Origin of the sequence: Streptomyces sp. NRRL S-87 (assembly GCF_000719335.1) — a bacterium.
Classification (GTDB): Bacteria; Actinomycetota; Actinomycetes; order Streptomycetales; family Streptomycetaceae; genus Streptomyces.
In genome coordinates this window covers 1-112,648 of sequence record NZ_JOGB01000007.1, presented here as the reverse complement: position 1 = coordinate 112,648, position 112,648 = coordinate 1, and the positions used below count along the sequence as shown (strand labels likewise).

Below are 112,648 nucleotides of genomic sequence, written 5' to 3'. Positions count from 1 at the left end.
CGGCCCATCTCCTCCGGGTCCCCCGCGTCCAGCGTCATGGCCGTGATCAGCAGCAGCTCCCCGCCCTCCATGTACGGGACGGGGTCGGCCAGCTCGCTGACGTGGGCCCAGCGCACCGGGGTGTCCAGCTTGCCCTCGCCCGCCCGGACGCTGAGTTTGAGCGCCGAGTGCTGGACGAGCGAGGCGAGGGTGAGCGGCATCGGGACCGTGCACTTTCGGAGGGCGGGCGGCAGGGGCGGCAGGGAGGTTTTTCGCCGTCGCGTACGAACGGCTCAGATCGATTCTGCCACCCCGTAGGGGTCGGGTCAGCTCGGTTCGAGCCGGCCGTTACCGCCGGTCCGTCCGGCCTGCGGCAGGGGCGGACCGGCCGCCCGGGCGCGGGTACGGCGCCCCCGCTCAGCCCTCGAGGTCCACCAGCAGCGGCGCCGCCCGCTCCCCGCGCACCGAGGTGACGGACAGCACGGCGTGCCCCGGCGGTACCGCGTGCGCGAGGTCGGAGGCCGACCAGCGCTCCCGTTCCACCTGGCGGACGGTGACCGCGTCGGTGGTGACGGCCTTGCCGGTGACGAGCTTGCGGAAGGAGTGGATCGCCCGGGTCAGCGGCTGGTCGGCGAAGACGGTGCGGCTGGTCACGTCCCGGGTCTCGACCCACTCGGTGCCCCAGGCCTCGGCGAACCGCTGCCCGTCCCAGGTCGTGACGCCGGCGAAGGCCATCCGGCAGCCCACCGCGCCGAACAGCGGCGTGCGCAGCGCCTCGGGTACGTCGTCCAGCGTGCGCAGGGTCAGCACCACGCCGGCGTGCGCCGAGCGCAGCCGCCCGAGCCCGCGCACGGTCTCCGGGGTCAGCGCCTGCGCGGCGTCGTCGAGGACCAGGCAGGCGAACAGCGAGCGGTCCGACCGCGCGGCCGCGCTGGCGGTGAACTGCGCGAGCAGGAGCCGGGCGAGCATGCGCGAGGCGTCCGCGTGCCCGCGCTCGGGCAGGTCGATGCGGACCCGCAGCGGGTGCTCCAGCGAGCGCAGCGAGAAGGGGCGCCCCTTGCCGCTGGTGTCGAAGAACCCGGCGAACGCGGGCCGGTCGAGCAGGGCGACCCGGTCGGCGAGCAGCGGCGCCGGATCGCCGGGGTGCCCGGCCTGCCGCTCGCGCGCGTCGAGCTCGCGCAGCTGCGCGTGGTCGCCGGCGGAGCCGAGGAGTTCGCGCAGCGCGCCGAGGGCCGCGGGCGCGCCGTCGAGGAGCAGGCGCAGTTCGGGCACCGCGGGGAAGCGCCCGTACGCGGCCCGGAACGGGCCGAGGAGCTGGGCGAGGGCGGTGGCGGCCCGGCGTGCGTCGGCCCCGGGCACGTCGCCGGCGAGGGCCTCGGCGAGCAGGCCCGCCGCCTCGTCGGGGTCGGTGGTGCCGCCGTACAGGTCGAGGTCGTACACGGAGTCGGGGTCGCCGAGCCGGACGACCACGTCGTACGCCGCGTCGGGCCCGAGCCGGCCGCCGGCCGGGCCCACCGCGATCACCGCGGCCTGCCCGGCCAGTGCCTGCAGCGCGAGGGACTCGACCACCGGCCGCACGAGCCGGCCGGTCTTGCCCGCTCCGGAGGGGCCGACGGCCAGCAGGGAGGTGCCGAGCAGCGCCGGGTCGAGGGCCAGTCCGGTGCCGCGCCGGGCGTACGGGTTGCGCTCGGCGTCGGCGACGGTCCCGAGCCGCACCTGGCCGGTGAACAGGTCGTGGCGGGCCGCCCGGGCGGGCAGGTCGCGCACCCCGGACGGGTGGACGCAGGCCCCGGCGCCCTTGACGCGCACGGCCTCGGCGAAGGCGCGCAGCCGCGAGGGGTCGGCCCGTACGGACAGCCAGGCGCGCCGGATCCGGGCGTAGTCGACGTCGCTCATGCCGCCGCCCGCGGCCTCCGCGCCGAGCCGGTCCGCGGCCTCGGCCAGTCCCGCGGCCCGCAGCTCGGGCCAGGCGGCCGGGTCCTCGGCGGGTGCCGGGGCGGCGACCGGTCCGGCACCCGCCGGGGCCAGGCGACCGCCGACGAGGCCCCGGACGAGCCCGAAGAGGCCGCCGAGCCACGAGAAGAGCACGACCACGGCGAAGTTGATCACGGGGTCGACGACCCGGTAGCCCTCGTCGCTGCGGAAGAGCTGCGCGACGGGTCCGCGCACCGGTACCTGTTCCCCGTCGATCAGACGCAGCACGAGAAGGATCATCACCACCACGCCCGCGATCTGGGCCCAGGCACCACGCGCCACCACCAGCCGCTGCCATGCCAGGCGCCAGTTGCCGAGTCGACCGAAGCCGATGAGCAGGCCGATGTCGACGATCAGTTCCCACACCCAGCTCGCGACGTAGCCAGCCAGCACCACGGGCTCGCCGCTCGTCTGCTGCCACCAGTCGTTCGGGGTGAACATGCGGACCGGCAGCGTCCAGAAGCGGTACGGGACCAGCCCGTTGCGCAGCAGCGACCACAGCAGCGCGCAGGCCAGGAAGGAGATCACCGCGCTGCTGAGCAGGGCGCGGTCGGGCACCTCGTCCGCGGCCCGCTCGGGCCGGGGCGTGTACCCGAAGCGCCACACCCCAGGCGCCGCGGCGGGCCGGGGCGTGCGCAGCCACTCGACCAGGGACGGCCCGGCGGCGGGCGCGTGCGCGGGCGGCGGCGGGACCCGGGGGGCGTCCCCCGGCGCCGCCGGGGCGGGAATGGGCACACCCGCCTGCCGCTGCGTGCCTTCGCTGTCCATGTCCCCTGCCCCCTGACCGCTCACCGTGACTGCGCAGTTCAATCTAGTGGCCGGGCAGGACGCGCGGACCGCATCCCGGCGCGATCCACAAGACACTCCCTATGGCCGTACCGGACAAGGACACGCGGGCACCACTCCCGAACGGAGCATGCCGCCACCCCCTGCGCGGGCCTAGCCTGCGGACGAAGAACAAGTGCGTCCGAACCATCCCAGGAGCCCCCATGACCGCTGTCCCGCAGGAGCGCAAGCTCGTCACCGCGATCCCCGGCCCGAAGTCCCAGGAGCTGCAGGCCCGCCGCCTCGAGACGGTGGCCGGCGGCGTGGGCTCCGTTCTGCCCGTGTTCACGGCCCGCGCGGGTGGCGGCATCATCGAGGACATCGACGGCAACCGCCTGATCGACTTCGGCTCCGGCATCGCCGTGACCTCGGTCGGCGCCTCCGCCGAGGCGGTCGTGCGCCGCGCCTCCGCGCAGCTCGCCGACTTCACCCACACCTGCTTCATGGTGACCCCCTACGAGGGCTACGTGGAGGTCTGCGAGGCCCTGGCCGAGCTGACCCCGGGCGACCACGCCAAGAAGTCCGCGCTGTTCAACTCGGGTGCCGAGGCCGTCGAGAACGCGGTCAAGATCGCCCGCTCGTACACCAAGCGCCAGGCCGTCGTCGTGTTCGACCACGGCTACCACGGCCGCACCAACCTCACGATGGCGCTGACGGCGAAGAACATGCCGTACAAGCAGGGCTTCGGCCCGTTCGCCCCCGAGGTCTACCGCGTGCCGGTCGCCTACGGCTACCGCTGGCCCACCGGCCCGGAGAACTGCGGCCCCGAGGCCGCCGCCCAGGCCATCGACCAGATCAGCAAGCAGATCGGCGCCGAGAACGTCGCCGCGATCATCATCGAGCCGGTGCTCGGCGAGGGCGGCTTCATCGAGCCGGCCAAGGGCTTCCTGCCGGCCATCGTGAAGTTCGCCAACGACAACGGCATCGTCTTCGTGGCCGACGAGATCCAGTCCGGCTTCTGCCGCACCGGCCAGTGGTTCGCCTGTGAGGACGAGGGCATCGTCCCGGACCTCATCACCACCGCCAAGGGCATCGCCGGCGGTCTGCCGCTGGCCGCCGTGACCGGCCGCGCCGAGATCATGGACGCCCCGCACGCGGGCGGCCTCGGCGGCACCTACGGCGGCAACCCGGTGGCCTGCGCCGGTGCGCTGGGCTCCATCGAGACCATGAAGGAGCTCGACCTCAACGGCAAGGCCAAGCGCATCGAGGAGGTCATGAAGACCCGCCTCTCCGCGATGGCCGAGAAGTACGACATCATCGGCGACATCCGCGGCCGCGGCGCCATGATCGCCATCGAGCTGGTCACCGACCGCGGCACCAAGGAGCCGAACGCGGCCGCCGCCGGCGCGCTGGCGAAGGCCTGCCACAACGAGGGCGTGCTCGTCCTCACCTGCGGCACCTACGGCAACGTGCTCCGCTTCCTGCCCCCGCTGGTCATCGGCGAGGACCTCCTCAACGAGGGCCTGGACGTCATCGAGGCCGCGCTGGCGGCCCTCTGAGGCACGGCGCCGGGCCGTCCGACGGCCCTGGCCTGAACACCCTTTCGCAGTACCCGCGGTAACCGGTCGGGCACTGTGAAGATGGTGTGGGGGGCCGATGGCGGGACGGCGTTCCCGCTGTCGGTCCCCCTTTCGCTGCCGTACGGTTTCTGCAGATGAGTGAGACACCCCGCCCGCGGGAGACCGCGGACGAAGCCGGCTGCGAGCTTCCCCAGCTCACCACCGGTCGTGCCTGCACCCACCCCGCCGAGGCCGACGGCCCCGGCAATCCTCACCGATCGGACGGCCGCCCGCCCCAAACCCCCCGGGGCGCGCGGCGATCCGATCCGGGCGGCCGCCCCGGAACCATCCCCCCTGTTCCGGGGCGGCCGACCTTCTCCCGGGCCCTCGTACGGGCCGTCTCCACGCGGCACCGCTCCGTCCGCCTGGCCCTGCGCGTGGCGCTGCCCGCGGTGGTCCTGTGCCTGACGACCTGGCAGGTGCTCGTCTCCGGGGCCCTGTTGGAGCCCGACGAGGGGCTGAGCCGGAAGCTGGTCCGGGCGCTGCCCGACTCGGTCACCGAACCCCTCGCGGACCTGGGCAACGGGCAGGTCGCCGTACCCGTGCTCGCGCTCGCCATGACGTACGCCGGGTGGCACGCGCGGCGCGCCGGCGCGCGGCGCTGGTGGCTCCCCCCGTCGGCGGCCGGGCTCGCGATGGCCGCGGTACCCGCCGTGGTCGCCCCCCTCAAGGAGTGGACGGCCCGGCCCGGCCCGCTGGAGCCCTGGGCGGCCGGCTACTTCCCCTCCGGGCACACGGCGACGGCCGCGGTGGCGTACGCAGGTGCCGCGCTGCTCGTACGGCCGTACGTGCGCCGGGACGGGCGCGGGTCGCGGTGGCCGATGGCCGCCGCCCTCACGCTCGCGGGGGCGACGGCCGTCGGCCTGGTGCTGCGCGGCTGGCACTGGCCGCTGGACGTGCTGGCCAGCGGGTGCCTGAGCGTCCTGCTGCTGGCCCCGGTGGCGCTGGCGAGCGCCCGGGTGGTGCGCGGCAGGCGCTCCGAGGCCGACCCCCCTTCCGCAGGCGACCCGCAGAAGTAGGCGTCGAAGTTCTCCGAGAACTCCCAGCCGCCGGACGGTCCCAGTTGACCGACCCGGTCATCGGGCCGCGCAGCCGGGCCAGCTGCCGTGGGTGGCGTACGCGCCGCGGTCCACCCGTGCCGGTGTCAAGCCAGCGGGCGCACGGCGGTACTGACTTGGTGGTCAGGGGGAGCCCCCCTGCTCCCCCGCGCCCCGCTCCGCGACCAGCGCCGCCGCCTCGTGCAGGGCGAGCTCCAGCAGGGCGGGGTCCGTGAGCGTGCCCGTGCCGTCCGGGGCCACCAGCCAACGCACCCCGCCGGTGTCCCGCCCGGGGTACGGCACGACGATCCAGTTGCCGCGTCCGGCGGCCCGTACACCGGTGCCGAGCCAGCGGGCGGCGGTGCCGGCGGGCACGAAGAAGCCCAGCCTGGAGCCGCCGAAGTCGGCGAGCACCGGGCCGGGCCGGGTGACGAGGCGGGCGAGTAGGTCCAGCGCGGGACGGCCGAGGACGCCGGGCAGGATCAGGACGTCCCAGTGCCTACCGGCCGGGAGCAGGGCGACCCCGAGGGGGTTGCGCTCCCAGTCCCAGCGGCAGGCGTCGGGGTCCGGGGCCACGGACACCAGCCACTCCACCGCGGATTTCGTCGCTGGGCTCTCCGAGCGCGCCATCTCTCCCTGCTCTCCCTCCGTTGCGACGGTGTGTCGTAGGAGGGAGAGCGGGGTGGGAGCCGGCGATGACGCGGGTTCCACGACCGGGTGGTGGTGAGCCGGCTCACGCTTCGATCATGGTTGTGCGCCCCCGGGCCCCGGGGGCGCACGCACCGCGCTCGTACGGTCAGCCGCTCGTACGGTCAGCCGCTGGTACGGTCAGCCGCTCGTCCGCTCGTCCGCTCAGCCGCTCATGCGGTCACGCTCGTTCGGGCAGCGGCTCGTCCGGTCAGCTGTCGAAGCCGAGGCCGAACCTGTCGAGCGCCTTCAGCCACAGGTTGCGCCGTCCGGCGCGCTCGTCGGCCCGCGCCAGGGACCACTTGGTGAGCGAGATGCCGGTCCACTTGAAGGGCTCGGGCGGGAACGGCATCGGCTTCTTGCGGACCATCTCCAGCTCGGTCCGCTCGGTGCGCTCTCCCGCCAGCATGTCGAGCATGACGTCCGCGCCGAACCGCGTGGCGCCCACGCCCAGGCCGGTGAAACCGGCCGCGTAGGCGACCTTGCCGGAGTGGGCGGTGCCGAAGAAGGCCGAGAAGCGCGAGCAGGTGTCGATCGCGCCGCCCCAGGCGTGGCTGAAGCGGATCCCCTCCAGCTGCGGGAAGCAGTCGAAGAAGTGGCCGGCCAGCTTCAGGTAGGTCTCCGGGCGGTGGTCGTACTCGGAGTCGAGCTTTCCGCCGTACGGGTAGATGGCGTCGTAGCCGCCCCACAGGATGCGCCGGTCGGGGGTGATCCGGAAGTAGTGGAACTGGTTGGCGCTGTCGCCCATGCCCTGGCGCCGCTTCCAGCCGATCGACGCCACCTGCTCGGGGGTGAGCTGCTCGGTCATCAGGGCGTAGTCGTACACCGGGACGGTGTACGGGCGCAGGCGCTTGACCAGCGACGGGAAGATGTTGGTGCCCAGCGCCACCCGGCGGGCCAGGATCCGACCGTAGGGGGTGGTCACGGCCATGCCGGGGCCGGTGGACCTGAGCGACAGGCCGCGGGTGTTCTCGTAGATCCGCACGCCGAGGTCGAGGCAGGCCTGCTTGAGGCCCCACGCCAGCTTGGCCGGGTTCAGCATGGCCACGCCGTCGCGGTCCCACAGGCCGCCGAGAAAGGTGGGCGAGTCGACCTCGGCGCGCAGCGCCTCGCGGTCGAGGAACTCGTAACCGCCGCCGAGGCCGAGGCGCTCGGCCTCGGCGTGCAGCTCCTTGAGCTCCTCCACCTGGTGGGGCTCGGTGGCCACGTCGATCTCGCCGGTGCGCTCGAAGTCGCAGTCGATGCCGTAGCGGGCCACGGCCTCCTCGATGGCGTCGAGGTTGCGCGCGCCCAGCTCCTCGAGCTTGGCCAGCTCGTCGGGCCAGCGGGTCAGCCCGTTGTAGAGCCCGTGCGTGAGGGAGGCGGCGCAGAAGCCGCCGTTGCGGCCGGAGGCGGCCCAGCCCACCTCACGGCTCTCGATCAGTACGACGTCCCGGCCGGGGTCCCGCTCCTTGGCCAGCAGCGCGGTCCACAGGCCGCTGTAGCCGCCGCCCACGACCAGGAGGTCGCAGTGCTCGTCCGCCGTGAGGGCGGGCAGCGGGGCGGGCTTGCCGGGGTCGTCGAGCCAGTACGAGACCGGCAGTGCTTCGGAAAGGGATTGTGCAACGGTACGCATGGCGACTGGGGCCATGGTTTCCATCTCCTAACGGGACGTGCTCAGTTCGCTGCTTGCTTCTTGCGCCGGTTGGCGATGGCCTGGCCGGCGACGACCACCAGGACGGCGATGACGAACATCGCGGTGCCGATGACGTTGATCTGCACGGGCGTGCCGCGCTGGGCCGATCCCCACACGAACATGGGGAACGTGACCGTGTTGCCCGAGTTGAAGTTCGTGATGATGAAGTCGTCGAACGACAGGGCGAAGGAGAGCAGGGCGCCCGCCGCGATGCCGGGGGCGGCGATCGGGAGGGTGACCCGCACGAAGGTCTGGACGGGGCCGGCGTAGAGGTCGCGCGCGGCCTCCTCCAGCCTCGGGTCCATCGAGAGCACGCGCGCCTTGACGGCGGCCACGACGAAGCTGAGGCAGAACATGACGTGGGCGATCAGGATCGTCCAGAAGCCCAGCTCGATGCCCATGTTGAGGAAGAGCGCGAGCAGCGAGGCGGCCATCACGATCTCGGGCATGGCCATGGGCAGGAAGATCAGCGAGTTGACCGCGCCACGGGCCCGGAACCGGTAGCGGACCAGGGCGAAGGCGATCATCGTGCCGAGCACGGTGGCGCCGATGGTGGCCCAGATCGCGATCTGGAGGGACAGCGACAGGGAGCCGCACATGTCGGCGACGCCGCAGGGGTCCTTCCAGGCGTCGAGGGAGAACTCCTGCCAGGCGTAGTTGAAGCGCCCGGCGGGGTTGTTGAAGGAGAAGACCGTCACCACGATGTTCGGCAGGATCAGGTACGCGAGCGTGCCGAGGCCGAGGATGACGACGACGTTGCGTCGGAGCCACTGCATCAGACCAGGTCCTCCGTTCCGGCGCGGCGGATGTAGACGGTGACCATGATCAGGACGATGGCCATGAGGATGAACGACAGCGCGGCCGCGGTGGGGTAGTCCAGGATCCGCAGGTACTGCGACTGGATGACGTTGCCGATCATGCGGGTGTCGGTCGAGCCGAGCAGCTCGGCGTTGACGTAGTCGCCGCTCGCCGGGATGAAGGTGAGCAGCGTGCCGGAGACCACGCCGGGCATCGACAGCGGGAAGGTCACCTTGCGGAACGTGGTGGCGGGCGTGGCGTACAGGTCCCCGGCGGCCTCGTGGAGGCGCGAGTCGATCCGCTCCAGCGAGGTGTACAGCGGAAGGATCATGAAGGGGAGGAAGTTGTACGTCAGACCGCAGACCACGGCCAGCGGGGTGGCCAGCACGCGGTCGCCCTCGGTCATGCCGAGCCAGCTGGTGACGTCCAGGACGTGGAGCGTGTTGAGGACCTCCACGACCGGTCCGCCGTCGGCGAGGATCGTCTTCCACGCCAGCGTGCGGATGAGGAAGCTGGTGAAGAAGGGCGCGATCACCAGGATGAGCAGCAGGTTGCGCCAGCGACCGGCCCGGAAGGCGATCAGGTACGCGAGCGGGTAGCCCATCAGCAGGCACAGGACGGTGGCGGTGCCGGCGTACAGCAGGGAGCGCAGGAACTGCGGGAGGTACTCGGTGAACGCGTCCCAGTAGGTCTGGAAGTGCCAGGTGACCTCGAAGCCGCTCTCCAGGGAGCCGGTCTGGACGGAGGTCGAGGCCTGGTAGATCATCGGCAGGACGAAGAAGACGAGCAGCCACACGATGCCGGGCAGCAGCAGCCAGTACGGGACCAGCTTGCGGCGCGCCGAGGCCTTGTGGACCGGCGGCTCCGCCTGCGGCTCGGCGGGGGGCGCCACGGTGGCGGTCATGCGCCCTCCTCGACCGTCGGGGCGCCGGCGTCGATGTCCTGGGCGGCGTCGAGGCCGAAGGTGTGCTCCGGGTTCCAGTGCAGGACGACCTCGGTGCCGGGGGTCAGGCGGGCGTCGCGCTCGACGTTCTGGACGTACACCTCGAACTCGGGGCACACCGCGGTGTCGACCACGAACTGGGTGGAGACGCCGATGAAGGAGGAGTCGGCGATCCGGCCGGTGAGGGTGTTGCGCCCGGCGGCGACCGTGTGCGCGTCCTCGGCGTGCACCACGGAGATCTTCTCCGGGCGCACCCCCACCAGCAGGTGGTCGCCGTTGCGGGGCGTGGTGGAGCAGCGCTGCGCGGGCAGCCGGAGCTTGCTGCCGGCGGCGGAGACGACCACGTCGTCGGAGCCGGCGGACTCCACGGAGGCCTCGATGAGGTTCGAGGTGCCGAGGAAGTTGGCCACGAAGGTGGTGCGCGGGTTCTCGTAGAGCTCGGCGGGGGCACCGAGCTGCTCGACGCGGCCGCCGTTCATCACCGCGACCGTGTCGGCCATGGTCATGGCCTCCTCCTGGTCGTGGGTGACGTGGACGAAGGTGATGCCGACCTCGGTCTGGATGCGCTTGAGCTCCAGCTGCATCTGGCGGCGCAGCTTGAGGTCGAGGGCGCCGAGGGGCTCGTCGAGGAGGAGCACCTGGGGGTGGTTGATGAGCGCGCGGGCCACGGCGACGCGCTGCTGCTGGCCGCCGGAGAGCTGGTGCGGCTTCTTGCGGGTGTGCTCGCCGAGCTGGACGAGCTCGATCATGTCGTCGACCTGCTTCTTGACCGACTTGATGCCGCGCCGGCGCAGACCGAAGGCGATGTTCTCGAAGATGTCCATGTGCGGGAAGAGCGCGTAGCTCTGGAACACCGTGTTGACCGGCCGCTTGTAGGGCGGCAGGTGCGTGACGTCGCGGTCGCCGAGGTGGACGGTGCCGGTGGAGGGGTCCTCCAGGCCGGCGATCATGCGCAGGGTCGTGGTCTTCCCGCAGCCGGAGGCGCCGAGCAGGGCGAAGAAGGAGCCCTGGGGGATGGTCAGGTCCAGCGGGTGCACGGCGGTGAAGCTGCCGTAGTGCTTGCTGATCCCGGAAAGGCGGACATCGCCGCCCGCGGTCTTGTCAGTCATGGGTCGCGGTCCCGTGGTGTGGAATTCGGAAGGGGGGGCGGCGGGGTCAGGCACCGATGAGCTTGGCGAACTTCTCCTCGTACTCCCGCTCTTCCTGGACGGTCAGGGAGCGGAAGGCGTGCGACTTCGAGGCCATCGCCTTGTCCGGGATGATCAGGGGGTTGGCCGCCAGCGCCGGGTCGATCTTGGCGAGCTCGGGCCGGACGCCCTCGACCGGGCAGACGTAGTTGATGTACGCGGCCAGCTCTGCGGCGACGGCGGGCTCGTAGTAGTAGTCGATGAGCCGCTCGGCGTTCGTCTTGTGGCGCGCCTTCGCGGGCACCAGCAGGTTGTCCGTCGAGGTCATGTAGCCCGCGGCCGGGATGGCGTACTGGATGGCCGGGTTGTCGGCCTGGAGCTGGATGATGTCGCCGGCCCAGGCCAGACAGGCGGCCAGGTCGCCCTTGTCGAGGTCCGAGGTGTAGTCGTTGCCGGTGAAGCGGCGGATCTGCTTCTTGTCGACGCCCTTCTGCAGGCGCGCGATGGCGGCGTCGTACTGGGGGGTGGTGAAGGTGGCCGGGTCGTAGCCCATGTCGAGCATGGTCATGCCCATGGTGTCGCGCATCTCCGTCAGGAAGCCGACGCGGCCCTTGAGGGAGGGGTCGTCGAGCATCTGGGTGACGGAGTCGACCTTCTTCCCGCCGGTCGCCTTCGTGTTGTAGGCGATGACGGTGGAGATGCCGGTCCACGGGTAGGAGTGGGCGCGGCCCGGGTCCCAGTCGGGCATCCGGAACTGCTGCACGAGGTTGGCGAAGGCGTGCGGGAGGTGGGACGGGTCCAGCTGCTGCACCCAGCCGAGCTTGATCATGCGGGCGGCCAGCCAGTCGGTGACGACGATCAGGTCGCGGCCGGTCTCCTGGCCGGCGGCCAGCTGGGGCCGGATCTTGCCGAAGAACTCGACGTTGTCGTTGATGTCCTCGGTGTACTTGACCTTGATCCCGGTCCGCTTGGTGAACTCCTCCAGCGTCGGACGGTGCTTCTCGTCCTCGCTGATGTCCATGTACTCGGTCCAGTTGGAGAAGTTGATCACCTTCTCCTGGGCCGAGTGGTCGTCGGAGGCCGCCGCCGGGCCCTCGGAACGCTTGGCCGGGGGGATGCCGCAGGCGGTCAGCGTGCCGAGGCCGCCGAGCGCCAGCGCGCCCATCCCTGAGGCGCGCAGCAACGAGCGGCGGGTGAGCGCGCCGCGCCCGCTCGTGAGGCTGCGCCGCATCGCCGCCAACTCCACTGCCGAGAGCCCGGGCTCCTGGTGCTCCATGCGCTGTGCCTTTCCCATGTGTCGTGTAGTTCCGCTGGTCGGGCGGAGCGCCTTCTATCGGTCCCCGAAGATCGTGCGGTGCCAGTCCTTGCGGGCCACCGCGGTGTTGTCGTACATGACGTGCTTGACCTGCGTGTACTCCTCGAAGGAGTACGACGACATGTCCTTGCCGAAGCCGCTGGCCTTGTACCCGCCGTGCGGCATCTCGCTGATGATCGGAATGTGGTCGTTGACCCAGACGCAGCCTGCCTTGATCTCCCGGGTGGCGCGGTTCGCGCGGTAGACGTCACGGCTCCAGGCGGAGGCGGCGAGTCCGTACGGCGTGTCGTTGGCCAGGCCGATGGCCTCGTCGTCGCTGTCGAAGGGCAGCACGACCAGGACCGGGCCGAAGATCTCGGACTGCACGACCTCGCTGTCCTGCGGGGCGTCCGTGATCAGGGTGGGCCGATAGTACGCGCCGTCGGCGAGCGCCCCGCCGGGGGCCTCGCCGCCGGTCACGACGGTGGCGTAGGCGCGGGCCCGCTCGACGAAGGCGGCGACGCGGTCGCGCTGGACGTGGGAGACGAGCGGTCCGAGGTCGGTGCCGGGCTCGAAGGGGTCGCCCACGCGGACGGAGGCCATCAGTTCGGCCACCCGGGCGACGAAGGCGTCGTACACGGGGCGCTGGACGTACGCGCGGGTGGCCGCGGTGCAGTCCTGGCCGGTGTTGATGAGCGAGGCGGCGACGGCGCCGTGGGCGGCGGCCTCCACGTCGGCGTCGTCGAAGACGACGAAGGGCGCCTTGCCGCCGAGCTCCAGGTGCAGTCGCTTGACGGTGGCGGTCGCGACCTCGGCGACCCGCTTGCCGACCGGGGTGGAGCCGGTGAACGAGGTCATGGCCACGTCCGGGTGCCCGACCAGGTGCTCGCCCGCCTCGCGGCCGGCGCCGGTGACGATGTTGATGACGCCGTCGGGGATGCCGGCCTCGGTGGCGGCCTGGGCGAACATCAGGGAGGTCAGGGGGGTGAGCTCGGCGGGCTTGAGGACGATCGTGTTGCCCGCGGCGACGGCCGGGAGGATCTTCCAGGCGGCCATCTGGAGGGGGTAGTTCCACGGAGCGATGGAGCCGACCACGCCGATCGGCTCCCGGCGTACGTACGAGGTGTGGTCGCCGGAGTACTCGGCGGCGGCCTGACCCTGGAGGTGACGGGCCGCGCCGGCGAAGAAGGCGGTGTTGTCGATCGTGCCCGGGACGTCGAACTCGGTGCTCAGCTTGAGCGGCTTGCCGCACTGGAGCGACTCGGCGTACGCGAAGTCCTCGGCCTGCTCGGCGAGCACGGCGGCGAAACGGTGCAGGGCGTCCGAGCGCTCGCCGGGCGTGGCGGCGGCCCAGGCCGGGAAGGCGGCCTTGGCGGCGGCGACGGCCTCGTCGACGTCCGCAGTGGAGGCCAGCTCGTACGTGAGGACCTCTTCTCCGGTGGCGGGGTTGACCACCGTGTGTGAGTGTCCGGAGGTACCGGACCGGAGACGGCCGCCGATGTACTGCGCGCCGTCGGCGAATCGGTCCTTAACCTGGAAGCGGTTGCCCATCACGCTCTCCGTAGCTCCAGCTCGAATTGAGTGCCGATCCTGACAGAGGGTTTTCCGTCCAACAAGTGATTCCGTCGTTTCCTTTTGGTTACGCGACGGAATCGGTCGACCATGTGTCGCATCGGGGAGGAAATCCCGTACGAAGTGTCAGTGGCGAGTGCCAGACTCGCGTGCATGGAGAAGATCGACAAGTTGATCGAGCAGGTCAACCGGGGTGAGCCGGTGAAGTACCTGGCGTTCTGGGGACACCGGCCGCGGCCGGACGGGACGCTCGGTGCGAGCTGTCTGTCGCAGTGGTGGTCCGCTCCGTTCACGGTGGGTGACATCGGGTACGCGACCGCCGAGCACTGGATGATGGCCGAGAAGGCACGTCTGTTCGACGACGCCGATGCGCTGGCCGCGGTGCTCGCCTCGCGCACGCCGGCGGAGGCGAAGAAGCAGGGACGGCTGGTGCGCGGGTTCGACGACGCCGTCTGGGAGCGCGAGCGGTACCGGATCGTGGTCGAGGGCAGCGTGCACAAGTTCGGCTCCGACCCGGCGCTCAGGTCCTTCCTGCTCGGGACGGGGGGCCGGGTGCTGGTCGAGGCGAGCCCGCTGGACCGGATCTGGGGCATCGGGCTCGGGGTGAACTCGCCGGACGCCCTGGTGCCGGCCCGCTGGCGCGGGCTGAACCTGCTGGGCTTCGCCCTGATGGACGCGCGCGAGCAGCTGCGCACGGCGGCCTGACGAACCGCCCCCGCTCGGCACGGCCCCCGGAAAACCCGTGGCCCGCCTCGGCCGCGGGTCCTAGGGTGAGGAACGTCCAGGTGCGCAGGCAGGACCTCCTTCGCGGGTTGCGGGTTCGAGTCCCGCCACCGCCCTCGCGGGCGGTGTAGCTCAATCGGTAGAGCAGCGGTCACACCGGTTCCGCCGCCCCGTCCTCTGGACCTCGCTCACGCACCTCCCGGTGCGCCCGGCTGCGGTTCCTTCTTTCGCAGAGAAACCCACACCGCCGCCACTTCTGATCTCGGGAGGCCGTGTGGGGGATGCCCGGTGCGCAGGCGACGGCTCCTTCGGACCGGGAGGTCGCGGGTTCGAATCCCGTCCGGCCACGGTCGGTGGAGCAGTTCGGAAGCTCGCCCGGCTATGCGCCGTCGCCGACCTCCGACCTCGGGCGTCCCCCGCGCACCGCCTCCCGCCGTCGTCACCGAATTCGGGGGGATTCACCATGTCGCGCTTCAACCTGCGCCCGAACAGGGCGGCCGCCGCGCACTCCGGCCCGGTCCGCACCACCGGCGCGGTCACCCACAACCACCAAGGCGGCCCCGGCCACCTCCGCGACGCCCGCTCGGAGCTGTTCCTGCTGGCCGTGGCCAACTTCGTCACCCAGCGGACCTTCTACGAGGCCGGCGACGCCCGCGACGACCGGTACGCGGCGCTCGTGCGCGAGCTCGCGGTCTCGGACCCGGAGTGGACCGCGGGCCTGCTCGGCTGGCTGCGCGCGGACGCCGGGATGCGGACCGCGTCACTCGTCGGCGCCGCCGAGTACGTACGGGCCCGGCTGGCGGCCGGGAGCACCGAGGGGCCCTCCAACCGGCGGGTGGTCGACTCCGTCCTGCAGCGCCCGGACGAGCCGGGCGAGTTCCTCGCGTACTGGACCGGGCGGTACGGCCGCGCGCTCCCGCAGCCCGTCAAGCGGGGCGTCGCCGACGCGGTGCGCCGCCTCTACCACCCGCGCGCCCTGCTCAAGTACGACACGGCCGGCAAGGGCTTCCGCTTCGGCGACGTCCTGAACCTGACGCACGCCGCGCCGGATCCGGCCGCACCGTGGCAGGGCGGGCTGTTCCGGTACGCGCTGGACCGCCGGCACCACCCGGAGACGGCCGTGCCGCCCGCCTCCTCCCCCGTGCTGGTCGCGCACCGGGCGCTGATGGCGCTCCCGGTGGCCGAGCGGCGGGCGGCGGTGACCGGACCCGGTGGTGCCGAGCGGCTGGCCGCCGCGGGCATGACGTGGGAAGCGCTGGCCGGCTGGCTCCAGGGGCCGCTCGACGCCGCCGTCTGGGAGGCGGTGATCCCGTCCATGGGGGCGATGGCCCTGGTGCGCAACCTGCGCAACTTCGACCGGGCGGGCGTCTCGGACGAGGTCGCGGCCCGGGTGGGCGCGACGCTGTCCGATCCGGCGGCGGTGGCCGCCTCCCGGCAGTTCCCCTTCCGGTACCTCGCCGCGCACCGGCACGTGCCCTCGCTGCGCTGGGCGTACCCGCTGGAGCTCGCGCTCGGCCACTCGCTGGCGAACGTACCGGCGCTGACGGGGCGGACGCTGGTCCTGGTGGACCGGTCCGGCTCGATGTGGGCGCCGCTGTCGGACCGGTCGGAGCTGAACCGGGCCGACGCCGCCGCGGTGTTCGGCACGGCGGTGGCGGTGCGGGCCGAGGCGGCGGACCTCGTGGAGTTCGGCACCACGAGCGCGGCGGTGCCGTACCGGCCGGGCGAGTCGGTGCTGCGGGTGCTGGACCGATTCCGCCACCTCGGCGGCACGGACACCACGGAGGCCGTGCGCCGGCACTACCGGGGGCACGACCGGGTGCTGATCGTCACCGACGAGCAGGCCTCGTACCACTCCCACGGGGACCCGACCGCGCAGGTGCCGGCCGACGTGCCGGTCTACACCTGGAACCTGGCGGGCTACCGGACCGGGCACGGCCCGTCCGGCGGGCCGCGCCGGCACACGTTCGGCGGGCTGACGGACGCGGCCTTCCGGATGGTCCCGCTGCTGGAGGGCGCGGCGACGGCCGACTGGCCGTGGGCTGCCGCCTGATCGGCCGACGGGCCGAGCGGGCCGAGCGGCCGACGGGCCGACGGGCCTGCTGAGCGGCCGGTCGACCCGCCCGGCCTGCTCCGGGTCAGACCCGGGCGGGGAGGTCCTGCGGCGCCTCGACGACCAGACCGGTCTCGTAGGCCGGAGGGACCTCCTCGTGCTCGAAGTAGCCGTCGTCGCCGTGGCTGCTGCCCCCGAACACCGCCCCGGCGATGATCACCACGAACACGACCGCGCCCAGGACGATGCCGACGGATCCCAGGATGATGCCGGCCAGCGCCTGGCCGGGGTTGACCGCCTCGCCGCGCTTGGCCCGGCCGCGGCCGAGGACGCCGAAGACGACGGCGACGACGCCGATCAGGACGGCGAAGATGCTGGAGCAGAAGGCAACGACGGAGAGGATGCCGAGCGCCAGCGCCGCTATCCCGAACCCGTTGCGCGGCTCCGGCCGGCCCCAGCCGCCCGGGTAGCCGTGGTGGCCGTGGTGGCCGGCGTAACCGGGGTACCCGGGGTAGGCGGCGTAGCCGGGCTGCCCCGGGTACTCGGCGTACGCGGGCTGCCCCGGGTAGCCGGACCGTCCCGGGTGCTCGGGGTAGGCGGGGCGTCCCAGGTGATCGGGCTGCCCCGGGTAGCCGTACGCGGGGCCGCCGGCGGGGTCGGCGCCCGGGCCCGGTGCCCCGTAGGCCGGCGCACCGTACGCGGGACCGCCGGGCACGGCGGCCGGGTGCGGTGCCGCGTACGCCGTACCGGCACCGGGCGCGGCGAACCCCGCCCGCCCGTCCGCCACCGGCGCCGCGGGCACGGGCCCGGCCGGCGTCCCCCGGCCCGCCTTCTCCAGACTCGGGCGCTCCGCCTCCGCGGGCGCGTCCTGCGGCACGACGGCCCGCGCAGCTGCGTCCTCCGGCGGCGCCCACGGGTCGCGCCGGGCGACCCGCGGGGCGGGCCCCGCCTGCCCCTGGTCCGGCTCCGGCTCGGTCATGGCCATCCCCCCTCGTTCTCCGCGCCATGCTACGGGCCCCCGCCGACACCCCGGCAGCTGCCTACGATGAACCCGACCCGCCCGCACCAGTCGTCACCCCGGAGGACCCCGTGCCCGATCTCCACCCGTTCATCGCAGGGCTGCCCAAGGCGGAACTCCACGTGCACCACGTCGGCTCCGCCTCGCCCCGGATCGTCGCCGAGCTCGCCGCGCGCCACCCCGACTCCAAGGTGCCCACCGATCCCGAGGCGCTGGCCGACTACTTCACGTTCACCGACTTCGCCCACTTCATCGAGGTCTACCTCTCGGTCGTCGACCTCATCCGCACGCCCGAGGACGTCCGGCTGCTCACCTTCGAGGTGGCCCGCGACATGGCCCGCCAGAACATCCGCTACGCCGAGCTGACCATCACCCCCTACAGCTCCACGCGCCGGGGCATCGACGAGCGCGCGTTCATGGACGCGATCGAGGACGCCCGCAAGGCGGCCGAGGCCGAGTTGGGCGTCGTGCTGCGCTGGTGCTTCGACATCCCGGGCGAGGCGGGTCTGGAGGCCGCCGCCGAGACCGCGCGGCTGGCCGTCGACCTGCGCCCCGAGGGCCTGGTCTCCTTCGGCCTGGGCGGCCCCGAGATCGGCGTACCGCGCCCGCAGTTCAAGCCCTACTTCGACCGCGCCATCGACGCCGGCCTGCACAGCGTCCCGCACGCCGGCGAGACGACCGGCCCGCAGACGATCTGGGACGCCCTGGTCGACCTGCGCGCCGAGCGCATCGGCCACGGCACCAGCGCCCCGCAGGACCCGGCGCTGCTCGCCCACCTGGCCGAGCACCGGATCGCGCTGGAGGTCTGCCCGACCTCCAACATCGCCACGCGCGCGGTGGCCGACCTCGACCGGCACCCCGTCAAGGAGATGGTGCAGGCGGGCGTGCTCGTCACCGTCAACAGCGACGACCCGCCGATGTTCGGCACCGACCTGAACAACGAGTACGCGGTCGCCGCGCGCCTGCTGGAGCTGGACGAGAAGGGCCTGGCGGGCCTCGCCAAGAACGCCGTCGAGGCCTCGTTCCTCGACCCGGAGGGCAAGGCGCGGCTGGCCGAGGAGATCGACGCCTACACCAACGCGTGGCTGGCCCGCTGACCCGCTTTCAGGGACGGACAATGGGCGGCATGCCCACCGCAGCCGCCCCCCGCACCGTGCACGCCGTCGGCCACCGCGGCGACCCCCACCGCGTCCGCGAGAACACGCTGGACTCGCTGCGCTCCGCCTTCGCGCGGGGTGCCGACGCGGTCGAGGTCGACGTCCGGCTCACCGCCGACGGGGTGCCGGTGCTGCTCCACGACGAGTCCTTCCGCCGCCTGTGGAAGGACGACCGGCCGCTGGTCGCCCTGACCGCCGACGAGGTGTACGCCCTCTCGGCGGGCGGGGTGCCCACGCTGCGCGAGGCGCTGGACGCCACCGCGGGCGCGGGCCGCGTCATGATCGACCTGCCGGGCGCGAGCGCCGGCACGGTCCGGGCCGTGGTGCAGGTGGTGCGCGACTGCGGGGCCCGGGAGCGTACGTACTACTGCGCGGGACCGGCCACGATGCTGAAGGTCCGGGCCGCGGACCCGGGCGCGGAGATCGCCATGACGTGGACGTCCCTGTGCCCGCCGCGCCGCTCACTGGTCGAGGCGCTGGCCCCGCGCTGGCTCAACTACCGCTTCGGGGTCCTGAGCCGGGAACTGGTCGACGCGCTGCACGCCGACGGCCTGCTCGTCTCCGCGTGGACCGCGGACACCAAGCGCACCATGCGCCGGCTCGTCGACCTGGGCGTCGACTCCGTCACCACCAACCGTGTGGACGCCCTGGTGGCGGTCCGCGCCGCCGCCGGCGCGCGCGGCCCGGCAGACTGAGGGGCCGTACGGGAGGGGCCGACCGGCCCCGGCGATCGAGGGGGACGGCCGTGCTGCGGGGCGGGAACGGGACGGCGGGCGCGGTGCTGCGCGCGGGGGCGGAGCTGGGCGTGCGGGTGCGCGGGGCGCGGCCGTGGGTGCTGGACCTGGGGCTGACGCTGCTGGTGCAGCTGGCGGTGACGATGCCGTTCGTGCTGCCGCGCGAGCCGGGACTGCCGCCGGTGACCTGGGCGGCGTACGCGCTGACCACGGTCGGGGTGGTGCCGCTGGTGTGGCGGCGGCGGTGGCCGGTGGCCGTGCTGACGGCGCACCTGGTCACCGGCACGCTGTACCAGCAGCTGCTGGACGGTCCGGGGCAACCGCTGCCGTACGCGGGGCTGATCGCGTTCTACACGGTGGCGCTGCAGTGCTCGGCACGGGTGCGGGCGGCGGTGTCGGTCGTGGCGCTGGCGGTGCTGCTGTACGCGGTGGGCCGGAACACGGGGACGGCCCGGGAGCTGTTCTTCGCCGTCTTCTGCGCGGGCGCCGCGTACGCCCTGGGCCGGCTGCAGTTCACCCGGCACGCGTACACGGCGGCGGTGGAGGACCGGGCGGCACAGCTGGAGCGGGCCAACCGGATCGAGGCGGAGCAGGCCGCGGCACGGGAGCGGGCGCGGATCGCGCGGGAGATGCACGACATCCTGTCGCACGCGGTCAGCATCATGATCGTTCAGGCGGAGGCGGGCCCGGTGGCGGTGCGGCGGGCCCCGGAGCGGGCCGAGGCGGCGTTCGACGCGATAGCGGAGACGGGTCGGGACGCGATGGTGCAGCTGCGCCGGATGCTGGGGGTGCTCCGGGAGGAGGGGCCGGCGCTGCGGGCGCCGCAGCCGGGGGTGGCCGGGCTGCCGGCGCTGGTCGAACGGGTGCGCGGCGGCGGGCCCGAGGTCGGGTACGAGCGGCGCGGCGCGGTGCGGGACCTGCCGGCCTCGGTCGACACGACGGCGTACCGGATCGTGCAGGAGGCGCTCACGAACGTGGTCAAGCACGCCGGGGCGACGCGGGTGGAGGTGGCTCTGGAGTACGGGGAGCGGGAGCTGCGGATCACCGTCGCGGACGACGGGCGGGGTCCCTCCGGAGCGGGATCGGGGGGACACGGGCTGGTCGGGATCCGGGAGCGGGCGGCCGCGCACGGGGGTACGGCGGTGACGGGGCCGGGCGGACCGCTCGGCGGCTACGAGGTGCGCGCCTGCCTTGTACTGTCGCCGCTGGAGGTGGGGAGTTGACGATCCGTGTGGTGGTGGCCGACGACCAGGAGCTGGTGCGCAGCGGCTTCGCGATGATCCTGGACGTCCAGGAGGACATCGAGGTGGTCGCCGAGGCGGGGGACGGCGCCGCGGCGGTGGCGGCGGTGCGCCGGCACTCCCCCGACGTGGCGCTGCTGGACATCCGGATGCCGGGCACCGACGGGATCGAGGCGTGCCGGGCGATCTGCGCGGAGACGGCGTGCCGGACGGTGATGCTGACGACCTTCGACGCGGACGAGTACGTGTACGAGGCCCTGCACGCGGGGGCGAGCGGGTTCCTGCTGAAGGACGTGCGGCGGGACGACCTGGTGCACGCGGTGCGGGTGGTCGCGGCCGGGGAGTCGCTGCTGGCGCCGTCGGTGGCACGGCGGCTGATCGAGGAGTACACGACGGTGACCGCCCGTCAGGTGCCGGTGGCGGCGGTGCTGGCGGCCGCCGAGCGGCTGGGGGCGCTGACGGCCCGGGAGCGGGAGACCCTGCTGCTCCTGGGGCGGGGGCTGTCGAACGCGGAGATAGCGGCGGCGCTGGTGGTCAGCGAGCACACCGTGAAGACCCATGTGGGGCGGGTGCTGGCGAAACTGGGGCTGCGGGACCGGATCCAGGCGGTGATCTGCGCGTACGAGACGGGGTTGATCGCGGCGGGTAGTCCCCCGGCGGAGTGAGGCGGGGCCGGGCGGATCCCTCGCGGGAGCGATTCGTAGGACCGGTGAGGATGGCTCTCGGGCGGGATTCGCGAGAGGGGGTCTGACCTGCAGTGTTGTGGGTGTCGCCGGGACTGCCGGCGACGGCCGGCCGACCGGGCCGGTGCTGACGACGCACGGGGGAGCCCGCCATGAACGCACGCACTGCCCGCACGGTGATCGCCACCGCTCTGGTCCTCGGGATCGCGGCCGGCCCGGCCGCCGCCGCGACGGACGGCCCGGGACGGGCGACCACCGCGACCACCGCAACCACCGCGTCCACCGCCACCACGGCCATGACCGCCGCGGCCGCGGACGGTGCGCCCGCGGGCCCCGTCGTGGCCTCGCCGCCGAACGCCCGGGCCCTGCGCGAGGCCCTCTCGGGCCTGCCGGACGCGGCCGCGACGGCCGTGCTGGTCAGGGTGGGGGGCACGAGCGGCAGCTGGCGCGGCAGCGCCGGGGTCGTGGACGTGCGCACCGGGCGCAAGGCCCTGGACCAGGGCCGGTTCCGGGCGGGGTCGGTGACGAAGGTGTTCACCTCGGCCGTGGTGCTGCAGTTGGCGGCCGAGGGCAGGGTCGACCTGAACCGGCCGGTGACGGACTACTTGCCGGGCCTGCTGCCGGACAGCTTCACCAAGCCGGTGACGGTGCGCCACCTGCTCAACTACACCAGCGGGATCCGCCCGGCCGACGGGCCCGGGGACGCCTTCGAGGACCAGTGGGCGGCCCGCTTCGACCACCGGGACCCGCGGGAGCTCATCGCCGACGCCGTCGCCAAGGGGCCCGAGTTCGATCCCGGGACGGCGCAGCACTACCTGAACATCGACTACACGATCCTCGGCGTGCTCATAGAGAAGCTGACGGGCACGTCCTACGCGGAGGCGGTGGGCACGCGGATCCTCAAGCCGCTCGGCCTGCGCCACACCTCGTTCCCGGGCGACGACCCGCGCATCCACGGCCCGCACAACCACGGCTACCAGGCGGTCGGGCGTCCGGACGGATCGACGGAGCTGCGGGACGTGACCGAGTGGGGGCAGACCGGCGAGAAGGCGGCGGGGGACATCATCTCGACCACGGCCGACCTGGAGCGCTTCACGTTCGCCCTCTTCCGCGGCCGGGTGGTGCCCGAGCCGCAGCTGGAGGAGATGTTCACGGTCCCCGAGGTGAAGGACTTCGCCACGGGCGGGCCCGCCCGGCTGACCGCCGGCATGTCCCGCATCGTCCTGCCGGACGGCACGGTGGCCTGGGGCAAGACCGGCGGCCGCTACGGCTACAACACGGCCATGGGCGGCACCCGCGACCTGTCCCGCACCCTCGTCTACTCCGTCAACTCCACCGACGCCAAGGGCGAGTCCATGAACCCGGTGGCCCTGCGCATCCTGATGGCGGCCTTCACGAAGTGACACCGCTGCCGCCCGCCTGCCCGCCCGCGAGGGCGGGCGGGGCGAGCGGGGCGTCGAGGCTGCCGAGCCGCTTGATCATGCGGTGCACGACCAGCAGCGGGACCACCCCGATCACCCCGAACGACATGTCGATCAGGGACCAGCCGAAGGGGATCCCCCGCACGGGCCCGCAGATCAGGGCCAGCGGGATGATCCCGGCACAGGAGATCATCCCGAACCGAATCACCCAGATGTTGCGCACCGGGTCCCGGTAGGGGCCGTAGAAGGCGACGGCGATGACGAGGTGCGCGAAGGCGAGCCAGTCGGTGCCGTAGAGCAGGAACGGGTAGGAGGAGTCGGCCTCCTCCAGCCCCGCGCGGACCCGGTGGATCCACTCCGAGTCCACCAGACCGTCCAGCAGCCGCACCTCGCTCACCAGCGGGAACGCGGTGGCTCCGCTGAGCACGAGGCACACGATGAACACGACAAGCCATATGCGTATCCGGCGCACGAGGGCGCTCCGCTCGCTCATGACGGGGAGCATACGCCCACGTTTCTGAACGCGTTCAACCGGGTGCGGTGAGGTCGGCGGACGAGCGTGAGGACCTCTCAGGAAGTCCTCGGAGCCCCTCAGAGGCCGACGATGGAGTTCCAGCGGCGGGCGAGGCGGGGGCGCTCCTCCGCGCTGATGTCGCGGGCGACCACGAGGCGCTTGCGCATGGCGGCGTCGGGGAAGATCAGCGGGTCCTCGGCCAGTTCGGCGGTCTCCCTGTCGTCGGAGTCGGCCAGGACGGCCTGGGCGGCCGGGACGGGGCAGACGTAGTTGACGTAGGCGGCGAGCTCGGCCGCGACCTCGGGGTCGTAGTAGTGGTCGATGAGCGCCTCGGCGTTGGCCTTGTGGCGGGCCAGGTTGGGCACCAGCAGGCTCTCCGCCCACAGCTCGGCCCCCTCCTCGGGCACGACGAACTCGATGTCGGGGTTGTCGGCCTTCAGTTGGATGGCGTCACCCGAGTACGCCTGGCAGGCCAGGACGTCACCCTTGCTCAGATCGGAGGTGTAGTCGTTGCCCGTGAACCGGCGGATGTGCCTGTTCCGCACCATCTCCTCGATCCGGTCGCACACCCGGTCGAAGTCGGCCTCGGTCCAGCGGGTGGTGTCGACGCCGTCGCCCTGCATGAGGAGGGCGAAGGACTCGTCGAGCCCGGAGAAGAGCGTGACCTTGCCCGCCAGGTCGGGGCGCCACAGGTCGGCCACGGACCTGATCTCCCGGCCGAGCCTGCGGCGGTTGTACGCGATACCGGTGATGCCGCTCTGCCAGGGCACGGTGTGCATCCTGCCCTCGTCGAAGGAGGGACTGCGCAGCAGCGGGTCGAGGTACCTGGCCACGTTCGGCTGGGCGGCCCGGTCCATCCTCTGGGCCCAGCCGAGGCCGACGAACCGGGCGGCCATCCAGTCGCTGACGACGACCACGTCGTGGCCGGTCTCCTGGCGGTTCATCAGGGCCGGGCTGACCTTGCCGAAGAACTCGTCGTTGTCGTTGATCTCCTCGGTGTACCGGACCGAGATGCCGGTGCGCTTCGAGAAGGACTCCAGCGTGGGCCGCCGGGTCGCGTCCGCCTCGTCCGTGTCGATGTACATCGGCCAGTTGGAGAAGCTGACGGACTTCTCGCGGGCGGAGCGGTCGGGCGCCGAGCGCTTGCCCTCCGCCACGTACGCGGCCGGGACACCGCAGCCGGTGAGGGCGGCCAGCAGGCCCGCCGCTCCGAGTCCGCGCAGCGCCGCGCGGCGGGAGATACCGAGTTCAGGCATGGGCCAAGCCTCGGGGAAGCCGAAAGGGGCGGGCAATAGACAGTGTGTCTAACGCCCGCCCCTTCAGGACCCACGGTTGATCACTCCCGGCGGCCGGCCGCCGCCGGGGTTCCCGGCGCCGCGTGCGGCGCCGGGGATCAGCCCTCGATCGAGGTCATCACGTGCTTGATGCGCGTGTAGTCCTCGAAGCCGTAGGCGGAGAGGTCCTTGCCGTAGCCGGACTTCTTGTAGCCGCCGTGCGGCATCTCGGCGACCAGCGGGATGTGGGTGTTGATCCACACGCAGCCGAAGTCGAGCTTCTTGGACATGCGCATCGCGCGGGCGTGGTCCTTGGTCCACACGGAGGAGGCGAGGGCGTACTCGACGCCGTTCGCGTACTCCAGGGCCTGGGACTCGTCCGAGAAGGACTGGACGGTGATGACGGGGCCGAAGACCTCGTTCTGGACGATCTCGTCGTCCTGCTTCAGGCCCGAGACGACGGTGGGGGCGTAGAAGTAGCCCTTGTCGCCGACCTGGTGGCCGCCGGCCTCGACCTTAGCGTGGGCGGGCAGGCGCTCGATGAAGCCCGAGACCTGCTTGAGCTGGTTCGGGTTGTTCAGCGGGCCGTACAGCACGTCCTCGTCGTCCGGCTGCCCCGTCTTGGTGTCCTGGGCGGCCTTGGCCAGCGCGGCGACGAACTCGTCGTGCACGGAGGACTGGACGAGCACGCGGGTGGCGGCGGTGCAGTCCTGGCCGGCGTTGAAGAAGCCGGCCACCGCGATGTCCTCGACGGCCTTGGCGATGTCGGCGTCGTCGAAGACGACGACCGGGGCCTTGCCGCCCAGCTCCAGGTGGACGCGCTTGAGGTCCTTCGAGGCGCTCTCGGCGACCGACATGCCGGCGCGCACGGAGCCGGTGATGGAGGCCATCGCCGGGGTGGGGTGCTCGACCATGGCGCGGCCGGTCTCGCGGTCACCGCAGATGACGTTGAAGACGCCCTTGGGCAGGACCGAGTCGATGATCTCGGCGAGCAGGACCGTCGAGGCCGGAGTGGTGTCCGAGGGCTTGAGCACCACGGTGTTGCCCGCGGCGATGGCCGGGGCGAACTTCCACACGGCCATCATCATCGGGTAGTTCCACGGCGCGACCTGGGCGCAGACGCCGACCGGCTCGCGGCGGATGATCGAGGTCATGCCGTCCATGTACTCGCCGGCCGAGCGGCCCTCGAGCAGCCGGGCGGCACCCGCGAAGAAGCGGATCTGGTCGACCATCGGAGGCAGCTCCTCGCTGGCCGTCAGGCCCAGCGGCTTGCCGGTGTTCTCCGACTCGGCGGCGACCAGCTCGTCGGCGCGGGCCTCGATCGCGTCCGCGATCTTCAGCAGGGCCTTCTGGCGCTCGGAGGGGGTGGTGTCGCGCCAGCCCGGGAAGGCGGCCTCGGCGGCGGCCATGGCGGCGTCGACGTCGGCCTGGCCGGACAGCGGGGCGGTCGCGTAGACCTCGCCGGTGGCGGGGTTGACCACCTCGGTGGTCCGCCCGTCGGCGGCATCCCTGAACTCCCCGCCGATGTAGTTGCGCAGACGACGCAGTTCGGTGGTCACTACAGCCACTCTCCTGATCACATGTCCAATGGTTGAGACAAGCCCCAAGCCTAGCCTCTCGGGCGACGCTTTCGACAGGGCCACGCGCCACAAGCTACGAAATCAGTGAGATCCAGAGACGAAGACAACGGATTTCATTGATTCCGGGTTGCGGAACTGTCGACTCCTCGTGCACAGTGAAGTCGTGGTCAGTCGAAACCCAGATTCCAGGAACCGGCACCCGTCGCCGTCGATCGATGCTGTCTCCCTGGCGATCATCGAGCAACTGCAGGAAGACGGACGCCGCCCCTACGCGGCGATCGGCAAGGCCGTGGGCCTTTCCGAGGCGGCCGTCCGCCAACGCGTCCAGAAGCTGCTGGACCAGGGCGTGATGCAGATCGTCGCCGTCACGGACCCGCTCACCGTGGGCCTGCGGCGCCAGGCCATGGTCGGCATCAACGTCGAGGGCGACCTCGACCCCGTGGCCGACGCACTGACCGCAATGGCCGAGTGCGAGTACGTGGTGATGACCGCGGGCTCGTTCGACCTGATGGTGGAGATCGTCTGCGAGGACGACGACCACCTGCTGGAAACGATCAACAAGCGGATCCGCACGCTCCCCGGGGTGCGGTCCACCGAAAGCTTCGTATACCTGAAGCTGAAGAAGCAGACCTACATGTGGGGAACCAGATAACCGTGACCCAGGACCTGTCCAAGACCGCGTACGACCACCTGTGGATGCACTTCACCCGCATGTCCTCGTACGAGAAGAACCCCGTCCCCACCATCGTTCGCGGTGAGGGCGCCTACATCTACGACGACAAGGGCAAGCGCTACCTGGACGGTCTCGCCGGACTGTTCGTGGTCAACGCCGGTCACGGCCGCAAGGAGCTGGCCGAGGTCGCCTACAAGCAGGCGCAGGAGCTCGCGTTCTTCCCCGTGTGGTCGTACGCGCACCCCAAGGCCGTCGAGCTCGCGGAGCGGCTGGCCGGCTACGCGCCGGGCGACCTGAACAAGGTCTTCTTCACCACCGGTGGCGGCGAGGCGGTCGAGACCGCCTGGAAGCTCGCCAAGCAGTACTTCAAGCTCAAGGGCAAGCCGACCAAGTACAAGGTCATCTCCCGCGCGGTCGCCTACCACGGCACCCCGCAGGGCGCCCTGTCCATCACCGGCCTGCCGGCCCTGAAGGCCCCCTTCGAGCCGCTGGTCCCGGGCGCCCACAAGGTCCCGAACACCAACATCTACCGCGCCCCGATCCACGGCGACGACCCCGAGGCCTTCGGCCGCTGGGCCGCCGACCAGATCGAGCAGCAGATCCTCTTCGAGGGCCCGGACACCGTCGCGGCCGTCTTCCTGGAGCCGGTGCAGAACGCCGGCGGCTGCTTCCCGCCGCCGCCCGGCTACTTCCAGCGCGTGCGCGAGATCTGTGACCAGTACGACGTCCTGCTCGTCTCGGACGAGGTCATCTGCGCCTTCGGGCGCCTGGGCACGATGTTCGCCTGCGACAAGTTCGGCTACGTGCCGGACATGATCACCTGTGCGAAGGGCATGACCTCGGGCTACTCCCCGATCGGTGCCTGCATCGTCTCGGACCGCATCGCGGAGCCCTTCTACAAGGGTGACAACACCTTCCTGCACGGCTACACCTTCGGCGGCCACCCGGTGTCGTCGGCGGTGGCCCTGGCCAACCTCGACATCTTCGACAAGGAAGGCCTCAACCAGCACGTGCTGGACAACGAGTCCGCCTTCCTCAAGACGCTGCAGAAGCTGCACGACCTGCCGATCGTCGGCGACGTCCGCGGCAACGGCTTCTTCTACGGCATCGAGCTCGTCAAGGACAAGAACACCAAGGAGTCCTTCAACGACGACGAGATCGAGCGCGTGCTCTACGGCTTCCTCTCGAAGGCGCTGTACGACGCCGGCCTCTACTGCCGCGCCGACGACCGCGGTGACCCGGTCGTCCAGCTGGCCCCGCCGCTGATCTCGACCCAGGAGCAGTTCGACGAGATCGAGCAGATACTGCGGTCGGTGTTCACCGAGGCGTGGACCAAGCTGTAACAAGCCCGCAGCGGCTCGCCCCAGGCACCCGTCCCGCCTGCCGGGCCCGGCCGGGACACATGGCCCGGATCCTCCGTTCGAGTGAGAACGCGAGGGTCCGGGCCATGTGCCGTCCGGCCCCCGCCACCGCCTCCCCTGCGCTGCGCAGTGACCTGTCGGCCCGTCGTTTCGTTCCCCCGGACGGAGGAAACGGGAAAACGGGAAATGCGGCATCAAGATCCGCAGTCGACGCGAACCGAGGTGTACGCCATGGTGGCCCCGCCGGACAACGACGTGCTGTGGGCACGGTCCCTGCACTGCTCCCCCTGGGGGTCCACCCGGACGGGGTCCGGCGCGGGCGCGCCCGCCCTCACCGGCGTCTCCCTCGGCGTCCGCGAGGGCGAGATCCTCGCCGTCACCGGCCCCCGCGGCAGCGGCAAGACCACCCTGCTGCGCTGCCTGTCCGGACAGCTGCGCCCGGACGGGGGCGAGGTCTGGTTCAACAGCGTCCCCGTCCACACCATGAGTCCGCCGGCCCGCGAGCGGCTGCGCCGCGACCGCTTCGGCTGGATCGGGCCCGAGCCCCGCCTCGTACCCGAACTGAACGTGTGGGAGAACGCGGCCCTGCCCCTCCTCATCGGCGGCGCCCCGCACCGCACGGCCAAGCGCGCCGCCATGGAGTGGCTCGACCGCCTCGACATCGGCGACCAGGCCCGCAAGCGCCCCCAAACACTCGACCGCGCCCGCGCCCAGCGCGTCGCGCTGGCCCGCGCCCTCGTCACCCTGCCCTCCGTGCTCTTCGCCGACGAGCCGACCGCCCCGTTGCACCGCGCCGACCGCGCCCTGCTGCTGCGCACGCTGACCACGGCCGCCCGCTCGCACGACATCACGGTGGTCCTCGCCACCCACGAGGCCGAGACCGCCGGCCTGGCCGACCGCGCGCTCGCCCTCCTCGACGGCCACCTCGCCGGCGCCGTCCCCCAGCCGGCCTCCGCGGCGGCCCCCCGCCCCGGCGAGGCGGAAGGCCGCGACACGTGCTCAGTCTCCGCCTAGCCCGCGGCGGCCGGCCCCTCGTCCAGCTGCGCAGACTGCTGGTCGCGGCGGCCGCCGCCGGTACCGGTCTCCTGCTGCTGGACGTGCTCGCCACCGCCGCGGCCCGACCGCAGGGCCAGCTGCCGCGGCTGCTGTGGTGCGCGGTCCCGCTCGCCCTGACCGTGCAGTTCGCCGTCGCCGTGACCCGCACCGACCCGGCCGTCCGCCCCCGCGAGGACCTGGACGCCGTGGGGCTCGGCCCCGTCCGCCTGATCCGCGTCGCCGCACTGTCCGCCGCCATCGCCTGCGCGCTGGGCAGCGCGCTCGCCCTCGCCCTCTTCCTCCACCTGCGCGGCGACCTGGCCGGCCTCCCCTTCGACGGCGCCGCCGCCGACGCGCTCCGCGCCGGCCACCCCTTCCCGGTGGCGGCCGCGCTCACCCTGCTCGCCCTGGCACCGCTCGCGGCCGCCGCCGCGACCGCCCTGTCGGTCCGCACCCGCCCGGCACGGACCCCGCACGAGGGGCTGCCGTGGGGTGTCGCCGCCTTCGCCTGCGGGCTCGCCGTCCTGGCGTACGCCGGTGGCGGCACGGCGGGCCGGCTGTCCGGCTGGGCCCTGACGACCGTCGGCCTCGCGCTGGCCGGCCCGGCCCTCGCCCACGGCTGCGGCGCGCTCCTCCAGTTCGTCCGCCCCGGCGCCGTACGCCTGCTCGCCGGGCGGGGCCTGCAGGAGGAGGCCGGGCGCATCGGCCGGCCCCTCGGGGTGCTCGTCGCCGTCGCCGCGTGGGCCGTGGCCGCGGCGGACGGCGGGCCCGTACCGGTCGGACCGACCGCCGGCGGCGCGGCGGCGCTGGCCGTCCTCTGTGCGGTCGGCGCACTCCTGACGGCCGCGGTCGAGTCGCGCCAGACCCGGGCGGCCACCCGCGAGACCCTCCTCGACCTGGGCACACCGGCCGCGGTACTGCGGTCGGCGGCCCTGCTGCGGGCCGCGGTCCTGCCGGCCGTGTGCGGACCCGTGGTGTGGGGTGTGGCGGAGCTGACCCGGAGGGCACTGGCCGGGTAGCCGACCTCGGCCCGTAGGGTGACGGGATGTCCCATGACATCGAGATCGAGACCCTCGCCGAATTCGACCGGGTGGTCGCCCGGGGTTCACTGAGCGGGTACCGGATCCAGTCGGTGAACCTGATGGAGCGCACCTTCGCCCTGCTGGCCGCCGACACCTCCGCCGCCGTGTTCCTCGGGTGCCCGATGGAACCGGACGCCTCCACCAAGGTGCGGGCCGACGGGGCGCTGGTGTTCCCCCCGGTGCCCGACCTGCCGTTCGACCCGTACCGCGGCCTGCTCTACACGCCGGAGGAGCTCTTCGCCGGCCTGGACCGGGACGGCTACGACGCCACGCCCGACGCGCGTGCGTACGCCTGGTTCCAGCACAGCAGGGCCGACGGCGACGTCTTCTCCTCGATGCTCCGCTCGATCCACGACGACGCGATCTCCGACGCCCTCGACGAGCACCTCGCCGGTGCCCCGGTCGTGGGGGTGATGGGCGGCCACTCGATGGACCGCGGCGGCGCCGCGTACGCCGGCGCCGCCCGGCTCGGCCGGGCGCTGGCCCGCACCGGTCTGACCGTGGCGACCGGTGGCGGGCCGGGTGCGATGGAGGCCGCGAACCTGGGCGCGTACCTCGCCCCCTTCGAGGACGGCGCGCTGCCCGGGGCGCTCGACCTGCTCGCCAAGACCCCCTCCTTCACGCCCTCCGTCACCGACTGGGCGGAGGCGGCCTTCGCGGTGCGCGAGCGCTGGCCGGACGGCGGGGACTCGATCGGCATCCCCACCTGGTTCTACGGGCACGAGCCGCCGAACGCCTTCGCCGGCGGGATCGCGAAGTACTTCGCCAACGCCACCCGCGAGGACGGACTGCTGGCCCGTTGCACCGCCGGCGTGGTGTACCTCCCGGGCGCGGCCGGGACGGTCCAGGAGGTCTTCGACAACGCGACCCCCAACTACTACGGGTCGCGCGGCGAGCCGACCCCGATGGTGCTGGTCGACCGGGCCCACTGGACCGAGCACCTGCCGGCCTGGCCCCTGCTCCAGGCCCTGGCCCGTGACCGCGCCATGGAGACCCGCATCGCGCTGGTCGAGTCCGTCGACGAGGTCCCCGACGCCCTGGCCCGGCTCTCCTCGTGACCTGAGCTCGTGACCTGAGCTCGTGACCTGACCTCGTGACCTGTCACCTGACCGGCCCGCCCAGGCAACCTCCGGGCCCGGACCCACGTCTGCCAGGAGTACGCGAAACCTGCCAGACGTGAACGGAGCCCCTCGTGCTCATAGGCCTGCTGACCGCCATCGCGGCCTCGATCTGCTACGGCACCGGATCGGTCCTGCAAGCGGTGGGCTCCCGCCGGGCCGCCGGCGCCGAGCCCGACCCCACAGGTCTGACCCAGCACGGCGGCCCGAACCTGTCGTCCACCGCGAAGGCCGCGCTGACCTGGGAGTTCATCCTCGGCACGGTGCTGGACTTCGTCGGCTTCGGCCTGGGCGCCCTGGCGGCCCGGCTCCTGCCCCTCTTCCTCTCCCAGACCGTCATCAGCGCCAACCTGGTGATCACCGCGGTCCTGAGCGTGAAGCTGCTGGGCATCCGCCTCACGCGCAGGGAATGGGCCTCGATCGGTGTCGTGTGCGGGGCGCTCGTGATGCTCGCCACCGCGGCCGGCCACGAGGGCGGCCACCAGGCCGCGTCCGCGACGCACTGGTGGCTGCTCGCCGTCACGGTCGCGCTGATGCTCGGCGGTACGGTCGCCGTACGCCTCCTGGGCCCCCGGGCCGCGATCCTGGCGGGCCTGCTGTCCGGCCTGGGCTTCGGCGCGCTCGGCGTCGGCGTCCGCATCCTCGACGGCATCGACCCGTTCGAGCTCACCACCGTCCTCACCGACCCGGCCCTGTACGCCGTCGTCATCGCCGGTGTGGGCGGCATGTACCTGCACACGGTCGCCCTGCAGCTCGGATCGGTCAACGGGGCCACGGCCGCGCTGGTCGTCGGCGAGACGGTCCTCCCCGGCGCCATCGGCGTCCTCTGGCTGGGCGACGCCTCCCGCCCCGGCCTCGCCTGGCTCGCCGTCCTCGGCTTCCTCCTCGCCGTGGCCGGCGCGGTGGCCGTGGCCTGGTACGGCAACCACGACCCGGCCCCGACCACCCCCGCCCCGCTCCCGACCCCCACCCCGGCCCCACCGACACCGGTCCGAGGCTGACCCGCGGCACGCCCGGCCCCCACCCCGGCCTACGCGTCGCGGAGGGCGACCACCTCGGCGGGGTCGAAGGCGACCCCGGTCACGACCCCCACCTCAGGCGCGAGCAACAGGTCGCACTCGGCCTCCAGCAAGGGCGCACCCGACCGCGGCCGCAGCATGAGCGCCACGTGCCTCCCCCGGAAGGTCCGCGACACGACCTCGCACGGCAGCCCCTCCGCGACCGGCACCAGCCGCACCCCGGTGGGCCGCACGAGCACCCGGAACTCGCCCTCGCCGGTCCCGTCCGGCACCGGGATCTTGCCCCACGGCGTGTCGGCCGCCAGCCCGCTCACCGTCGCCGGCACCACGTTGTCGAAGCCGAGGAAGCGCGCCACGAACTCCGAGGCCGGCCGCTGCCAGACGTCCAGCGGGGTGCCGGCCTGCGCGATCCGGCCGTCCCGCATCACCACGACCCGGTCGGCGAGCGCGAAGGCCTCGCCCTGGTCGTGCGTGACGGCCAGCACCGTCGTACCCAGCCGGTGGAACAGCTCCCGCAGCTCCACCACGAGCCGCTCCCGCAGCCCCCGGTCGAGCTGCCCCAGCGGCTCGTCGAGCATCAGCAGCCGCGGCCGCGGCGCCAGCGCCCGGGCCAGCGCCACCCGCTGCTGCTCACCGCCCGACAGCGCCGCGACGGACCGCCGCCCGGCGCCCGGCAGCCCCACCAGCTCCAGCAGCTCCGCCACCCGGGCCCGCTGCTCCTCGCGCCGCGCCCCGCGCATCCGCAACCCGAAGGCCACGTTCCCGGCCACGTCCCGCTGCGGGAACAGCTGGTGGTCCTGGAACATCAGGCCCACCCCCCGCTTGTGCACCGGCACCCCGGCCTGGTCGGCCCCCGAGAGCCGTACCCGCCCGGCGGCGGCCGGCTGCAGGCCCGCCACGACCCGCAGCAGCGTGGACTTCCCGCTGCCACTGGGCCCCAGTACGCACACGATCTCGTGCTCGGCCACGGACAGGTCGACGGCGTCGAGCACGGTCCGCGCCCCGAAGCGGACGGACACCCCGTCCAGTTCCAGCAGCGTCATCAGAAGTCCCCCGATCCGGACCGCTCGGGCCGCAGCCGCTCCAGGACCAGCAGCGACACGGCGCACACCACCATCAGAATCGTGCTCAGGGCCATCGCCTGCCCGTAGTTGAGCTCCCCTGCCCGCCCCAGCAGCCGCGCCACCGCCACCGGCAGCGTCGGGCGCTCGGGCCGGGCGATGAACACGGTCGCCCCGAACTCGCCGAGCGAGACCGCGAAGGCGAACCCGGCCGCGATCAGCAGCGCCCGGCGCACCAGCGGCAGGTCCACCTCGCGCCAGGCCCGCAGCGGCGAGGCCCCCAGCACCGCGGCCGCCTCCCGCAGCCGGCCGTCCACGGCACGCAGCACCGGCAGCATCGTGCGCACCACGAACGGCACGCCGACCAGCGCCTGGGCCAGCGGCACCAGGATCCACGAGGTCCGCAGGTCCAGCGGCGGCTCGTCCAGCGTGATCAGGAAACCGAAGCCCACGGTCACCGCCGACACGCCGAGCGGCAGCATCAGCAGGGCGTCGAAGCCGCGCAGCAGCCGCCCGCCGCGCCGGGTGAGCGCGGCCGCGGCCAGGCCCCCGACGCCGACGGCGATCGCGGTGGCGGCGAGCGCGTACTCCAGTGAGTTCCGGACCGCCTCCAGCGGCGGCACCAGGAACGTGCCCCCGTCGGCGGACCCGAGCGCCCGGTAGAAGTCGGGGCCGTACCCGCCGGGGGCGTCGAAGGACCGCTCCACCAGGACGGCCAGCGGTACGACGATCAGCAGGGCGACGGACACGAGCACACCGCCCAGCAGCGCCCACTGCCCGGTCCCGCGCGGCCGGTGGGCCGTGCGGTCCGGGGCGACCAGCCGCAGCGCGGTCTCGCGCCGGCGCACGGTCCAGGAGTGCACCCCGAGGATCACGCCCACCGCGGCGAACTGCACCAGGGTGAGCACCGCGGCCGTCGGCAGGTCCAGCAGCTGCGCGGTCTGCCGGTAGACCTCGACCTCGAGGGTGGCGTACGCCGGACCGCCGAGGATCTGCACGACGCCGAAGGAGGTGAAGGTGAAGAGGAAGACCATCAGCGCGGCGGCGGCCACGGCCGGGGCCAGTGCGGGCAGCGTCACCCGCCGCCAGGCGGCGAACCGGCCGGCGCCGAGCACCCGGGCGGCCTCCTCCTGGCGCGGGTCCAGTTGCGCCCACAGGCCCCCGACGGTCCGGACGACCACGGCGTAGTTGAAGAAGACGTGGGCGAGCAGGATCGCCCACACGGTCGTGTCCAGCCGGACGCCCCACAGCTCGTCCAGCAGCCCGCCCCGGCCCACCAACGCCAGGAAGGCGGAGCCGACGACCACCGTCGGCAGGACGAACGGGACGGTCACCACGGCGCGCAGCACCTGCTTGCCGGGGAAGTCGAAGCGCGCGAACACGTACGCGCCGGGGAGCGCGAGCAGCAGGGTGAGCGCCGTGGACGCGAGCGCCTGCCAGGTGGTGAACCACAGCACGCCGGCGATGTCGGGCCGGGTGAGCACCTCGCCGATCCGGCCGAACTGCCAGCCGCCGTCGGTCTTGATCCCGCGGCCGACGATCGCCGCCACGGGGTAGGCGAAGAAGAGGCCGAAGAAGGCCAGCGGCACGGCCATGAGGCCGAGCCGCACGGCGGTGGCACGGCCGGAGGGGCGCACGCGCTCCCTCCGGTCCGTGCCCGGGACCGTTCCCGTGCCTGCTCCGGGTCCTACTTCAGGACGAGCGAGGACCATGCCTGGACCCACTGCTCACGGTTCTTGGCGATCTGGTCCGGGGCGACGGTCCACGGCTTGTCGATCACCACCCCGTGCTTCGTGAAGACCTCCGGCAGCTTCGCGTCCTTGACGACGGGGTTGACGAACATCTGGAGGGGCATGTCCTCCTGGAACTTCTTGCTGATCAGGAAGTCCAGCAGCGCCTTGCCGCCCGCCTCGTTCTTCGCGCCCTTGAGCAGGCCCGCGAACTCGACCTGGCGGAAGCAGGTGCCGGTGGCGACACCGGTGGGCGCCACGGCCGGCTGCGGCTCGGAGAACAGCACCTCGGCCGGCGGGGAGGAGGCGTACGAGACGACCAGCGGCCGGTCGCCCTTGGCCTTCTTGCCCCCGGCGGAGCCGGAGAAGCGCTCGTTGTAGGCCTGCTCCCAGCCGTCGACGACCTCGACGCCGTTGGCCTTGAGCTTGCTCCAGTAGTCCTTCCAGCCCGCGTCGCCGTACTTGCCGACGGAGGCGAGCAGGAAGCCGAGGCCCGGGGAGGAGGTGGCCGCGTTCTCGGTGACCAGCAGGTTCTTGTACTCCGGCTTGACCAGGTCGTCGAGGGTCTGCGGCGGAGCGATCTTCTTGTCGGCGAAGTACTTCTTGTCGTAGTTGACGCAGATGTCGCCGGAGTCGATCGGGGTGACCCGGTGCTCCTTGTCGAGCCGGTACTGCTCGGGGACACCGGCCAGGCCCTTGGCCTCGTACGGGGTGAAGAGGCCGTTGTCGAGGGCGCGCGAGAGCAGGGTGTTGTCGACGCCGAAGAACACGTCGCCGCGCGGGGAGCCCTTGGTGAGGATCTCCTGGTTGAGGGCCGCGCCCGCGTCGCCGCTCTTGAGCACCTTGACCGTGTAGCCGGACTGCTTCTCGAACTCCTTCAGCACCGCGGGGGTGTAGGTGAAGGAGTCGTGCGAGACGACCGTGACGGTCTTGGACTGCGGTCCGGAGCTGGCCGAGCCGCCCTCGTCCTTGCCGTCGCCTCCGCCGCAGGCGGCGAGCGTGGACACGCCGAGGGCCGCGACGAGCGCGGCGCCCGCCATCTTCTTGGTGTTCACGTGAAACATTCCTCCTGGAGTGACCAGGAGAAGACGCGGCCCTGCCCCGGCGCTCATGGAGCGGACGCCGGAGCAGGGCGCAACAGCTCGAGTGGTGACCGAACTCCCTACCCGGAATGACCCGGGCGAGGTTCAGAGGGTCTGCGGCGTGACGGTGCCGCACTCTCAGCGCTGTGGCGCTCCCCTGTCGGAATATGCAGATGTACGGGAGTCAGACTACCGCTCGCTCGCGGCGAGCTGTCCGCACGCTCCGTCGATCTCCTGGCCACGGGTGTCGCGCACCGTGACCGGCACGCCGTGGGCGGCGATCGCCTCGACGAAGGCCCGCTCGTCCTCGGGGCGGGAGGCGGTCCACTTGGAGCCCGGGGTCGGGTTGAGCGGGATGAGGTTGACGTGCACCCGCTTGCCCTTGAGGAGGCGGCCGAGGAGGTCGCCCCGCCAGGCCTGGTCGTTGATGTCGCGGATCAGCGCGTACTCGATGGAGACGCGGCGGCCGGACTTCTCGGCGTACGTCCAGGCCGCGTCGAGGACCTCGCGGACCTTCCAGCGGGTGTTCACGGGCACCAGGGTGTCGCGCAGCTCGTCGTCGGGGGCGTGCAGCGAGACGGCGAGCCGGCACTTGAAGCCCTCGTCGGCGAACCGGAGCATCGCCGGGACGAGGCCGACGGTGGAGACGGTGATGCCGCGCTGGGACAGGCCCAGGCCGTCGGGCTCGGGGTCGGTCAGCCGGCGGATGGCGCCGACGACGCGGTTGTAGTTCGCCAGCGGCTCGCCCATGCCCATGAAGACGATGTTCGACAGCCGGGCCGGGCCGCCGGGGACCTCGCCGTCGCGCAGGGCGCGCATGCCGTCGACGATCTGGTGGACGATCTCGGCGGTGGACAGGTTGCGGTCGAGCCCCGCCTGGCCGGTGGCGCAGAACGGGCAGTTCATGCCGCAGCCCGCCTGGGACGAGATGCACATGGTGACCCGGTCGGGGTAGCGCATGAGGACGGACTCGACGAGCGTGCCGTCGTGCAGGCGCCACAGGGTCTTGCGGGTGGTGTCGTCGTCGCAGGAGATGTGCCGGACGACCGACATCAGGTCGGGCAGCAGCGCCTCGCGCAGCTTCTCGCGCGAGCCGGCCGGGATGTCGGTCCACTCGGCCGGGTCGTGCGCGTAGCGGGCGAAGTAGTGCTGGGAGAGCTGCTTGGCCCGGAACGGCTTCTCGCCGATCGCGGCGACCGCCTCCTTCCGCTCGGCCGGCGACATGTCGGCCAGGTGCCGGGGCGGCTTCTTCGCTCCCTTGGGCGCGACGAAGGTGAGCTCTCCGGGAGCGGGGCGGGCCATGGCAGGTACTCCTCGTACGACGAAAGGCGCGCCGCACGAGCGGCGCGCCTTTCCAGGGTAACCGGCCCGGGGCTTCAGCCCGTGCCGACGAACAGCGCCAGCAGCAGCCACACGACCGGCGCGGTCGGCAGCAGCGAGTCCAGCCGGTCCATGATGCCGCCGTGGCCCGGCAGCAGCGTGCCCATGTCCTTGATGCCCAGGTCGCGCTTGATCATGGACTCGCCCAGGTCGCCGAGCGTCGCGCTGACCGCGACGGCGAGGCCCAGGACCAGGCCCTGCCACCAGCTGCCGCCGTCGATCAGGTACTGCATGCACAGCGCGCCCGCGGCCATGGCGAAGGCCACCGCGCCGGCCAGGCCCTCGCGGGTCTTGCCGGGGCTGATGCGGGGGGCCAGCTTGTGCTTGCCGAAACGCCAGCCGACCGCGTACGCGCCCGTGTCGCTCACCACGGTGAGCAGCAGGAAGGTGATCACCCGCTGCGGCCCGTCGTCGGCGGTCAGCAGCAGCGCCACGAACGTGGCGAGGAAGGGCACGTAGAACGCGGCGAACACACCCGCCGTGACGTCCTTGAGGTACCCCTCAGGGGGTTCCGTCATCCGCCACACGAGCACCGCGAGGGCGGTCAGGGCCATCGCGACCCAGGCGCCCTCGGCGCCGCGCACGTACCCGGCGACGACCATCGCCGCACCGCCGATCGCGAGCGGCACCAGCGGGGCCTTGATGGCCTTGCGCTCTTCGAGGCGGGACGTGAGCTCCCACAGGCCGACGACCACGGCGACGGCGATGACGCCGACGAAGACGGCCTTCACGATGAACAGCGAGGCGACGATCACGGCGCCGAGGCCGACGCCGACCCCTATGGCAGCACGCAGGTCCCGCCCGGCCCGCTTCTTCTGCGGGGGCTGGGGGGTGTCCTGCGGTGCCTGCGACGGCGGAGGCGGGGGGCTGGGCATGGGCTCCTGCGGCGGCGTCTCGTCGCGGAACAGGGGGCCGCTACCCGGAGCGGCCCCCCTCTCGCGTGCTTCCCGGTCATCGAAGTCTGATCCGGCGGCGTCGGGCACGATGGGCATGGGCCGAGTCTGCTGGCCTACGTACACATCGTATGCGGGACCCGCCGGAACCGGCTCCGCCCCCCAGGGAGAGTCGTTCATCAGACCTCGAGGAGCTCGGCTTCCTTGTGCTTGAGCAGCTCGTCCACCTGCGCGACGTACTTCGCGGTGGTGTCGTCGAGCTCCTTCTCGGCGCGGCGGACCTCGTCCTCGCCGGTCTCCTTGTCCTTGACCAGCTTGTCGAGGGCTTCCTTGGCCTTGCGGCGCACGGAGCGGATGGAGACCTTCGAGTCCTCGGCCTTGCCCTTGGCGACCTTGATGTACTCGCGGCGGCGCTCCTCGGTCAGCTCCGGGAACGTCACGCGGATGATGTTGCCGTCGTTGCTCGGGTTGACGCCGAGGTCGGAGTCTCGGATGGCCTGCTCGATGTTGCGCAGGGCGCTCTTGTCGAACGGGGTCACCACGGCCATGCGCGGCTCGGGCACCGAGAAGGACGCCAGCTGGTTGATGGGCGTGATGGCACCGTAGTAGTCCGCCACGATCTTGTTGAACATCGCCGGGTGCGCACGGCCGGTGCGGATCGCGGCGAAGTCCTCCTTGGCGACCACGACGGCCTTCTCCATCTTCTCCTCGGCCTCGAGGAGGATTTCTTCGATCACCACGTGCTCCTGCATGTCTTGAGTGGATGGTTCAGGCGGGGGGCGGGCCCGCTCAGGCCCGGTCGCCCTGGTCGCTCACGAGCGTGCCGATCTTCTCACCCTTGACGGCGCGCGCGATATTCCCCTCCGCGAGCAGCTCGAAGACGAGGATCGGCAGCTTGTTGTCGCGGCACAGCGTGATGGCGGTGGCGTCGGCGACCTTGAGGTCGCGGGTGATGACCTCGCCGTACTCGAGCGCGTCGAACTTGACCGCGTCCGGGTTGGCCTTGGGGTCGGAGTCGTAGACGCCGTCCACGCCGTTCTTGCCCATGAGCAGGGCCTCGGCGTCGATCTCGAGGGCGCGCTGGGCGGCCGTCGTGTCGGTGGAGAAGTAGGGCATGCCCATGCCGGCGCCGAAGATCACGACGCGGCCCTTCTCCAGGTGGCGCACGGCGCGCAGCGGGATGTACGGCTCGGCGACCTGGCCCATGGTGATGGCCGTCTGGACGCGCGAGTCGATGCCCTCCTTCTCCAGGAAGTCCTGGAGGGCCAGGCAGTTCATGACCGTGCCGAGCATGCCCATGTAGTCGGAGCGGGCTCGGTCCATGCCGCGCTGCTGGAGCTCGGCGCCGCGGAAGAAGTTGCCGCCGCCGATGACCACGGCGATCTCGGCGCCGTCTCGGACGACGCCCGCGATCTCGCGGGCGATCGCGTGCACGACGTCGGGGTCGACGCCCAGGCCCCCGCCGCCGGAGAAGGCCTCACCCGACAGCTTCAGGAGGAAGCGGCCGCGGCCCTTCTTGTCGTGGTCGCTCTTGTCGTCGGAAGCGGTGTGGGTGTCCACGCCCTGATTCATGGAGATCTCCTCGTGCACATACGAAGAAGGCCATTGCCGGGGTCCTTGCGGTTCCCTGTGCGGCAATGGCCTCCTCGTCAGATCTGCGGTCGTCCCGCGCGAACGGGCGACTGCTTCAGACCCTACCGGGGTCCGGGGTCCGTGGGTTACGGACTCAGATGCCGACCTTGATGCGGGTGAAGCGCTTCAGGGTGACACCGGCGTCCTTGAGGACCTGCTCGACGGACTTCTTGTTGTCGAGCGCGTACGCCTGGCCGAGCAGCGTGGCGTCCTTGAAGAAGCCGTTGAGGCGACCCTCGACGATCTTCGGCAGGGCGGCCTCGGGCTTGCCCTCGGCGCGGGTGGTCTCCTCGGCGACGCGGCGCTCGGACTCGACGACCTCGGCCGGCACGTCCTCCTTGGCGAGGTACTTCGGCGCGAAGGCGGCGATGTGCTGCGCGATGCCCTTGGCCAGGTCGGCGTCGGCCTTGTCCAGCTCGACCAGGACACCGATCTGCGGCGGCAGGTCGGGCATGGTGCGGTGCATGTAGGCGAAGACGAAGCCGTCGGCGAACTGCGCGAAGCGGTCCAGGACGATCTTCTCACCGAGGTTGGCGTTGGCCTCGTCGACGAAGGCCTGGACGGTCTTGCCGGCCTCGATCTCGGACGCGAGCAGCGCCTCGATGTCCGCCGGGGACGTGGCGGCCACGTGCTTGGCCAGGTCGGCGGCGACGGACTGGAACTTGTCACCCTTGGCGACGAAGTCGGTCTCGCACTTGAGCTCGACCAGGACACCGGAGGTGTTGTCGTCGGCGATGAGGGACACGACGGCGCCGTTCTCGGCAGAGCGGCCCTCGCGCTTGGCGACGCCCTTCTGGCCCTTGATGCGCAGCGCCTCGACGGCCTTGTCGACGTCGCCGGCGGCCTCGTCCAGGGCCTTCTTGCAGTCCATCATGCCGGCGCCGGTGAGCTCGCGGAGCTTCTTGACGTCAGCGGCGGTGTAGTTCGCCATGAGTCTGTGATTCTCTCTCGAAGTCGTAGATCTACGGGTCAACGGCGGGGGGGGCGCTTGTGGCGCCCTCCCCCGCCGTCATCGTCCGTGCTGTGAGTGCCCGGCGCGTGAACGACGGGCTCCCTCAGTGGGTCAGGCCTGCTCGGCGTCGGCGGCCGGGGCCTCGGCAGCCGGGGCCTCAGCGGCCGGAGCCTCGGCGGCCGGAGCCTCGGCGGCGGCCGGAGCCTCGTCCGCCTTCTTCTCGCCCTCGAGCAGGTCGCGCTCCCACTCGGCGAGCGGCTCGCCGACGGTCTTGTCGCCCGGCTTCGAGTCACCGGCGGCAACGCCGGAGCGGGCGATGAGGCCCTCGGCGACGGCGTCGGCGATCACGCGGGTGAGCAGGGTGACGGAGCGGATCGCGTCGTCGTTGCCCGGGATCTTGTAGTCGACCTCGTCGGGGTCACAGTTGGTGTCGAGGATCGCGACGACCGGGATGTGGAGCTTGCGCGCCTCACCGACGGCGATGTGCTCCTTCTTGGTGTCGACGATCCAGACGGCGCTCGGCACCTTCTGCATCTCGCGGATACCACCGAGGGTCTTCTCCAGCTTGGCCTTCTCGCGGGAGAGGACCAGGAGCTCCTTCTTGGTGAGGCCGGAGGCGGCCACGTCCTCGAAGTCGATCGCCTCGAGCTCCTTCAGACGCTGAAGGCGCTTGTAGACGGTGGAGAAGTTGGTGAGCATGCCGCCCAGCCAGCGCTGGTTCACGTACGGCATGCCGACGCGGGTCGCCTGCTCGGCGATGGCCTCCTGGGCCTGCTTCTTCGTGCCGACGAACATGATGGAGCCGCCGTGGGCGACGGTCTCCTTGACGAACTCGTAGGCGCGGTCGATGTACGACAGCGACTGGAGCAGGTCGATGATGTAGATGCCGTTGCGCTCGGTGAAGATGAAGCGCTTCATCTTCGGGTTCCAGCGACGGGTCTGGTGACCGAAGTGGACGCCGCTCTCCAGCAGCTCCCGCATCGTGACGACGGCCATGGCCGTACTCCTTGAGGTGCTCGGTTACCGCAGCCGCCGGACGGCGGCCGCGCCTGACGCCCCGACGCGCCGTGCCACGAAGGACCGAGGAGCGCGGCCACCGGTCGTGATCGACCAGGTGGCGGGGCGTGCGAAGTCGACCCGGTGACCCGGATCGCCACAAGAAGTGTACGGGACCGGCGCCCGTGCCGGGTGCCGCCCCCTGTCCCCCGCCGGGTGGACGCCCGGGCCCCGACGTCCCGACGGGCCTCGCGGGGCGGCCGCCCGCAGCGCCCGCGCAGGCCCGGCGCGCGCTCCCGCCGCGCTTCCCGCCGGGTGGACACGGGCGCGGCGTGCAGGCGTTCCCACCCGGCCGGGTGACGCCGTTCGTCCACAACCGCCCGCCCGTCCACAGCCCCGCCCGACCGCCGCCCGGCCCCGACACCCTCGCGCCATGACGACCTTCCTGCTCGCCCTGCTCCTGGCCCTGCTCCCGCCGCCGGCCGCGCGGTCCGTCCCGCCGTCCGGACCCCAGTTCCCGGCGCGGTACGCCGCCGCGCCGTCCGCCCGTCCACCGACCCCCTCCCCCGGGCCGGGCCGGGCGGCGCGGCCGGCGGACCGCCCCACCCCCGAGGAGCCCTCCGCCCGTCGTCGGCCGACCGCCTGCGCCGGCGGACCCGAAGCCGTGGAGCGCGTCGGCCCGGGCGGGGCGGGCCGTCGCGCGGAGCGGCCCCGGCGCGCGGGGCCGGGTGGGCCCGCGGCCGGGGAACCGGAACCGGTCGGGCGGCCCCCTGCACGGACGGGGCCGGCGACGGAGCGGCCGCTGCCCGCGCCGTTGCGGCTGCTGCGGTGGTGGGTGCCGCCGCCGGGTCCGTACGCGGCCGGGCACCGCGGGGTGGACCTCGCCGCCGCCCCGGGCACCGAGGTGCGGGCGGTCGCCGACGGCCGCGTGTATTACGCCGGACGGGTGGCGGGGCGCGGCGTGCTGTCCCTCACCCTCACGGGCACGGCGCTGCGCACCACGTACGAGCCGGTGTGTCCGCTCGTCGCGACGGGCGAGCCCGTGCTCCGCGGCCAGGTCGTGGCCCGCACCGAGCCGAACGCGCACTGCGCGCGGCCGTGCCTCCACTGGGGTCTGCGCGCGGGTGAGGACTACCTCGACCCGCTGTCGCTGCTCCCCCGCCCCACCCCGCGGCTGCTCCCGCTGACCGGGACGGGGGCCGCGGCCGCACGGCACGGAGGCTTCGGGTACGGCTGAGGCGCACGCCGTCCCCTCGACGGGACGGCCCCGGACGGTGTCCGGCGGATCAGGGGTGGACGGCGCTGACGACAGCCCCTAGCGACGGGTGCCGTGGAGGGCCAGGGCCACGGCCGCCTCGGTGATCTCTGCGGGATCCTCGGCGGCACCGAGCTCGATGCGGCGGACGGCGGCGTCGACGATGCCCTGGAGGAGGGTGGCGGTGAGCCGGGGGCCGGCGTGACCGAGGGCGGCCAGGGCCTCGACGACCATGGCGACCAGGCCCCCGTGTGCGGCGCGGATCTTCTCGCGGGCGCCGGCGTCGAGCTCACTGGCCGAGATGGCCACGACCGCTCGGTGGCGCCGGTCGCCCACCAGGGCCAGCTGCTGGCGGACGTAGGCCTCGATCTTCGCCTCGGGCGTCCCGGCGGCCTGCATGGCGGCCTCGATCTCGGCCGCCCAGACGGGGAAGTCGACCGCGCACAGCTCCTCGACCACCGCCGCCCGCGAGCGGAAGTACTCGTACACCGAGGAACGGGCCAGGCCGGTGCGCTGGGCGAGGGCGGGGAACGTCAGGGCTTCGGTGCCCCCCTCGGACAACAGGGAGCGTGCGGCGTCCAGCAGTGCGGCGCGCTGCATCGTGCGGTGCTCGGCCACGGAGGCCGCTCGGATCCTGGGCACCCGTCCACTGTACGGAGACCCCGCAAGGCCCCCGCAAGCTCAACGGCCGACGTCCGCCAGTTTGGCCCGCAACTGCAGTACCGACTTGGTGTGGATCTGGCTCACCCGGCTCTCGGTGACCCCCAGGACGTTCCCGATCTCGGCCAGGGTGAGGCCCTCGTAGTAGTACAGGGTCACCACGGTCTTCTCCCGTTCGGGCAGCGTGTTGATGGCCCGGGCGAGCAGGCGGCGCAGTTCCCGGTCCTCGGCGACCTCGACCGGGTTGTCCGCGGCGGTGTCCTCCAGGGTGTCCATCAGGGAGAGCCGGTCCCCGCCCTCGCCGCCGACGTGCAGGAGCTCCTCGAGGGCCACCACGTTCGCGAGCGACAACTGGCTGAAAACGGCATGCAGTTCCTCCACCCCGATGTCCATCTCCGCAGCCACCTCGACCTCGGTCGGGGTGCGCCGCAGCTGGGCTTCCAGGGTGGCATAGGCCCGCTCGACGGCGCGGGCCTTCTGCCGGACGGAGCGGGGGATCCAGTCCAGGGCGCGGAGTTCGTCGATCATCGCGCCCCGGATCCGGGTGATCGCGTACGTCTCGAACTTGATGGACCGTTCGATGTCGAACTTCTCGATGGCGTCGATGAGTCCGAAGACCCCGGAGGAGACGAAGTCGGCCTGCTCGACGTTGGGCGGCAGCCCGACGCTCACCCGGCCGGCCACGTACTTCACCAGCGGCGAGTAGTGCAGGATCAGCTGCTCCCGCAGGCGCTCGTCGCCGGTGTCCTTGTACGACCGCCACAGCTCGTCCAGCGACGAGGGTGCGGCGGCCCGCACGCTGCCGCGGGCAGCGGGCGGCACCGCAGCGCGGTCAGACCCGGAGGTGTGCTGGGGCATGCGTCGCCTTGAGCCGTTCTGCTGTGGGGATCCTTGGGAGCGTAGCGTCACTGGAGTGTCGCGGTGCGCGAAGAGTACGGGATCGCGCGTCGGTGCAGGGGCAGGCCGGACGGCACCGACAGGGCCGGGCCCGCGCCCTGCGCGCGGGCCCCCCGACTGGCTCCGGGCGGGCGGCACATCTCATCGGCTTCACCCTTTCACCGGATCGCCCCAGGTCAAGGACCGCCTCGCCGGGTGGCCCCGGATAGGGGGCGAGGGTCATCCGCGGGAGTGGCGAGGCGCCAGTCATCGCCATGCCGTTCGACGAACCCCAGAGAGTGAAGTTCGTACAGTCTGCCGATGACTTCATCGGTGCTCGTGCCCGCGGCGAGGGCCAGTTCGGGCGGGCGCACCGGCCGGCCGGCGGGGAGTGCTTCGAGGACGCGGGCGGCGCCGGGCGGGAGCAGGTCGCGCGGGAGCACCGGGCCGCGCCGGCAGGGGGCGAGCTCGCCCATCTCCCCGACGAGTTCGACGACCTCGGCGGCGTCGGTGACCAGCTCCGCCCCGCCGCGCAGCAGTTCGTGCACTCCGGCCGAGAGCCCGCTGGTGGCGGGCCCCGGTACGCCCATCACCGCGCGCCCGAGCCGCTGCGCGGCACGCGCGGTGGCGAGCGAGCCGCTGCGGTGGGCGGCCTCGACGACGACGGTGCCGCGGGTGAGTGCCGCGATGACCCGGTTGCGGAGCACGAAGCGGCTCGGGGTCGGATGGCTGCCGGGCGGCAACTCGCCCACGACCAGACCCTGTTCGGCGATGCGGCGCAGCAGCCCGAGGTGGCCCCGCGGGTACCCGGTGTCGACGCCGCAGGCGAGCACGGCGGCGGTGCCGCCACCGGCCCCGAGAGCGCCCCGGTGGGCGGCGCCGTCGATGCCGTAGGCCGCTCCGGAGACCACCACCCAGCCGCGCTCGGCGAGCCCGGCGCCCAGGGTGGCGGCCATGTGCGTCCCGTACGGGGTGCAGGCCCGGGCGCCGACCACGGCGACCGAGCGCAGGGCCCACATGCGCAGGTGCGGCCGGCCGCGCAGCCAGAGGCCGACGGGGCGGGCGTCGCCGAGGTCGTCGAGCTGGCTGGGCCACTCCGGGTCGGCCGGGACGACGAACCGGCCGCCCACCTCGGCGACCGCCGCCAGGTCCCGCTCGGGGTCGGCCGCGGCGGCCCGTCTGCGGTAGCCGCTGATGCGGTCGGGGCCCACTCCGGTGAGGGTGCCCTCCTCGTACGTCGGTGCCCGCAGGATCCGCAGCAGCCCGGTCGCCCCGTACCGCGCGATCCAGCGCCCGCCGTGCTCGTCGCCGGGTTCGAGGACCCGGGTCAGGGCGGCCCGGGCCAGCCGCTCGGCGGCCGTGTCCTGCTCCTCCCCCGCGCGCCCGGGCTCCGGGTCCGCCGGGACGCCGGTGGTGGGGGCTTCGGTCGCGCTCATGCGCGTTCTCCCATCGGCTGCGGGACGCCCCGGGAGACGCCGGTACGGAGCTCCAGCGCCACGGCGACGTCGAGGGCGTCGGGGCGGTCCCGGCCGCGCAGGTCGGCCACGGTCCACGCCACCCGGAGCACGCGGTCGAGGCCGCGGGCGGTGAGCAGGCCCCGCTCCAGGTCCCGCTCGGCGGGTCCGAGGGCTCCGGGGGCCACCTGCCAGCGGGTGCGCAGTTCGTGGCCGGGCACCTCCGCGTTGGTGCTCCAGGGGGTGCCGGCGAGCCGGGCGGCGGCGCGGGTCCTGGCCGCCCGGACCCGCTCGGCCACGGCCGCGGTGGTCTCGCCCCGGCCGCCGTGGCCGAGGAGGTCGGACCGGGAGACCGGTTCGACGTCCACGCGGAGGTCGACCCGGTCCAGCAGCGGCCCGGAGAGCCGGGCCTGGTAGCGGCGCACCACGGAGGCCGGGCACTCGCAGCCGGCCGCCGACCTATGGTGCCGCCCGCAGGGGCACGGGTTGGCGGCCAGCACCATCAGGAACCGGGCCGGCAGCCGCACGACCCCGGCCGCCCGGGCGATGACCACCTGGCCGGACTCCAGCGGCTGGCGGAGGGCGTCGAGGGCCTTGGGGCTGAACTCGGGGGCCTCGTCCAGGAAGAGGATCCCGCCGTGGGCGAGGGAGACCGCGCCGGGCCGGGGCAGTCCGTTCCCGCCGCCGACCAGGGACTGCATGGTGGCCGAGTGGTGCGGGGCGCAGTAGGGGGCGGTGGCGATCAGCGGTTCGCCGGGCGGCAGCAGTCCGGCGACCGAGTGGACGGCGGTGACCTCCAGCGACTCCTGGCGGGTGAGCGGGGGCAGGAGGCCCGGCAGGCGCTCGGCGAGCATGGTCTTGCCCGCCCCGGGCGGTCCGTTGAGGAACAGGTGGTGGCCGCCTGCCGCGGCCACCTCGAGCGCCCGCCGCGCGGCCCGCTGACCCGCCACGTCGGCGAGGTCGGGCCGGCACCCGCCGGCGCCGGCGGGTGCCCGGTCCAGCCCGGAGCCGAGTCCGGCACCGGGTACGAGCAGCCCGGCGAGCAGCGGGTCGGGGCGGCCGGGCTCGGCGGCGGTCTCCTCCGCCGGCACCTCACCGCCGGTGAGGACGGCGATGAGCTGGCGCAGGGTTCGCACGCCGAGCACCGACACGTCGGGGACGAGCGCGGCCTCGGCGGCGCACTGCTCGGGCACCACCACCTGCCGGTACCCGGCCTCGGCGGCGGCGAGCACGGCGGGCAGGACGCCGCGCACCGGCCGGACCCGGCCGTCGAGCCCGAGCTCCCCGATGAGCACCAGGTCGGCGATGGCACGGGGGTCGACCAGTTCGGCCGCGCCCAGGACGGCCGTGGCGACGGCCAGGTCGAACCCCGAGCCGCTCTTGGGGACGTCGGCGGGGCTGAGCCCGACGGTGAGCTTCTTCTGCGGCCAGCCGGCACCGGCGTTGGTGACGGCCGCCCTGACCCGGTCCCGGCTCTCGACCAGCGTCTTGTCGGGCAGCCCCACCAACGTGAACGCCGCCACGCCCGGTTCGAGGTCGGCCTGCACCTCCACCACGACCCCGTCGACGCCGACCAGCGCCACGGAACAGGTCCGTGCGAAGCCCATCTCAGGCCACCCCCCGGATGTGCTCCACGACGGGTGCCCCGCGCCGGGGCAGGACGACACCGACCAGGTCGATGCGCACCCCGCCGGCGGGTGGTCCCCCGTGGTCGGCGAGCCAGCGGCCGGCCAGTCGTCTGAGCCGGTCGGCCTTGGCCGCCCGGACCGCGGCCATCGGGTGTTCGAAGGATCCCGCCCTGCGGGTCTTCACCTCGCAGACCACCAGCGCGTCCCCGTCCCGCGCGACGATGTCGATCTCGCCGCCGCGGCACCGCCAGTTCCGCGCGATCACCGTCATGCCGGCTTCCGACAGCCGCCGCGCGGCGAGCTCCTCGCCGTACCGGCCCAGTGCCATGCGGGCGTTCCCCGTTGCGTTCATTCGGCACCACCTCCGGCACCGAATGTCCCGCAGCCGCCCCCACCGAATGGATCTTGGTGGAAAACCCCGGCCCTGTGGACAACTCCGTCACCCCTGCGGGTGAGGGATCAGCTCCCGGGCAGTTCGAGGTCGCTCTTGTTGAGCTCCTCGATGTTCACGTCCTTGAACGTCAGCACGCGCACCTGCTTCACGAAGCGGGCCGGCCGGTACATGTCCCACACCCAGGCGTCCGCCATCGACACCTCGAAGAACACCTCGCCCTGGACCGAGTGCACCTGCATCTCGTAGTCGTTGGTGAGGTAGAAGCGACGCTCCGTCTCGATGACGTATTTGAACAGCCCGACGACGTCGCGGTACTCCCGGTAGAGCTTCAGCTCCATCTCGGTCTCGTACTTCTCGAGGTCCTCGGCGCTCATGGCATGTTCCCCTTCAGCCGTGCGTCCCCCTATTGTGCGCCAGTCGGGTCAGCCCCTAAACGATTTCCGGGGCCAGCACCACCGGAGCATCCGGAGGACCCTCGTCGAGCAGTGTGCGCAGGAGCTCGGCGAGCCTGGTCGGGTACACCGTCTCACGGGCCGCCGACAGTTCCGCGGAAGTCCACCATCTCGCTCCGGCCACGCTGCGCCGCTCCAGCTCGGTGAGGCCTTCCATGGCCGTCTCCGTCTGCTCCGTGCGGGCCAGGAAGTACCACTCGTCCTGCTCCCAGCGCCGCCCGTCGAAGGGGAACTCGCAGTACCGCCGCCACAGCACCGGCCCGAGTTCCACGCGTGTGATCCCGGTCTCCTCGGCCAGCTCCCGCAGGGCGGCCTGCTCCGGGCTCTCCCCGCCCTCGAGTCCGCCGCCGGGCGTGAACCACCAGCTGTCGTCCGGGTCGGCCGGCTCGAAGCCGTGCAGGAGCAGGATCCGGTCGTCGGGGTCGAGCAGGATCACCCGCGCGACCTGCCGCGGCGCCCCGGAACCGCCGTGCCCCTCCGGGCCCGCCGCGCCTGCGGAGCCCGCCGCCTCAGCGGGCACCGGCCCGCTCCCGCTCGGCACCGCCCGCACGGCTCGTACCGCCGCGCCGCGCCGCGAGCTTCGCGACCGGCCCGTACGCCGCCCCGCCCAGCACCAGCACCGCGCCGAGCACGATCGCCGCGAGGAGGGCCTTGAGGGGGCCGGGCTCGGACACCCCGCCCGGCATGGCCGCGAAGGCCGCGGGCCGCTCCAGCATCCGCTGCTCGGACCAGGCCACGGCGTCCACCCTGGCCGTCACGGCCGAGCGCGGCACCGTGCCCTGGCCGGCCTCCTGGAGGTGCGCCCGGGAGTCCAGCGAGGCCCCCCGGCGGTCGCCGAGCAGGAACAGCTTCCCCTCGGGCACCTTCACCTCGAACGGCAGGTCGGACGCCATGCCGTGCTTGATGTCGAGGTAGGGCTCGTCCACCTGCTCGCCGTTGACCGTGAGCTTCCCGCCCTGTCCGCAGCACTTGACGGTGTCGCCGCCGACGCCGACGACGCGCTTGAGCATCGGCGCGTTGCTCCACAGGGAGTCCGTGAAGATCACGACGTCGCCGCGGCGCACCTGGTCGCCGTCCACCCGCTGCGCCAGCACCCGGTCCCCGGGCTTCACCGTCGGCACCATCGAGTCGGTCGGCACCGTGTACGGCTGGTAGAGCAGCGCCCCGACGGCGAATCCGCCGAGGAAGAGCACAAAGCCGACGGCCACGGCCAGCCCGGACAAGACATTGCCCAGGCCGCCGCGGCCGTCCTTGCGTCCGTTACCGCCCATCCCAGCGCCCCCACCTTCGGAGTCCGTCGATCTGGGACGGCACCCTACCCGTCGGTACCGACCTGCGTAAGCCGCCGCCGGCGCCAGAGCACCAGCGGAACCGCCGCCGCGACGCCCAGGCCGACCGGCGCGGCGCCCATGGCGGCCGACAGACCGGGCTGGTCGAAGGTGTCCGGGATCGGCAGGGTGGCCCAGCGGGTCACCGGCCACGCGACCACGACGGCACGGCCCACGACCTTGCCGTTGGGCACGAAGCCCTTGGTCTTGTCCTCCATGTGGTACCGGGAGTCGTACGAGTTCTGGCGGTGGTCGCCCATCACCCAGATGTGGCCCTTCGGCACCGTGACGTCGAACGGCTTGTCGTCGCACGGGGTGTTGCCGGGGAAGATGTACGGCTCGTCGAGGGCCTTGCCGTTGACCTTGACCGGGCCTCCCTTCGCGCAGGAGACGTGGTCGCCGCCGACCCCGATGACCCGCTTGATCAGGTCCTTCTCGTCGGCGGAGGGCATGAGGCCGATCTTGCTCAGGAACTCCTGGATCAGATTGGGCTGCGGCGTGGGCTCGCCCTCCAGCCACTTGTTCGGGTCGTGGAAGACGACGACCTCGCCGCGCTGCGGCTCCGAGCCGAACCACGGGGTCAGCTTGTCCACCAGCACCCGGTCGCCCCGCTGCAGCGTGTTCTGCATCGAGTCTGAGGGGATCGAGAACGCCTGGACCAGGAAGGTCTTGATCAGCAGCGCGAGGACCAGGGCGATGCCGACCAGGAGCGGCAGCTCCTTCCAGAAGGAGCGCTGCTTGCGCGCGGTGCCTTCGGCCGTGCCGTCACCGTCACCGTCGCCGGTCCGGTCGTGACCGTCACCGTCGGCGGGCCGACCGCTGTCGCCGTCCACGGCAACCTCCTGCCGTTCCTCGGGTTCCTCGCGTCCGGACCGTGCGCCGACCGCCACATCCCCCACGTCCACTCCTCACTCCTGTCAGCACGTGCGCCCGCGACCGATGCGCCGAGAGCGCTCCACTCCCTTAACGAGCGGGAGTTCCGCAGGGGTCGGGAGGTGACCAGTTTTCCAGGCGTTCCTGTGGACCACGCCCTGATCCTGGGTGTGGATCATGCCGTGATCCCGAGGGGACACCCTATGCGACCCGGCGGCCCCGGCGGCGCCCGCGCCGCGCGGGTTCCGGCACCTGCCGGAAGGTGGCCGGCACTTCCAGCTTGCGCCAGTGGTCGAAGGGCCAGGCGATCACCACGGCCCGCCCCAGGACGCCCTCCTGCGGGATCGTCCCGTGGAAGGGCTCGCCGAGGTGGAAGCGCGAGTCGGCGGAGTTGGCGCGGTGGTCGCCCATCACGAACAACCGCCCCTTCGGCACCTTCACCTCGAACGTCACCTCCGAGGGTGAATTGCCCGGGCTCACGTACGGCTCGTCCAGCGCGGTGCCGTTGACGGTGACCCGGCCGCGCGCGTCGCAGCACTTGACGGTGTCCCCGCCGACCGCGATCACCCGCTTGATCAGGTCCTGCTCGTCGGCGGAGGGCAGCAGGCCGATGAACGTCAGCGCCTGCTTGATCTGCTTGACGCCCACCGGGTCGGGCTCCACCCGCCGGGTCTCGCCGCGCAGCCAGCCGCCCGGGTCCTTGAAGACCACGACCTCGCCCCGCTCGGGCTCGGCCCCGAACCAGGGCGTGAGCTTGTCGACCAGGACCCGGTCACCGATCCGGATGGTCTGCTCCATCGACCCGGACGGGATCACGAAGGCCTGCACCAGGAAGGTCTTGAGCAGCAGGGCGATCAGCAGGGCGACCACCACCAGCAACGGGACCTCGCCCGCCGTCCTGGTGCGACGCCGCCGCTTGATCCGGCGGGCCAGCCGCCGCCGCTCGGCCCGGCCCGGCCCGGAGGGCGCCAGGGGCACCGAGGTTCCGGCCCCCGCCGCCGCCAGCCCGCCGGTCCGTCCCGCACCCGTGGGCGTACGACCGCCCGTGCGGCCGGCCGCGCGGCCGCCCCCGGGACCGTCCGCCGGGCCGTCCGTACGGCCGTCCCCGCGCCCGCCCGTACGACTGCCGGCCCGTGCCGCGGCACGGGGTCCCGGCTGCGGGTCGGGGGCCGCGCCGCGCGGCCGCCCGCGGCTACCCATGCCCCCCGCCGGTTCTCACGACGGCCCAGTGCGTGAAGGGCCAGCCGATCCAGTCGGCCCGCCCGATGACCTTGTCGACGGGCACCATGCCGCCGCCCGGGTCCCCGAGGTGGTCCCGGGAGTCGCGCGACTGCGAGCGGTGGTCCCCCATGACGAACAGCGTCCCCAACGGGACGGCGATGCGAAACGGGACCCGGGAGGGCGCGTCGCCGGGGTAGAGGTAGTCCTCCTCGACCGGCACGCCGTTGACCTTCACGCGGCCGCGCACGTCGCAGCAGACCACGTCGTCCCCGCCCACTCCCACCACCCGCTTCACGAAGTCGGTGTCCGCCGGCTCGGCGAGCCCGAGGGCGGCGGCCGCGCCGTGCACCAGGTCGCCCACCGGACGGCCGGGGGCGGGCTCCTGCACGAAGGAACCGGTGCCGTCGAAGACCACCACGTCACCGCGCCGCGGCTGGTTGCCGAAACGGTACGCCAGCTTGTTGACCAGCACCCGGTCCCCCACCCGGAGCGTCGGCTGCATCGACCGGCTCGGGATGAGGAAGGGCTGGACGACGAAATTGCTCACCAGCAGGAGGGCGCCCGTGCAGGCCACCCCCAGGAGCGCGGCGCGGCCCACGGTCAGCCGCCGGAAAAACGCGAAGCGCGGCCGCTCCCCCGCCGTCCCGTCGCCGGGATCGGAGGAGGAGCTGCCGCGCTGCGTGAGTCGTGCTTCGGTGTCCATCGGGGGCGAGCCTATCCGGCCGCCCCGGAGCACCGGAGCCGAGCTCAGTTGTCGCGCTTCTCCTTGATCTTCGCGGCCTTGCCGCGGAGCTCACGGAGGTAGTACAGCTTGGCGCGGCGCACGTCACCGCGGGTGACGAGCTCGATCTTCTCGAAGATCGGGGAGTGCACCGGGAAGGTGCGCTCGACGCCGACGCTGAAGGAGACCTTGCGGACCGTGAAGGTCTCGCTGACGCCCGAGCCCTGGCGGCGGATGACGACGCCCTTGAACTGCTGGATGCGGGAGCGGTTGCCCTCGATGACGCGGACGTGCACGTTGACCGTGTCACCCGGGCGGAAGGCCGGGACGTCGGAGCGCAGCGCGGCGGCGTTGACCTGGTCGAGCAGGTTCGACATGGTTTTTTCGTCTGCTTTCTTCGCACGACGCCACAGGCCGCCGGGCGGGAGTTCGTAGAGAGTCGGTAGCCGTTCCACCCGGTCCGCGACGGTCCCCCTGTGGCAGGAGCACGGTGCAGGCGTACAGCAGCCGCCTATTCTTCCACGGCGTGTGCCCGGCGCCAAAATCGGCCGTCGGGGGCGGGCTCCCAGCCCAGGATGCTCAGCGTCTCGCGGTCCTTCTTGTCGAAGGCGGCGGCCGGGGTGCGCTCGACGAGGTCCGGCCGGTTGACCACGGTCCGTGCGAAGGCCTGGTCCCGGCGCCACCGCGCGATCTTGCCGTGGTGGCCGCTGAGCAGCACCTCGGGGATGCCGCGGCCGCGCCACTGCGGCGGCTTGGTGTAGACGGGTCCTTCGAGGAGGTTGGCCATCTCGCCGGGCGCGAAGGAGTCGTCGCGGTGGGACTCGGCGTTGCCCAGGACACCGGGCAGCAGCCGGGCCACGGCCTCGGTGACCACCAGGACCGCGGCCTCGCCGCCGGCGAGCACGTAGTCGCCGATGGAGACCTCGTAGACCGGCATGCGGGTGGCGTACTCGTCCATCACGCGCCGGTCGATGCCCTCGTAGCGGGCCGGCGTGAAGATCAGCCAGGGGCGCTCCGAGAGCTCCACGGCGAGCTCCTGGGTGAACGGCCGGCCGCTCGGGGTGGGGACGACCATCACGGGGCCGTGCGCCCCGGACTCGTACCCGTCGGCCAGGACCGTGTCGAGGGCGTCGCCCCAGGGCTCGGTCTTCATGACCATGCCGGGACCGCCGCCGTACGGGGTGTCGTCGACCGTGTTGTGGCGGTCGTACGTCCAGGCGCGCAGGTCGTGGACGTGTACGTCGAGCTGTCCGCGCGCCCGGGCCTTGCCGACCAGCGAGACGTTCAGGGGCTCGAGGTACTCCGGGAAGATCGTGACGACGTCGAGCCGCATCAGGACGCGTCCTCGCCGGCGTCGCCGGAGTCGCCGGAGTCGCCGGAGTCGCCGGAGTCGCCGGAACCCGACTCGGCGTCACGGGCGGAGGCGATCACCGCGCGGTCGTCGATCAGGCCGGGCGGCGGGTCGATGACGGCGCGCTGGCCCTCCAGGTCGATCTCGGTGACGATCTCCTCCACGAACGGGACCATCACCTCGGTGCCGTCGGGCCGCTCGACGATGAAGAGGTCCTGCGAGGGCAGGTGCGAGATCTCGGTGATCCGGCCGATCTCGGTGCCGTCGGCGAGGACCACGTCGAGGTCCAGGAGCTGGTGGTCGTAGAACTCGTCCTCCTCCTCCGGCAGCTCGTCGGGGTCGACGTCCGCGATGAGGAGGGTGTTGCGCAGGGCCTCGGCCGCGGTGCGGTCGGCCACGCCCTCGAAGCGCAGCAGGAGGCGGCCGCTGTGCACCCGTCCGGTCGCGATGGTGAGCGGTCCGGCGGACGCGGGATCGGTCTGGAGCACGGCCCCGGGGCTGAGCCGCAGCTCCGGCTCGTCGGTCCGCACCTCGACGGTGACCTCACCCTTGATGCCGTGGGCGCGGCCGATCCGCGCGACTACCAGCTGCACGCTTGTCTCTCCTGTTCAGACGGCCCGTGGGAACCGGGCCGGGACCCCGTACGGCCGGGGCCGGACCCCCTGCGTCCCGGGACAGACGACGACGGGCCGGGGCGGGCTGCACGCCCTCCCCGGCCCGTGCCGGTGACTCTACTGATCAGCGGACCTGGTCCACGTCGACGAGGTCGACGCGGATGCCCCGTCCGCCGATGGCGCCCACGACGGTGCGCAGGGCACGCGCGGTGCGGCCGTTGCGGCCGATCACCTTGCCGAGGTCGTCGGGGTGGACCCGGACCTCGAGGACCTGCCCGCGGCGCAGGTTGCGCGAAGCGACCTGCACCTCGTCGGGGTTGTCGACGATGCCCTTCACGAGGTGCTCGAGAGCCTCCTCGAGCATGATCAGGCCTCGGTCGACTCGGTGGACGCGGCCTCGGCCTCGTCCGCCTTCTTCTCGGTCTTCTTCGACTTCTGGGTGATGGCCTCACCCTTCACGTCGTCACCCTCGAGGCCCTTGGCGAACGCCTCGAACGCGGCGCGCTTGTCGGCCTTCGGCTCGGCGACGAGCATCGGGGCCGGAGCCGGCAGGCCCTTGAACTTCTGCCAGTCGCCGGTGACCTTCAGGATGGCCAGCACGGGCTCGGTCGGCTGGGCGCCGACGGACAGCCAGTACTGCGCACGCTCCGAGTCGACCTCGATGCGCGACGGGTTGTACGTGGGGTGGTACAGACCGATCTCCTCGATCGCACGACCATCGCGGCGGGTGCGCGAGTCGGCGACGACGATGCGGTAGTGCGGCTGGCGAATCTTGCCGAGGCGCTTGAGCTTGATCTTGACTGCCACTGGAGTGGTGTCTCCTGGTCTTGACGTGGTTGGGCACAACGAGATGCCACGTGGGGTTGCGGTACTCGGGTGCCCGATGGACGCGTCAGCCGGAGGAGAGAGGGGTCCTATGCGACTGTCGAGTACAGCTAGCCATTGTGCCACACGCGTACCGCGCGCCCGTCATCGAGGGCCTGGGCGGCCAGGGCCGACGGCGTGGCCGTGCCCGCCCGGGACCGGCGCCGGGCGCCGGGCGCCGGTCCGACGTCAGGACGCCGCCGCGACCGCGACCTCGGGGATCCGGAACGGCTTCATGCAGCCGCCGCACACGATGGGCGCCTGGGCGAGCACCGACGGGACCACCCGGACGTTGCGTCCGCACTCGCAGACCGCCTTGACGCGCACGCCGCCGCCCGAGGAGCCGTGCCGCGCGGCCGGCCCGCGGAAGGAGCGCTTGGTGTCGGCGGCGGTGGCCGCGGTGTGCGCCTTCAGGGCGCGCTGGAGCCGCTCGATGGTCGGCCGGTAGCGCTTCTTCGCCTCGGGGTTGAGCGTGACCAGCGAGAAGCCGCTGCTGGCGTGCGGCTCGTCGGAGTGGTCCAGGCCCATCTCCTCGGCGATCGCGAGGAATCTGCGGTTGTGGTACCGCCCGGCGCGCGAGGTGTCACGCACCCCGCGGGCGGCTGCGATGCCGTGGACTGCCTCGTGCAGCAGTCGCTCGAAGGAGAGCTCGGCGCCGCAGGCGGACGAGGACTCTCCGATCAGGGACTCGGGCGCGGCAAGGTCGGGCAGCTCGGGGTGGTACCGCTGAATGTCGGCCCACGCCTGTGCCAGCTCTGCGGCGAGAACAGGTGGTGTCGTGCTCACGTCGTGACAACGACGCGGGGTGCCCCGGTGTTCCGATTCCGGGCCATTCCAAATTTTTTGCACGTACCAGTCAGTTCAGTCTCATGCGTCCCGACGAGGACGGGTACGCAGAACTCCGGAGGAGTCGGTACGTAAGGGAGTCCCCCCGGTCGGAACCGGAGGGACCCGTCCACGGGAGATCCGACGGGCGGGCGCCCCACCCACCGCAGGATCCGCCGCCCGGGGGAGGCGGATCCGAACGCGGATGCGGAAGGATCACTCCGAGATGCGTACGCGGCCGCGCGCGACCGCGTACGCCCTCGGCGTGCGATCAGTAGGAGCGCGCGACGATCGCCAGCGTGCCCGGGGCGTCGTCCGACTCGGGGACCGACCCGTCCTCGGCCACCAGGCAGCGCACCGTCACGGCCTGCTCGCCCAGCTTGGCCTCGCCCTCGGGGCCGAGGTCGGCCCACGGGATGCGCGCCCAGCCGCCGGCGACGGCGGCCTCGGCGGCCTCGTCGATGGTCGACACGTCGGTGGTACGGGCGATGCGGCGCTCGCGGGACTCGCGCAGCAGCTGCGCCTGGTCCTCCTCCAGCACCTTCGGCAGCAGGTCGGCCAGCGCGTCGATCTGCACGGCCTCCTTGCCGCCCGGGATCCGGCGGGCCAGCATGGCGGTGCCGTTCTCCAGGTCGCGGGGGCCGATCTCGATGCGCACCGGCACGCCCTTGAGCTCCCAGTCCACGGCGCGGCGGCCGAACGGGATGTCGGTGCGGTCGTCCACGTGGACGCGGATGCCGACGGCCTTCAGGCGGTCGCCCAGCTCGCGGACCTTCGCCACGGCCTCGTCGCCCTTGATGGCCATGACGACGACCTGGACGTGCGCCAGCTTCGGCGGCACCCGCAGGCCGTTGTCGTCGCCGTGCGACATGATCAGACCGCCGACCATGCGGGTCGAGACGCCCCACGAGGTCTGCCAGACGAACTCCTGCTTGCTGTCCTTGGACAGGTACTGGGTGTTGAACGCCTTGGCGAAGTTCTGGCCGAGCTCGTGGCTCGTGCCCATCTGCAGGGCCTTGCCGTCGCCCATCATGCCCTCGAGGGTGAGGGTGTTGATGGCGCCGGCGAAGCGCTCCTTGGGGGTCTTGCGGCCGAGCACCACGTCGATGCCGAGCACGTTGACCATGAAGTCGCCGTACACGTCGCGGTGGATGCGGGCGGCGTAGTCGCGGGCGTCCTCGTACGTGGCGTGGGCCGTGTGGCCCTCCTGCCACAGGAACTCGCTCGTACGGAGGAACACGCGCGGACGCATCTCCCAGCGCACCACGTTCGCCCACTGGTTGATCAGCAGGGGCAGGTCGCGGTAGCTCTGGACCCACTTCGAGAAGTAGTCGTTGATGATCGTCTCGGAGGTCGGGCGGACCACGACCGGCTCCTCGAGCTGCTTGCCGCCACCGTGCGTGACGACCGCGAGCTCGGGGGCGAAGCCCTCGACGTGCTCGGCCTCCTTGGTCAGGTAGGCCTGGGGGATGAACATCGGGAAGTAGGCGTTCTGGGCACCCGCTTCCTTGATGCGCGCGTCCATCTCCTGCTGCATCCGCTCCCACAGGCCGTAGCCGTACGGCCGGATGACCATGGTGCCGCGCACCGGGCCGTTGTCGGCCAGTTCGGCCTTGTTGATCAGGTCCTGGTACCAGCGGGGGAAGTCCTCCGCCTGCGGGGTGAGAACGGGTGCCTTTGCCATGGCGCGAATGGTACGGCGCGCGGGCGGTCGAGCGTGAATCGGGTCCGCGCGGCCTATGGACGAGGACCGCCGAACGCGCTTGCCTTGTCAACGGGGGCAGAGCGGGGGCATGGAAGGACGGGAGCGCTTTTGCCATGACACCGACGCTGGTCGCCCGGGACTGGGCGGAGATCCAGGAGCGGATGCTGGTGCCGCTGTACGAGGCGGTGTACGACCGGCTCGACGTGGCCTCCGGCACGCGGCTGCTCGGGCTCGACTGCGGCGCGGGGCTCGCCCTGCTGCTGGCCGCGGCCCGGGGCGCGGCGGTCTTCGGCGTGGAGGCCGACCCGGACCGGCTCGCGCTCGCGCGGGAGCGCGGGCTGGCCGCGGACCGGGCGCCGACGGGCGGCCCGTACGACGTGGTGACCGACTTCGCCGTGGACGGCTCCGGGGACCTGGCGGCCGTCCTGCCGCTGGTGCGCCGGGGCGGCGCGGTGGTGCTGGCGGGCTGGGGCCCGCCGGAGCGGTGCGCGACCGCGGCGGTGCTGGGCGACGCATGGGTGCCCCCCGCGCGCGACGCGCTGGAGCTGCGGGCGTACGCGGCGGGACTGGTGCCGGACGGCTCGGGTCGGGTGTTCTGCCCGTTCGGGTACGCGGACGCGGACTCGGCGGTGCGGGGGCTGCTCTCGGCGGGCCTGTGCGACGCCGGCGACCCGGACACCGTGGAGAAGGAGCTGGCGGAGGCGCTGCACCCCTATGTGCACGCGGACGGGACGGTGTGGCTGCCGAACCTGTTCCGGTACGTGGTGGCGCGGGTGCCCCAGGGCGGCGCCGCCGGCTGGACGCCCCACTGAGGCGCCGCGGTGGGGCGCTCCCGGTGAGGGGTCTCTTGGTGAGGGGTCTCCCGGTGAGGCACCCCCGGCGAGGGGTCTCCCGGCGAGGGGTCTCCCGGTGAGGGGTCTCCCGGTGAGGCACCCCCGGTGAGGCGCCCGCGGCAGGTGGCTCAGTCCGCGGACTTCGCTGGACGGGGGACGCCGGCGGCGGCGTAGGCGGCCTGCTCGTCGAGGCTCTCGTGGCGCATCAGGGCCTCGGCGAGGGCGTCGAGCTTGTCGCGGTGCTCGCGCAGCAGCCGGCAGGCGTGGTCGTAGCACTCGTCCACGATCCGCCGCATCTCGCCGTCGACCGCGTCGAGGGTGGCGGGCGCGGCGGAGAGCCCGTACGCCTGCTGGGCGTCGGAGGGGATGGCGGTCAGCCGTCCGACGCGGTCGCTCATGCCCCAGCGGCCGACCATCCCGCGGGCGATGTTGGTGACCTGTTCGAGGTCGTTCTCGGCCCCGGTGGTGACGACCCCGTAGACGACCTGCTCCGCCGCCATACCGCCGAGCGCGCCGATGATCCTGCCGCGCAGGTACTCCTCGGTGTACGCGTACCGGTCGGACTCCGGCGTCGAGAGGGTGACGCCGAGCGCGCGCCCGCGGGGCACGATGGTGATCTTCCGTACGGGATCGGCACCGGGTTGGAGCATGCCCAGCAGCGCGTGCCCGCTCTCGTGGTACGCGGTGCGCCGGCGTTCCTCCTCCGGCATGACCAGCGGCCGCTCGGCACCGAGCTGCACCTTCTCCAGGGCGTCGGAGAGGTCCGACTGGGTGACGGCGCTCTGCTTGCGCTTGACGGCGAGCAGGGCGGCTTCGTTGGCGAGGTTGGCGAGCTCCGCGCCGGTCATCCCGGGCGTCGTACGGGCCACCTGGGCGAGGTCGACGGCGCGGTCGAGCGGGATCTCACGGGTGTGGATCTTCAGGATCGCCTCGCGGCCGCCGCGGTCCGGCGGGGAGACCATGACGGTGCGGTCGAAGCGGCCGGGCCGGGTCAGGGCCGGGTCGAGCACGTCGGCGCGGTTGGTCGCGGCGATGACGACGACCCCTTCGGACCCGGAGAAGCCGTCCATCTCGGTGAGGATCTGGTTGAGCGTCTGCTCGCGTTCGTCGTGGCCGCCCATCGCGGCCCCGCCGCCGCGGGCCCGGCCGATGGTGTCGATCTCGTCGATGAAGATGATCGCGGGGGCCACCTTGCGGGCCTCGGTGAACAACTCGCGGACCCGGCTGGCGCCGACGCCCACGATCATCTCGATGAACTCGGAGGCCGAGGCCGAGAAGAACGGCACCCCGGCCTCGCCCGCGACCGCCCGCGCGAGCAGGGTCTTGCCGGTGCCGGGCGGGCCGGCCAGCAGCACGCCGCCGGGCATCCGGGCGCCCATGCGCCGGTAGGCCTCGGGGTTCTTGAGGAAGTCCACGACCTCGCTGAGCTCGTGCTCGACCTCGTCGATGCCGGCCACGTCGTCGAAGGTGGTGCGCGCGCCCTCCTGCAGTTCGACGGGTTTCGGGGGCGCCTTGCGGCCGAACGGGCCGCCGGCGCCGCCCATGGCCGCGCCCATGCGCCGGGCGACGAGCACCCACAGGCCGATGAGCAGCAGCATCGGGGCGAGGGAGATCAGGAGGTTGTAGAGGAAGCTGCGGTGCTCGACGACCGGGGAGGCGGTGACGGTGACGCCCTTGGAGGTGAGGCTCTGCCACAGGTCGTCGTCGGCGAAGACGGGGCGCTGGGTGGTGAACTTGGTGTAGTCGCCGTCGCCGCCGGGGATGGGCTGCTCCTTCTTGAGCTGGCCCTCGATGGCGTCGCCCTTGGAGTAGATCTTCGAGACGTTGCCGGCGGCGACCTGCTTGCTGAACTCGGTGTACGAGATGGTCGGCTCGTTCTCCTCCCCGACGAAGGACAGCACCAGGTTGGTGATGAGGTAGACGATCAGGGCGGTGAGGACCAGACCGCGCCAGCCGCCGGCCATGCGCCTCTTCGGGGGTGGTGGCGGAGCGCCCTCGGAGCGCCAGGGGGTGTCGGCCCGCGAGCGCGGCGGCACGGGGGTCGGGCTGGGCACGTCGGACCACCTCCTGCGTCGTGGGATCCGACATTACGGGAGGTACCGGGCGGACGCGCGGGGGGTGCGCTGCCCGGCTGACGGGCCGCCGCGGGGACGGGAAAGGCCCCCGCGTCCGGGACGCGGGGGCCTTCGCCGGGGGCAGGATGTCAGCCCATGAACTTCTTGAACTCGTCGGGGAGTTCGAAGTCCTGGCCGGGCTGGCCGGCAGGCAGGCCGAACGGGTTGCCGGGGGCGTCCTGGCCGGCCTGGTCGCGGCGCGCCTGGGCGGCGGCCTCCTCGGCCCTGCGCTTCATCGGGTTGCCGCTCTGGCGCTTGCCCTTGGCCTGCTTCTGCTGCTTCTTCTGGCGGCCGGGTCCGCCGCCCATGCCCGGGATGCCGGGCATGCCGGGCATGCCGCCGCCCTGGGCCATGCGGGACATCATCTTGCGGGCCTCGAAGAACCGCTCGACGAGGTTCTTGACGGCGCTGACCTCGACGCCGGAGCCCTTGGCGATACGGGCGCGGCGGGAGCCGTTGATGATCGTCGGGTCCTGGCGCTCGGCCGGGGTCATCGACTTGATGATCGCGGCGGTGCGGTCGACGTCGCGCTCGTCGATGTTGTTGATCTGCTCCTTGATCTGGCCCATGCCCGGGAGCATGCCGAGGAGCTTGGAGATGGAGCCCATCTTGCGGACCTGCTCCATCTGCGACAGGAAGTCGTCGAGCGTGAACTCCTTGGGGCCCTTGGCGAGCTTGGCCGCCATCTTCTCGGCCTCGGCCTGCGAGAAGGTCTGCTCGGCCTTCTCGATGAGGCTGAGCATGTCGCCCATGCCGAGGATGCGGGACGCCATGCGGTCCGGGTGGAACGCGTCGAAGTCGTCCAGCTTCTCGCCGTTGGAGGCGAACATGATCTGCTTGCCGGTGACGTGCGCGATGGAGAGCGCGGCACCACCGCGGGCGTCGCCGTCGAGCTTGGAGAGCACGACGCCGTCGAAGCCGACGCCGTCGCGGAAGGCCTCGGCGGTGTTGACCGCGTCCTGACCGATCATGGCGTCGACGACGAAGAGGACCTCGTCGGGAGAGACGGCGTCGCGGATGTCCGCGGCCTGCTGCATCATCTCCTGGTCGATGCCGAGGCGGCCGGCGGTGTCGACGATGACGACGTCGTGCTGCTTCGTCTTCGCGTGGTCGATGGAGTCCTTGGCGACCTGGACCGGGTCGCCGACGCCGTTGCCCGGCTGCGGGCCGTAGAAGCCGACGCCGGCACGCTCGGCGACGACGCCGAGCTGGGTGACGGCGTTGGGGCGCTGGAGGTCGCAGGCGACGAGCAGCGGGGTGTGGCCCTGGCTCTTGAGCCAGAAGCCGAGCTTTCCGGCGAGGGTGGTCTTACCGGCACCCTGGAGACCGGCCAGCATGATGACGGTGGGCGGCTGCTTGGCGAAGCGGAGCCGGCGGGTCTCGCCGCCGAGGATGCCGATGAGCTCCTCGTTGACGATCTTGATGACCTGCTGGGCCGGGTTCAGGGCCTGCGAGACCTCGGAGCCGAGCGCGCGCTCCTTGACCTGCTTGATGAAGGCCCGGACGACGGGCAGGGCGACGTCGGCCTCGAGGAGGGCGATACGGATCTCCCGTGCCGTGGCGTCGATGTCGGCCTCGGACAGGCGGCCCTTGCCCCTGAGGGACTTGAATGTGGCTGCGAGGCGGTCGGAGAGCGTATCGAACACGGTGGTCGCGAATCCTCGGGTCGTCGGGAGCGGTCGTCCCCCAGGGTATCCGGCGCGTCCACTCTCCCGGGCCCCCCGGCCCGATCCCGGTTCGCGGGGCGTCCTCGGACACCCGGGCGGGACGGGAGGCGGGGGCGGCCGGGGGGCCTGGGCGCCGGGGTCAGGACAGGGCGGATTCGACCGTGCGGGCCAGGGCGGCGGCCTCGTCCGGGGGGAGGGGGGCGCCCTTGGCGTCGGTGACGTACAGCGTGTCGACGGCGTTGGCGCCCAGGGTGGACACGTGGGCGCTCCGGACGCGGACGCCACCGCCGTCCAGGGCCAGCCCGATGCGGTGCAGCAGGCCGACCGCGTCGGGCGCCCGGACCTCCAGGACGGTGGCCTGGGAGGAGACCCCCGGCACGACCGCGACCCGCGGGGGCGGCGGGAGCATCCCGCGCCGGCGCCGGTACGCGGCCTCGCGCTCGGCCAGCTTCGCCGGGACGTCCAGCGAGCCGTCGAGCGCCCGGACCAGGTCGGCCCGTAGCCGCGCGGCCTGCGGCAGCGAGCCGTACTCGGCCGCCACCCGCCAGCGCAGGGCCAGCACCTCCCCCAGCGCGTCCGGCAGCTCCACCGTCCGCAGGTCGGCCGCGCGCACGGTGAGCCGGTGCAGGGCGAGGACGCCCGCGGCCGCGGGGAGCACCCCCGGCTGGTCGGGGACGGCGATCAGCAGCTCGACCCCCACCTCGTCCGGCTCCTCGGTGCGGGTCTCGGCACGGGTCCGCAGCGCGAGCACCGGGCCGCCCGTACGCACCGCCTCCACCGCCAGCCGCTCCTGCTCGGCGCTCGGCGCATCCGCGTGGGGGGCGGCCGCGGGGGCGCCGGAGAGCACTGCGGCCACGCGTGTGACCAGGTCGGCGACGAGGGATCCGCGCCAGGACGACCAGGCGGCCGGGCCGGTGGCGAGCGCGTCCGCCTCGGTGAGGGCGTGCAGCAGTTCGAGGGCGCTCGCGGAGCCCACGGCGTCGGCGACGGTCCGTACGGTCACGGGGTCGTCCAGGTCGCGCCGGGTGGCGGTGTCGATGAGCAGCAGGTGGTGGCGGACGAGGGTGGCGACCACGGCCGCGTCGTCCTTGTCGAAACCCATGCGGGCGGCCGCGTCACGGGCGACGGCCTCGCCCGCGACGGAGTGGTCGCCGGGCAGGCCCTTGCCGATGTCGTGCAGCAGCGCCGCGACGAGCAGCAGGTCCGGGCGGCCGACGCGGCGGGTGAGGGCGGCGGCCCGGACGGCGGTCTCGATGAGGTGGCGGTCCACGGTCCAGGTGTGGACGGGGTTGCGCTGCGGCCGGAAGCGGACCCGGTCCCAGTCCGGCAGCAGCCGCGTGACCAGGCCCTCCGCCTCGAGGGCCTCCCAGACGGCCACCATCGGCTCGCCCGCGCCGAGCAGGGTCACCAGTTGCTCCCGGGCCTCGGCGGGCCACGGCACGGGCAGGGCCTTGGCCTGTGCGGCGAGGCGGCGTACGGCGTGCGGGGAGGCCGGCAGTCCGGCCTGGGCGGCGGCCGCCGCGAAGCGCAGCGGCAGGACGGCGTCGCGCTCCGGCTTGGCGGCGAGGGCGAGCACCGCCTCGCCGTCCTGTTCGACGACGCCCTCGGCGAGCGGGGCGCGCTCGGTGGCGGGGCCCCGGGTGCCGAGCAGGCCGCGCAGCCGGGGCCGGGCGGACCGGGCCCGCAGCACCCGGCCCACCTCGCGCCAGGTGACGTCGCCCGCGTAGCCGATGACGCCGGCGGCCTCGTAGACGCCGCGCAGCAGCGCGTCGGCGCCCGGCAGGTCGAGGGCGGCGGCGACCTGGTCCTGTTCCTGGAGGGCGAGCCGGTCGGTGGCGCGGCCGGTGGCCAGGTGGAGTGCGTCGCGGGTGTCGAGCAGGACGCGGCGGGCCTCGGCCAGGCCCTCGCGGGGCGCGTCGGCGAGCCAGGAGGCGGCCACGGCCCGCAGGGCGGTGGCGTCGCGCAGGCCGCCGCGGGCCTCCTTGAGGTCGGGTTCGAGGAGGAAGCGCAGCTCACCGGCGCGCTCGGCCCGGTCGCGGCACAGGGCGTGCAGTTCGGGCAGGCGCTTGGTCGCCTGGTTGCGCCAGTCGGCGAGGACGGTGCTGCGCAGGCCCGCGAGGAGCCCGAGGTCGCCGGCGACCGGGCGGGCGTCGAGCAGCCCGAGGTGGACCTTGAGGTCCTCGGCGGCGGTCTTGCGGGCCTGGGCGGGGGTGCGTACGGAGTGGTCGAGGGCGAGGCCGAGGTCCCAGACGGGGTACCAGAGGCGGTCGGCCAGGGCGGCGAGGTCACCGGGGGCGGCCTTGCCGTCGTGCAGGAGCAGCAGGTCGAGGTCGCTGCGGGGGGAGAGTTCGGCGCGGCCGTAGCCGCCGACGGCGACCAGGGCGGCGCCGCGCACGCCGGTGTCGCGGGCGGCCGCGGCGAAGAGCCCGGTCAGCCACTGGTCGGTCAGCCGGGCCAGGGCGGAACGGCGCGACGGCCCGGCCTGCGACTCCTGCTGGAGGAGTCGCAGCCGGGCCGCCGCGTAGCCGCCGTGTCCGGGGTCCGCCTGTTCGGTCGTGTCGTCGAGGCTCGTCACCCTGGGGCTCCGTTCGTGCAGCTCTGCGGTGTGCGGAGGTGTACGGCTCTACAGCGCGTCCGCGCCGCGCTCGCCGGTCCGTACCCGGACGACGGAGTCGACCGGGACGATCCAGACCTTGCCGTCACCGATCTTGCCGGTGCGGGCGGCCTTGACGATGACGTCGGCGACCGAGTCGGCGTCGTCGTCGTCCGCGACGACCTCTATGCGGATCTTGGGGACGAGGTCGACGGTGTACTCGGCGCCGCGGTAGACCTCCGTGTGGCCGCGCTGGCGTCCGTAGCCGCTGGCCTCGGTGACCGTCAGGCCCTCGATGCCGTAGGTCTGGAGGGCTTCCTTGATCTCGTCGAGCTTGTGCGGCTTGACGATCGCGGTGATGAGCTTCATGCGTCCACCTTCTTGGCGGCCAGGGGGGAGGGGGCGGGGGCTGCGGTGGACCGGCCGGCCGCTCCCCCGCCGGCGCCGCTGAAGTCGTACGCGGTCTCGGCGTGTTCGACCTGGTCGATGCCGGACACCTCGTCGTCCTCGGTGACGCGCATCCCGATGGTCTTGTCGAGCAGGAAGGCGAGCAGCGCGGACACGACCAGAGAGTAGGCCAGGACGGCGAAGACGCCGATCGCCTGCTTGCCGAGCTGCTCGAGCCCGCCTCCGTAGAAGAGGCCCTTGGCGTCGGACTGGACGCCGCCGGTGGCGAAGAAGCCGACGAGGAGGGAGCCGACGACACCGCCGACCAGGTGGACGCCGACGACGTCGAGGGAGTCGTCGTAGCCGAACCGGTACTTCAGGCCCACGGCCATGGCGCACAGCAGGCCGGCGATGGCACCGATGGCGATCGCGCCGAGCGGGGAGCAGGAGCCGCCGGAGGGGGTGATGGCGACCAGGCCCGCGACCGCGCCGGAGGCGGCACCGAGGGTGGTGAAGGAGCCGTGCCGGACCTTCTCGTACGCCAGCCAGGCGAGCATGGCGGCGGCGGTGGCGACCTGGGTGTTGACGAACATCACGGCGCCCACGCCGTCGTCGTTGCCGAGCCAGGAGCCGGCGTTGAAGCCGAACCAGCCGAACCACAGCAGACCCGCGCCGAGCATGACCAGGGGGAGGCTGTGCGGGCGCATGGGGTCCTTCTTGAAGCCCACCCGCTTGCCGATGACGAGGATGACGCCGAGGGCGGCGGCGCCGGCGTTGATGTGGACGGCCGTGCCGCCCGCGAAGTCGATGACGCCCATCTCGAACAGCCAGCCGCCGGCGCCCCACACCCAGTGGGCGACGGGGAAGTAGACGAGGCTCACCCACAGGCCGGTGAAGAGCACCCAGGCGCTGAACTTGACACGGTCGGCGAGGGCACCGCTGATGAGGGCGGGGGTGATGACCGCGAACATGAGCTGGAAGACGGCGAAGACGTAGACGGGGATGGTGTAGCCGTCCCACAGCTCGGTCAGGCCGATGCCGGACAGGCCGACGTAGTCGGAGCTCCAGCCGATCAGGGAGCCGGAGTCGGTGCCGAAGGCGAGGCTGAAGCCGTAGAGCACCCAGAGGATCGTGACGATCCCGAGGCTGATGAAGCTCATCATCAGCATGTTGAGGCTGCTCTTGACGCGGACCATGCCGCCGTAGAAGAAGGCGAGGCCCGGGGTCATCAGCATGACCAGGGCGGAGCAGATGAGCATGAACCCGGTGTTTGCGGCAGACAGCTGGGGGGCTTCTGCGGCAAGGGTCGTGATGGCTGGTGCCATCGGCGTCTCCTCGTCGTCGTACGTTCGCGTGCGGGCGACCGTGGGTGGGACCTGAGCGGCGCAAGGGGGCCTGGTGGACCGGGTCCGTGGGCCCTGCCCTCCGGCTGGCTGGCCGGTTATGGCCCAGAGATTCGCGCGCGCCGGTTTCCGGCGTTGCCGCTCGATGTTTCGCGGGGGTGACGAAGGAGACGGACGTGTTACGCCCCCATGAACGGGTGCCGGGGAGGCGGGCCGGGACGTGGACCGGCCGCGGCAGGGCCCGATGACCTGGCGATGGGGGAGCCGAGTCGGGTGTAACGGGGTGCCTGCCGCGGCCGGGGTTCGGTGGGGCGGGGCCGTCCGGCCGGTGCCGGGGCGGGCCCGCCCGCGCTGTCAGACGGCCTCCGCGGATTCGGGGAGCTGGACGGAGAGCCGGTCGGTCAGGCGGGCGATCTCGGCGACGTCGCCGTATGCGCGCGCCGCGGTGTCGACGGTCTTGCGCAGCCGCGTGTTCACCCGTTCGGACCGAACCTTTCTCGCCACGTCGAGGGCCCGCTCGGCGTAGTTCGCGGCCTGCTCCGGGGCACGCTGGAGCAGGTGGACGGTGGCCATGCCGACGAGGTTGAGGGCGTACGAGCGCTGGTGCTCGTCGTCCTTCCCGAAGAGCTCGACGGCGCGCTCCATCACGGGCTCGGCGAGGGAGGCGTACATCGGGCTGCGGCCCGCGACGTAGGCGAGGTCGCGGTAGGAGTGGGAGTTCTCCCCGTTGAGCTCGGCCTCGGAGAAGAAGCGGATCCAGTCGGGTTCGGGCTCGCCGCCCAGGCCCACGTCGGCGAAGGTGTCCTCGGCCATGCGCACGGCGCGCTTGCACCGGCTGGGCTGGCCCATGTTGGCGTACGCCCGGGCCTCCATCGCATACAGCATGGCCTGGGTGCGGGGGGTGGCGCAGTCCCGGCTGCCGTACTGGGCGAGGTGGATGAGCTCGAGGGCGTCCTCGGGCCGGCCCAGGTGGATCATCTGCCGGCTCATGTTGGAGAGGATGTACGAGCCGAGCGGCTTGTCGCCGGCCTCCTTGGCGGCGTGCAGGGCGAGCACGAAGTACTTCTGGGCGGTGGGCTGGAGGCCGACGTCGTAGCTCATCCAGCCGGCCAGCTCGGCCAGTTCGGCGGCGACCTTGAACAGCCGCTTCATGGTCGGTGCGGGGTGGGGTTCCTGGAGCAGGTCGGTGACCTCGTGCAGCTGGCCGACGACGGCCTTGCGGCGCAGACCGCCGCCGCACTGGGCGTCCCACTGCCGGAACATGGCCGTGGTGGCCTCCAGCAGGTCCAGCTCGGGCCCCGACAGCCTGGGCGGGCGGCCCGCCGGCCCGCTCTCGCGCGGTCCCGGGTCGGCGGCCGGGACGGGCACGAGCCAGCGCTGCATCGGCTCGATGAGGGCGGGGCCGGCGGAGAGTGCGAGCGAGGTGCCGAGGAAGCCCCGGCGGGCGAGCATGAGGTCGCTGCGCGAGAACTCGCTGAGGAGCGCGACGGTCTGGGGTCCCGCCCAGGGGAGGTCGACGCCGGAGACGGAAGGCGACTGGTGGGCCGTGCGCAGGCCGAGGTCCTCGATGGCGACGACGCTGCCGAAGCGCTCGGAGAACAGCTCGGAGAGGATCCGCGGGATGGGCTCGCGGGGCTGCTCGCCGTCCAGCCAGCGGCGGACGCGGGAGGTGTCGGTGCTGATGTGGTGGGCACCGAGCGCGCGGGCGCGGCGGTTGACCTGCCGGGCGAGCTCGCCCTTGGACCAGCCGCTCCGGACGAACCAGGAGGTCAGCTGGTCGTTCGGGCGCTTCTCGGCTGTTCCGCTTGCGCCGTTCCCGCTCACTGGGACGCCCCCATCCACTCGGCCACTTCGTACGAGACCCGTCTCGTACGCAACCCGCGTCGGCGTCGGACGGGTACGGGTTGCCTCCGGCATACCCACGGACGAGTCCGCCGTACGGGTCGTGCACTGAAAGTAATCCTACGATCACCCCTGCGGCGAGGTCGATTGCGGAAACGCCACCATTCGCCACCCCTTCGAATGAACTCGCCACCCGTCAACCGCGATTCACTGGACACCACACGCTTTCGATGGCAGTGCGTGGGCGAAACGGTGGCGGAACGGTGTACACCGGGGCGCGTCCGGCGGGGAGTGCGCCGGACGGCGGCGCGGCCCCGGGTGCGACGGCCTCGTAACCACCGGCGAGTTGACCCGTTGGAGGGGGCATGGGCTTCACGATCGGCGGCAGCCGTGGCACCAGGGAGTTCCGGTCCGGCTCGCGGCGGCGCGGCCGGACGTCGGAGTGCACAACAGTGGCGGAGTACACCGGACTGTGGGGCTGGGACGTGGTCCCCGGCGTCCGCGCCTCTGCGGCCGGGGAGTGCTCCTGCGGGGACGCGCGGTGCGCGGCCCCCGGGGCGCATCCGCTGCCGTTCGCGGCGGAGGTCCCGGCGGGCGCGACCCTCGACGAGGTGACCGAGGTGTGGAGCGGCTTCCCGGGCGCGGCGGTGCTGCTCCCGGCGGGTCGGGCCTTCGACGTCATCGAGGTGGCGGAGGAGGCGGGCCGGCGGGCGCTGGTCCGGCTGGAGCGGATGGGGTTGCCGCTGGGACCGGTGGCGGTGACGCCGACCGGGCGGGCGCAGTTCTTCGTGGCGCCGGGCGCGGCGGCGGAGCTCCCGCAGCTGCTGTACCGGATGGGCTGGGACGACGCCGACCTGGACCTGCGGGCGCTCGGCACGGGCACGTACGTCACCGCCCCGCCGTCGGACCACGCGGGCCTCGGCCCGGTCGGCTGGCTGCGGCCGCCCACCCTCGACACGGCGGGGCAGCCGCCGCAGGCACGGCTGCTGCTGGGGACGCTGGCCTACATCTGCCATCGGGTGCATCGGGTCTAGGGGGACCGGGTCTGGGGGGATCGGGTCTGGGTGGAGCGGTCAAGGAGGATCGGTCTGGGTCGCCCGGTTCTGGGGGATCGGTTCCGCGGCGGCCGCTTCGGGAAGCCGGCCCGTGGGGATTGCCTGCGGGCCGCCCCGCGGTGTGTGGGTCCCCTCGGCGCTTGACGGGGGCGGCCTGCAGGCCGCGCCGCCTCAAGCGCCGAGGGGACCCGCACACGACGCGACCCACACCTCGCGAAGCCCCCGTACCCCGACGTGGAAGCGCTCGAGTTCCCCCCAGCTACGCCGGAACGCCCCGCGCGATGTGTCGCGCGGGGCGTTCGTCGTACGGGAGGGGCCGGCGGATCAGTCGCCGATCAGGGCGTCCACGAAGGCGCCCGGCTCGAACGGCGCCAGGTCGTCCGCGCCCTCGCCGAGGCCGACGAGCTTGACGGGAACGCCGAGCTCGCGCTGGACCGCGACGACGATGCCGCCCTTGGCGGTGCCGTCGAGCTTGGTCAGCACGATGCCGGTGATGTCCACGACCTCCGCGAACACGCGGGCCTGCACGAGGCCGTTCTGACCGGTGGTGGCGTCGAGGACGAGCAGGACCTCGTCGAGCGGGCCGTGCTTCTCGACGACGCGCTTGACCTTGCCGAGCTCGTCCATGAGGCCCGTCTTGGTGTGCAGGCGGCCGGCCGTGTCGATGAGGACGACGTCGGCGCTCTCGGCGATGCCCTCCTTGACGGCGTCGAAGGCGATCGACGCCGGGTCGCCGCCCTCCGGACCGCGCACGGTGCGGGCGCCCACGCGCTCGCCCCAGGTCTGGAGCTGGTCGGCGGCGGCGGCACGGAAGGTGTCCGCCGCGCCCAGGACGACGCTGCGACCGTCGGCGACCAGCACGCGGGCGAGCTTGCCGGTGGTCGTGGTCTTGCCGGTGCCGTTGACGCCGACGACCATCACGACGGCCGGGGTCTCCAGGCCGCTCTCGGTCTTGAGCGTGCGGTCCATGGCGGGGTCGATGAGGGTGACGAGCTCCTCGCGCAGCAGGGCGCGCAGCTCGTCGGGGGTACGGGTGCCGAGCACCTTGACCCGCTCGCGCAGCCGGTCGACCAGCTCCTGGGTGGGGGCGACGCCGACGTCGGCGACGAGGAGGGTCTCCTCGATCTCCTCCCAGGTGTCGTCGTCGAGGTGCTCGCGCGAGAGCAGGGTCAGCAGGCCCTTGCCGAGCGAGTTCTGGGAGCGGGCGAGGCGGGCGCGCAGCCGGACCAGGCGGCCGGCGGTGGGCTCCGGCACCTCGATCGCGGGGGCGGCCTCGGCCTCCTCCGCGGTGACCGGTTCCTCGACGGTGACCGGTGCTTCGGGGGCGGCGGTGCCGGCGTCGGGGAGGTCGACCTCCTCGATCGTGCGGCGTGGTTCTTCCGCCGTCTCGACGGCGTCCTCGCCCACCTGCGGTTCGGCGGGCGGGGCGGTGATGGTCGGGGTGACCGTCGGCGCCGAGGGCGGCAGCTGCTTCTTCTTGCGGCTGCTGACCACGAGCCCCGCGATCGCGCCGACCGCGACCAGGGCGATGACTACAGCGAGAATCAGGATTTCCATAACCGCTTCAGTATGCGTGACCCCGCCACCCACCCGTGGGGCGCGCGCCGGGCCCGCGGTGCCCCTCGGCCCTGTGTTTTCCTACAGGACCACCCGCCTCCGTCGACGGCCCGCCGGGACCCTGTGCAACTGACGTGGCGTCAGCTACCGTCCCCCTTCGCCACCCACATCCGGCGGAGGGGGACTTCCCATGCCCATCACCGTGGCCCGGTTCAACCTCGTCGACCCCGACGGCACCCCCGAGACGCTCGCCGCCCGCTACCGGGCGGCGGTGGAGATGGCCCGGTACGCGGACGACCGGGGGATCGACACCGTCCAGACCGAGGAGCACCACGGCACGGACAACAACTGGCTGCCCTCTCCCTTCACCTTCGCCGGCGCGGTCCTCGGCGCGACCCGGCGGATCGCGGTGACCGTCTCGGCGATCATCGGCCCGCTGCACGACCCCCTGAAGGTGGCCGAGGACATCGCCGTGCTGGACCTGATCGGCGGCGGCCGGCTGGTGACGGTGGCGGGCATCGGCTACCGGCCCGAGGAGTACGAGCAGCACGGGGTGGAGTGGGGACGGCGCGGCCGGCTCCAGGACGAGCTGTTGGAGACGCTGCTGCAGGCGTGGACCGGCGAGCCCTTCGAGTTCCGGGGCCGCACGGTGAGGGTGACGCCGGCGCCCTTCACCCAGCCGCACCCGATGCTGCTGGTGGGCGGCAGTTCGAAGGCCGCCGCGCGGCGGGCGGCCCGGCTCGGGCTGCCGTTCTTCCCGAGCGCGCACCTGCCGGAGCTGGAGGCGTACTACGGGGAGCGGCTCGCCGAGTACGGCACCGAGGGGTTCTGCATGATGCCCGCGCGGCAGACGCCGCTGCTGCACGTCGCCGAGGACCCGGACCGGGCGTGGGCGGCGTACGGGAAGCACTTCCTGCACGAGGCGGGGATGTACGCCTCCTGGCAGTCCAAGGACATCCGCTCGGCGGTGCGGTCCGGCGCCCGCACGGTCGAGGAGCTGCGGGCCGAGGGGGTCTACCGGATCCTGGCGCCGGAGGAGGCGGTGGCGTACGCGCGCGGGGCGGGCGAGGCGGGGAACTTCGTCCTGCACCCGCTGTGCGGCGGGATGCCGGTGGACGAGGGCTGGCGGAGCCTGCACCTGATGTGCGAGCGGGTGCTGCCCGCACTCAAGGGCTGACGCCGGACGGCACGGCGCTGCCCCGGGCCGATCGGCGGTCCGGGGCAGCGTCCTTGGTGCGAGGAGAGGGGCCGGCGGGGGGTTAGCCCATCTCCTCCAGCGCCTTGCCCTTGGTCTCCGGCACCCATTTAAGGACGAACGGAATCGAGAGCACGGCGAAGCAGGTGTAGATCACGTAGGCGCCCGAGAGGCTCCAGTCGGCCAGGCTCGGGAAGCTGACGGTGATGGCCCAGTTGGCCATCCACTGCGCGGCGGCGGCCACGCCGAGGGCCGCGGCCCGGATGCGGTTGGGGAACATCTCGCCGAGCAGCACCCAGACCACCACGCCCCAGGAGAGGGCGAAGAAGAGGACGAAGGAGTGCGCGGCGATCAGGGCCACGGCGCCCTGGGTCTCCGGCATGGAGATCTCGCCGCCGACCTCGGTCTTGTACGAGAAGGCCCAGGCGGCGACGCCGAGGGAGACGGCCATGCCGGCGGAACCGATCAGGGCGAGCGGCTTGCGGCCGATCCGGTCCACGAAGATCATCGCGATCACGGTGCCGATGATGTTGATGATCGACGTGGTGAAGGAGTAGAAGAACGAGCTGCTCGGGTCGATGCCCACGGACTGCCACAGCGAGGAGCTGTAGTAGAAGATCACGTTGATGCCGACGAGCTGCTGGAAGACGGACAGCCCGATGCCGACCCAGACGATGGGCAGCAGGCCGAAGCGGCCGCCGAGCAGGTCCTTGAAGGTGGACTTGACCTCGGAGTGCATCGCGGTGCGGATCTCCGCCACGCGCGCGTCGACGTCGCTCCGCTCGCCCTCGACCTCGCGCAGGACCTTCTTCGCCGCCTCCTCGCGGCCCGCGGAGATCAGGAAGCGCGGGGACTCGGGGATCACGAAGGACAGCAGGCCGTAGATGACGGCCGGGACGACCATGACGCCCAGCATCCACTGCCAGGCCTCCAGCCCGCCGATCGTGCCGCGCTGCTCGCCGTCGGCGAGGTTGAGGATGCCCCAGTTGACCAGCTGGGAGATGGCGATGCCGGTCACGATGGCGGCCTGCTGGAACGAGGCCAGGCGGCCGCGGTAGGCGGGCGGCGAGACCTCGGCGATGTACGCGGGACCGATGACGGAGGCCATGCCGATGCCGAAGCCGCCGATGACGCGCCACATGGCGAGGTCCCACAGGGCGAACGGCAGGGCCGAGCCGATGGCGCTGGCACTGAACAGCACGGCGGCGATCTGCATCACGCGGATGCGGCCGATCCGGTCCGCGAGCCGGCCCGCGGCGGCGGCTCCGACGGCGCAGCCGATCAGCGCGGCGGCGATCACCTGGGCGAGGGCCTCCGAGCCGATGTCGAAACGCTCCCGGATCGCCACGACGGCGCCGTTGATGACGGAGCTGTCGTAGCCGAAGAGGAAGCCGCCCATGGCAGCGGCCGCCGTGATGAAGATGACGTGGCCGAGGTGGTCGGGTGCGGACGCCGGGCGGGGGCCCGGCGCGGACTCCTGCGCTGTGCTGGTCAAGGTGTGCTCCTGCGTGCCCGGCTGCGGCGGCGGGCGGGTGGGGTGTGTCGTCGTCCGATACCAGTGGCGCACAGGTCAAGATCGCGCGCATCTGAAGACGAGGGGCAGCGCACGGAAGCCTATGTGTTCAGTTTTTTAAGTCAATACCCACCCAAGGGCCACCCTCATGCCGCTCCGCGATCGCTTTCATTCAAGGCTTGAACATAAGTCGCCTGGAAGGTGCCGCGGCGCCCAGGATCACCGGAGCCGCTGGCTGATGACCTTCGAGACGCCGTCGCCCTGCATCGAGACGCCGTAGAGCGCGTCCGCGACCTCCATCGTGCGCTTCTGGTGCGTGATCACGATCAGCTGCGAGCTCTCCTGGAGCTCCTGCATGATCCGGATCAGCCGCTGGAGGTTGGTGTCGTCGAGGGCCGCCTCGACCTCGTCCATGACGTAGAACGGGCTCGGCCTCGCCTTGAAGATCGACACCAGCAGCGCGACAGCGGTGAGCGAGCGCTCGCCGCCCGACAGCAGCGACAGCCGCTTGACCTTCTTGCCCGGCGGGCGCGCCTCGACGTCCACGCCGGTGGTCAGCATGTCGTCCGGGTCGGTGAGGACGAGGCGGCCCTCGCCGCCCGGGAAGAGCCGGGAGAACACGCCCTCGAACTCCCGGGCGGTGTCCCGGTAGGCCTCGGTGAAGACCTGCTCGACCCGTGCGTCCACCTCCTTCACGACCTGAAGCAGGTCGGCCCGCGTCTTGCGGAGGTCCTCCAGCTGCTCGCTCAGGAACTTGTGCCGCTCCTCCAGCGCCGCGAACTCCTCCAGCGCGAGCGGGTTGACCTTGCCGAGCTGCTGGTAGGCGCGCTCGGCCGCCTTCAGCCGCTTCTCCTGCTGGGCGCGGACGAACGGTCCCGGCCGGTTGCGCGGGTGCTCCGGGTCCTCGGGCAGCACCTCCCCCTCGGCGGGCGGCGAGGGGGGCACGGGCTGGTCGGGACCGTAATCGGCGACCAGGCCGGCGGGCTCGACGCCCAGCTCCTCCAGGGCCTTGGCCTCCACGGCCTCGATGCGCAGCCGCTTCTCGGCGCCGAGCACCTCGCCACGGTGGACGGAGTCGGTGAGCTTGTCGAGTTCGCCCTTGAGGCCGCGGCCGCGGTCGCGCTCCCGGGCGAGCTCCTGCTCGCGCGCGACCTTGGCCTGCTCGGCGGCGTCGCGCTCACGGGCGCTGCGTCCGACGGAGACCTCGATGTGGCGCAGCAGCTGGCCCGCGCCGTCCGCCACCGCGGAGGCCACGTCGGCCTCGTGCCGGCGGCGGGCGCGCCGCTGCTCGGCCCGGGCCCGGGCCTCGCGCTCGGCGCGGGCGCCGCGGTCGAGGGCGTCGGCGCGGCCGGCCAGGCCGCGCACCCGCTCCTCGTGGGTGCGCAGCTGGAGCCGGGCCTCCATCTCGGTCTGCCGGGCGTTGGCCCCGTCGGCGGCGAGCCGGTCGCGCACCGCGTGGTCCGGCTCCTCGTCGAGCGGCATCTCCTCGGCCGTCGCGAGCCGCTCGGCCAGCTCCTCGGCCTGGGCCAGGGCCTCCTCCACCGCGTCCTGGGCCCTGGCGGTCGCGGCGGCGCTGCGCTCGGCCTCGCCCGCGGCCGCGCGGGCCTGTCCGGCGAGCCGGCCGAGTTGCTGGGCGTGGCCGGACCGTTCCTTCTCCGCCGCCCGCCGGCGCCGGCCCAGCTCCTCCACCCGTGCGGCGCACTCGGCCCGCCGTGCCGCGGCCTCCTCCCGGCGTACGGTCAGCGCCGCGCAGCGCTCGTCCAGTCGGGCGAGCTCCGCGGCGGCCTCGTCCACGGCCGCCCGGACCTCCAGGAGGCTCGGTGCGCCGGCGGAACCGCCGTGCGCGAGGTGCGCCCCGAGGACGTCCCCGTCCCCGGTGACCGCCACGACCCCGGGCCGCTCGCGCACCAGCGCCTCGGCCTCGTCGAGTCCGGCCACGACGACGTGGTCCCGCACCACCCACCGCGCGGCCGCCACCACTCCGGCGGGCCCCGCCAGGAAGGCGCCGACCCCGGCCGCCCCGTCGAGCTCGGCCACGCACGGGCCGCCCCTGCCCGGTGCCGCCTCGGCCGACACGGCTGCGGGCGACGCGGCTTCGGGCGACGCGGCTTCGGGGGCGGGGTGGCGGAGCTGCCCCTCGGCGCCGCCTGTGGCGACCGGCGTCCCGACCGGCGCCGCCGCTCCGCCCGGCCCGCCGGAACCGTGCTGGGCCGGTACGGCACCGGCGGGCCGGGCGGCTTCGGCAGCTCGGCCCGTGATCAGGAGCGTCGCGCGGCCGGCGTCGCCGTCGCGCAGGTGCCGCAGGGCGGCCGCCGCGGCCGCCGGGTCGGCCACGGCGAGCGCGTCGGCAGCGGCTCCCAGCGCGGCCGCGACCGGGATCTCGTACCCCGGTGTGACGGACAGCAGTTCGGCGGCCGGACCGAGCACGCCGGTGAGCCGGTCCCGGGCCGCCAGCAGCGCACCGGTGCCGTCCTTGCGCCGCAGCCCCAGGGCGAGGGCCTCGCGGCGGGCCGCCACCGCCGCCCGCGAGCGCTCCGCCCCGGCCAGCTCGTCGCGGGCCGCGCCGAGGTCGGCCTCCGCCGCGGCGAGGGCCTCCCGGGCCGCCTCGTACTCCTCCCCCAGCGACGTGTCGCCGGCCTCCAGGTCCTCGACCTCGGCCCGCAGTTCCTCGTACTCCTCCTGCGCGTGCACCGCCCGCTCGGCCGCGGCGTCCCGCGCCTGGGCGAGCCGGTCGATCTCGGCCTGCGCGGCCGCGGCCCGCGAGCGGGCGGCGGCCACCTGACCGCTGAGCCGCGCGAGCCCTTCCCGCCGGTCGGCGACGGCCCGCGCGACGTCCTTCAGCCGCCGCTCCTCCACGGCCAGTTCGCGCTCCAGTTCGGCACGGTGGGCGACGGTGTCCTCCAGCGCCCGCTCCGCGGCCTCCAGCGCGGCCGTCAGCTCGGCCTCCTGCTCGCGGATCCGGGCGGCCTCGCGCTCCATGTCCTCGGGGTCGCGGCCGCGCCGCTCCTCCTCCGCCGGCGCGGTCGCGCTGCGCACCCGGGCCTGGGCCAGCGACGCGGTACCCCGCACCCGCTCGGCCAGCTGGGACAGCTCGTGCCAGGTCTGCTGGGCCTGCCGCAGCCGCGGCGCCAGCTCCCGCACGGCCTCCTCCAGTTCGGCCTCACGGCGCAGCGCCGTCGCCAGTTCGGCCTCGGCGGCCTCCTTGCGCTCCTTGAGCGCGGCCTCGTCGGCGACCTCGGCGGCCAGCGCGGCCCGCAGCGTCACCAGGTCGTCGGCCAGCAGCCGCAGCCGTGCGTCGCGCAGGTCCGCCTGGATGACGGCGGCCCGCCGGGCCACCGCCGCCTGCCGGCCGAGCGGCTTGAGCTGCCGGCGCAGTTCCTCGGTCAGGTCCTGGACGCGCGCGAGGTTCGCCTGCATGGCGTCGAGCTTGCGGAGCGCCTTCTCCTTGCGCTTGCGGTGCTTGAGGACGCCGGCGGCCTCCTCGATGAAGGCCCGGCGGCCCGTCGGGTCGGCGTGCAGGACGGAGTCGAGCTGCCCCTGTCCGACGATGACGTGCATCTCGCGGCCGATGCCGGAGTCGGAGAGCAGGTCCTGGATGTCGAGCAGCCGGCAGGTGTCGCCGTTGATCTGGTACTCGCTGCTGCCGCCCCGGAACATGATCCGGGTGATGGTGACCTCGGCGTAGTCGATCGGCAGGGCACCGTCGGAGTTGTCGATGGTCAGCGAGACCTCCGCGCGGCCGAGCGGCGGCCGCCCGGTGGTGCCGGCGAAGATGACGTCCTCCATCTTGCCGCCGCGCAGCGACTTGGCGCCCTGCTCCCCCATGACCCAGCTGAGCGCGTCCACGACGTTGGACTTGCCGGAGCCGTTGGGGCCCACGACGCAGGTGATGCCCGGCTCGAAACGCAGTGTCGTGGCGGAGGCGAAGGATTTGAATCCGCGGAGGGTCAGGGCCTTGAGGTGCACGCCGCCGGACTCTACCTTTCACTTCCGGTTTCACCCATGAAGGTGCAGGGCAGATCAGACGTTAAACGAATCCGGCCCCCGTACGGAGGACAGCCACGGGCCGTCCGGGCGAAAGAGCGGCGCGGGAAAGAGAAAGAAAGAAGGGACGCCGAAGCGTCCCTTGCAGAACCCGCGCGCCGTGAACGGACTAACCCGTACGCAGCTCGTGCACACGAGGCCCCGTACGGATCGCGTCCGTTACGGATCACGCGGAGAGATCACGCGGGAGTAGATGACAGCGAACGTGCGGCTCGTATTGATCAGGTGAGCGCAGGCTCCGCCTTGGGTACGTCGATGTCGATGCTGTCCAGCAGCGATTCTCCCTGCTGCGCGGCGGCGGTCAACGCGTCGTTCTCGGACTGGATCCGTACGAGCTCGGACTCGAGGTCCTGGACGCGCTGCTGAAGCCGTCGCATCTCGGCGAGGAGTCGCGGGTCGGAACCGCCGACGTAACCGAGAAGCGCCTTTGCCATGATGGATGGTCCTCCACACTGAGTGACCGACCGAAGCGGTGTGGGTCGTGAGGGATTCGCACCCGCGGTGTCCGGCAGTGCCTTCGCGTCACTGCGGTTCTCCTGACAACACTGCCAAACAGCCAAGGTGCGCGGGGCTTCCAGCGTCTCACCAAAAAGTTTGACGGTCAACACGATCACGCCCTGTATCGGCGGGCGAACCGGCCCTCCGCAGCGGCCAGGAGATCATCCGCGCAGGTCCGGGGTGGCAGCACCGGCGCGAGTGGCTCGCGACACGTCCGGCGGCAGGGGACCGCTGAGATCATCCTCACCTCGAGCCTTCCACGCTGCGGCCTGATCGGCAAGAGGTCCTCACCCTTTGTGATCAGCGGATCGCGAACCCGTCGTAGCCGCCCCGCGGCGCCCCCCATATCTCCGTCACCCCGTCGACCCGCCCGGGCGTGTCCGAAGATCGAAGCCATTCGAGCAGCCGGTGGCAATTCTCACGTTGACCCTCGGCCACCACTTGTACCCGGCCGTCGTCGAGATTGAGGGCGAATCCCCTGAGCCCTCCGATGGCCATCGCGTTCTCCCTGGTGAACCAGCGGAAGCCCACTCCCTGCACACGGCCGCGCACCCAGGCGGTCATCCGCACCTCTTCAGTCATGCGCGAACGCTATCCGTCAGGCCCCGTCCCGAGCACATCGCCCCCTCGCCCGCATGCCGGTACAGTCGCGCAGCAATACCTCTCACCCGTTTGGGTGAGTAAAGGATCACCGCGTACGCGCCCCAAGGCCTCCGGGCCTCCGAGTGTGCGGACGCGAAGGCAAGGAAGGCACTGCCGATGGGACGCCACCGGAGCCCGCGCCCCCCGCGCGGAAAGGGAAACGCCCCCGTACGCACCGGCCTGCTCGGTGTCACCGCCGCCGTCGCCCTCGGGGCGGCCGCGCTCACCTCCGGGCTGGTCCCCGTCGACACGAACTTCATCCTCGGCGGACACGGCGACTCCGACACGAAGGCCACGGCCCGGTCGGCCGCATCCTCCACCCCCTCGCACGCGGCCCCGACCGCCACCGAGCAGGTCCGTCACCCGGGCGGGCTGAAGAGCCTGGTGGACAGCGGCGCCTCGACCAGGGCCAAGGCCAGGAGCAAGACGGCGGAGCCGACCCGCTCGGCCTCCCCGTCCGCCTCCCCCAGCCCGTCCGGGAGCGCCTCCGCGAAGCCCTCCCCGAAGCCGAGCCCGGTGAAGGCGACCCCGAAGGCGGCACCGAAGGCGACGAAGACCGCCGCACCGAGGACCGCCGCACCGAGGACGGCCGCGCCCAAGACGGTCGCGCCGACCCCGTCGCGCACGGCCGAGGCACCGGTGCAGGAGTCCGCGTCCGCCGTCGAGGCGGCCGTGCTGACGCTGGTGAACCAGGAGCGGGCCAGGGCCGGCTGCGGCCCGGTCCGGCAGAACCCGCCGCTCGCGGCCCTCGCCGGGGCCTTCAGCAAGGACATGGCGGTCCGCGGCTTCTTCGACCACACCGACCCCGACGGCAGGAACCCGTGGGACCGCGCGAACGCGGTCGGCATCGGGGGCCTGGGCGGCGAGAACATCGCCCGCGGCCAGGGCGACGCGGCGGCCGTCATGGCGGCCTGGATGAACAGCCCCGGCCACCGCGAGAACATCCTCAACTGCGAGTTCCGCACCCTGGGCGTCGGCGTCTACCTCGCGCCCGGCGGCCCGTGGTGGACCCAGGACTTCGGCTTCTGAGGCCGCGCCCCGACCCGGGGCCGCATACGCCGACGCCCCCGGCACCTTCTCGGTGCCGGGGGCGTCGGCGTACGTACGGGGCCGGCCGGCGGTCAGGCCGCGGCGACGGCGGCGCGGCCGGCCGCGAACAGGCGGGCGGTCTCGGCGACGCGCTTGCCCAGGTGCTCGGCAGTGGCGATGTCGGCCTTGTGGACCGCGTCCGGGCCCTCGTCCGAGTTGGTCTGGGCGCCGGCGCCGGAGAAGAAGCCGAGGCGGTTCAGGTCGTTCTCGGAGCCGGCGGTGGAGTTCCAGCCCGGCTTCAGGCCCAGGTTCACCCAGTGCATGCCGTGCTGGGCGGCCAGCGTCTGGAAGAACTGCAGGGTGTGCAGCTTGTCGCCGCTCTTGGACCCGGAGTTGGTGAAGCCGGCCGCCAGCTTGTCCGCCCACTGGTCGGTGAACCAGCGCTTCGAGGTGGCCTCGGCGAAGACGTGGAAGGCTCCCGAGGCGGTGCCCATGTACGTCGGGGAGCCGAAGACGATCGCGTCCGAGGCGTCCAGCAGGGCCCACTGGGCGTCGTCGATCTCGTCGACCTTGATGAGGTGGACGGTCGCCCCGGTGTCGGCGGCGCCGTTGCGGACGGCCTCGGCGACGACGGCGGTGTGGCCGTAGCCGGAGTGGTAGGCGATCGAGATGACGGGGGTGTGGGCGGTGCTCACGGCTTCTCCTCAGGTGGACTGCGGTGAGAAAAGGTAAGCACTAACTTTTGGAAAGCGCAACCCTGGAGATAGCGCTTACCTCGGGAGGGCTGACGGGAGTACCCTGAGGGCATGGAGAGCGTGGAGACCAGCACCGCAGGGCGGACGGTGGACGGACAGGCGTGCCGCGGGGCCGAGGACCTTCCGTTCGACGTCTTCGCCAAGGCCTGTCCGTCCCGGGAGACCCTCGGGCACGTGACCGGCCGCTGGGGCAGCCTGACCGTGGGGGCCCTGTACGAGGGCCCGTGCCGGTTCAACGAGCTGCGCCGCCGGGTCGACGGCGTGAGCGAGAAGATGCTGTCCCAGACGCTGCACGCGCTGGAGCGCGACGGGATCGTGCACCGGGAGGCGCAGCCGGTGAACCCGCCGCGGGTGGACTACGAGCTCACCCCGCTCGGCCGGCGCGTCGCGGAGCGGCTGCTGGCCCTGATCCACCTCGTGGAGGAGGACATGCCGTCGGTGATGGCGGCGCGCGAGCGGTACGACGCGGAGCACCCGGCCGGCTGACGGGCGGCGGCCGCCGCGCCCGGGGGCCACGTCACGCGGTCCGTCGGACCCGGTGACCGGCCGCGGGACCCTGGGCCCCGGCGGGTCAGGCCCCCGGGCGGGGGGCCCGCTGGCAGCGCGGGCAGAAGTAGCTGGACCGGTTCATCCAGGGCCGCCTGCGTATCGGCGTGCCGCAGCGGTGGCAGGGCTCGTCCTCGCGCCCGTAGGCGTCCAGGGAGCGGTCGAAGTAGCCCGACTCGCCGTTCACGTTGACGTAGAGGCTGTCGAAGCTGGTGCCGCCGACGGCGAGGGCGGCGTTCATGACGTCGCGCACGTGCCCGAGGAGTTCCGCGCTCCGGGGTCGGGTCAGGGTCGCGGTGGGCCGCTCGTAGTGGAGCCGGGCCCGCCACAGCGCCTCGTCCGCGTAGATGTTGCCGACGCCGCTGATCAGCGACTGGTCCAGCAGGGCTCGCTTGACGGTGCTGCGCTTGGCGCGCAGGGCCAGGTGGTACGCCGTCTCGTCGAACAGCGGGTCGAGGGGGTCGCGCGCGATGTGCGCGATGACGTCGGGCAGCCCGTCGGGGGTGTTCTCGTGGAGCGACAGCCCGCCGAAGGTGCGCTGGTCCACGAAGCGCAGTTCGGTGCCCGCGGCGTCGTCGAAGCGGATCCGGATGCGCAGGTGCTTCTCGGCGGGCGCCCGCTCGGGCTGGACCAGCAGCTGACCGCTCATACCGAGGTGGCCCAGGACCGAGAGTCCGCGGCCTTCGAGCGGCAGCCACAGGTACTTGCCGCGCCGCTGGGGCACGCCGAGGGTCTCGCCGACCAGGCGGGCGCCGAAGTCGGCCCCGCCGGCCGGGTGCCGGCGGACGGCCCGCGGGTGCAGCACCTCGACGTCGGCGATGCGCCGCCCCGCCACCCAGCGCTCCAGTCCGCGCCGTACGACTTCGACCTCGGGCAGCTCGGGCAAGGCGTCTCCTCGGATGAACGGTCCTGCGAGCAGCCTACCGGCGCGCGCGGACCCGCCGGCCGTGCGCCGGAACGGTGACGGTGCCGCGCGGGGACCCGGGGCCCGGAAACGGCACCGCCCGCCCCCTCGGGAGGGGGCGGGCGGATCGCTACCGGAAGGAAGCTCAGCCGGCGGAGGCGTCGGCAGCGGGTGTCGGCGCCCCGCCGTCCTTCGCCCCCACCTGAGCCGCGGCCGTGTCGGCCGCCGCGGCCGCGGCGGCCTCGGCCGCCTTGCGCTCGTCCGCAGCCGCGCGGATCGCGCGCCATGCGGACTCGGCGGCCTGCTGCTCAGCTTCCTTCTTGCTGCGGCCGGTGCCGGTGCCGTACGAGACACCACCGACGCGGGCGGCAGCGGTGAAGGTCTTCTCGTGGTCCGGTCCCGTCTCGGAGACGAGGTACTCCGGAACGCCGAGGCCCTCGGCCGCGGTGAGCTCCTGGAGGCTGGTCTTCCAGTCCAGTCCGGCACCGAGGTTCGAAGACTTCTCGATCAGCGGGTCGAAGAGCCGGTGGACCAGCTCCGAGGCCGCGTCGAGACCTTGGTCGAGGTAGACCGCGCCGATCACCGCTTCAAGGGTGTCGGCGAGGATGGAGGCCTTGTCCCGGCCACCCGTGCCCTCTTCGCCCCGGCCGAGCCGGATGAAGGAGCCGAGTTCGAGGCCGCGGCCGACCTCCGCCAGTGCGCGCGAGTTGACCACCGCGGCCCGCAGTTTGGCCAGCTGGCCCTCGGGCAGGTCGGGGTGGGTGCGGTACAGCGTGTCCGTGACCACCAGGCCCAGCACGGAGTCCCCGAGGAACTCCAGCCGTTCGTTGGTGGGCAGACCGCCGTTCTCGTACGCGTACGAGCGGTGGGTCAGCGCACGCACCAGAAGGGCGGACTCGACCTGATAGCCGAGCCGCCCTTCCAGAAGCGTGTGGGACGAGGCCGCGTTGCTGCTGTCTGCCTGCTTCTTAGCGCCGGCAACCTCAGACATTGCGCCTCTCACCAGCCGCTCAGACCGAGAGGACCTGGCGCTTGTTGTAGGTGCCGCAGCTCGGGCACGCGATGTGCTGCTGCTTCGGCTCCTGGCAACGCTCACACGAAACCAGGGGGGTGACCGCAGCCTTCCACTGCGACCGGCGGTGGCGCGTGTTGCTGCGCGACATCTTCCGCTTCGGAACAGCCACGGCTACTTCTCCTGCTTCTCGTCGACGCCGTCCGCGGCGCCGCTCATGTTGTCCTTCTCGTCGCCCTGATCGGTCACGACGAGTCCCTGCAGTGCCGCCCAACGGATGTCGACGGCGTCGTGGTGGTGGTCGGGGTCGTCGTTCAGGCTGAGCCCGCATTCGGGGCACAGTCCGAGACAGTTCTCCCGGCACACCGGCTGCGACGGCAGTGCGAGCACCACCGCGTCCCGCAGCACGGGCTCGAGGTCGAACAGGTCGTCCTCGAGGAAATACCTGTCCTCGTCGTCCTCAGCGTCGTCGTCCGGCTCCGCCTTGAGGCGGCCCCGGGCATCGGCGTCAGGGTACGAGAACAGTTCCTGGAAGCGCGCGTTGAGCGTGAGCTCCAGCGGCTCCAGACACCTTACGCACTCCCCCACGGCCTTAGCCACGGTGATCCCTGTGACAAGGACCCCTTCCATGACCGACTCCATGCGCAGGCCGAGCTGCATCGATGCGCCTTCCGGCACTGCGATGACGCCGGCGAGGCCGAGGTCGTCCGGGGCGGGTACGGTCCGGGACACCTTGTGCATGGCACCAGGACGCCGGCCCAGCTCGCGCGTGTCGAACACGAGGGGGTTGCGGTGGTCGAGGCGGGTGCTCAGGGCCGTTCCTGCTTTCGGACTAGCTGGGGGGGTTGCTGCCGCTCGGCCCCTGTGCGGGGCTGCCGCGGGCAGCATGGATCGCGTCGCGATACGCGCGACCGAAGAGCCAGGATACCGGGCCCGTCCGCCAGGGCCCAAACCGGCCCGTCACGGCTGGGTGCGGCCCTGCTCGTACTCCCGGAAGCGGTTCATGTCGATCATGCTCGTGTCGAAGAGGCTGGTCTCGTCGAGCGCGGCGTGGGACGGGGGCTGGGACGGGGCCTGCGCGGGCCGCGTCGGGTCCTGCTCGTGCTGCTGGTGCTGCTGGTGCTGCTGGTGCTGCTGGTGAGGCTCGTGCTGCTGGTGCTGCTGGTGCTGCTGGTAGCCGTACGGGTCGGGCTGGTAGCCGTAGGCGTCCGTACGGTCCTGGTACTGCGGCTGGTACGGGTCCTGCTGGGCGTACCCGTAGCCGTGGCCGTCGGTCCCGTAGGAGCCGGTGCCGTACCCGTCCGTGCCGTGATCGAAGGGCGCGGCGTAAGCCGCTCCGGCGGAGCCGGCGCCCGCGCCCGGGTACGGGTCCTGCCGGGGCGCGTAGGACGGCTGCTCGGGGGCTCCGGCCTGCGCCGGGATGGCGGCCACCGGCGCCGCCGGGTCGGCGAGCCCCGCCAGGAAGTCCGCGTCACTGGTCGCGGCCCGCGGGTCCGCCGCCGCGTCCTGGGCGGCGATGTGCTCGCCCAGCTCGTCGGTGGCCACCCGGCCCACCAGCTTCTGGCGGCCCCGGCCGACGGCCTCCAGCGTCTTGCTGAGCACCGCCTCGAAGGCGCCGAGCTTGGTGTCGACGTACTCGTCCGCCTGCCGGCGCAGCGTCTCGGGGTCGTGGCTGCGCTCGGGGGCGTCCAGGTCGGAGAAGCCGTCGGCGTCCAGGCCCGGGCCGCGGCCCAGGAGCTTCTCGCGGCCGCGGTCCACCGAGCCGATGGTCTTGGTGAGGACCACCTCGAAGTTCGCCAGCTTGCTGTCGACGTAGTCGTCGGCCTCGGCGCGGATCTCCTCGGCCTCGCGACGGGCCTCGCTGAGGATCCGGTCGGCCTCGGCCTGGGACCGGCGGGCCACCTCCGTGTCGGAGATCAGCGTGCCGCGCTGGACGTGCGCCGACTCGATGATCCGGTCCGCCTCCTGGCGGGCCTGCTCGACGAACTGGTCGCGGCCTCCGATGAGCTCCTGCGCCTGCGCGAGGGAGCCGGGCAGGGCCGCGCGCACCTCTTCGAGCATGGCGAGCAGCTCGGCGCGGTTGACCACGCACGAGGCCGACATGGGCATGGACCGGGCGCCGGCCACCGTCTCGACGATCTCGTCGAGCTTCTTCTGCACGTCCACCTGTGCTCGCACTCTCTGGGTGGTTCCGGTACGGACGGGACGACTGTACGGCCACCCGGGCCCCGCCCGACACCGACTGACGGACAGTCAGGACCGGTGGGGCGGGCGGGGTCGGCGGGTCGGCCGTCGCGTCAGCGCTCGGCGAGCCGCTGCACGAGGGCCGCGTTGACCGCGGGCGGCAGCAGGTGCGAGACGTCGCCGCCCCAGGTCGCGACTTCCTTGACCAGCGAGGAGGACAGGAAGCTGTACGTCGGGTTCGTCGGCACGAACAGCGTCTCGACGCCCGACAGGCCGATGTTCATCTGGGCCATCTGCAGCTCGTAGTCGAAGTCGCTGACCGCGCGCAGGCCCCTGATGATGGCGGGGATCTCGCGCTGCTTGCAGAAGTCGACGAGCAGGCCGTGGAAGGCCTCGACCTCGATGTTCCCGTAGTCGGCCGTGGCCTCGCGGATCAGTTCGATCCGCTCCTCGACCGTGAACAGCCCCTTCTTGGACGGGTTGATCATGATGGCCACGTGTACGACGTCGTACAGCTTCGCGGCCCGTCCGATGATGTCGAGATGCCCGTTGGTGATGGGGTCGAACGACCCCGGACAGACGGCGCGGCGCACGCGAACTCCCTCGTTCAAAGGCCCGGTCATGACGGCTCTTCCCTGCTGGAGGCGGCGCGACCGTACCAAAGGGTCCCCTCGCCGTAGCGCCGCGACCGCAGCGGTTCGAAACCGTCCGGCCACGGGAACTCCCCGCCTCGTGTACTGCGCTCCACGGTGACGAGCGCGTCGTCCGCGAGCCAGCCCTGGGCCCGGAGTGTGAGGAGGATCTCGCCAAGATCCCCGTCGGTGACGGCGTACGGCGGGTCGAGGAAGGCGAAGTCGTACGGATCGCCCGGCGCGGGGACGGTCACGACCTGCTCGGCCTTGCCCGCGCGGAACTCGGCGCCCGGCAGCCCGAGCGAGCGGATGTTGTCCCGGATCGTCCGGCCGGCCCGCGGGTCGGCCTCCACGAGCAGGGCGTGGACGGCGCCCCGGGACAGCGCTTCGAGGCCCACCGCGCCGGATCCGCCGTACAGGTCGAGCACGCGCGCCCCGGCCAGCGGGCCGTGCAGGGACTCCCAGGTGGAGAACAGTCCCTCGCGCGGGGCGCGTCAGCCCTTCTCCAGGTACTGCTCCCGCTCGGCGTCCAGCAGGGCGTCGAGGGCGGTGCGCAGTGCCGGCAGGTGCGCCAGCTCGGGATCGGCGGCCACCGTCCGGGCGGCCTCCTCGCGGGCCTGGGCGATGATCTCCTCGTCCTCGATGACGGCCAGCATGCGCAGCGAGGAGCGGACGCCGGACTGGGCCTGGCCGAGCACGTCGCCCTCGCGGCGCTGCTCGAGGTCGATGCGGGACAGCTCGAACCCGTCGAGAGTGGCGGCCACGGCGGCCAGCCGGGCGCGCGCCGGGCTGGCCTCGGGCATCTCGCTGACCAGCAGGCACAGCCCGGGGGCGGAGCCGCGGCCGACGCGACCGCGCAGCTGGTGGAGCTGGGAGACGCCGAACCGGTCCGCGTCCATGATCACCATCACGGTGGAGTTGGGCACGTTGACGCCGACCTCGATGACGGTGGTGGCGACCAGCACGTGCACCTCGCCGGCCGCGAACCGGCGCATGACCTCGTCCTTGTCGGCGGGGTCCATCCTGCCGTGCAGCACCTCCACCACGAGGCCGGCCAGCGGCCCGGCGCGCAGGCCGTCGGCGGTCTCCAGGACGGCGAGCGGCGGCCGCTTCTCGGCCTCGTCCTCAGCGGACCCGGCCGCCTTCTTCCCGCCCTTCTTCTCGTCCTCCTCGTCCCCGATGCGGGGGCAGACCACGTATGCCTGGTGGCCGTTCGCCACCTCCTCGCGGACCCGCTCCCACGCCCGGGCGAGGAAGTGCGGCTTGTCCTTGGCGGGGACGACGTGCGTGGCGATCGGCGAGCGGCCGGCCGGCAGTTGGTCGAGCACGGAGGTCTCCAGGTCGCCGAAGACCGTCATCGCGACGGTGCGCGGGATGGGCGTGGCGGTCATCACCAGCAGGTGCGGCGGCTGCTTGCCCTTCGAGCGGAGCGCGTCGCGCTGCTCGACGCCGAAGCGGTGCTGCTCGTCGACCACGACCAGGCCCAGGTCGTGGAACTGGACCTTGTCCTCGATCAGCGCGTGGGTGCCGATGACGATGCCGGCCTCGCCGGTGACGAGGTCCAGGAGCGCCTGGCGGCGCGCGGCCGCGCCCATCGACCCGGTGAGCAGCACGACCTTGGTGCCCCGCTCGGACCCGCCGAGCATCCCGCCCTCGGCGAGCTCGCCCATCATCTCCGTGACCGACCGGTGGTGCTGCTGCGCGAGCACCTCGGTGGGCGCCAGCATCGCGGCCTGCCCGCCGGAGTCCACCACCGCCAGCATGGCCCGCAGCGCCACCATCGTCTTTCCGCTTCCGACCTCCCCTTGGAGGAGGCGGTGCATGGGGTGGGCGGTGGCGAGGTCGTCGAAGATCTCCCGGGAGACCTGCTGCTGGCCCTCGGTGAGGGTGAAGGGGAGCTTGGCGTCGAAGGCGTCGAGGAGGCCGTCGGGGGCGGGTTCCCGGGGGACGGCGGGCAGTTGCGTGTCGGCGTACCGGCGGCGGGCCAGGGCGACCTGGAGGACGAACGCCTCGTCCCACTTGAGGCGGTCGCGGGCCTGGGCGATGTCGGCCTTGGTGCGCGGGCGGTGGACCTTGAGGAGGGCGTCGGGGAGGGTGAGCAGCCCGCGGCCCTCGCGCAGCGCGGGCGGCAGCGGGTCGGCGGCGTCCCGGGCGCTGGGCAGCACCGCGTCGACGGCCTTGGTGATCTTCCAGCTCTCCAGCTTGGCGCAGGCCGGGTAGATCGGGATGAGCTGGTTGGCGAAGGCGTCCACCGCGGAGGCGCCGGCGTCGGCGCCGAGCAGCTCGTACGCGGGGTGGGACAGCTGGAGGCGGCGGTTGAACATCCCGACCTTGCCCGCGAACATGGCGCGGCTGCCAGGCAGCAGGTCCTTCTGGGGCTTGTGCACGCCGGAGCCGAAGAAGACCAGCTGGAGCCGGCCGTACCCGTCGGTGATGGTCACCTCCAGGCGTCTGCCGCGGCCGCCGTTGAAGGTGTGCACGCGGGCGTCGGCGACCTGCGCGACCACCGTCACGTGCTCGTCGAGCTGCTCCCCGAGCTCGGCGAGCGGGGTGAGCTCCCCGCGCTCGGCGTACCGGCGCGGGTAGTGGTGGAGCAGGTCGCCGACCGTGTGCAGGTCGAGGTTCTCGGCCAGCACCTTGGCGGTGGCGGGGCCGAGCGACTTCTTCAGGGGTTCGTCGAGCGCGGGCACGTGTTCCATTGCACACCATCGCACCGACAGTCCCGCCGGTACCGGGCCGGTCCGCGCCCGGTGCGGACCTGCTCGCCGCCTTGCCGCCGCCCTGCCGGCGCCTGCCGGCGCCTGCTCGACGCCTACTCGACGCCGATGAGCAGCGGGGCGGAGTGGCGGCCGCCGCGGTAGACGACCGTGTCGACCGCCAGGTGCCGCTCGCGCACGTAGGCCTCCAGACGGTCGGCGAGGGCGTCGGGCACCTCGGGGCCGAGGACGAGGGTGACGAGTTCGCCGCCGGAGCCGAGCATGCGGGCGAGCACGGCCTCGGCGGTGTCGGGCAGGGCGGCGCCGATGACGGCCACGTCGCCGTCGATCAGGCCGAGCACGTCCCCGGCCTGGCAGAAGCCGGCCGAGGTGAGCGACTCCCGCTCGGCGAGGGCGAGTTCTCCGTACCGGGTGGCACCGGCGGCGGCGGTCATGGCGACGACGTCCTCGTCGAAGCTGCCGTCCGGATCGTGCACGGCGAGGGCGGCCAGGGCCTGCACGGCGGACCGGGTGGGGACGACGGCGACCCGGACGCCTTCGGCACGGGCCCGTTCGGCCGCGGCTGCGGCCGGGCCGCGTGCGGAGGCGTCGCCGGGCAGCAGTACGACCTCGCGGGCGTGCGCGCGGCGCACGGCGTCCAGGAGCGCGGCGGTGGTGGGCGGCTCCCCGGCGGGCGCCAGGACGCTGGTGGCCCCGGCGTCGCGGCAGAGCCCGGCCAGGCCCTCGCCGGGGACGACGGCGACGACCGCGCGCTGGACGCGCTCGGCGCGGGCCCGGGCGCGCTGGTCGCCGAAGTGGGTGATGCGGATGCGGTACGGGCGGCCGGCCTCGACGCCGGCCTCGACGGCGGCACCGGGGTCGTCGACGTGGACGTGGACGTTCCACAGGCCCTCGCCGCCGACCACGACCAGGGAGTCGCCGAGTCCGTCGAGCCGGTCGCGGAGCGCGCCGACGGCCCCGTCGGGGGCGTCGAGGAGGTAGGTCACCTCGTAGGCCGGGCCGTCCTCGCCCTCGTGGGAGCACGGCTCGGGTCCGACGACCGGGCCGGCGGCCGCCGCGGCTGCGGCACCGGGCGCCAGGACGGGGCCGGGCGCGGGGTGCTGCCCGGACAGGGCCTCCCACAGCGCGCCGAGTACGGCGACCACCCCGCAGCCGCCCGCGTCGACGACCCCGGCCCGGCCGAGGACGGCCAGCTGTTCGGGGGTGTGCGCGAGGGCGGCCCGGGCCGCGTCGTAGGCGGCCCGGGCGACGGCGGCGGGGCTGTCGCCGACGGTCCGGGTGGCGGCGGCAGCGGCAGCGGCCACCGTCAGCATCGTGCCCTCGACGGGGTGGGCCACGGCCTCGTAGGTGGACGCGGCACCGCGGGCCAGGGCCGCGGCCAGCGACCGGGCGGCGTCCGCCTCACGGGCCTCAGGGGTCTCGGGCGCGGCGGGGGCGACGGAGGTGAGGGGGGCGAGGGGGGTGGCGGGATCGGCGGCCAGGACGTCGGCCATGCCGCGCAGCAGCTGGGCCAGGATCGTCCCCGAGTTGCCGCGGGCGCCTATGAGCGCGCCGCGGGCGTAGGCCCGTACGCACTCCTGGAGGGACGGTGCCCCCGCGGCGGCGGCGAAGGCCTCCTCGACGGCCCCGGCGGCCGCCTCGGCGGTCAGGAGCAGGTTGGTGCCCGTGTCCCCGTCGGCGACCGGGTACACGTTGATCGCGTCGATCTCCTCGCGGGCGCGTCCGAGTGCGCTCACCGCCAGGGAGCTCCAGGTGCGCACCGCATCGGCGTCGAGGGTGTGCGGCACGTGCGGCACCGGGCGTTCCTCCTTGGCGGTCGGGGGTCTGCTCCGCAGGGTAACGAAGCGGGAGGGCGGCGACCCCGGGGCCGTGGGGGTCGTCGTGGGCCGGGAGGTATAGTTTCCGGGAACGGGAGCCGCCGTTGTATGCTGCTCCGGTTGCCCGATGAAAATCGGGCCGTACCCCCGGCAATCCACTTCAGACTCTCTGATCCGGTGCGCCGGATTTCACTGTAAGTGCATCTGAAGTCTTTGGAGTGACCCGTGGCTGCCAACTGCGACGTCTGCGGCAAGGGGCCGGGCTTCGGCAACAACATCTCGCACTCGCACCGCCGTACGCCCCGTCGCTGGAACCCGAACATCCAGCGTGTGCGTGCCGTGGTCGGTGGGACGCCGAAGCGCCTCAACGCCTGCACCTCGTGCATCAAGGCCGGCAAGGTTTCGCGCTGACGCCTTCACGTCGTAGCGCAGCCTGTCCGGTTGCCCGAAGAGCCGGTCCACCTCGGTGGACCGGCTCTTCGCTTTTCCGTCCGCAGGACGGCACGGGCCCGGTGGGGCCGCGTACTCCGGTACGCGGCCCCACCGGGCCCGTGTGCGTGCGGTGGTCCTCGGCCGCGGTCAGCCGCGCCAGCGCCAGGCGTGGTCCACGGGCCCGATGCCGCCGCCCAGGGCGAAGCCGGCGGCGACGGCCCCGGTGACGTAGTCCTTCGCGGCCGTCACGGCCGCGGGGACGTCCAGTCCCCTGGCGAGGCCCGCGGCGACCGCGCTGGCCAGGGTGCAGCCGGTGCCGTGGGTGTGCCGGTTGTCGTGCCGGGGGGCGCGCAGCCACAGCTCGGTGGTGCCGTCGGTGAGCAGGTCGACGGCGTCGTGCCCGGCGCCGAGGTGGCCGCCCTTGATGAGCGCCCAGCGGGGTCCGTACGCCAGGATCGCCCCCGCGGCCCGGCGCAGGCCGTCCTCGTCGGTGACGACGACGCCGGTGAGCTGCGCCACCTCGTCGAGGTTGGGCGTGGCGACGGTGGCGGCGGGCAGCAGGAGGGTGCGTACGGCCTCCAGGGCGGAGGCGGCGAGCAGCGCGTCGCCGTGCTTGGAGACGCCGACGGGGTCGACCACGGCGGGGGCCGCGGTCGCGGCGATCAGCCGGGCCACGGTCTCGACGAGCTCGGCGGAGGCCAGCATGCCGGTCTTGACCGCCTGGACCCCGATGTCGTCGACGACGGCCCGGTACTGGGCCTCGACGGCCTCGGGGGGCAGCTCCCAGGCGCCGCGCACGCCCAGCGAGTTCTGGGCGGTGACGGCGGTCACCACGCTCATGCCGTGCACGCCGAGGGCGAGCATCGTCTTGAGGTCGGCCTGGATGCCCGCGCCGCCGCCGGAGTCGGACCCGGCGACGGTCAGGCACAGCGGCGGCCGCACGGCCGGCCCGGGGGGCGCGGGTATCACGTCGCGTCCTCGATCTCGCCGCCGAAGTGGTCCCAGCCGCCGGTGCTGTGCCACGGGGCGCCGTCCACGGTCACCTGGGGCTGGGCGGACGGGTTCTGCACCTCGCCGATGACCTTCCAGCGGGCCGGCAGCTTCACGTCCGGCGGGAAGGTCGCGACGATCGCGTGGTCCTCGCCCCCGGTGAGCACCCACTGCAGCGGGTCGACGCCGACGGCCTGGCCGATGTCGTTCATCTGGGTGGGGATGTCGATGGCGGCCGAGTGCAGGTCGATGCGGACCTTGCTGGCCTCGGCGATGTGCCCGAGGTCGGCGACCAGGCCGTCGCTGACGTCGGTCATGGCGGTGGCGCCGAGCCCGGCGGCCGCGGGGCCCGCGTGGTACGGGGGCTCGGGGCGGCGGTGCGCCTCCACGAAGGCCCGCGGGGAGCGGAAGCCGCGGGAGAGGACGGCGTACCCGGCGGCGGACCAGCCGAGCCAGCCGGTGACGGCGACCACGTCGCCGGGCTGCGCGCCGGCGCGGGTGACGGGCTCGTGGTTGCGCAGGTCGCCGAGGGCGGTGATGGCGACGGTGATGGTGTCGCCGCGGACCACGTCGCCGCCGACCACGGCGGCGCCGGCGACCTGGCACTCGTCGCGGATGCCGTCCATGAGCTCGGTGGGCCAGGTGACCGGCAGCTCGGCGGGGACGACCAGGCCCAGCAGCAGGGCGGTGGGCACGGCGCCCATGGCGGCGATGTCGGCCAGGTTCTGGGCGGCGGCCTTGCGGCCGACGTCGTAGGCGGTGGACCAGTCGCGGCGGAAGTGCCGACCCTCCAGGAGGATGTCCGTGCTCGCCACGACGCGCCGGTCGGGGGCGGTGACGACGGCCGCGTCGTCGCCGGGGCCGAGCCGTACCGCCGGGGTGGAGGTGAGCCGGGAGGTGAGCTCTCTGATGAGCCCGAACTCCCCCAGCTCGCCCACGGTGCCCTTCATCGCTGTGCTCCTTCTGGCCCAGTGGGCTTGCGGTCGCGAGCCGTCACTGCACTAGGTACCGTCAACAGATACGTCAACTTCTGTTCTCCGTACGCCCCGCCGAGCGCGGCGCCGTACCCCCGGGTCTCCCCGCGGCACACGGCGACGCGGTACCGTGGCGTCCCTTCTTCCCTGGGGTCCCGCCGTGTCAGGTACGGCGTCTTCCCCCGAAGGTTAGGGGAGATGATCCTCGTGGCCGCCCTGGAGGTTTTGTGGTACAGGCGTACATCCTCATCCAGACCGAGGTGGGCAAGGCGTCGCTGGTCGCCGAGTCCATCGCGAAGATCCCGGGGGTGATCCAGGCGGAGGACGTGACCGGTCCGTACGACGTCATCGTGCGGGCCCAGGCGGACACGGTAGACGAACTGGGTCGCATGGTGGTCGCCAAGGTCCAGCAGGTGGACGGGATCACCCGCACCCTGACCTGCCCGGTCGTCCATCTGTAGCCCCCGTCTAGTCTTGGCCGGTGACGTCGATGCGCCCCCGGTCCCCCATGCTGCCCGTACTGGCCGCCGCCCTGGCCCTCGCGGGCTGCTCGTCGGGTGACGCGCGGGCGGAGGTCACTCCCCCGCCCGCCCCTCCCGCGGACGTGGCCGAGCTGTGTGCGGCGCTGCACGACGCGCTCCCGGAGACGGTGGCCGGCCAGGACCGGGAGGACCCCGAACCCGCGTCCGATCTGACCGCCGCGTGGGGCGGCGCAGCGATCGTACTGCGCTGCGGTGTCCCGAAGCCCGTCGACCTGATTTCCGCACTCGCCGACACGAGCGCGGGCCAGGTCGAGGTGAACGGCGTGGGTTGGATGATCGCCAAGCGACGCGAGGACGGTTCGGTCAGGTTCGTCACCGCGTCGCGCCTCGCCTACGTCGAGGTGGTCGTGGACGCGGAGCACGCCACGGACGCCGGTCTGGTCGTCCCCCTGGGTCCCGCCATCGAGAAGACGGTCCCCAAGGGCGTCTCCTCGTACTGACGCCCCGCCCCCTGCTTCACGTACGGCCGCCCGCCGGGGTCTCCCGGCGGGCGGCCGTACGGACGTCGGGGCCGGCTAGCGCAGGCCGGTCGAGCGGCGCATGGCGGCCTGGATCAGGCGGTCCACCAGCTCCGGGTACGAGACCCCGGACTCCTGCCACATCCGCGGGTACATGGAGATGGGGGTGAAGCCGGGCATGGTGTTGATCTCGTTGATGACGAACCGGCCGTCCTCGGTGAGGAAGAAGTCGGCGCGCACCAGGCCCTCGCAGGCGGCGGCCTCGAAGGCCTCGACGGCCAGGCGCTGCACCTCGGCGGTCTCCTCCGCGGTGAGCGGGGCCGGGACGAGACCGGCGGCCGAGTCGATGTACTTGGCCTCGAAGTCGTAGAAGTCGTGGCTGGAGACCGGCGGGATCTCGGCCGGGACGCTGGCGCGCGGGCCGTCCTCGAACTCCAGGACGCCGCACTCGATCTCGCGACCGCGCAGCAGCGCCTCGACGAGGATCTTGGGGTCGTGGCGGCGGGCCTCTTCGAGCGCCTCGTCGAGGCCGGAGAGGTCGTCGACCTTGGTGATGCCCACGGACGAGCCGCCGCGGGCGGGCTTGATGAACAGCGGCCAGCCGTGCTCGCCGGCGAAGTCCACGATCTTCTTGCGGGCGGCGGACGGGTCGGCGTCCCACTCGCGCGGCCGGACGACCGTGTACGGGCCGACCTCCAGGCCGAAGGAGACGAAGACGCGCTTCATGTACTCCTTGTCCTGGCCCACGGCCGAGGACAGGACGCCGGAGCCCACGTACGGGATCCCGGAGAGCTCCAGCAGGCCCTGGAGGGTGCCGTCCTCGCCGTAGGGGCCGTGCAGCATGGGGAAGACGACGTCGACCTCGCCCAGGGCCTTGGGGACCGCACCGGGCTCGGTGTAGACGACCTCGCGGCTGGCGGGGTCGACGGGGAGCACGACGCCGCCGTCGGCGGACTCCGCCAGCTCGGCGACGTTCGGCAGCTTGCGGTCGGCGATGGCCATGCGCTCGGGGGCGTCGGCGGTCAGCGCCCAGCGGCCGTCCGTGGTGATGCCGATGGGCAGCACTTCGTACTTGGACCGGTCGATCGCCCGCAGGACCGCGCCCGCGGTGACGACCGAGATGGCGTGCTCCGAGCTGCGGCCGCCGAAGACGACGGCCACGCGCGGCTTGCGGCCCTGCTGCTCAGGGGTCTGGGGGAGGTTCTCGCTGCTCATATCGGCTTGAGCGTACCCGCTCAGACGTCCGGAAAGGAGTCAGCGCCGTTCCGGTTTGGCGCTTCGTCCCATGAGCTCCTTCAGTGCGACCACGGGCGGCTTGCCGTTGTGGACGATGTCGACCACCGTGCCCGTGATGGGCATGTCGACGCCGTGGCGGCGGGCCAGATCGGCCACCGACTCGCAGGACTTGACGCCCTCGGCGGTCTGCCGGGTGACCGCGATGGTCTCCTCCAGCGTCATGCCGCGGCCGAGGTTGGTGCCGAAGGTGTGGTTGCGCGAGAGGGGCGAGGAGCAGGTGGCGACGAGGTCGCCCAGGCCGGCCAGGCCCGAGAAGGTGAGCGGGTCGGCACCCATCGCCAGGCCGAGCCGGGTGGTTTCGGCCAGGCCGCGGGTGATGAGGGAGCCCTTGGCGTTGTCGCCCAGGCCCATGCCGTCGGCGATGCCGACGGCGAGGCCGATGACGTTCTTGACCGCGCCGCCCAGTTCGCAGCCGACGACGTCGGTGTTGGTGTAAGGGCGGAAGTACGGGGTGTGGCAGGCGGCCTGGAGGCGGCGGGCCACGGTCTCGTCGGCGCAGGCGACGACGGAGGCGGCGGGCTGCCGGGCGGCGATCTCGCGGGCCAGGTTGGGGCCGGTGACGACCGCGACGCGCTCCGCGGGGACCTTGGCGACCTCCTCGATGACCTCGCTCATCCGCTTGGCGGTGCCGAGTTCGATGCCCTTCATCAGGGAGACGAGGACGGTGTCGGCGGGCAGCAGCGGGGCCCACTCGGCGAGGTTGCCGCGCAGGGTCTGCGAGGGCACGGCCAGGACGGTGAAGTCGGCGCCGCGAGCGGCCTCGGCGGGGTCGGTGGTGGCGCGGACCGCGGCGGGCAGTTCGATGCCGGGGAGGTAGTCCGGGTTGGTGTGCCCGGTGTTGACCGCGTCGGCGAGTTCCTGGCGGCGGCCCCAGAGGGTGACCTCGCAGCCGGCGTCGGCCAGGACCATGCCGAAGGCGGTGCCCCAGGAGCCGGTTCCGAAGACGGCCGCCTTCAGTGGGCGGTCCGGGCGCGCCGGGCCGGTGTCCGTTGCGCTCACTTGGCGCCCTCCCCTGCGGCCTTGCGGCGCTGTTCGGCGCGGGCCTGGCGGTGGTCGTACGGGCGCTCCGGGGCGGGCTCGCCGCGCAGCTCCTGCAGGAGCGCGGTGATGGCCGCCATGATGACCGCGGTGACCTCCTTGAGGACCTCCGGGGTGGGCTCGCGGTCGTAGAAGTCCGAGAGGTCCACGGGCGGGCCGGCGAGCACCTTGAGGGTCTTGCGGGGGAACAGGTTGACCTTGTTCTCCTTGGCGTAGGGCGGCATCACCTCGTTGGCGCCCCACTGGGCCACGGGAACGACCGGAGCCCTGGTCATCAGGGCGACCCGGGCGGCGCCGGTCTTGCCGGCCATGGGCCACTGGTCGGGGTCCCGGGTGAGGGTGCCCTCGGGGTAGAAGGCCACGCATTCGCCGCGCTCGATGGCGTCCACGGCGGAGCGGAATGCGTCCAGGGCGTTGGTGGTCTCGCGGTAGACGGGGATCTGGCCGGTGCCGCGCAGCATCATGCCCACGAAAGGCGCCTTGAAGAGCGCGGCCTTCGCCAGGAAACGGGGGACCCGTCCGGTGTTGTACTGGAAGTGCGCGTAGGAGAGCGGGTCCAGATACGAGTTGTGATTGACGGCGGTGATAAACCCGCCGTCCGCGGGAATGTGCTCCATTCCCCGCCAGTCCCGCTTGAACAGCACCACCAGCGGCGGTTTTGCGATGACCGCCGCCAGGCGGTACCAGAAGCCGATTCTGCGGCGGGACACTCGGACACCTTCCTCTAGGACCGGGGCGGGGCTGTGGCACCCGGGGGCCGGACAAGTGTGGCCCCGGGTCCGGTCTCTGTCGAGAACACCGTACGCCCCGCTCGCGGGACCGTACCCCCTGCCCGGCGGACCCGGGGGGACAATGGGGCCGACTCGCGCGCTTTTTCGATGAGGGGGGTCGTGACGAACACCGCCTGGACGCTGGTCGTCCCGCTGAAGCCGTTGGGGGCGGCGAAGAGCAGGCTGGCGGCGGCCGCGGGCCCGGCCCGCCCGGCGCTCGCGCTGGCCTTCGCCCTGGACACCGTGGCGGGGGCGCTGGCCTGCGCGGCGGTGCGGGATGTGGTGGTCGTCACGGACGACGCCGTGGCCGGCGCGCGGCTGGCCGGGCTGGGCGCCCGGGTGGTGCCGGACTCCCCCGCGGCGGGCCTCAACGCGGCCCTGGCGCACGGGGCGCGGGTGGCCCGCGGGGGGCGGCCGGGGGCTGCCGTCGCGGCGATGAACGCGGATCTGCCGGCGCTGCGCCCACCTGAATTGCAACGCGTGCTCGAAAACGCGAGTGCATTTCCCCGGGCATTTCTGGCGGATGCGGCAGGAATCGGAACAACACTGCTTTCCGCCGCGCCGGGCGTGGAATTGGCACCCGCGTTCGGCGGCCCGTCACGGGCCCGGCATTCGGCCTCGGGGGCGGTGGAAATCGTCCTCGCGGGGGTGGAGAGCGTACGTCGGGACGTGGATACCGGAGCGGATCTGGCGGCGGCCGCGGCACTGGGGCTGGGGCCGCGCACGGCGCGGCTCTACCGCCCGCCGGTCCGGGTCGCGGACACCGCCGAACGGACTGCCGGGCGCCTATAGGCTGCGGGTATGCAGGCAACCGCGTACACGTACGAACCCGAGACCCGGACCGGCAGCGTACTGCTGGACGACGGCACCCCGGTGCCCTTCGACGCGCCGGCCTTCGACGCGGGCGGGCTGCGCCTGCTGCGGCCGGGGCAGCGCGTGCGGATCGAGACCGAGGGCGCAGGAACGGGCCTGCGCATCACCCTGGTCACGCTGCAGACCTTCTGAACGGGCCGTTCCGTACGGGCCTTCGGGCAGCCCAGAGGCACCACCATCGCCGGCGGCACTGCGCTGACCTGCGAAGACACCGCGGGCCGGCTTCCCCCACGGGGAAACCGGCCCGGCGTGCGTGAACCCCGTGGGACGTGTGCGTGCGCGCTCCGCGCGAAGGCGTCAGCGGCCGTCAGCGCTTGCGGGTGGTGGTCTTCTTCGCGGTGGCGGTCTTGCGCGCCGTGGTCTTCTTGGCGGGCGCCTTCTTCGCGACGGCCTTCTTCGCGGGGGCCGTCTTCTTCGCGGTGGTCTTCTTCGCCGCCGTGGTCTTGGCCGCGGTGGTCTTCTTCGCAGCGGCGGCGGTGGTGGTCTTCTTGGCCGCGGCGGTGGTCTTCTTGACCGGCGTGGCCTTCTTCGCCGTGGTCTTCTTCGCGGCGGCGGTCTTGGTGGTGGCGGCCTTCTTCGCCGGGGCCGCCTTCTTGGCGGTGGTGGCCTTCTTGGCGGCGGCCTTCTTCACGGTCGAGCGGCTGGTGCCGGCGGCGGCCGCCATCAGGCTGCCCTTGGGCGCCTTCTTGACCGCGACCTCGTCGCCCTTCGGGAGCTTCTTGGTCCCGCTGACCAGGTCCTTGAAGCCCTGACCGGCGCGGAAACGAGGCACGGAGGTCTTCTTGACCCGGACGCGCTCACCCGTCTGCGGGTTGCGCGCGTAGCGGGCCGGACGGTCGACCTTCTCGAACGAGCCGAAGCCCGTGACCGAGACGCGGTCGCCCGCGACGACCGCGCGGACCATCGCGTCGAGTACCGCGTCGACAGCGTCCGCGGCCTGCTGGCGGCCGCCGAGCTTGTCGGCAATCGCTTCTACGAGCTGCGCCTTGTTCACGTCTTCCCCTTCGGAGACATTGCCAGAACGAATGTGTTCAAGCTTTTTCGCACGTTAGGCGGATATATACCGCAAATCAAACACGAAACGGGCTAATCACCCTAGTGCCGCAACGATGCGGACCGTTGCGGAGTTCCTTCGCATCAGTCGCCTTCAGGGAATCGACCCTCGTCAAGGTCCTTCATCAACCTGTCCAGGCGCCTTGCCGCATCGGCGAGATCATGCTTCGCCCCGGCCGTGACGACCAACAGCTTCCGGGTCAGCGCCATCCTTACGCCCTCCGGGACTTGCAGTGTGCGCACCCTTGCGTGTGCTTCTTTCAACCGGTCCGCGACGAGTTCGTAGAGCTCGAGTTGACTGTCGCGTTCCATGCACAGATTGTGCCATCTGGGGCGAGTTGTCGCCTCACAGGGCCTCAACATACGACTGTGCCCCCCGTCGGAAGACGGGGGGCACAGTCGTGGCCGGGCGGCGGATAAGCCCTGATCAGGCCTGAATCGTGCGCGGCTTGAAGGCCGGCCGCACGCTTTCGTACGCCGCGATGTCGGCTTCGTTCTGAAGGGTGAGGGAGATGTCGTCCAGTCCCTCCAGCAGCCGCCAGCGGGCGTTCTCGTCGAGCTCGAACTCCGCCTCGATTCCGGCCGCGCGGACCTTGCGGTCGACGAGGTCGACGGTGATTTCGGCAGTGGGGTCGGCCTCGGTCAGCTCCCACAGCGCGTCCACGGTCTCCTGCGGAAGGACGACCGTGAGCAGCCCGTTCTTGAGCGAGTTGCCGCGGAAGATATCGGCGAAGCGGGCCGAGATCACCGTCTTGAACCCGTAGTTCTGCAGCGCCCAGACGGCGTGCTCGCGGGAGGAGCCGGTGCCGAAGTCGGGGCCGGCGACCAGGACGGTGGCGCCCTGGCGCTCGGGGCGGTTCAGGACGAACTCGGGGTCCTTGCGCCAGGCCTCGAAGAGCCCGTCCTCGAACCCGTCGCGGGTGATCTTCTTCAGCCAGTGGGCCGGGATGATCTGGTCGGTGTCGACGTTGCTGCGGCGCAGCGGGACGGCCCGGCCGGTGTGCGTGGTGAAGGCTTCCATGGGTGATCAGACTCCGGCGGGCGTGGGGGCGTCGGTCAGGTCGGCGGGCGAGGCCAGGTGGCCCAGGACCGCGGTGGCGGCGGCCACCTGCGGGGAGACCAGGTGCGTACGGCCGCCCTTGCCCTGCCTGCCCTCGAAGTTGCGGTTGGAGGTGGACGCGGAGCGCTCACCGGGCGCCAGTTGGTCGGGGTTCATGCCCAGACACATGGAGCAGCCCGCGTGCCGCCACTCGGCGCCGGCGTCCTTGAAGACCTTGTCCAGGCCCTCCTCGACGGCCTGCAGGGCCACCCGGACGGAGCCCGGGACGACCAGCATCCGTACGCCGTCGGCGACTTTGCGGCCCCCGATGACGTCGGCGACCGCGCGCAGGTCCTCGATGCGGCCGTTGGTGCAGGAACCTACGAAGACGGTGTCCACCTTGATGTCCCGCAGCGGCTGCCCGGCGGTCAACCCCATGTACTCCAGGGCCTTTTCGGCGGCCAGGCGCTCCGAAGCGTCCTCGTACGAAGCCGGGTCGGGGACGTTCGCGGAGAGCGGCGCGCCCTGGCCCGGGTTGGTGCCCCACGTGACGAACGGCGACAGCGACGAGCCGTCGATGACGACCTCGGCGTCGAAGACGGCGTCCTCGTCGGTGCGCAGGGTCTTCCAGTAGGCGACCGCGTCGTCCCAGTCCTGGCCCTGGGGGGCGTGGTCGCGGCCCTGGAGGTAGTCGAAGGTGGTCTGGTCGGGGGCGATCATGCCCGCCCGCGCACCGGCCTCGATCGACATGTTGCAGATGGTCATCCGCGCCTCCATCGAGAGCTTCTCGACGGCCTCACCGCGGTACTCCAGGACGTAGCCCTGGCCGCCGCCGGTGCCGATCTTGGCGATGATCGCCAGGATCAGGTCCTTGGCCGTGACACCCTCGGCCAGCTCGCCCGTGACCGTGATCGCCATGGTCTTGGGGCGGGCCAGCGGCAGCGTCTGGGTGGCCAGCACGTGCTCGACCTGGCTGGTGCCGATGCCGAAGGCCAGCGCGCCGAAGGCGCCGTGGGTGGAGGTGTGGGAGTCACCGCAGACCACGGTGGTGCCGGGCTGGGTCAGTCCCAGCTGCGGTCCCACCACGTGGACAACGCCCTGCTCGACGTCGCCCAGCGGGTGCAGCCGGACGCCGAACTCCGCGCAGTTCTTGCGCAGCGTCTCCAGCTGGGCCCGGGAGACCGGGTCCGCGATGGGCTTGTCGATGTCGAGCGTGGGGGTGTTGTGGTCCTCGGTCGCGATGGTGAGGTCGAGGCGCCGGACCTTGCGGCCGTTCTGGCGCAGGCCCTCGAAGGCCTGCGGGCTGGTCACCTCGTGCAGCAGGTGAAGATCGATGAAGAGGAGGTCGGGCTCGCCCTCGGCGCGCCGGACGACGTGGTCGTCCCAGACCTTCTCCGCGAGTGTCCTACCCATCGCTTTCCCTCCGGTCGGCAGGTGTGCCGACGCTTCTAGAGATCTTTTCGGGCCGCGGCCGCCCGTACCCCACAGCCGGGCGGCGGGCTCTGACCCGCTGGTTTCCGGGTCCGCACCTCTAGCCTGGCGGGTTCTCGGGAAAATTGAACTTGCGTTTCACAGTGTGAGACGTGAATATCGTTGCATGGACAACTCTAGCGGCGTCGGCGTTCTCGACAAGGCAGCGCTCGTGCTGAGCGCTCTGGAGTCCGGTCCGGCCACCCTCGCCGGGCTGGTCGCGGCGACAGGGCTCGCACGACCCACGGCACATCGCCTTGCCGTGGCTTTGGAACACCACCGGATGGTGGCGAGGGACATGCAGGGCAGGTTCATCCTCGGCCCGCGGCTGGCGGAGCTCGCCGCCGCTGCCGGCGAGGACCGCCTGCTGGCCACGGCTGGACCGGTACTCACCCACCTCCGTGACGTGACGGGCGAGAGCGCGCAGCTCTACCGCCGTCAGGGAGACATGCGCATCTGCGTGGCGGCCGCGGAGCGGCTGTCCGGCCTTCGGGACACCGTCCCGGTGGGCTCCACGCTCACCATGAAGGCCGGCTCCTCCGCGCAGATCCTCATGGCCTGGGAGGAGCCCGAGCGGCTGCACCGCGGCCTGCAGGGCGCGCGGTTCACGGCGACGGCCCTGTCGGGCGTACGGCGCCGCGGCTGGGCCCAGTCGATCGGCGAGCGGGAGCCGGGCGTGGCCTCGGTCTCCGCGCCCGTGCGGGGCCCCTCGAACCGCGTGGTGGCCGCCGTGTCCGTCTCCGGGCCGATCGAGCGGCTCACCCGGCACCCGGGCCGGATGCACGCGCAGGCCGTCATCGACGCCGCCGCGCGCCTGAGTGAGGCCCTGCGCCGCTCCGGCTGACCCGGAACCCGTCCTTCCGGCCCGGAGGCGCCCACGGCGCCGCACACGTCCTAACAGGCGCCTCCGAGCCCCGGCTTCACGGCCCCCCGCACCGCGGGGGGCCTTTTCACGCGCTCCGGCCGCGGCCCGGCGGGGCGGACGGAAGCGGAACGCGGAAAGACCCTCCGTGAAGATCACGGAGGGTCTTTCCTGTGCGTACCCCCGACCGGATTCGAACCGGCGCTACCGCCTTGAGAGGGCGGCGTGCTAGGCCGCTACACAACGGGGGCAAGATCTGTAGTTTTACCAGATCAGCTGGCCTACCTGGACTCGAACCAAGACTAACTGAACCAGAATCAGTCGTGCTGCCAATTACACCATAGGCCACTGGTGGTTTATACCAGTTGGTACCCCCGACCGGATTCGAACCGGCGCTACCGCCTTGAGAGGGCGGCGTGCTAGGCCGCTACACAACGGGGGCCCTAGCGATCCTGCATCGAGGCGTCCGGGAGCTACCCAGGAGACCTCGCGGGAAGGATCTGTACCCCCGACCGGATTCGAACCGGCGCTACCGCCTTGAGAGGGCGGCGTGCTAGGCCGCTACACAACGGGGGCAAGCACTGCATGCGCACTGCGCTGGGGTACCAGGACTCGAACCTAGAACAACTGAACCAGAATCAGCCGTGTTGCCAATTACACCATACCCCACCAAAACTCAACCCCCTGTGGGGGTCTCATTCAGTGGCGCCTCCGGCTTCCCGGCCTTTCGGCCCGCCCCGGCGGCGCAGAAAGAACATTACCGGAAGGGTGAGCCAGCTCCAAAACGGGTATCCATGGCCAGCACTCCGGGGAGCTCCGCGAGCCCTGTGATGCGGTGGACGCCGGGCGGTACGGCGCCCGTCCCGAGCCCCTCCCGGTCCAGCCAGATGCCCGTGAGTCCGGCGTCGCAGGCGCCCTGCGCGTCGATGTCGAGCCGGTCCCCCACGTACGCCACCTCCCCCGGCGCCAGCCCGAGGGCGTCGCAACCGGCCCGGAAGGCCCCGGCGTCCGGCTTGCTCACGCCCAGTTCGGCGGCGCACAGCAGCACCTCGAAGCGCTCGCGGACGCCGAGGTCGCGCAGCTTGCCGTCCTGGTTGGCGTACGAGGAGTTCGACAGCGCCCCGTGCCGGTGGCTGGCGGCCAGGGCGTCCAGGACCGGCAGCGTGTCCGGGAACAGGGCCCAGGCGGCCCTGTAGTGGGCCACGTACCGGTCGAACCAGGCGTCGGCCTCGGCGTCGCCCAGCGCGGGCCGTCCGGTGAAGTCGCGCACCCGGTCCCGGCGCTGGCCCTGGAAGTCCACCAGCCCCGCCGCGAAGCGGTCCCAGTGCCGGTCGGTGACCTCGCGCCACACCCCGAGGGCCCGGGCCGCGTCGCCGTACGCGCCGTCCAGGCCCTCCTGCGCCAGGTGCCGCGCCAGTCCCGCCCGGTCGGCCCCCGTGTAGTCGAAGATCGTGTCGTCGATGTCCCACAGCACTGCGCGGATCCCCATGCCCCCGAGCATGCCACGGGGGGAGCCGCCGGCGTGGCGTGCATCACCTGGATGCAGGGGCCGGCGGGACCGCGCCCGACGGCCGCCGGCCCGTGTGGCCGTTCTCACCCGCGCCGGGGTCCGCGGGCCCGTGAAACGCCGTCGGGGGCGGCCTCCCGGGGGTCCGGGAGGCCGCCCCCGACGGGGGGTGCGGTGCGGGTCAGGCGGCGAGCTTCGCCAGGGCCGCGTCGATCCGGGCGAGGGTGCGCTCCTTGCCCAGGATCTCGAGGGACTCGAAGAGCGGCAGGCCGACGGTGCGGCCGGTGACGGCGACGCGGACCGGGGCCTGGGCCTTGCCGAGCTTGAGGCCGTGGGCCTCGCCGGCGGCCAGGACGGCCTCCTTCAGGGACTCGGCGCTGTTCCAGTCGGCCGCGTCGAGCTTCTCGCGGGCGGTGGTGAGCAGGGCCGCCGGGTCGCCCTTCATCGCCTTGTCCCAGGAGGCCTCGTCGAAGACGGGCTCGGGCAGGAAGAGGAAGTCGACGTTGGCCGTGATCTCCGACAGGACGGTCACGCGGGTCTGGGCGTGCGGCGCGATGGCCTCCCAGGCGGCCTGGTCGAAGTCCTCCGGCGCCCAGGGGGCGTGCGGGGCGGCCAGCCACGGGGTGCAGGCGTCCGCGAAGTCCTTCGGGTCGAGCCGGCGGATGTGCTCGGCGTTGATCGCCTCGCACTTCTTCAGGTCGAAGCGCGCCGGGTTGGCGTTCACGTCGGAGATGTCGAACTTGGCGACCATCTCGTCGATCGTGAACAGGTCCTGGTCGGCGGAGAAGGACCAGCCGAGCAGCGAGAGGTAGTTCAGCAGGCCCTCGGGCAGGAAGCCGCGTTCGCGGTAGATGTTCAGCGAGGCCTGCGGGTCGCGCTTGGAGAGCTTCTTGTTGCCCTCGCCCATGACGTACGGCAGGTGGCCGAAGGACGGGACGTCCTTGGCGACGCCGAGCTCGATGAGCGCCTTGTAGAGGGCGATCTGCCGCGGGGTGGAGGACAGCAGGTCCTCGCCGCGCAGCACGTGCGTGATCTCCATCAGGGCGTCGTCGACCGGGTTCACCAGCGTGTACAGCGGCGCGCCGTTGGCCCGGAGGATGCCGTAGTCCGGCACGTTCTCCGGGGTGAAGGTCAGCTCGCCGCGGACCAGGTCGTTGAAGGTGATCGGCTCGTCCGGCATCCGGAAGCGCACGATCGGGGTGCGGCCCTCGGCCTCGTACACGGCCTTCTGCTCGGCGGTCACCGTGCGGCACATGCCGTCGTAGCCGGACGGGCGGCCCTCACGGCGGGCGAGCTCGCGGCGCTCGTCGAGCTCCTCGGTGGTGCAGTAGCAGTGGTAGGCGTAGCCGCCGTCCAGGAGCTTGGCCGCGACGTCCTTGTAGATGTCCATCCGCTGCGACTGGCGGTACGGCTGGTGCGGGCCGCCGACCTCGGGGCCCTCGTCCCAGGTGAAGCCGAGCCACTTCAGGGAGTCGAGGAGCTGCTCGTACGACTCCTCGGAGTCCCGGGCCGCGTCGGTGTCCTCGATGCGGAAGACGAACGTGCCGCCGTGGTGGCGGGCGAACGCCCAGTTGAAGAGGGCCGTACGGACCAGACCCACATGGGGGTTGCCGGTCGGGGAGGGACAGAAACGTACGCGGACGTTCGCGTTAGCCACGCTTGATCACCTTGTTGGTGAGAGTGCCGATGCCTTCGATGGTGACGGCGACCTCGTCGCCGACGTTGAGCGGGCCGACGCCCGCGGGGGTGCCCGTGAGGACCACGTCGCCGGGGAGCAGCGTCATGGCCTCGGTGATGTGCACGATCAGGTCCTCGATGGGACGGATCATGTCGGCGGTGCGGCCGAGCTGGCGCTGCTCGCCGTTGACCGTGCACTGGATCGCGAGATCGCTCGGGTCCAAGTCGGTCTCGATCCAGGGGCCGAGGGGACAGGCGCTGTCGAAGCCCTTGGCGCGGGCCCACTGCTTCTCGCGCTCCTGGACGTCGCGCGCGGTGACGTCGTTGGCGCAGGTGTAGCCGAGGATCACGTCCTTGACGCGCTCGCGCGGGACCTCGCGGCACATCCGGCCGATGACCACGGCCAGCTCGGCCTCGTGGTGCAGCTCCTGGGAGAAGGAGGGGTACACGATCGGGTCGCCCGAGCCGACCACGGAGGTGGAGGGCTTGAAGAACGCGACCGGGACCTCGGGGACCTCGTGACCGAGCTCCGCCGCGTGCTCCGCGTAGTTGCGGCCGATGGCCACGACCTTGTTGGGGAGTACGGGCGGCAGCAGACGGACCTTGCTCAGCGGGACCTTCGTGCCCGACAGCTCGAAGTCCGCGAACGGGATGCCCTTGATGATGTCGAGGACGAGCTCGTCGGGAGCGCTGCCCTCGACCGCGCCGAAGGCGACATTGCCGTCGATGGAGAACCTGGCGATGCGCACGGGAAGGTGGTGCCCCTCACTGGTCTGGACGGGACCGGGTGGCCCTGGTGTGACCGTCCTGGTGCGGAATCCCGTCACCCCAGGCTATCCCGCGGGGGCGCCCCGTCCGCGCCCATGGACCGGCACAGGTCGGCCCGTGCCGCGTACCTGCCGGGCTGCCGCGGATGGGATGCCCCTCCCCCGGCCCGACCCGGCGAGGGGACCCACACACCACGGGACGGCCCCACGAAGCCAGAGCCCGGTGAAGTCCACGCAGCGGGGCTTCAGCGACGGGATCAGACAGCAGCAGCCTCGACCACCGCAGCAGCCGGCGCGACCATCAGCACGGTCCGGCGCGGGTTCGCGGTCTGGGTCGGCAGCTCGACGGCGTGCTCCGGCTGCGCCGGCGCGCCCAGCTCCTCCGCGTCCTTGAGGTGCGCGAGGGTGGTGCGGCGCGGGTTGGCTATGTTGCGGATGATCATCGTCGTCTTCATCGCTGCGTCGGAAACCTTGTCGGTGACGGGGGCCCGTGGGCACCGGTTGTCGGATTTGCCATCCCTGTAAACAGCCAGGCTAAACATCCGACTACCCGGGAAACTCTGGTTCCTTGTGCGATCACCATGTGAGTTTGCTCACCAGGGGACGGGCAATAGGGACATTACGCCCAGTCAATCAGCCCGGACAAAAGGAACATTACGCCACTGAATCTGCCATTCCGCTCCTGATCATGGCGACTAGGACATGCCAAGCGCGTAAGCGATTCATAAGCCAAAGTCCGATTCGCCCCGAATCCCTGTCCACGCGCCGTAGCACTCCCGACACGTCGGGTCACCGAATCCAAGGGCCGGCACCCGCACCTTGTTGGAGATCCGGCACTGTGCTGGAATTCCCGGGACCGCCGCTGGAACGAGCCGGCGCGCACGGGCGCAACGCAGCGCCGGGCGGCGGTGAGAAGGGGTTAAAGCGCCGGTCACCGACGACCACACCATGGGGCTCGTTAGTGCCCCACGACTCGACACCGTCCCGCCGCTCGCCGGTGGGACGCCTGGTCCAGAGGTTGCGACGCTAGTGCAGGGACGATTCAAGAGGGATGGCGCTGCGGCGGAGCAGGAGCAGCGCGGCGGAACCGACCGAGGCTCCTCGCCCCAGCACGCCCAGAACCACGGGCCGACCGCGGACGGTGGCGACACCGCCTCCGGCGCGGGCCTGAAGGGCAAGGCGAAGGGCAAGGCCGGCAAGGTCGGCAAGGCGGGCAAGGCGAAGAACGCCAAGCCGGCCAAGGACGCCAAGGACATCGCCGCCAAGGGCGACTCCGCGAGCCCGTCGGGCTCCTCCATACCCGCGGCCCCCAGTGGGTCCGGTTCCCGGCTCGCCCTGCAGAACTGGCGCATCTCCACGCGCCTGGTCTCGCTGCTGGCGCTCCCGGTCGTCGCCGCCACCTCGCTGGGTGGCCTGCGTATCAACGAGTCCATGGACGACATGAAGCAGCTGGAGCACATGCAGCTGCTGACGACCATGACGAAGCAGGCGACCGCGCTGGCCGCCGCGCTCCAGGAGGAGCGCGACAAGTCCGCGGGCCCGCTCAAGACCAACCCCGACAAGCCGAACAGCCTCGTCCAGGGCGTCCGGGACAACACCGACGCCGCGTCGGCCGCGTTCATCGACGCCACCCAGAACGTCGACACCCAGGACCAGCGCGACGAGACCCTCGACTCGATCCGCAACAACGTCCTGCAGATCAGCCGCCAGCTGGCCGAGCTGGAGACCATCCGCAAGGGCGCGTACAAGGACGGCGCCCAGCAGACCGTCTCCGAGTACAGCCAGCTGATCACCGCGCTGCTCAGCCTCTCCCAGGACATGGCGCAGGCCACCTCCAGCCCAGAGATGATCAAGCGTACGCGTGCCCTGGTGGCGTTCTCCTCCGCCAAGGAGTACGCCTCGATCCAGCGCGCGGTCATCGCGTACTCGCTCCCCGACAGCCGCGCCAAGACCGGCGAGCTGAAGGAGAACGACCGCCTCTTCGCGTTCGCCGCCCAGAAGTCCGAGAGCCAGGCGCGCAAGACCTTCGACCTCGTCTACCAGGGCAAGGCCGAGGACCTCACCGAGACGCTGAACGACAGCCACGCGGAGATCTCCCAGGCCGAGCACTACGCCCGTCGTGTGCTGAGCAGCCCCCTCCAGTTCTCCAAGGAGGTCAGGTACGGCTCCTGGATGGACTGGTACGACGCGGACGACGTCAAGATCCAGGCCATGAAGAACATCGAGCTCACGCTGCTCGATGACATGGAGCAGAAGGCCCGCGAGCTCAAGAACGAGTCGCAGCGCGATGCGATCATCAACGGTGCGCTGATCCTCCTCGTCCTCGGTGTGTCGCTCGTCGGCGCCTTCGTCGTGGCCCGCTCCATGATCCGCTCGCTGCGCCGGCTGCAGGACACCGCGACCCGGGTCGCCCAGGAACGCCTGCCGGAGCTCGTCAAGCAGCTGTCCGAGACCGACCCGCAGGACGTCGACACCTCCGTGGAATCGGTCGGTGTGCACTCCCGCGACGAGATCGGCCAGGTGGCCGCGGCCTTCGACGACGTGCACCGCGAGGCGGTCCGCCTCGCCGCCGAGCAGGCCCTCCTCCGGGGCAACGTCAACGCGATGTTCACCAACCTCTCGCGCCGTTCGCAGGGTCTCATCCAGCGCCAGCTCTCGCTGATCTCGGAGCTGGAGTCCCGCGAGGCCGACCCGGACCAGCTGTCCTCGCTCTTCAAGCTCGACCACCTCGCGACCCGCATGCGCCGTAACGGCGAGAACCTCCTCGTCCTCGCGGGCGAGGAGCCCGGCCGCCGCTGGACCCGCCCGGTCCCGCTGGTCGACGTCCTGCGTGCCGCCGCGTCCGAGGTGGAGCAGTACGAGCGCATCGAACTGGCCTCGGTCCCCTCGACCGACGTGGCCGGCCGCGTCGTCAACGACCTCGTGCACCTCCTCGCCGAGCTGCTGGAGAACGCCACCTCGTTCTCCTCCCCGCAGACCAAGGTCAAGGTCACCGGTCACGCGCTGCCCGACGGCCGCGTGCTGGTCGAGATCCACGACACCGGCATCGGCCTGTCCCCCGAGGACCTGGCCTCCATCAACGAGCGACTCGCGTCGCCGCCCACCGTGGACGTCTCGGTCTCGCGCCGCATGGGTCTGTTCGTGGTCGGCCGCCTGTCCCTGCGACACGGCATCCGCATCCAGCTGCGCCCGTCCGACTCCGGCGGTACGACGGCCCTCGTCATGCTCCCGGTCGACGTCGCCCAGGGCGGCCAGAAGCCGGGCGGCGCCCCGGGTGCCCCCGGCCAGGGCGGCACCCCGCGTCCGGCCGGTGCCGGCGCGCCCCAGGGCGGTGCGGCCGCGCGCCTCGCCGCCGGTGCCTCCGCGGGCCGCGGTCAGGTGGCCGCGGGCGGCAACCGGACCGCGCTGTCCGGCCGCGACGGCGGTCAGCGCCCCGGCGGTCCGCAGCAGGGCGGTGCCCGGCCGCAGGGTCCGGGTGCAGGCGGCGGCGCCTTCGGTGCCGGTACGAACGCGTTCGGCGCCGGTTCTCCGCTGCCGCAGCGCGGTACCGGTGCCGGTGCCGGTACCCCGCAGGGCGGCGGCTTCGGCCAGGGCGGCAGCGCCTTCGAGCGCCCCCAGAACCCGCAGGGCCAGCAGAACCCGCAGGGCCCCAAGGCTCCCCAGGCCCCCAAGGCTCCCCAGGCTCCGCAGGCACCCCAGGCTCCGGCCCGGGCCGCCGCGGCCGACCCGCAGCAGCAGCGCGGCCCCCGGCCGCAGCTGCCGCCGCGCGGTGGCGCCGGCGACCGGCCCGAGCTGCCCGGCGGCCCGCAGACGGCCAGCTGGGGCGTGGACCAGGCGGGTCGCGGCGGCCAGGACGTGCCGCGCGGCCACGACGACCGGCAGGGCCCGGGGGCGACCGCCGAGTTCGCCCGACCGGACTTCGGTGCCCCGCAGCCCCAGTCGGGCAGCACCACCGGCCAGTTCGCCGTCCCGGGCCAGCAGAACGGATCCACGACGGGCCAGTTCGCCGCCCCGGGCTACCAGGACGGATCGACCACCGGCCAGTTCGCCGCCCCGGGCTACCAGGACGGATCGACCACCGGCCAGTTCGCCGCTCCCGGCTACCAGGACCCGGCCGCGACCTCGCAGTTCGAGCGTCAGGACTACCAGGCCCCGCGGCCCGGCGGTCCCGGCGTCGGCTCCTACGTCCCCGAGCAGGGTCAGGGCGGCCAGGGCCACCCGGGCGACTTCGGCCGCCCGCAGGCCCCCCGCCTGCCGCAGGGCCACCAGCCCGAGGCGCTGCCGCCGGCCCAGCCCGGTGGCGACGGCCGCACCCCGCTCTTCGACAACCTCGAGTCGAACTGGTACCCGCGCCCGGGCCAGCAGCCCGCGCAGGCACCGTCCGTACCCCAGCAGCCGCAGCAGCAGCAGCAGTTCCAGCAGCCGCTGCAGCCGCAGGGTCCGGCCGCGCTCCAGCGGCCGGCCGCCCCGCAGCACGCCCAGGACCACGGCACCGACGCCCTCACGGCGACCGGTGCCACCCCCACCGTGACCTGGCGCAGCTCCCCCAACGACGAGCTGAGCAAGCAGGCCGAGCGGGTCCGCCAGCCGGCCGCCGGCGGCATCACCACCTCGGGCCTGCCCCGCCGGGTGCCCCGCGCCAACCTGGTGGCGGGTACGGCCCAGACGTCGGCGGACGCCCCCAGCGGGCCCTCCGTCTCGCGCGCCCCCGACGATGTGCGCGGCCGTCTGACCAACCTCCGCCGCGGTATCCAGCAGGGCCGCCAGGCGGGCGGCACCGGTTCGACCGGCAGCTTCCACGTCGGCCCCACTCACCAGCAGGAGCGTTAGTTGAGTTCGATGAGCCAGGCGGCACAGAACCTGAACTGGTTGATCACCAACTTCGTGGACAACACCCCCGGGGTGTCCCACACCGTGGTGGTCTCCGCCGACGGCCTGCTGCTGGCGATGTCCGAAGGCTTCCCCCGGGACCGCGCCGACCAGCTCGCCGCCGTCGCCTCGGGCCTGACCTCGCTGACCGCGGGTGCCTCGCGCATCTTCGAGGGCGGCCCCGTCAACCAGACCGTGGTCGAGATGGACCGGGGATTCCTCTTCCTCATGTCCGTCTCCGACGGTTCCTCGCTGGCCGTGCTGGCGCACCCCGAGTGCGACATCGGCCTCGTGGGCTACGAGATGGCCCTCCTCGTGGACCGCGCGGGCACGGTACTCACCCCGGACCTGCGCGCAGAGCTCCAGGGAAGCCTCCTCGGCTGACCGCCAAAGACCCCGGCCGGACGGTACTTCCGGCCGGGGTTGCCGGGTTCGCGCCAGCGGACCCGGCTGTCCAGTACCACCGTCGGCCGCCGCTCCTCCCCCCACCGGCCCCCTTACGACGGCACGCTGAACGAATGCTGTCCCGCCCGGAGGATCAATGACCCCGCCCCCCGCCTACTCCGATTCGTACGGCGATCAGTCGTACGCGGAAGGCGACCAGCCGCTGGTTCGTCCGTACGCGATGACCGGCGGCCGGACCCGGCCCCGCTACCAGCTCGCGATCGAGGCGCTGGTCAGCACCACGGCCGATCCGGTGCACCTGTCGGGCCTGCTTCCCGAGCACCAGCGCATCTGCACGCTGTGCCGCGAGGTGAAGTCCGTCGCCGAGGTCTCGGCGCTCCTGTCGATGCCGCTCGGTGTGGCCCGGATCCTCGTGGCCGACCTGGCCGAGGCCGGCATGGTGGCCATCCACCAGCCGGGCAACGGCGAAGCCGGCGGAACCCCGGACGTCACGCTCCTCGAAAGGGTGCTCAGTGGACTTCGCAAGCTCTAACGGCGGGGCGACCCGCTCCACCACCTCCGCGAAGATCGTGGTGGCGGGCGGCTTCGGCGTGGGCAAGACCACGTTCGTCGGCGCGGTCTCCGAGATCAACCCCCTGCGCACC

General features: G+C 72.6%; 102 protein-coding genes, 5 tRNA genes, 3 pseudogenes and 1 riboswitch (1 of these 111 cut by a window edge). Of the genes and pseudogenes, 31 read left to right on the top strand and 79 right to left on the bottom strand.

The genetic code is table 11. From position 1 onward, the window contains the following. Together IF43_RS0106675 and IF43_RS0106670 are read right to left on the bottom strand one after the other, a co-directional pair. A protein-coding gene (locus IF43_RS0106675) for a PucR family transcriptional regulator (RefSeq protein WP_030195323.1) crosses the window boundary here: on the bottom strand, nt 1-200 show its beginning. It extends 1,381 nt beyond the left edge of the window; the window shows 200 of its 1,581 coding nt (coding positions 1-200); it begins with the start codon at nt 198-200; the stop codon falls past the left edge of the window. Nucleotides 201-396: 196 nt separating this feature from the next. Further along, on the bottom strand, nt 397-2,721 hold the full coding sequence (locus IF43_RS0106670) for a hypothetical protein (RefSeq protein ID WP_030195322.1): 2,325 nt from the start codon (nt 2,719-2,721) through the stop codon (nt 397-399). A gap of 221 nt (nt 2,722-2,942) precedes the next feature. Here IF43_RS0106670 and gabT point away from each other — a divergent pair, with 221 nt between their 5' ends. Further along, nucleotides 2,943-4,277: a 4-aminobutyrate--2-oxoglutarate transaminase gene (gene gabT, locus IF43_RS0106665; protein WP_030195320.1), complete on the top strand. Its 1,335-nt coding sequence runs from the start codon at nt 2,943-2,945 to the stop codon at nt 4,275-4,277. 155 nt (nt 4,278-4,432) lie between these two features. After that, nucleotides 4,433-5,356 carry a phosphatase PAP2 family protein gene (locus tag IF43_RS0106660; protein WP_030195312.1) on the top strand — a complete coding sequence of 308 codons (924 nt, stop codon included), beginning with the start codon at nt 4,433-4,435 and terminating at the stop codon, nt 5,354-5,356. Nucleotides 5,357-5,518: 162 nt separating this feature from the next. Here the strand turns inward: IF43_RS0106660 and IF43_RS0106655 are convergent, their stop codons facing one another. The 7 genes from IF43_RS0106655 to IF43_RS0106625 form a co-directional block, all read right to left on the bottom strand. Continuing rightward, on the bottom strand, nt 5,519-6,004 hold the full coding sequence (locus tag IF43_RS0106655; RefSeq protein WP_030195307.1) for a hypothetical protein: 486 nt from the start codon (nt 6,002-6,004) through the stop codon (nt 5,519-5,521). A gap of 268 nt (nt 6,005-6,272) precedes the next feature. Further along, on the bottom strand, nt 6,273-7,691 hold the full coding sequence (locus IF43_RS0106650; protein WP_030195302.1) for an FAD-binding oxidoreductase: 1,419 nt from the start codon (nt 7,689-7,691) through the stop codon (nt 6,273-6,275). 26 nt (nt 7,692-7,717) lie between these two features. Next, nucleotides 7,718-8,512 carry an ABC transporter permease gene (locus tag IF43_RS0106645; protein ID WP_030195298.1) on the bottom strand — a complete coding sequence of 265 codons (795 nt, stop codon included), beginning with the start codon at nt 8,510-8,512 and terminating at the stop codon, nt 7,718-7,720. After that, entirely contained in the window at nt 8,512-9,438 is a 927-nt protein-coding gene (locus tag IF43_RS0106640; RefSeq protein WP_030195295.1) for an ABC transporter permease, read from the bottom strand. Before IF43_RS0106640 ends, IF43_RS0106645 begins: the two co-directional genes overlap by 1 nt. Beyond that, entirely contained in the window at nt 9,435-10,586 is a 1,152-nt protein-coding gene (locus tag IF43_RS0106635) for an ABC transporter ATP-binding protein (RefSeq protein ID WP_030195292.1), read from the bottom strand. The genes IF43_RS0106640 and IF43_RS0106635 overlap by 4 nt, the downstream gene beginning before the upstream one ends. Before the next feature lie 46 nt (nt 10,587-10,632). Then, nucleotides 10,633-11,880, bottom strand: coding sequence for a spermidine/putrescine ABC transporter substrate-binding protein (locus tag IF43_RS0106630; RefSeq protein ID WP_030195286.1), 1,248 nt, complete (start codon nt 11,878-11,880; stop codon nt 10,633-10,635). A 54-nt stretch (nt 11,881-11,934) separates the two neighbouring features. Further along, a complete protein-coding gene (locus tag IF43_RS0106625; protein WP_030195283.1) occupies nt 11,935-13,449 on the bottom strand; it encodes a gamma-aminobutyraldehyde dehydrogenase in 1,515 nt (504 codons plus the stop codon). A 174-nt stretch (nt 13,450-13,623) separates the two neighbouring features. On the opposite strand from IF43_RS0106625, the gene IF43_RS0106620 reads away from it, so the two are divergent. Beyond that, nucleotides 13,624-14,175, top strand: a complete 552-nt coding sequence (locus tag IF43_RS0106620) for an NADAR family protein (protein ID WP_030195279.1) — start codon at nt 13,624-13,626, stop codon at nt 14,173-14,175. Nucleotides 14,176-14,656: 481 nt separating this feature from the next. Beyond that, nucleotides 14,657-16,246, top strand: coding sequence for a TROVE domain-containing protein (locus IF43_RS0106615; RefSeq protein WP_030195275.1), 1,590 nt, complete (start codon nt 14,657-14,659; stop codon nt 16,244-16,246). Between the two features lie 85 nt (nt 16,247-16,331). Here the strand turns inward: IF43_RS0106615 and IF43_RS36125 are convergent, their stop codons facing one another. Beyond that, a complete protein-coding gene (locus IF43_RS36125; RefSeq protein ID WP_199922682.1) occupies nt 16,332-17,225 on the bottom strand; it encodes a DUF4190 domain-containing protein in 894 nt (297 codons plus the stop codon). A 110-nt stretch (nt 17,226-17,335) separates the two neighbouring features. Between IF43_RS36125 and IF43_RS0106605 the strand changes: the two genes are divergently transcribed. The 5 genes from IF43_RS0106605 (at nt 17,336) to IF43_RS0106585 (ending at nt 22,482) form a co-directional block, all read left to right on the top strand. Continuing rightward, nucleotides 17,336-18,361: an adenosine deaminase gene (locus IF43_RS0106605; RefSeq protein ID WP_030195269.1), complete on the top strand. Its 1,026-nt coding sequence runs from the start codon at nt 17,336-17,338 to the stop codon at nt 18,359-18,361. Nucleotides 18,362-18,390: 29 nt separating this feature from the next. After that, entirely contained in the window at nt 18,391-19,116 is a 726-nt protein-coding gene (locus IF43_RS0106600; RefSeq protein ID WP_030195267.1) for a glycerophosphodiester phosphodiesterase, read from the top strand. Nucleotides 19,117-19,298: 182 nt separating this feature from the next. Next, on the top strand, nt 19,299-20,378 hold the full coding sequence (locus IF43_RS0106595; RefSeq protein ID WP_199922686.1) for a sensor histidine kinase: 1,080 nt from the start codon (nt 19,299-19,301) through the stop codon (nt 20,376-20,378). Then, nucleotides 20,375-21,061, top strand: coding sequence for a response regulator transcription factor (locus IF43_RS0106590; protein WP_030195248.1), 687 nt, complete (start codon nt 20,375-20,377; stop codon nt 21,059-21,061). The genes IF43_RS0106595 and IF43_RS0106590 overlap by 4 nt, the downstream gene beginning before the upstream one ends. A 170-nt stretch (nt 21,062-21,231) precedes the next feature. Continuing rightward, nucleotides 21,232-22,482 (top strand): serine hydrolase, encoded by a 1,251-nt coding sequence (locus IF43_RS0106585; RefSeq protein WP_030195245.1) that lies wholly within the window; start codon nt 21,232-21,234, stop codon nt 22,480-22,482. On the opposite strand, the gene IF43_RS0106580 is transcribed toward IF43_RS0106585, so the two are convergent. From IF43_RS0106580 to IF43_RS0106570, 3 genes are all read right to left on the bottom strand, one after another. Beyond that, a complete protein-coding gene (locus tag IF43_RS0106580) occupies nt 22,472-22,993 on the bottom strand; it encodes a hypothetical protein (RefSeq protein WP_078909957.1) in 522 nt (173 codons plus the stop codon). The two genes, IF43_RS0106585 and IF43_RS0106580, sit on opposite strands and share 11 nt — an antisense overlap. A 98-nt stretch (nt 22,994-23,091) precedes the next feature. Beyond that, complete coding sequence (locus IF43_RS0106575; protein WP_030195241.1) at nt 23,092-24,255, bottom strand: spermidine/putrescine ABC transporter substrate-binding protein; 1,164 nt, start codon at nt 24,253-24,255, stop codon at nt 23,092-23,094. A gap of 152 nt (nt 24,256-24,407) precedes the next feature. After that, a complete protein-coding gene (locus IF43_RS0106570) occupies nt 24,408-25,847 on the bottom strand; it encodes a gamma-aminobutyraldehyde dehydrogenase (protein WP_030195239.1) in 1,440 nt (479 codons plus the stop codon). Nucleotides 25,848-26,016: 169 nt separating this feature from the next. On the opposite strand from IF43_RS0106570, the gene IF43_RS0106565 reads away from it, so the two are divergent. From IF43_RS0106565 to IF43_RS0106540, 6 genes are all read left to right on the top strand, one after another. Continuing rightward, complete coding sequence (locus IF43_RS0106565) at nt 26,017-26,520, top strand: Lrp/AsnC family transcriptional regulator (RefSeq protein ID WP_030195238.1); 504 nt, start codon at nt 26,017-26,019, stop codon at nt 26,518-26,520. Further along, nucleotides 26,505-27,884 carry an aspartate aminotransferase family protein gene (locus tag IF43_RS0106560; protein WP_030195235.1) on the top strand — a complete coding sequence of 460 codons (1,380 nt, stop codon included), beginning with the start codon at nt 26,505-26,507 and terminating at the stop codon, nt 27,882-27,884. Before IF43_RS0106565 ends, IF43_RS0106560 begins: the two co-directional genes overlap by 16 nt. 249 nt (nt 27,885-28,133) lie before the next feature. Further along, nucleotides 28,134-28,916 (top strand): ABC transporter ATP-binding protein, encoded by a 783-nt coding sequence (locus IF43_RS0106555; protein ID WP_030195232.1) that lies wholly within the window; start codon nt 28,134-28,136, stop codon nt 28,914-28,916. Continuing rightward, entirely contained in the window at nt 28,898-29,956 is a 1,059-nt protein-coding gene (locus IF43_RS0106550) for a hypothetical protein (RefSeq protein ID WP_030195224.1), read from the top strand. The genes IF43_RS0106555 and IF43_RS0106550 overlap by 19 nt, the downstream gene beginning before the upstream one ends. 26 nt (nt 29,957-29,982) lie before the next feature. Then, nucleotides 29,983-31,077: an LOG family protein gene (locus IF43_RS0106545; RefSeq protein WP_030195222.1), complete on the top strand. Its 1,095-nt coding sequence runs from the start codon at nt 29,983-29,985 to the stop codon at nt 31,075-31,077. 134 nt (nt 31,078-31,211) lie between these two features. After that, nucleotides 31,212-32,138, top strand: a complete 927-nt coding sequence (locus IF43_RS0106540) for a hypothetical protein (protein ID WP_030195219.1) — start codon at nt 31,212-31,214, stop codon at nt 32,136-32,138. A 29-nt stretch (nt 32,139-32,167) separates the two neighbouring features. Here IF43_RS0106540 and IF43_RS0106535 read toward each other — a convergent pair whose 3' ends face one another. The 9 genes from IF43_RS0106535 to rpsB all read right to left on the bottom strand — a co-directional run bounded on the left by IF43_RS0106535 (nt 32,168) and on the right by rpsB (nt 41,882). Beyond that, the gene (locus IF43_RS0106535; RefSeq protein WP_030195210.1) at nt 32,168-33,199 is read right to left on the bottom strand and encodes an ABC transporter ATP-binding protein; all 1,032 of its coding nucleotides are present in this window, start codon (nt 33,197-33,199) and stop codon (nt 32,168-32,170) included. Further along, the gene (locus tag IF43_RS0106530) at nt 33,199-34,812 is read right to left on the bottom strand and encodes an iron ABC transporter permease (protein WP_030195207.1); all 1,614 of its coding nucleotides are present in this window, start codon (nt 34,810-34,812) and stop codon (nt 33,199-33,201) included. Before IF43_RS0106530 ends, IF43_RS0106535 begins: the two co-directional genes overlap by 1 nt. Before the next feature lie 92 nt (nt 34,813-34,904). Continuing rightward, a complete protein-coding gene (locus IF43_RS0106525; RefSeq protein ID WP_037887505.1) occupies nt 34,905-36,011 on the bottom strand; it encodes a thiamine ABC transporter substrate binding subunit in 1,107 nt (368 codons plus the stop codon). Nucleotides 36,012-36,088: 77 nt separating this feature from the next. Continuing rightward, a riboswitch (TPP riboswitch) is annotated at nt 36,089-36,198 on the bottom strand. A gap of 20 nt (nt 36,199-36,218) precedes the next feature. After that, nucleotides 36,219-37,331 carry a 23S rRNA (adenine(2503)-C(2))-methyltransferase RlmN gene (gene rlmN / locus IF43_RS0106520; protein WP_030195201.1) on the bottom strand — a complete coding sequence of 371 codons (1,113 nt, stop codon included), beginning with the start codon at nt 37,329-37,331 and terminating at the stop codon, nt 36,219-36,221. Nucleotides 37,332-37,405: 74 nt separating this feature from the next. Then, complete coding sequence (locus IF43_RS0106515; RefSeq protein WP_078909954.1) at nt 37,406-38,482, bottom strand: phosphatidate cytidylyltransferase; 1,077 nt, start codon at nt 38,480-38,482, stop codon at nt 37,406-37,408. Further along, nucleotides 38,482-39,039, bottom strand: coding sequence for a ribosome recycling factor (gene frr / locus IF43_RS0106510; protein WP_030195194.1), 558 nt, complete (start codon nt 39,037-39,039; stop codon nt 38,482-38,484). Before frr ends, IF43_RS0106515 begins: the two co-directional genes overlap by 1 nt. 52 nt (nt 39,040-39,091) lie before the next feature. Beyond that, nucleotides 39,092-39,874, bottom strand: a complete 783-nt coding sequence (pyrH, locus tag IF43_RS0106505; RefSeq protein ID WP_030195191.1) for a UMP kinase — start codon at nt 39,872-39,874, stop codon at nt 39,092-39,094. Between the two features lie 154 nt (nt 39,875-40,028). Continuing rightward, complete coding sequence (gene tsf / locus IF43_RS0106500; protein ID WP_030195190.1) at nt 40,029-40,865, bottom strand: translation elongation factor Ts; 837 nt, start codon at nt 40,863-40,865, stop codon at nt 40,029-40,031. A 132-nt stretch (nt 40,866-40,997) separates the two neighbouring features. After that, complete coding sequence (gene rpsB, locus IF43_RS0106495; RefSeq protein WP_030195189.1) at nt 40,998-41,882, bottom strand: 30S ribosomal protein S2; 885 nt, start codon at nt 41,880-41,882, stop codon at nt 40,998-41,000. Nucleotides 41,883-42,315: 433 nt separating this feature from the next. Between rpsB and IF43_RS37815 the strand changes: the two genes are divergently transcribed. Next, nucleotides 42,316-43,119 carry a M23 family metallopeptidase gene (locus IF43_RS37815; RefSeq protein WP_051794798.1) on the top strand — a complete coding sequence of 268 codons (804 nt, stop codon included), beginning with the start codon at nt 42,316-42,318 and terminating at the stop codon, nt 43,117-43,119. A 78-nt stretch (nt 43,120-43,197) separates the two neighbouring features. Here the strand turns inward: IF43_RS37815 and IF43_RS0106485 are convergent, their stop codons facing one another. From IF43_RS0106485 to proS, 18 genes and pseudogenes are all read right to left on the bottom strand, one after another. Beyond that, complete coding sequence (locus IF43_RS0106485) at nt 43,198-43,737, bottom strand: TetR/AcrR family transcriptional regulator (RefSeq protein WP_037887516.1); 540 nt, start codon at nt 43,735-43,737, stop codon at nt 43,198-43,200. A gap of 81 nt (nt 43,738-43,818) precedes the next feature. Next, entirely contained in the window at nt 43,819-44,655 is an 837-nt protein-coding gene (gene whiG, locus IF43_RS0106480; RefSeq protein WP_030195179.1) for an RNA polymerase sigma factor WhiG, read from the bottom strand. 215 nt (nt 44,656-44,870) lie between these two features. Continuing rightward, on the bottom strand, nt 44,871-46,109 hold the full coding sequence (gene dprA / locus IF43_RS0106475) for a DNA-processing protein DprA (protein ID WP_051794796.1): 1,239 nt from the start codon (nt 46,107-46,109) through the stop codon (nt 44,871-44,873). After that, the gene (locus IF43_RS0106470) at nt 46,106-47,734 is read right to left on the bottom strand and encodes a YifB family Mg chelatase-like AAA ATPase (protein ID WP_030195175.1); all 1,629 of its coding nucleotides are present in this window, start codon (nt 47,732-47,734) and stop codon (nt 46,106-46,108) included. Before IF43_RS0106470 ends, dprA begins: the two co-directional genes overlap by 4 nt. Before the next feature lies 1 nt (nt 47,735). Beyond that, complete coding sequence (locus tag IF43_RS0106465; RefSeq protein WP_030195173.1) at nt 47,736-48,107, bottom strand: YraN family protein; 372 nt, start codon at nt 48,105-48,107, stop codon at nt 47,736-47,738. A gap of 107 nt (nt 48,108-48,214) precedes the next feature. Next, the gene (locus IF43_RS0106460; RefSeq protein ID WP_005311352.1) at nt 48,215-48,523 is read right to left on the bottom strand and encodes a DUF2469 domain-containing protein; all 309 of its coding nucleotides are present in this window, start codon (nt 48,521-48,523) and stop codon (nt 48,215-48,217) included. Nucleotides 48,524-48,578: 55 nt separating this feature from the next. Then, nucleotides 48,579-49,121: an NUDIX hydrolase gene (locus tag IF43_RS0106455; RefSeq protein WP_030195167.1), complete on the bottom strand. Its 543-nt coding sequence runs from the start codon at nt 49,119-49,121 to the stop codon at nt 48,579-48,581. Next, complete coding sequence (gene lepB, locus IF43_RS0106450; protein ID WP_030195164.1) at nt 49,111-49,872, bottom strand: signal peptidase I; 762 nt, start codon at nt 49,870-49,872, stop codon at nt 49,111-49,113. The genes IF43_RS0106455 and lepB (IF43_RS0106450) overlap by 11 nt, the downstream gene beginning before the upstream one ends. Nucleotides 49,873-49,916: 44 nt before the next feature. Beyond that, entirely contained in the window at nt 49,917-50,819 is a 903-nt protein-coding gene (gene lepB / locus IF43_RS0106445; RefSeq protein ID WP_030195161.1) for a signal peptidase I, read from the bottom strand. Next, a pseudogene (gene lepB, locus IF43_RS0106440) lies at nt 50,728-51,807 on the bottom strand (signal peptidase I). Before lepB (IF43_RS0106440) ends, lepB (IF43_RS0106445) begins: the two are co-directional and overlap by 92 nt. Before the next feature lie 187 nt (nt 51,808-51,994). Next, a complete protein-coding gene (gene lepB, locus IF43_RS0106435; RefSeq protein ID WP_030195155.1) occupies nt 51,995-52,726 on the bottom strand; it encodes a signal peptidase I in 732 nt (243 codons plus the stop codon). 44 nt (nt 52,727-52,770) lie between these two features. Then, complete coding sequence (gene rplS, locus IF43_RS0106430) at nt 52,771-53,121, bottom strand: 50S ribosomal protein L19 (RefSeq protein WP_030195152.1); 351 nt, start codon at nt 53,119-53,121, stop codon at nt 52,771-52,773. Between the two features lie 134 nt (nt 53,122-53,255). Beyond that, the gene (gene trmD / locus IF43_RS0106425; protein ID WP_030195149.1) at nt 53,256-54,077 is read right to left on the bottom strand and encodes a tRNA (guanosine(37)-N1)-methyltransferase TrmD; all 822 of its coding nucleotides are present in this window, start codon (nt 54,075-54,077) and stop codon (nt 53,256-53,258) included. Beyond that, on the bottom strand, nt 54,077-54,688 hold the full coding sequence (gene rimM / locus IF43_RS0106420) for a ribosome maturation factor RimM (RefSeq protein ID WP_030195146.1): 612 nt from the start codon (nt 54,686-54,688) through the stop codon (nt 54,077-54,079). Before rimM ends, trmD begins: the two co-directional genes overlap by 1 nt. Nucleotides 54,689-54,833: 145 nt before the next feature. Then, complete coding sequence (locus IF43_RS0106415) at nt 54,834-55,073, bottom strand: RNA-binding protein (protein ID WP_030011889.1); 240 nt, start codon at nt 55,071-55,073, stop codon at nt 54,834-54,836. A 2-nt stretch (nt 55,074-55,075) separates the two neighbouring features. Then, a complete protein-coding gene (gene rpsP / locus IF43_RS0106410; protein ID WP_030195143.1) occupies nt 55,076-55,516 on the bottom strand; it encodes a 30S ribosomal protein S16 in 441 nt (146 codons plus the stop codon). Between the two features lie 246 nt (nt 55,517-55,762). Further along, nucleotides 55,763-56,359, bottom strand: a complete 597-nt coding sequence (locus tag IF43_RS0106405; protein ID WP_030195140.1) for a hypothetical protein — start codon at nt 56,357-56,359, stop codon at nt 55,763-55,765. A 310-nt stretch (nt 56,360-56,669) separates the two neighbouring features. After that, entirely contained in the window at nt 56,670-58,082 is a 1,413-nt protein-coding gene (gene proS / locus IF43_RS0106400) for a proline--tRNA ligase (protein WP_030195137.1), read from the bottom strand. A gap of 134 nt (nt 58,083-58,216) precedes the next feature. Between proS and IF43_RS0106395 the strand changes: the two genes are divergently transcribed. After that, nucleotides 58,217-58,915, top strand: a complete 699-nt coding sequence (locus tag IF43_RS0106395) for a hypothetical protein (RefSeq protein ID WP_030195134.1) — start codon at nt 58,217-58,219, stop codon at nt 58,913-58,915. Nucleotides 58,916-59,064: 149 nt separating this feature from the next. Here IF43_RS0106395 and ftsH read toward each other — a convergent pair whose 3' ends face one another. The 6 genes from ftsH to IF43_RS0106365 all read right to left on the bottom strand — a co-directional run bounded on the left by ftsH (nt 59,065) and on the right by IF43_RS0106365 (nt 68,864). Then, nucleotides 59,065-60,990, bottom strand: a complete 1,926-nt coding sequence (ftsH, locus tag IF43_RS0106390; protein ID WP_030195131.1) for an ATP-dependent zinc metalloprotease FtsH — start codon at nt 60,988-60,990, stop codon at nt 59,065-59,067. 149 nt (nt 60,991-61,139) lie between these two features. After that, entirely contained in the window at nt 61,140-62,696 is a 1,557-nt protein-coding gene (gene ffh, locus IF43_RS0106385; RefSeq protein ID WP_030195123.1) for a signal recognition particle protein, read from the bottom strand. A gap of 160 nt (nt 62,697-62,856) precedes the next feature. After that, complete coding sequence (locus tag IF43_RS0106380) at nt 62,857-65,292, bottom strand: [protein-PII] uridylyltransferase (RefSeq protein ID WP_030195119.1); 2,436 nt, start codon at nt 65,290-65,292, stop codon at nt 62,857-62,859. A 48-nt stretch (nt 65,293-65,340) separates the two neighbouring features. Further along, the gene (locus IF43_RS0106375; protein WP_030195116.1) at nt 65,341-65,679 is read right to left on the bottom strand and encodes a P-II family nitrogen regulator; all 339 of its coding nucleotides are present in this window, start codon (nt 65,677-65,679) and stop codon (nt 65,341-65,343) included. After that, entirely contained in the window at nt 65,676-67,022 is a 1,347-nt protein-coding gene (locus IF43_RS0106370; RefSeq protein ID WP_030195114.1) for an ammonium transporter, read from the bottom strand. Before IF43_RS0106370 ends, IF43_RS0106375 begins: the two co-directional genes overlap by 4 nt. A gap of 372 nt (nt 67,023-67,394) precedes the next feature. Next, nucleotides 67,395-68,864 carry a negative regulator NsdA gene (locus tag IF43_RS0106365; protein ID WP_030195111.1) on the bottom strand — a complete coding sequence of 490 codons (1,470 nt, stop codon included), beginning with the start codon at nt 68,862-68,864 and terminating at the stop codon, nt 67,395-67,397. A 383-nt stretch (nt 68,865-69,247) separates the two neighbouring features. On the opposite strand from IF43_RS0106365, the gene IF43_RS0106360 reads away from it, so the two are divergent. Beyond that, on the top strand, nt 69,248-69,916 hold the full coding sequence (locus tag IF43_RS0106360) for a bifunctional DNA primase/polymerase (RefSeq protein ID WP_030195108.1): 669 nt from the start codon (nt 69,248-69,250) through the stop codon (nt 69,914-69,916). Between the two features lie 345 nt (nt 69,917-70,261). Here IF43_RS0106360 and ftsY read toward each other — a convergent pair whose 3' ends face one another. Beyond that, nucleotides 70,262-71,494, bottom strand: a complete 1,233-nt coding sequence (ftsY, locus tag IF43_RS0106355) for a signal recognition particle-docking protein FtsY (RefSeq protein WP_030195105.1) — start codon at nt 71,492-71,494, stop codon at nt 70,262-70,264. 190 nt (nt 71,495-71,684) lie between these two features. Between ftsY and IF43_RS0106350 the strand changes: the two genes are divergently transcribed. Continuing rightward, nucleotides 71,685-72,671: an LLM class flavin-dependent oxidoreductase gene (locus tag IF43_RS0106350; RefSeq protein WP_030195102.1), complete on the top strand. Its 987-nt coding sequence runs from the start codon at nt 71,685-71,687 to the stop codon at nt 72,669-72,671. Nucleotides 72,672-72,753: 82 nt separating this feature from the next. On the opposite strand, the gene IF43_RS0106345 is transcribed toward IF43_RS0106350, so the two are convergent. From IF43_RS0106345 to IF43_RS0106330, 4 genes are all read right to left on the bottom strand, one after another. Further along, nucleotides 72,754-74,184 (bottom strand): sugar porter family MFS transporter, encoded by a 1,431-nt coding sequence (locus tag IF43_RS0106345; protein WP_030195099.1) that lies wholly within the window; start codon nt 74,182-74,184, stop codon nt 72,754-72,756. 237 nt (nt 74,185-74,421) lie between these two features. Further along, complete coding sequence (locus tag IF43_RS0106340) at nt 74,422-78,168, bottom strand: AAA family ATPase (protein WP_030195096.1); 3,747 nt, start codon at nt 78,166-78,168, stop codon at nt 74,422-74,424. Between the two features lie 299 nt (nt 78,169-78,467). Next, a complete protein-coding gene (locus tag IF43_RS0106335) occupies nt 78,468-78,680 on the bottom strand; it encodes a hypothetical protein (protein ID WP_030195093.1) in 213 nt (70 codons plus the stop codon). A 364-nt stretch (nt 78,681-79,044) separates the two neighbouring features. Next, nucleotides 79,045-79,326, bottom strand: a complete 282-nt coding sequence (locus IF43_RS0106330) for an acylphosphatase (RefSeq protein ID WP_030195090.1) — start codon at nt 79,324-79,326, stop codon at nt 79,045-79,047. Nucleotides 79,327-79,503: 177 nt separating this feature from the next. Here IF43_RS0106330 and IF43_RS0106325 point away from each other — a divergent pair, with 177 nt between their 5' ends. Further along, nucleotides 79,504-80,415, top strand: a complete 912-nt coding sequence (locus IF43_RS0106325) for a CAP domain-containing protein (RefSeq protein ID WP_030195089.1) — start codon at nt 79,504-79,506, stop codon at nt 80,413-80,415. 92 nt (nt 80,416-80,507) lie between these two features. Here the strand turns inward: IF43_RS0106325 and IF43_RS0106320 are convergent, their stop codons facing one another. Then, entirely contained in the window at nt 80,508-81,110 is a 603-nt protein-coding gene (locus IF43_RS0106320; RefSeq protein WP_030195088.1) for a flavodoxin family protein, read from the bottom strand. Between the two features lie 111 nt (nt 81,111-81,221). Here IF43_RS0106320 and IF43_RS0106315 point away from each other — a divergent pair, with 111 nt between their 5' ends. Continuing rightward, a complete protein-coding gene (locus IF43_RS0106315; protein WP_051794794.1) occupies nt 81,222-81,656 on the top strand; it encodes a helix-turn-helix domain-containing protein in 435 nt (144 codons plus the stop codon). An 85-nt stretch (nt 81,657-81,741) separates the two neighbouring features. Here the strand turns inward: IF43_RS0106315 and mutM are convergent, their stop codons facing one another. From mutM to IF43_RS0106270, 9 genes and pseudogenes are all read right to left on the bottom strand, one after another. Next, nucleotides 81,742-82,602: a bifunctional DNA-formamidopyrimidine glycosylase/DNA-(apurinic or apyrimidinic site) lyase gene (mutM, locus tag IF43_RS0106310; RefSeq protein ID WP_030195085.1), complete on the bottom strand. Its 861-nt coding sequence runs from the start codon at nt 82,600-82,602 to the stop codon at nt 81,742-81,744. Between the two features lie 163 nt (nt 82,603-82,765). Then, entirely contained in the window at nt 82,766-83,611 is an 846-nt protein-coding gene (gene rnc, locus IF43_RS0106305; protein ID WP_030195084.1) for a ribonuclease III, read from the bottom strand. A gap of 19 nt (nt 83,612-83,630) precedes the next feature. Then, on the bottom strand, nt 83,631-83,804 hold the full coding sequence (rpmF, locus tag IF43_RS0106300) for a 50S ribosomal protein L32 (RefSeq protein WP_030195083.1): 174 nt from the start codon (nt 83,802-83,804) through the stop codon (nt 83,631-83,633). 2 nt (nt 83,805-83,806) lie between these two features. Continuing rightward, nucleotides 83,807-84,445 carry a DUF177 domain-containing protein gene (locus IF43_RS0106295; protein ID WP_030195082.1) on the bottom strand — a complete coding sequence of 213 codons (639 nt, stop codon included), beginning with the start codon at nt 84,443-84,445 and terminating at the stop codon, nt 83,807-83,809. A gap of 147 nt (nt 84,446-84,592) precedes the next feature. Next, nucleotides 84,593-85,798 carry a DivIVA domain-containing protein gene (locus tag IF43_RS0106290; RefSeq protein WP_030195081.1) on the bottom strand — a complete coding sequence of 402 codons (1,206 nt, stop codon included), beginning with the start codon at nt 85,796-85,798 and terminating at the stop codon, nt 84,593-84,595. 131 nt (nt 85,799-85,929) lie between these two features. Further along, nucleotides 85,930-86,409 carry a pantetheine-phosphate adenylyltransferase gene (coaD, locus tag IF43_RS0106285; protein WP_199922681.1) on the bottom strand — a complete coding sequence of 160 codons (480 nt, stop codon included), beginning with the start codon at nt 86,407-86,409 and terminating at the stop codon, nt 85,930-85,932. Nucleotides 86,410-86,435: 26 nt separating this feature from the next. Beyond that, nucleotides 86,436-86,933: pseudogene (locus IF43_RS36120) on the bottom strand (RsmD family RNA methyltransferase); the annotation flags it as partial. Nucleotides 86,934-86,942: 9 nt separating this feature from the next. Further along, on the bottom strand, nt 86,943-89,147 hold the full coding sequence (gene recG, locus IF43_RS0106275; protein WP_030195077.1) for an ATP-dependent DNA helicase RecG: 2,205 nt from the start codon (nt 89,145-89,147) through the stop codon (nt 86,943-86,945). Nucleotides 89,148-89,260: 113 nt separating this feature from the next. Continuing rightward, nucleotides 89,261-90,961 carry a DAK2 domain-containing protein gene (locus tag IF43_RS0106270; RefSeq protein ID WP_030195075.1) on the bottom strand — a complete coding sequence of 567 codons (1,701 nt, stop codon included), beginning with the start codon at nt 90,959-90,961 and terminating at the stop codon, nt 89,261-89,263. Nucleotides 90,962-91,207: 246 nt separating this feature from the next. On the opposite strand from IF43_RS0106270, the gene rpmB reads away from it, so the two are divergent. Beyond that, a complete protein-coding gene (gene rpmB, locus IF43_RS0106265) occupies nt 91,208-91,393 on the top strand; it encodes a 50S ribosomal protein L28 (RefSeq protein WP_030195073.1) in 186 nt (61 codons plus the stop codon). Nucleotides 91,394-91,561: 168 nt separating this feature from the next. Here the strand turns inward: rpmB and thiD are convergent, their stop codons facing one another. Continuing rightward, the gene (gene thiD / locus IF43_RS0106260; RefSeq protein ID WP_030195068.1) at nt 91,562-92,380 is read right to left on the bottom strand and encodes a bifunctional hydroxymethylpyrimidine kinase/phosphomethylpyrimidine kinase; all 819 of its coding nucleotides are present in this window, start codon (nt 92,378-92,380) and stop codon (nt 91,562-91,564) included. Further along, nucleotides 92,380-93,354, bottom strand: coding sequence for a thiamine-phosphate kinase (locus tag IF43_RS0106255; protein WP_030195066.1), 975 nt, complete (start codon nt 93,352-93,354; stop codon nt 92,380-92,382). The genes thiD and IF43_RS0106255 overlap by 1 nt, the downstream gene beginning before the upstream one ends. A gap of 251 nt (nt 93,355-93,605) precedes the next feature. Here IF43_RS0106255 and IF43_RS0106250 point away from each other — a divergent pair, with 251 nt between their 5' ends. Then, entirely contained in the window at nt 93,606-93,839 is a 234-nt protein-coding gene (locus IF43_RS0106250) for an Lrp/AsnC family transcriptional regulator (RefSeq protein ID WP_030195064.1), read from the top strand. A gap of 29 nt (nt 93,840-93,868) precedes the next feature. After that, nucleotides 93,869-94,360: a DUF3515 domain-containing protein gene (locus tag IF43_RS0106245; RefSeq protein ID WP_030195060.1), complete on the top strand. Its 492-nt coding sequence runs from the start codon at nt 93,869-93,871 to the stop codon at nt 94,358-94,360. A 75-nt stretch (nt 94,361-94,435) separates the two neighbouring features. Here IF43_RS0106245 and IF43_RS0106240 read toward each other — a convergent pair whose 3' ends face one another. The 3 genes from IF43_RS0106240 to IF43_RS0106230 are packed head-to-tail and all read right to left on the bottom strand — an operon-like array spanning nt 94,436 to nt 97,422. Then, nucleotides 94,436-95,593 carry a D-alanine--D-alanine ligase family protein gene (locus IF43_RS0106240; protein ID WP_030195058.1) on the bottom strand — a complete coding sequence of 386 codons (1,158 nt, stop codon included), beginning with the start codon at nt 95,591-95,593 and terminating at the stop codon, nt 94,436-94,438. Nucleotides 95,594-95,632: 39 nt separating this feature from the next. After that, a complete protein-coding gene (locus IF43_RS0106235) occupies nt 95,633-96,673 on the bottom strand; it encodes an NAD(P)H-dependent glycerol-3-phosphate dehydrogenase (protein WP_078909952.1) in 1,041 nt (346 codons plus the stop codon). Further along, nucleotides 96,670-97,422, bottom strand: coding sequence for a 1-acyl-sn-glycerol-3-phosphate acyltransferase (locus IF43_RS0106230; protein WP_030195054.1), 753 nt, complete (start codon nt 97,420-97,422; stop codon nt 96,670-96,672). The genes IF43_RS0106235 and IF43_RS0106230 overlap by 4 nt, the downstream gene beginning before the upstream one ends. A gap of 180 nt (nt 97,423-97,602) precedes the next feature. Between IF43_RS0106230 and cofC the strand changes: the two genes are divergently transcribed. Together cofC and IF43_RS0106220 are read left to right on the top strand one after the other, a co-directional pair. Beyond that, a complete protein-coding gene (gene cofC / locus IF43_RS0106225) occupies nt 97,603-98,274 on the top strand; it encodes a 2-phospho-L-lactate guanylyltransferase (protein ID WP_234331974.1) in 672 nt (223 codons plus the stop codon). A 9-nt stretch (nt 98,275-98,283) separates the two neighbouring features. Then, nucleotides 98,284-98,487: a hypothetical protein gene (locus tag IF43_RS0106220; RefSeq protein ID WP_030195048.1), complete on the top strand. Its 204-nt coding sequence runs from the start codon at nt 98,284-98,286 to the stop codon at nt 98,485-98,487. Between the two features lie 175 nt (nt 98,488-98,662). Here the strand turns inward: IF43_RS0106220 and IF43_RS0106215 are convergent, their stop codons facing one another. The 4 genes from IF43_RS0106215 to leuC form a co-directional block, all read right to left on the bottom strand. Continuing rightward, the gene (locus IF43_RS0106215; protein ID WP_030195046.1) at nt 98,663-99,349 is read right to left on the bottom strand and encodes an HU family DNA-binding protein; all 687 of its coding nucleotides are present in this window, start codon (nt 99,347-99,349) and stop codon (nt 98,663-98,665) included. A 143-nt stretch (nt 99,350-99,492) separates the two neighbouring features. Then, nucleotides 99,493-99,720 carry a hypothetical protein gene (locus tag IF43_RS0106210; protein ID WP_030195044.1) on the bottom strand — a complete coding sequence of 76 codons (228 nt, stop codon included), beginning with the start codon at nt 99,718-99,720 and terminating at the stop codon, nt 99,493-99,495. Nucleotides 99,721-99,835: 115 nt separating this feature from the next. Then, nucleotides 99,836-100,429 (bottom strand): 3-isopropylmalate dehydratase small subunit, encoded by a 594-nt coding sequence (gene leuD, locus IF43_RS0106205; RefSeq protein ID WP_030195042.1) that lies wholly within the window; start codon nt 100,427-100,429, stop codon nt 99,836-99,838. Nucleotides 100,430-100,435: 6 nt separating this feature from the next. After that, nucleotides 100,436-101,860: a 3-isopropylmalate dehydratase large subunit gene (gene leuC / locus IF43_RS0106200; protein ID WP_030195039.1), complete on the bottom strand. Its 1,425-nt coding sequence runs from the start codon at nt 101,858-101,860 to the stop codon at nt 100,436-100,438. Between the two features lie 184 nt (nt 101,861-102,044). Between leuC and ndgR the strand changes: the two genes are divergently transcribed. Beyond that, nucleotides 102,045-102,761: an IclR family transcriptional regulator NdgR gene (ndgR, locus tag IF43_RS0106195; protein WP_026278050.1), complete on the top strand. Its 717-nt coding sequence runs from the start codon at nt 102,045-102,047 to the stop codon at nt 102,759-102,761. 196 nt (nt 102,762-102,957) lie between these two features. On the opposite strand, the gene IF43_RS0106190 is transcribed toward ndgR, so the two are convergent. The 9 genes from IF43_RS0106190 to IF43_RS0106150 form a co-directional block, all read right to left on the bottom strand. After that, nucleotides 102,958-103,030, bottom strand: a tRNA-Glu gene (locus tag IF43_RS0106190). A 25-nt stretch (nt 103,031-103,055) separates the two neighbouring features. Then, a tRNA-Gln gene (locus IF43_RS0106185) sits at nt 103,056-103,127 on the bottom strand. Between the two features lie 18 nt (nt 103,128-103,145). Beyond that, nucleotides 103,146-103,221 (bottom strand) — tRNA-Glu (locus IF43_RS0106180). Between the two features lie 61 nt (nt 103,222-103,282). Further along, nucleotides 103,283-103,355: transfer RNA gene (locus tag IF43_RS0106175), tRNA-Glu, on the bottom strand. Between the two features lie 21 nt (nt 103,356-103,376). Then, a tRNA-Gln gene (locus tag IF43_RS0106170) sits at nt 103,377-103,448 on the bottom strand. 88 nt (nt 103,449-103,536) lie between these two features. Then, complete coding sequence (locus IF43_RS0106165) at nt 103,537-104,268, bottom strand: HAD family hydrolase (RefSeq protein WP_030195024.1); 732 nt, start codon at nt 104,266-104,268, stop codon at nt 103,537-103,539. Nucleotides 104,269-104,467: 199 nt separating this feature from the next. Continuing rightward, nucleotides 104,468-105,943, bottom strand: coding sequence for a glutamate--tRNA ligase (gene gltX / locus IF43_RS0106160; protein ID WP_037887503.1), 1,476 nt, complete (start codon nt 105,941-105,943; stop codon nt 104,468-104,470). Next, complete coding sequence (locus IF43_RS0106155) at nt 105,936-106,712, bottom strand: fumarylacetoacetate hydrolase family protein (RefSeq protein ID WP_030195019.1); 777 nt, start codon at nt 106,710-106,712, stop codon at nt 105,936-105,938. The genes gltX and IF43_RS0106155 overlap by 8 nt, the downstream gene beginning before the upstream one ends. A 275-nt stretch (nt 106,713-106,987) precedes the next feature. Further along, on the bottom strand, nt 106,988-107,185 hold the full coding sequence (locus IF43_RS0106150) for a hypothetical protein (RefSeq protein WP_030195017.1): 198 nt from the start codon (nt 107,183-107,185) through the stop codon (nt 106,988-106,990). A gap of 574 nt (nt 107,186-107,759) precedes the next feature. Here IF43_RS0106150 and IF43_RS0106145 point away from each other — a divergent pair. The 4 genes and pseudogenes from IF43_RS0106145 to IF43_RS0106130 form a co-directional block, all read left to right on the top strand. Then, nucleotides 107,760-111,560, top strand: coding sequence for a nitrate- and nitrite sensing domain-containing protein (locus tag IF43_RS0106145; RefSeq protein ID WP_030195014.1), 3,801 nt, complete (start codon nt 107,760-107,762; stop codon nt 111,558-111,560). A gap of 9 nt (nt 111,561-111,569) precedes the next feature. Further along, nucleotides 111,570-111,983 carry a roadblock/LC7 domain-containing protein gene (locus tag IF43_RS0106140; protein ID WP_030195011.1) on the top strand — a complete coding sequence of 138 codons (414 nt, stop codon included), beginning with the start codon at nt 111,570-111,572 and terminating at the stop codon, nt 111,981-111,983. Nucleotides 111,984-112,140: 157 nt separating this feature from the next. Continuing rightward, entirely contained in the window at nt 112,141-112,536 is a 396-nt protein-coding gene (locus IF43_RS0106135) for a DUF742 domain-containing protein (RefSeq protein WP_030195010.1), read from the top strand. Further along, a pseudogene (locus IF43_RS0106130) lies at nt 112,517-112,648 on the top strand (ATP/GTP-binding protein); the annotation flags it as partial. The gene IF43_RS0106135 and the pseudogene IF43_RS0106130, both read left to right, overlap by 20 nt.

What these genes read in the sequence shown, in the direction of transcription:
- IF43_RS0106660 (WP_030195312.1), top strand. Translation starts at nt 4,433, where the DNA reads ATGAGTGAGACACCCCGCCCGCGGGAGACCGCGGACGAAGCCGGCTGC.
- recG (WP_030195077.1), bottom strand. Translation starts at nt 89,147, where the DNA reads ATGGAACACGTGCCCGCGCTCGACGAACCCCTGAAGAAGTCGCTCGGC.
- IF43_RS0106580 (WP_078909957.1), bottom strand. Translation starts at nt 22,993, where the DNA reads ATGAGCGAGCGGAGCGCCCTCGTGCGCCGGATACGCATATGGCTTGTC.
- IF43_RS0106655 (WP_030195307.1), bottom strand. Translation starts at nt 6,004, where the DNA reads ATGGCGCGCTCGGAGAGCCCAGCGACGAAATCCGCGGTGGAGTGGCTG.
- IF43_RS37815 (WP_051794798.1), top strand. Translation starts at nt 42,316, where the DNA reads ATGACGACCTTCCTGCTCGCCCTGCTCCTGGCCCTGCTCCCGCCGCCG.
- IF43_RS0106465 (WP_030195173.1), bottom strand. Translation starts at nt 48,107, where the DNA reads ATGAACGCAACGGGGAACGCCCGCATGGCACTGGGCCGGTACGGCGAG.
- rnc (WP_030195084.1), bottom strand. Translation starts at nt 83,611, where the DNA reads ATGTCTGAGGTTGCCGGCGCTAAGAAGCAGGCAGACAGCAGCAACGCG.
- whiG (WP_030195179.1), bottom strand. Translation starts at nt 44,655, where the DNA reads ATGCCCCAGCACACCTCCGGGTCTGACCGCGCTGCGGTGCCGCCCGCT.
- IF43_RS0106670 (WP_030195322.1), bottom strand. Translation starts at nt 2,721, where the DNA reads ATGGACAGCGAAGGCACGCAGCGGCAGGCGGGTGTGCCCATTCCCGCC.
- leuD (WP_030195042.1), bottom strand. Translation starts at nt 100,429, where the DNA reads ATGGAAGCCTTCACCACGCACACCGGCCGGGCCGTCCCGCTGCGCCGC.
- pyrH (WP_030195191.1), bottom strand. Translation starts at nt 39,874, where the DNA reads ATGAATCAGGGCGTGGACACCCACACCGCTTCCGACGACAAGAGCGAC.
- gabT (WP_030195320.1), top strand. Translation starts at nt 2,943, where the DNA reads ATGACCGCTGTCCCGCAGGAGCGCAAGCTCGTCACCGCGATCCCCGGC.
- IF43_RS0106165 (WP_030195024.1), bottom strand. Translation starts at nt 104,268, where the DNA reads ATGGGGATCCGCGCAGTGCTGTGGGACATCGACGACACGATCTTCGAC.
- IF43_RS0106600 (WP_030195267.1), top strand. Translation starts at nt 18,391, where the DNA reads ATGCCCACCGCAGCCGCCCCCCGCACCGTGCACGCCGTCGGCCACCGC.
- IF43_RS0106415 (WP_030011889.1), bottom strand. Translation starts at nt 55,073, where the DNA reads ATGCTCGAGGAGGCTCTCGAGCACCTCGTGAAGGGCATCGTCGACAAC.
- IF43_RS0106650 (WP_030195302.1), bottom strand. Translation starts at nt 7,691, where the DNA reads ATGGCCCCAGTCGCCATGCGTACCGTTGCACAATCCCTTTCCGAAGCA.
- ftsY (WP_030195105.1), bottom strand. Translation starts at nt 71,494, where the DNA reads ATGGAAATCCTGATTCTCGCTGTAGTCATCGCCCTGGTCGCGGTCGGC.
- IF43_RS0106370 (WP_030195114.1), bottom strand. Translation starts at nt 67,022, where the DNA reads ATGGCACCAGCCATCACGACCCTTGCCGCAGAAGCCCCCCAGCTGTCT.
- ndgR (WP_026278050.1), top strand. Translation starts at nt 102,045, where the DNA reads ATGGACAACTCTAGCGGCGTCGGCGTTCTCGACAAGGCAGCGCTCGTG.
- proS (WP_030195137.1), bottom strand. Translation starts at nt 58,082, where the DNA reads ATGGCAAAGGCACCCGTTCTCACCCCGCAGGCGGAGGACTTCCCCCGC.
- IF43_RS0106630 (WP_030195286.1), bottom strand. Translation starts at nt 11,880, where the DNA reads ATGGAGCACCAGGAGCCCGGGCTCTCGGCAGTGGAGTTGGCGGCGATG.
- IF43_RS0106460 (WP_005311352.1), bottom strand. Translation starts at nt 48,523, where the DNA reads ATGAGCGCCGAGGACCTCGAGAAGTACGAGACCGAGATGGAGCTGAAG.
- IF43_RS0106535 (WP_030195210.1), bottom strand. Translation starts at nt 33,199, where the DNA reads ATGACGCTGCTGGAACTGGACGGGGTGTCCGTCCGCTTCGGGGCGCGG.
- IF43_RS0106240 (WP_030195058.1), bottom strand. Translation starts at nt 95,593, where the DNA reads ATGAGCAGCGAGAACCTCCCCCAGACCCCTGAGCAGCAGGGCCGCAAG.
- IF43_RS0106140 (WP_030195011.1), top strand. Translation starts at nt 111,570, where the DNA reads ATGAGCCAGGCGGCACAGAACCTGAACTGGTTGATCACCAACTTCGTG.
- IF43_RS0106635 (WP_030195292.1), bottom strand. Translation starts at nt 10,586, where the DNA reads ATGACTGACAAGACCGCGGGCGGCGATGTCCGCCTTTCCGGGATCAGC.
- IF43_RS0106625 (WP_030195283.1), bottom strand. Translation starts at nt 13,449, where the DNA reads ATGGGCAACCGCTTCCAGGTTAAGGACCGATTCGCCGACGGCGCGCAG.
- IF43_RS0106395 (WP_030195134.1), top strand. Translation starts at nt 58,217, where the DNA reads ATGACACCGACGCTGGTCGCCCGGGACTGGGCGGAGATCCAGGAGCGG.
- IF43_RS0106545 (WP_030195222.1), top strand. Translation starts at nt 29,983, where the DNA reads ATGTCCCATGACATCGAGATCGAGACCCTCGCCGAATTCGACCGGGTG.
- IF43_RS0106585 (WP_030195245.1), top strand. Translation starts at nt 21,232, where the DNA reads ATGAACGCACGCACTGCCCGCACGGTGATCGCCACCGCTCTGGTCCTC.
- leuC (WP_030195039.1), bottom strand. Translation starts at nt 101,860, where the DNA reads ATGGGTAGGACACTCGCGGAGAAGGTCTGGGACGACCACGTCGTCCGG.
- IF43_RS0106335 (WP_030195093.1), bottom strand. Translation starts at nt 78,680, where the DNA reads ATGGCAAAGGCGCTTCTCGGTTACGTCGGCGGTTCCGACCCGCGACTC.
- rlmN (WP_030195201.1), bottom strand. Translation starts at nt 37,331, where the DNA reads ATGGCCCGCCCCGCTCCCGGAGAGCTCACCTTCGTCGCGCCCAAGGGA.
- IF43_RS0106330 (WP_030195090.1), bottom strand. Translation starts at nt 79,326, where the DNA reads ATGACTGAAGAGGTGCGGATGACCGCCTGGGTGCGCGGCCGTGTGCAG.
- IF43_RS0106485 (WP_037887516.1), bottom strand. Translation starts at nt 43,737, where the DNA reads ATGCAGCGCGCCGCACTGCTGGACGCCGCACGCTCCCTGTTGTCCGAG.
- IF43_RS0106645 (WP_030195298.1), bottom strand. Translation starts at nt 8,512, where the DNA reads ATGCAGTGGCTCCGACGCAACGTCGTCGTCATCCTCGGCCTCGGCACG.
- IF43_RS0106255 (WP_030195066.1), bottom strand. Translation starts at nt 93,354, where the DNA reads ATGAAGGGCACCGTGGGCGAGCTGGGGGAGTTCGGGCTCATCAGAGAG.
- IF43_RS0106150 (WP_030195017.1), bottom strand. Translation starts at nt 107,185, where the DNA reads ATGAAGACGACGATGATCATCCGCAACATAGCCAACCCGCGCCGCACC.
- IF43_RS0106315 (WP_051794794.1), top strand. Translation starts at nt 81,222, where the DNA reads ATGGAGAGCGTGGAGACCAGCACCGCAGGGCGGACGGTGGACGGACAG.
- IF43_RS0106470 (WP_030195175.1), bottom strand. Translation starts at nt 47,734, where the DNA reads ATGGGCTTCGCACGGACCTGTTCCGTGGCGCTGGTCGGCGTCGACGGG.
- rpsB (WP_030195189.1), bottom strand. Translation starts at nt 41,882, where the DNA reads ATGGCCGTCGTCACGATGCGGGAGCTGCTGGAGAGCGGCGTCCACTTC.
- lepB (WP_030195164.1), bottom strand. Translation starts at nt 49,872, where the DNA reads ATGGGCGGTAACGGACGCAAGGACGGCCGCGGCGGCCTGGGCAATGTC.
- IF43_RS0106220 (WP_030195048.1), top strand. Translation starts at nt 98,284, where the DNA reads ATGCAGGCAACCGCGTACACGTACGAACCCGAGACCCGGACCGGCAGC.
- IF43_RS0106595 (WP_199922686.1), top strand. Translation starts at nt 19,299, where the DNA reads ATGCCGTTCGTGCTGCCGCGCGAGCCGGGACTGCCGCCGGTGACCTGG.
- IF43_RS0106350 (WP_030195102.1), top strand. Translation starts at nt 71,685, where the DNA reads ATGCCCATCACCGTGGCCCGGTTCAACCTCGTCGACCCCGACGGCACC.
- rplS (WP_030195152.1), bottom strand. Translation starts at nt 53,121, where the DNA reads ATGTCGAACCTGCTCGACCAGGTCAACGCCGCCGCGCTGCGCTCCGAC.
- IF43_RS0106135 (WP_030195010.1), top strand. Translation starts at nt 112,141, where the DNA reads ATGACCCCGCCCCCCGCCTACTCCGATTCGTACGGCGATCAGTCGTAC.
- IF43_RS0106360 (WP_030195108.1), top strand. Translation starts at nt 69,248, where the DNA reads ATGGGCTTCACGATCGGCGGCAGCCGTGGCACCAGGGAGTTCCGGTCC.
- IF43_RS0106620 (WP_030195279.1), top strand. Translation starts at nt 13,624, where the DNA reads ATGGAGAAGATCGACAAGTTGATCGAGCAGGTCAACCGGGGTGAGCCG.
- IF43_RS0106555 (WP_030195232.1), top strand. Translation starts at nt 28,134, where the DNA reads ATGGTGGCCCCGCCGGACAACGACGTGCTGTGGGCACGGTCCCTGCAC.
- lepB (WP_030195155.1), bottom strand. Translation starts at nt 52,726, where the DNA reads ATGGACACCGAAGCACGACTCACGCAGCGCGGCAGCTCCTCCTCCGAT.
- IF43_RS0106530 (WP_030195207.1), bottom strand. Translation starts at nt 34,812, where the DNA reads ATGGCCGTGCCGCTGGCCTTCTTCGGCCTCTTCTTCGCCTACCCCGTG.
- dprA (WP_051794796.1), bottom strand. Translation starts at nt 46,109, where the DNA reads ATGAGCGCGACCGAAGCCCCCACCACCGGCGTCCCGGCGGACCCGGAG.
- IF43_RS0106640 (WP_030195295.1), bottom strand. Translation starts at nt 9,438, where the DNA reads ATGACCGCCACCGTGGCGCCCCCCGCCGAGCCGCAGGCGGAGCCGCCG.
- IF43_RS36125 (WP_199922682.1), bottom strand. Translation starts at nt 17,225, where the DNA reads ATGACCGAGCCGGAGCCGGACCAGGGGCAGGCGGGGCCCGCCCCGCGG.
- IF43_RS0106245 (WP_030195060.1), top strand. Translation starts at nt 93,869, where the DNA reads ATGCGCCCCCGGTCCCCCATGCTGCCCGTACTGGCCGCCGCCCTGGCC.
- trmD (WP_030195149.1), bottom strand. Translation starts at nt 54,077, where the DNA reads ATGCGGCTCGACGTCGTCACGATCTTCCCGGAGTACCTCGAGCCCCTG.
- IF43_RS0106615 (WP_030195275.1), top strand. Translation starts at nt 14,657, where the DNA reads ATGTCGCGCTTCAACCTGCGCCCGAACAGGGCGGCCGCCGCGCACTCC.
- tsf (WP_030195190.1), bottom strand. Translation starts at nt 40,865, where the DNA reads ATGGCGAACTACACCGCCGCTGACGTCAAGAAGCTCCGCGAGCTCACC.
- IF43_RS0106210 (WP_030195044.1), bottom strand. Translation starts at nt 99,720, where the DNA reads ATGGAACGCGACAGTCAACTCGAGCTCTACGAACTCGTCGCGGACCGG.
- IF43_RS0106525 (WP_037887505.1), bottom strand. Translation starts at nt 36,011, where the DNA reads ATGTTTCACGTGAACACCAAGAAGATGGCGGGCGCCGCGCTCGTCGCG.
- IF43_RS0106325 (WP_030195089.1), top strand. Translation starts at nt 79,504, where the DNA reads ATGGGACGCCACCGGAGCCCGCGCCCCCCGCGCGGAAAGGGAAACGCC.
- IF43_RS0106515 (WP_078909954.1), bottom strand. Translation starts at nt 38,482, where the DNA reads ATGAACGACTCTCCCTGGGGGGCGGAGCCGGTTCCGGCGGGTCCCGCA.
- IF43_RS0106375 (WP_030195116.1), bottom strand. Translation starts at nt 65,679, where the DNA reads ATGAAGCTCATCACCGCGATCGTCAAGCCGCACAAGCTCGACGAGATC.